Source organism: Pseudomonas lalkuanensis, from assembly GCF_008807375.1.
Lineage (GTDB): Bacteria > Pseudomonadota > Gammaproteobacteria > Pseudomonadales > Pseudomonadaceae > Metapseudomonas > Metapseudomonas lalkuanensis.
This window is the reverse complement of the sequence record NZ_CP043311.1, coordinates 2,688,062-2,803,404: the sequence shown is the minus strand read 5'-3', so window position 1 is coordinate 2,803,404 and position 115,343 is coordinate 2,688,062. Positions and strand designations below refer to the sequence as shown.

The following is a 115,343-nucleotide window of genomic DNA, read 5'->3' as shown; positions in this document are numbered from 1 at the left end:
GCAGGCCAGCATGACCGCCGCCCAGCGGCGTTCGCTGAAACGCTCCAGCAGGCGCCAGACGCCGCCTGACTGCCGCTGCTCGGCACGCAGGCTGCGCGCGGCGGCCTTGCGACTGACTCCGGTGTAGGACAGCGCCACCGGCAACAGGATCAGGTTGGTGAACACCAGCAGGGCGACACCAATGGATGCGGTGATGGCCAGGTCCTGAATCACCGGGATGTCGATCATCATCAGCACACCGAAGCCCACCGCGTCGGCCACCAGCGCAGTGACCCCGGCCAGGAACAGGCGGCGGAAGGTGTAGCGCGCGGCCACAAGGCGATGGGTGCCACGCGCCACGTCCTGCATGATGCCATTCATCTTCTGCGCGCCATGGGACACGCCGATGGCGAAGACCAGGAAAGGCACCAGGATCGAGTAAGGATCCAGCTCGTAGCCGAGCCGGGCGATCAGGCCCAGTTGCCAGAGCACTGCGATGCAGGAGCAACTCAGCACCAACAGGGTGCTGCGCACGCAACGGGTCCAGCCGTAGATGATCAGTGCGGCAATGATCGCCGCCACACCGAAGTAGAGGATCATCAGGTTCAGGCCGTCGAGCAGGTCGCCCACCACCTTGGAGAAACCGACGATGCGGATCTCCAGGTCGGCGCTGCCATGAACGCCCGAGAATTGCTTGCGGATGCTTTCCAACCGCCTGGACAATTCCCAGTTATCCAGCGGTTCGCCGGTTGCGCTGTCCTTGTCCAGCAAAGGCACGAAGATCATGCTCGAGCGATAGTCGGTGCCCACCAGGCTGCCCAGCAGCTGCGCACGGCCGATGTTCCCTCGCAGTTCGTCGGTGTTTTCTTCCGAACCGGTGTAGTTGTCGGGCATCACCGGGCCACCGGTGAAGCCTTCCTCGGTCACCTCGTTCCAGCGCACCACCGGCATCCACAAAGACTTGACGTTGGCCCGGTCCACGCCTGGCGTCAGGAACAGCTCGTCATTTATCTGTTTGAGCGCCTGCAAGTAGGCAGGATCGAAGATGTCGCCCGAGCGGTTCTCCACCACCACCCGCACCGCGTTGCCCAAGCCTTTGAGCTCGGCACGGTTATCCAGGAAGTTGCGGATATAGGGATGATTGTGAGGAATGGTCTTCTCGAAGGCCGCGTTCAGCGTCAGGCGAGTGGCGTCCCAGCCCAGCAGCAATGTGACCAGCGCGCAGAGCACGACCACCAGTAGGCGATTGTTGAAGATCAGCCTTTCGAGGCGGCTGCCCGACTTCGGATTGAATTCTTTCAGGTCACTGATGGTCAGCAGGTTGTCACTGAAGTTGTTGGCACCCATCACGGCTCTCCGACTCTCTTGTTCTTACTGCAGGCTTTGCACGCGCACGCCACCGAGTCCGGCCAGGGCGACTGCCCCACCGGGGGCTGGTGCCACGGCAAAGTTGGGCGCCGCGCGATCGACCTTGACGCGACGGAAAGTTGCGCCACGGTCGGTGGACCGCAGCAGTTGGCCGGCCTGGCTGGCCAGCACGATGGAGCCGTCAGCGGTGATCGCTCCGCTGGTGATGCCGGCGTCTATGCCGGTTTCTACCTTGCTCCAACTGGCGCCGCCGTCGAGGCTGCGCCAGGCATTGCCGCGCAGGCCGTAGGCCAGGACCAGGCCATCGTCACCGAGAACGCCGAACAGCGTGCCCTCGTAGGGCAACGGCACGCTCACGAAGCGCTGGCGGGCGCCGTCGAGTTTCAACATCAGGCCCTGCTCGCCCACCGCGAAAAGCGTGCCTTGTGCCGGCCGCAGTCCATAGAGATGCATGGCCCTGGGGTTGTCGATGCGATCGAGCCAGGGCGTCCAGTTCTTGCCGCCATCCTCGGTGCGCAGAATCAGGTTGAAAGCGCCGATGACGAACCCTTTCTGTTCGTCCTCGAACCATAGGTCCAGCAGCGGCTTGTCCGCGCCCTGGGCGGCGAAGAGATCCGCGTCCTGTTTCAGGCGCTGGGCCTCGGGATCATCCGGATTCGCCGGATTGCCATAGTGCTGAACCAGCAAGTCGGCGATTTGCCGTCCATCGAGCTGCTTGTTCCAGGTCTTGCCGCCATCCCGGGTATGCAGGACCACACCCTCATGTCCCACCGCCCAGCCCTGGCTCGCGCTGGGAAAGGTCAGCGCGGTGAGGTCGGAACTGACGGGTACCTGGGCCTGGCTCCAGGCCAGGCTGTCGTCGGAGTACAGAATGTGACCGCGTTGGCCCGCGGCAACCAGCCGGTCGCCGGCACGGGCAAGTGCATTGAGTGGTGCGCGGATGGCCAACGGCGACTCTTGCGAAGGAGTAGCCATGGGCGGAATGAACGGCGGCTGCGCGGAGGCCTGGCCCGCCATCAGGACGAGCAGGATCAGCAGCGGTGAGCGAGCGAACTGTCGGAACACCTTAATTACCTCACATCAGTCGCGCGCAGGCGCGAATTGCCGGAAGGCGACCACGGAGCACCGGAGTCGCCGTCCGCTGAGCAGCAGTGATCGGTACGCCGATCAGAGCGTGGTCTTGAAGGTGAAGAACACGGCACCCCGGTCTTCCAGCAGCGATTGGCTGCCGCTGGGCGTCAGGACTGCTCCGGTAGTGGGGTTGGTCGAGTAATCGCCAAAGTAATCGACATACTTCAGGTCGAAGCGATAGCGGCTGTAGAGATCGAGGGCCAGGCCCACCGCATAGCTGCCGGCATCCTCGTTGCCACCGGACGACACCGCCGAGTTGCCCGACAGGCCGCGGGAGTAACTGAGCGGCATGGAAAGGTCGCCACCGGGAAAAACCTGGTACCAGATCGGCGTGAAGTTGACGGCCATGCCATAGGCATCCCGCGAGACTTCGTCGACGTTGGTCGGCACTGCCTTGTAGGCCGACGAGCCCTTGAACAGGTTGAGGGGGTCGGAATTGACCGAAACCCAGCGGCTCCAGGTGAGTTCGGTGGACCAGCTGGCACCGTCGAACAGCGCGGTCGGGCTGACAGTGCCGATGGCGTTGAGCACGCCATGCAGGGTATCGCCGCGGGCACCCAGGACATCGCCATCGTCGGGCAGGCGTGCCAAGGAGGTTATCCGCGCCGGGCTGCTGACCAGCGGCATGTTGCGCCGGTAGTTCAGGTCAGCGCCGACACTGATGCCGCCGATTTCCTTCGACAGGCTGATGCCGTACATGTCGATGTCATCGGCATAGTTGAAGAAGTACTGCGGGCGTGCGTTGGCCAGCAGGATGGTCTGCGGCAGGGTGTCGGAGAAGTTGCGGACATAGAAGCCCAGGGTGCCGTCGAGCCATTCGGGGCTCCAGCGCGCCATCACGCCCCAGTCGCCGGACTCCTTCGGTTCGATGTCTTCACCATGGATGGCCCGGACGGTCGGACTCAGGATGAAGGACTCACCGCCCTGCTGGAAAATATCGGCAAAGCCCAGGTAAGTGCCGGACTCGGGCGCGCGGGACGGGCGCCACTCGAAGAAGTACTGGGCGGCGAAGGACAGCTCCGGAGTCGCCTGCAACTGCGCGGAAATCTGGTTGCGCGGCAGATACAGCTCCTTGGCCTCGATGCCCGGGAGCGCCAGCGCCTTGCCCTGGTCCAAGGGTGCCTGGCCGTAGGAAATGCCATGGATGGCGCCGGAGCCCAGCAGCGATTCACCCCAGTTCACGGTGTGGCGGCCCAGGCGGGCCTTCAGCGGCATGTCGCCAAGCTCGTATTCGCCGAAGACGAAGGCATCCATCCATTCAGCGGAGGGGCCTTCATAGTAACGATCGGCGTAACGACTGAGACCCAGGGCCGGGCGACCGTCGGAGCCCAGGTGGTTGGATGTGGCGACGCTGTCGTTGTCCAGGCCACCGGCATAGGCCGCGTCATACCAGAGCGCAGCACTGACACGGGCGCCGTACTTGCCCTTGTAGATGATGTCGGACTCACTGAGGATGTCGAGGCGGTTGTTGACGATGCTGTGCTTGTCGAAGTTGCGATCGCCGTCGTCGTTGTTCGGATTCTTCAGGATCGCGGAATCCTGACCTTCGGTACGCACACCGAGGTTGTAGCGCAAGGTGTTGTCCCAGCGCAGCTGGATGTCGCTGTTGCCGGTATCGATTTCGAACGCGTTGGCGGTACTGCCGGCTATCGCGCACATGGCGACCACCGTGGCGCGCAATGCATGAGCACTGGCTGGATGACATTGACTCGACTTGTTCTTGTTATTCATCTGGGTGTCTCCTCCCCTTGGTGGAACCGGGACCTCGCGTTGACCGCCGCCAGGTCCGGAAACAACTCAATCAGTGATCGAGTGACCAAAGGGTGCCAGCACCGCCCGCAAGTCCTCCCCCCCCTTTCTGAAAGGGGGGTGCCCCCCCTTCACCCCTCCGCTAACGTGAACGAATCGAACCATCCTCGCCGGTCTCGACCGGAACGAACACTGGAGAACGAAATGACGGACGAGGCACCCGCCACCTCCCCGCGGGCGACTATCCGCTATCCCCTTGATACCGTGCCTGCGCCCGGCGCCCTGCTCGAAGTCGCGCCAGGTGTGCACTGGACGCGGCTGCCACTGCCCATTTCCCTTGAAGCCATCAATGTCTGGCTGTTGGCCGAGGACGGCGGCCACGCCGTGGTGGATACCGGGATATCCAGCGAAGACAGTGTGGCGATCTGGGAGGAACTACTGGCGGGCCCGCTTTCCGTCGGAGGGTTGACGCGGGTACTCACCACTCACCTGCATCCTGATCATGTCGGCATGGCCGGCTGGTTGACCCGCAGGACCGGCTGCCGCCTCTGGATGACCCGCCTGGAGTACCTGCTATGCCGGATGCTAGCCGGCGACAGCGGACGCGCAGCTCCCGATGAGGCGCTGGACTTCTTTCGCCGCGCTGGCTGGGACGACCAGGCGCTGGCTGCCTATTGCCGACGCTTCGGCAGCTTCGGCCGGATGCTTTCCCCCCTGCCCGAGAGTTACCGGCGCATCCGCGAGGGCGAGCTCGTACGTATCGGGAAATACGACTGGGAAGTGGTGGTGGGAACAGGTCATTCACCTGAACACGCCTGCCTGTATGACGCCCATCGAAAGCTGCTGATTTCCGGTGACCAGGTGCTGCCACGCATTTCCTCCAACGTTTCGGTGCACTTCACCGAACCGGATGCCGACCCGCTGGGCGACTGGCTCCATTCACTCGGCAAGTTGCGTCGACGCGTGCCAGACGATGTGCTCGTCTTGCCCTCGCACAACGAACCTTTTCAGGGTCTGCACGCGCGACTGAATCAACTGGAAGCCGATGTGTTCGATGCACTGGAGCGCCTGAAACAGGGGCTGAAGGAGCCCCGGCGAGCGGTGGATGTCTTCCCGCTGCTGTTCTCCGCAAAGCTGCGAGCCGACGACCCAACCCAGCTGACCCTCGCCACAGGCGAGGCCATCGCCCACCTCAATCACCTGCTGATGCGCGGTGAGGTCAGGGTCAGCACGGATGAGCGTGGCGTGGCCTGGTATCAACGCCTGCAGGATGGGTTGAGCGAGGCGATGCCCATCCTGCGGCCCTCGTAGGAGCGGGCTCTGCTCGCGAACCTTCCGAGCCAGCCCTTACGCGAGCAAGCTCGCTCCCACACAGAAACCGGGGCTCATTCGCTCGTCACCGCATTTGCAGGAGGGGTATCGCAAGCGCCACCCCTCCTGCGGTCCTGCACAAGAGGGCGCAGGATCAGCGCACCCCGCACTGGATATCCAGCGTCAGCGCGTTCAGGTAGGCGTTTTCCACCACGTGTTGCACGAGGGCGGCGAACTCCTCCGGCTTCCCCATGCGGCGGGGGAACAGCAGGCTGTTGACGATACCTTCGGACACCTTCGCCGGCATTCCCGCCGACATGCCGGATTCGAACAGGCCCGGCGCCAGGCTGACCACACGTATACCGTGCTCCGCCAGGTCGCGGGCAATCGGCAGGGTCATGCCGATGACGCCGGCCTTGCTCGCGCTGTACGCAGCCTGTCCCATCTGCCCCTCCCGCGCTGCACCGGAAGCGGTATTGATGATCACGCCTCGCTCGCCTGTTTCCTCGGGCTCGTTCGCAGTCATGGCAAGAGCGGCATGGCGGATTACATTGAAGGTGCCGGTGAGGTTGACCCCCAGCACACGGTTCCACAGCTCGGAGGGGAACAGCTGGCCCTTGGAGATCGTCTTGCACGGCCCGAGGATTCCCGCGCAGTTCACCGCGACATGGACTGCACCGAAGCGCTTGACCACCGTCTCGACGGCTGCCTCGACGCTGGTCTCGCTGGAAACATCGACGGCGATACCCAGGACGCCTTCACCCAGTGCGGCATCGAGCTTCGCTTGGTCCAGGTCGAAGCCCACCACCCTGGCACCGGCCGCCGACAGTGCATTGCAGGTGGCCAGGCCGAGGCCGGATGCTGCTCCAGTAACGATGGCCACCTTGTTATCCAGTTTCATGATGATTCCTTGGTTGTCGTTCAGTGAAGATACGACCCAATCTTAGGAAAGAAGCCAAGTCGCTCGTCCCTCCCTTTCAGGCGGGGGAACAGGGCCCGATAGGGCATCGTTTCATCGGATACCGCACCCGATGACGGAATGAAGGTGAAAATGGGTACGACAGTACCTTCTTGACGAGGTTCGGTCGGTTAGCTAGCGTCGCCGACCACGCCAGTAGTTGGGGAGTGGAAAGTTCTGGAGCGCATTCGCAGAATTGGCGAATCGGGGTCGAGACTCTTTCCATGCCATCCTTCTAAAGGCCTGAAGTCTGGGGATAAGAAGTTGACAACAAATCGCGCCAAACACTTGGTTTCGACCAAGTTTTCGCCACCCCGCATCGGTACCCGGCATGTGCCCCGCACCAATCTGCTGGCACAACTGGACCGAATGCATCACTGTCGCCTCGCGCTCATCACCGGCGCAGCGGGCTACGGCAAGACCACCCTGCTGGCCCAATGGCGCCAAGCGCGGCTGAAGGCGGGCGCGGAAGTTGCCTGGGTATCGCTGACGGCAGACGACAAGGGCTATGCGTCCTTCTGCATCGCGCTGCTGGAGGGACTCCGGCGCCTGGGCATCGACGTCGGCGTCGACCTGTTGCGGGACGAGAGCGCTGTCAATGTCATGGACGCCACCGTCGCCGCCATCGTCGACGCCGGAGCGAAGCTCACCAAGGAGCTTTACCTGATCCTCGACGACTACCACTACGTGGAAGTTCCCCTGGCCCACAAGCTGATCCAGAAGCTGCTCGACCACGGCTCCGACAACCTGCACCTGGTGCTCGCCTCGCGGGTCACTCCGCCGCTGAGCCTGACGCGGCTGCGGGTGATGGACCAGGTCGCCGAGATCGAGAGCGTCGACCTGCCCTTCGACCTGGCCGAGACGCGCATGTTCGTCGAGGAAAACCTCGGCGCCGGAAAGATCAACGCTGATGATCTGGGCCTGATCCACGAGTTGACCAGTGGTTGGCCTTCCTGCCTGCAACTGATCGTCATCATGCTGAAGAACCGCCCCGACACCCGTGCAATCCTGCATGACCTGGTCTGGCGTTCCAGTGACCTGCAGACGTACCTGAGCGAAGAAGTGGTGGCCCATTTACCGACGGAAATGGTGGAGTTCACTGAAGCCTTGTCGATCTTTCGCCGCTTCAGCGCCTCCATGGCCACTGCCGTGACTGGCAATGCCCAGGCCGACGAACTGATAAAGCGCATGGAAGACGAAAACCTGCTGATCTATCGGGTCGACACCGACGACCGTCTGGCCTGGTATCGTTTCCATCCGCTGTTCGGCGAGTTCCTCACGACGCGGCTCGAACGCCGCGGCAGCGAACAGGTGCAGGAACTGCACCGCAAGGGCGCGCGCTGGTTCGCAGCGCACAACTACCTGACCGAGGCCGTGCGCCATGCCAGTCGGGGCAACGACATCGACTTCGCTACCCAGGTGATCGAACAGTCCGCCCCTGCCACCTGGAGCCTCGACTACCTGGCGCCCACCTTGCGCCTGCTTGAGCGCCTGCCGGAAGACGAACTGTTCCGTCATCAGCGCCTCCTGTTTCTTGCGTGCCTCACCGTCTCGCTCACGTCCCAGCCAGGACGGGCGAAAGCCTGGCTGAACCACTTGAAGGACAGCGACATACAGACCCATCCCGAGCTGGCCAACGGCGTGTTGCTCGTGCGTGCAGCCATCGCCGTACAGGACGACGACTCCGATCGCGCCGTACAGTTGCTGGAGCCGGTTCGCGACGCGCCGATGGAGAACCCGTTCCTGCGCTACATGCTGCTGGCCACACTGACAGTGACCTACTCCATGGCCGGTCGCTACGCCGATGCCCGACGCCTGTTCGACATTCATCCGATCCCACTCGAAGACCGTGGCAACGACATGGCAATGGTGGCGGAGTCGGCCGGGGTGACGGCCCATATGCTCGCCGGTGACGTGCGTGAAGCCGAGCGGCTGGGCTCGGAACTGCTCGAACGCTCCACCCGCGAGCACGGCCACCGATCCATCTGCGCCAACCTGTGTGCCAGCCTCCTCTCGGATGCATTCTACGAACTGGACCGCATCGACGACGCCCGCGAGCTGATCGCCAACCGTTTCGGCCTGCTGCATTCGTCGGTTCCGGACGTGATCGTGCGGACCAACATGAGCCGCGCCCGGCTTGACCTGCTGCAGAAAGGCCCGGATGCCGCATTGGCATTCCTGCAACAGCAGATCGCCCATTTGCGTTGCTTGGGTCAGATCCGGCCGGTGGCCCACCTGCTTGCCGAACAACTCCGCGTACAACTGCTCAAGGGCAACCGCAGTCTTGCCAGCGAACTGCTGGTGACGCTCGAGGAGTTGGCGCAGCGCCACAGCACGGTACAAGGTGCACGCGCCGAGCTGCCGGCGCTGGCCGCGCTGGCCCGCGCGCGGATGTTGCGTAGCGAAGACTCGGAGCTCACCTTGAAGGCGCTGCAGGAGGTCCATGACTTTGCCGCGCGTTTCAACCGTGGGCGCCTGGGGATACTCGCCGACCTGCTGTCCGCCGATGCCCTGGAAGACCTGAAACGCCACGACGAGTCCCTCGAGATCCTCACGCGGACCCTCGAGACCGCACGGCGATTCGGCCTGGTCCGCACTCTGCTGGACGAAGGCGCCATGACCGAGAGACTGTTGGTTGGGCTGTCCCGGAAAGCGGATCTTCCCCCTCCCCTCCGCGAATATGTGGAGGAACTGCTCGGCAAACTCACCGACCCCTTCTCGGCGAATGCCACGACGCCCCGTCCACGACGCATGTCAGTGCCCGAACAGCAGCCGGTGTTGACACCACGGGAACTGGAAATCCTCGCCCTGGTTGCCCAGGCCATGTCCAGTAAACGCATCGCCCATACACTGGACATCACCTTGGAAACGGTGAAATGGAACCTGCGCAATATCTTCGCCAAGCTGGGAGTTTCCAGCCGATATGACGCGATGGTCTGGGCACGCAACCACAAGCTGATCGACTGAAGCCGCCCCCTCCCGATCTGGGAGGCGGCCACCTGGCGGTTCTTGCCGTAACCTGCGAGTCAGGACACGCAGCACGGGACACCTGCCATGAGCCAGCCACGCACGCTTCTCCATACCCGCCACGTCACCTGCACCGCCTACCTGCGGGAAGACGGCCTGCTGGACGTGGAGGGCGAGATGCGTGACATCACCCCGGTGGACACCGACTTGCTGTTCCGGGTCGCTGCCGCCGGCGGCGATATCCACCACATGCATATGACCATGACTCTGGATCGAGATCTGGTGATCCAGCATGTGCTGGCACGGACCCACGCCGGTCCCACGCCCTACTGCCAGGAGATCGAGTCCGCTTATGGCGCCCTGGAAGGGTTAAAGATCGCCCCTGGCTTTCTGCCGAAGGTGAAAGCCAGGGTGGGCGGCATACGCGGCTGCACTCACCTGACCGAACTCCTTGGCCCTATGGCCACCACCGCCTACCAGGCGCGCTTCGCACTGATGCGAAAGCACAACCACCTGCGTCAGCGGCTGGCCGGTGGCCAACCCCTGCCCCGCCCCGCACTGGTCGACAGTTGCCATACCTATCGGCTCGATGGTGAAGCCATCCAGCTCATCTGGCCGGAAGACCGTCGGCAAGGCAGCGACCACGCTGTGTCGTCCAAGGACGATTAGGGCGCCCCCCCCCCCCCGCCCCGAAACCGGAAAGGCCTTTCCCCGGGACACTCCACCTCAGCTATTTTTCATTTGAATTCAATGAATTGACCCGTACCGGGAACACGGAACATCCAGCCGGGAGCCTCCCCCTATACTCGCCCGAACGGCCTGCGTGGCCTTATCACAACAACAATCAGGCGACCGTGCAGGAGCGCTTCATGAGCGATGCCATCCAGTCCTTTCCAGCCTCACCCACTGCCTCTCCACTTGAACTCAAAGGTCTCTACAGCAAGGTCATCTGGCGACTGATGCCCTTCCTGATGCTCGCCTACATGATCAACGCCATCGACCGGCTGAACCTGTCGTTCGCCAAGTTGCGCATGGCCGATGACATCGCCCTGACCGATGCCGCCTATGGCCTCGGCGCCGGGATTTTCTACCTCGGCTACATCCTCTTCGAGGTGCCCAGCAACCTCTACCTGCAACGGATCGGTGCCCGCGCCACGCTGACGCGGATCATGGTGCTCTGGGGGCTGGTAACCATCGGCACCGCCTTCGTCACCACCGCCAACCAGTTGATCGTCGCGCGTTTTCTCCTGGGTGTGGCCGAAGCGGGGTTCTTCCCGGGCGTGATTCTCTATCTCACCTACTGGTTCCCGGCCGCCATGCGCGGGCGCATCACTGCTGCCTTCATCATGGCCGGCATGGTCGCCGGCATCATCTGTGGTCCACTGTCCGGCACCATCATGGCTCACTTGCACGGCTGGGCCGGCCTGCACGACTGGCAGATGTTGTTTATCCTCACCGGCATACCCGCTGTGGCCCTGGGCCTGTTCGGCTGGTTCTGGCTGACCGATCGGCCGGAACAGGCGAGATGGCTGAGCGATTCGCAGAAACGGCAGATCCTCGCCGCCTTGGCCAGCGAAAAGCCAAGCATCGCGCATAGCCACTTCGGTGGCGTACTGCGCGACCCACGGCTGTACATCGCGGGATTGGTGTTCTTCTGCATCTACAGCGGCTTCAATACCGTGTCCTACTGGATGCCGACGCTTATCCGCAGCTTCGGCCTGGAAGACCTCCAGGTCATAGGGCTGGTCAATAGCCTGCCGTTCATCGGCGGCCTTTGCGGCATGTACCTGGTCGGGCGTAGTTCGGACCGTCACATGGAGCGTCGCTGGCACTTGGGTGTGACCATGCTTCTGGCGGCTACCTGCTTCGTGATGCTTGGCTTCGTCCAGGGCCATGCCCTCCTCTCGCTGGGGTTGCTGACCCTCGGCGCGGCGGCGGCTCTATCGGCAGTCCCGCTGTTCTGGACCATCCCACCCGCGCTGCTCAGCCCTGCCGGCGCGGCTGGGGGCATTGCCATCATCAGCAGCATTGGAGGCATTGCCGGGATCATCAGTCAGGCCATGGTCGGCGCCATCAAGACCGCTACCGGCGACCTCTACCTTGCCTTCGACCTGATGGCCGCCATGCTGGTAATCGGCGCGCTACTGCTGTTGATCGGCATTCCCGCCGACCGCCTGCGGGAGCGCCATCACGGATCGCAATGATCGCTGGAGCGCCAGGACCAGGCTGCTGCGACCCGGCCTGATCGCGTCGCGCCCAGGCACTCCTCAGCAACAGAAAGCCCGCTCGGAGAGCGGGCTTTTTCGTTGCTGGTAAGTCTCAGAGCAGGCGTTCGATTTCCGGCACCGCCTCGAACAGGTCAGCCACCAGGCCGTAATCCGCCACCTGGAAGATCGGCGCCTCTTCGTCCTTGTTGATCGCGACGATGACCTTGGAGTCCTTCATGCCGGCCAGGTGCTGGATGGCACCGGAGATGCCCACGGCGATGTACAGCTGCGGGGCGACGATCTTGCCGGTCTGGCCGACCTGCATGTCGTTCGGCACGAAGCCGGCGTCGACCGCGGCACGGGACGCGCCGACAGCCGCGCCCAGCTTGTCGGCCAGGGCGTACAGGTGCTTGAAGTTGTCGCCGTTCTGCATGCCACGGCCGCCGGAGACGACGATCTTGGCTGCGGTCAGTTCCGGACGGTCGGACTTGGCCAGCGCTTCGCCCACGAAGGCGGAGGTGCCGGCGTCGGATACGGTGCCCACGGTCTCCACGGCAGCGGAACCGCCTTCAGCGGCAGCGGCGTCGAAACCGGTGGTGCGCACGGTGATCACCTTAACGGCAGCCGAGGACTGCACGGTGGCGATGGCGTTGCCGGCGTAGATCGGACGCTTGAAGGTGTCGGCGCTTTCCACGGCGATGATCTCGGAGATCTGGTCGACGTCCAGCAGCGCAGCCACGCGCGGCAGGAAGTTCTTGCCGTTGGTGGTGGCCGGGGCCAGCACGTGACTGAAGTCGCGGGCGACGGAGGCCACCAGCGGCGCGATATTCTCAGGCAGCTGGTAGGCGTAGGCCGCATGGTCAGCGACCAGCACCTTGGCCACGCCCGCGATCTTGGCAGCGGCTTCGGCCACGGCCCCCACGCCCTGCCCCGCCACCAGGATGACTACCTCGCCACCGATCTGCTGCGCGGCGGTCACGGTGTTGAGGGTGGCGGCCGCCAGCGCGGCATTGGAGTGTTCAGCGATTACCAGGACAGCCATCTCAGATCACCTTCGCTTCGTTCTTCAGTTTCTCGACCAGCTCGGCCACGGACTTGACCTTGATACCGGCCTGGCGGGCGGCCGGTGCTTCGACTTTCAGGGTCTTCACGGTGGAAACGGTGGCGACACCCAGGGCGTCCGGGGTGACCACGTCCAGCGGTTTCTTCTTGGCCTTCATGATGTTCGGCAGCGACGCGTAGCGAGGCTCGTTCAGGCGCAGGTCGGTGGTGACGATCGCCGGCAGGTTCAGCGCAACGGTCTGCAGACCGCCGTCGATTTCACGGGTGACCTTGACCTTGTCGCCCGCCAGCTCGACCTTGGAGGCGAAGGTGCCCTGGGCATAGCCGGTCAGGGCGCCGAGCATCTGGCCGGTCTGGTTGTTGTCGCTATCGATGGCTTGCTTGCCGAGGATGAGCAGTTGCGGCTGCTCCTGGTCGACCACAGCCTTCAGCAGCTTGGCGACGGCCAGGGCGTTCAGCTCATCCAAGGACTCGACCAGGATGCCGCGATCAGCGCCCAGGGCCAGGGCAGTACGCAACTGCTCCTGGGCACCACTGCTACCCACGGTCACCACCACCACTTCCGTGGCGATGCCTTGTTCCTTCAGGCGCACGGCCTCTTCCACGGCAATCTCGCAGAAGGGGTTCAAGGCCATTTTCACGTTGGCGAGGTCGACGCCGGAATTGTCCGCCTTGACGCGGACCTTGACGTTGAAGTCGACCACGCGTTTTACCGCGACCAGTACTTTCATCCAGGGCTCCTGTTGCACGGGACGTAGCGTCCCCGTTCCCCTCGAAAGGGGCGGTTTTCAGTGGGTAATCAACTATCCAGCCGATGCAGGTCGGCGTGATGGTCGAAGGGTTGGTAGCGCGACTGCCGGTCGCGCATGACCTTGATCATCGCGACCCCGGGGTCGCGGGGCAGGAACAGGCGCCCGCCATTGGCCACCAGGTGGTCCAGCAGGCGCTCCTTTTCGTCGATCAGGCATTCCGGATTGCGATCGAAGGCGGTGGTCAGGTCGAGCCTGAGCCAGTGCACCGCCGGCACCAGGTCGCCGGCGAAGACGATGGGGCCACCGGGCATGTCGATCTCCGGCAGCAACTGGCCGGGCGTGTAGCCATCGCTGACGTGGAAGCGCCAGCCGTCCAGCAGGTCGCAGCTCGTTTCGTCCAGCAGCCTAAGGCGGCCGCTGCTCTCCAGTTGGCGAACGATCTGCGGCACGAACAGCGCGCGATCACGGGGATGCGGATGCCGGGCGCGCAGCCAGTGGCGCCGCCCGGTCAGGTAGCGCGCCACCGGAAACAGCAGCCTGGGGGCATTGCCCTCGCGCACCGCCTCTTCCACATCGTGCGGGAGCACCGCGTGCAAGTGGGTCAGAACCACGGCATGGATCTGCCCCTCGCCCAGGCCATGACGAGCGAGGCTGTCCAGCAGGCCCTGTGCCTGAGGCTGGCAACGACAGGTGCGCGGCGGCGGCGCCAGGAGCGCATCGGTCCCGGCCATGACCAGGATGTTCAGGCCTTCCTGCTGCACCAGCAGCGCACGACTGGCCATTTCGACCTGATTGTCGTAGTCCGGGCTCATCCACTCGACCCAGGCGCGCCGCGGCATACTGCCGAACACAGCACCACCATCGAGCTTGCGGCTTCTGCCGGTTAACGTGGAAAGACTGCGGTTCACAACACTCACCCCTCTGAACAGACCCATGACTCGACGGAGCCTTGGGCACTGACAGCCTATTCAGGAAGCGAACGTCTTTTCCCACCCCCAATGGGGTGGGAAATGGATAAGCGATGGGAGGTCGAGGGCCGATTCGGGTCAGGCTGCACGTTGGGCTTCGCGTAACCCGGCGAACCCGAAAGGATGATCGGAGTGAAGGCGGAGCCCTGATTGGCGTCGGCCTCCCCTGTTTGCCGGCAAAGTCTTGATCAGGGGCCCTTCTCATCGGGTTGCGTCGCGCTCGCGCGCATCCAGCCAATGTGCAGCTGGCGAGGCGCGGCGCTTCTGCGCTCGAACCTGTTGCGGCGGCGCGCCGCCAGTGATGTCACGACCCTCACGCCAAAACGCTTGGCAGGCACCCAGCCATCGACAGGATCGCTCATGAGCAACCTCCTCACGTTGTCGTTCCCGTTATGGTCGACACGCTGGTGTTGGCAATGATTCAGGCTTTCTGCCAACCGGCTCGGCGTGGCCCGCATGAGCCACACCGATGCTGGAGATCAGCCAGCCGGTACTGTCGTCAGCCGGTGCGCACGGTGTTGCGCATGGCCCGGATCTCCTGGTGATTACGCAGGACGCCTTCGTACTGGCGCTGGACCATGGAGCGGATCTCGGCTGGCAACGGCTGATGCAGGGCCTCGGCGTAATGCTTTTCTGCCAGGGTTTCGTCGCGCTCGGCCTCTTCCAGGATGCGCTGCTCGTCCTTGCCGGAAACCAGCGTTTTAAGGTCGACCCAGCGGCGATGGAGTTCGCCGCTGACGCTGGCGCTGTGCCCCGGCTTGCCGCCGAGTTCCACCACTGAACGCTGCAATTCGGTGGCTGCGTTGCCGCACTCCTGTGAACGGGTCGTGAACCATTCCTGCAGGTCCGGCCGCTGGACGTCCGCGGCACAGGCCTTGAAGTCGGCTTCGCCGTCCTTGCAGGTCTCGATCAGCGTATTGAGGGTGCGGATGATGTCTTCACGATCGTCTGGGTTGTGCATGGCGCTTGCTCCCGGCCTGGCGCCGACGATGCCGCGCCAAGCCAACAGGTGGCTGAAAGGCCCGCGCGGGGCCTACCCAGATTCCGACGCCCCACCGGGGCGATTCGTTCAGACTTTTTTGGATGCAAGCGCCCTGCCCTAACCCTGATGCCGCTGCTCGAACGCGCGCTTGAGCACATCGGTGACGATGGCCGTCATCACCGCCGTCGACACGCCGAACATCAGAATGCCGTTGGCAGCCTCCAGCGGACCCAGCAGCCGCCACTCCGCGCTCATGACCATGTCGCCGTAGCCCAGCGTGGCGAAGTTCACCCCTGAGTGATAGACCGCCGTGGCGAAGTCATCGAACTCGCCCAGCGCCAGGAACAGCGCACCCCAGACACTCATCTGCACGAAGTTGCCCAGCAGCATGACCAGCATGACCAGCGAGAGCAGCAGCGTGTTGTGCCAGATGGATTCACGCCCTGTCCTGCGTCGCATGTGGCGAATATAGGGCCGCAGCCCGTACGCCACGAATATCGCCTGCAACACCAGGCAGAGCACCATCACCGGAATTCCCACCAGCAGATCGAAAAACATTGGAACCCCCTCTCAAAGGATTTCGCGGCGCTGCCGGTGGAACCGCCGGCGGTCGATCAGATAGACCGCCGCGCAGGCGTACAGGGTGACGGCGATGAACAGCGCCATGCGCACCGCGAAGGCGGTGTAGACGTCCTGGCCGGACTCGCTGTCCTGCACCGACTGGCCCAACAGGATGATCAGGGTCACCAGGGTGTTCATCCAGAAGCCTGGCGTCTGCCGCGTCGCCGCCAGGGCGTAGAGCCGGCGGCCCAACACCAGGGCGAACAGCAACATCCAGAGAAAGAACATCCACAGGTGCGGGAACAGGCTCAGGGCGCTCCAGAACAGCATCGCCAGCAGGCCACCGAGCAGTGTCGAACCCAGCAGCTCGCGGCCGGCGTTGCGGGCCGAGGTGCCACAGACCTGTTGGCCAAGGCTGACCGACTTCATGATCAGTGGCATGTAGCTGCTCGGGTCGATCAGCGCCAGAAGAAAGGCCGGCAGCACCACCAGCGCGGCGCGCAGGGCTATCCAGGCGGACTCGCTGGCGTCCAGCACCGGGCGGGGTCGCGCTGCCGGGGCATCGGCGGGCTCCGGGAACAAGGCGTGGCTGACCAGGGACACCAGCACGGCCAGCAGCATGCCCTTGGCGAGCGCCTCGATCACCGTGACTGCCAGGGGAAAAAGATAGGTGCCAGCGGCCGAGATCATCGTCAGGCCAACCACGAGGAACTGCGTCACCAGCGGATTGCCGCCGCGCAGGCCGTGGCGGAAGCACAGGAACAGGCACAGGCCCACCAGCAGCACGCCAGCGGGTGGCGCGTGTTGCAGCAGCGGAATCATCAGCAGGCCGGTGCCGGTGGTGAGCATGATTACCAGGGCCAGCGCCGGGGCGGCCTTCAGGGGCAACGGGCGGTTGTTCGTCACCAGCAGCAGGAGCACGAAGATCGGCGCCAGGAAGGGAATCGGCAAGGCCATGCCGAAGCTCACCGCCAGGGCCAGGGCTACGCCGCTGGCCAGGCGCAAGGCGCGCCGGCCGCGCGGTTCGTGCTCAGTAGGCATAGGACAGCCAGCTCATCAGGCGGATGAACAAGCGCCCCAGGGGATTGAGCGGATTGCCCTCGACGGGAAAGGCCATGACCTCCGCCTGGCCGCCAACGCGCAGGCCACGCAGTTGATCCAGCTCGCCGGGCGCGAATTCCACGATGACCGGGAAGCGTTGCGCCGGTCGCAGCCAGTCGCGACTGTTCTCCACTGTCGGCAAGGTGCCGGGCGCCGGCGCCTGGCCGACGCTGACGCCGTAACCGACGCTGCGCACCCGCCCTTCGAACACCCTCCCCGGAAACGCATCCAGGACGATGGCCACCGGGCTGCCCGCCTCGACGTGCCCCAAATTGTTCTCGGTCATCTCGGCGCTCAGCCAGAGGTCGTGAATGGCGATCAGGGTCATCACCGGACTGCCCGCGCCGACGTACTGGCCGACATCCGTGCGCAGGTCGGTGATCAGACCGGCGGAACGCGCCTTCACTCGCGTGTTGGCCTCGTCGAGCTGGGCCTTTTCCAGCGCGGTGGCGGCGCTGCGCAACTGCGCGTTCTCCTCCTCGCTGCCGCCCTGCTGCTCCCGCGCCCGCTGCACTTCGGCGCGCGCCGCGACGACCTGGCTGGTGGACTGCTCCAGGGTCGCGCGCGCCACTTCCAGGCGGCGCACGGAGATGGTGCCCGAGTCCTCCCGGTAGAGCCGTTCGAGGCGGTCGCTGTCCTGGCGGGCCTTGACTTCGTTGGCCTGGGCGGCCCGCAGCGAGGCCAGCGCCGAGTCGATGGCGGCGGTACTGGCACCGATCTGCCGACGCATGGTTTCCAGGTCGGCGCGAGCGCGATCGGCAGCGATGCGGTACTGCTCCGGGTCCAGCTCGAAGAGTACGGCGCCCGCCTCCACGTCCTGGTTGTTGCGCACGTTCACCTTGGTAACCCGTCCCGCGACCTCCGCCGCCACGGGAACCACGAATGCCTGCACACGGGCCTGCTGCGTATAGGGGGTGAAGCGGTCCGCCAGCAGGTACCAGACCAGCGTCAGGATGATGACCAGCGCCACCCAGCGCGTTCCCTTCGCCGCCGCATCGGGCTTGCCGGTGGGCTCGGGCTGGCTCGGTGCCCCGGCCTGCGATTGCTCGCTCATTCTCGTTCACCTTGTTCGCTATCTGTGACCGGCCGGGCCGGAGGCGGCTCGTCCAGCAGGTCGTCCCAGTCGGTACGTTGTTGCATCTGCTTGCGGGTAACGTCGTCGATCATCGGGCCGTCCCGGTACCAGCCGCCGCCGAGGGCCTTGTACAGGCCGATCAGGTTGCTCACGGCATCGCTGCGGCTGAGCAGGTAGTTCTCCTGCTGCTGGAACAGCTCGCGCTGGGCATCCAGCACCCGCTGAAAGTCGGCGAAGCCCTCGCGGTACTGGGCATTGGCCAGCTCCAGGGAGCGCAGTGCGGCCAGGGCGCTCTCGCGGCGGATGCTCTCGCTGTCCAGCGCCTTGGACAGACCGGTGGCGGCGTCGTCGGCCTCCCGTGCCGCCTGGCGTACTCGATCGCGGTAGGCCTCGATCAGTTGCTGCAGGCGTGCGTCCTGCACCCGCACATCGTTCTTGATCCGGCCGTGGTCGAAGACATTCCAGGCAATGCTGGGGCCGGCGACCAGGTCCAGGCTGTCCGGCACCCCGTCCAGGGTCGAGGCGCTCCAGGCGATGCTGCCCAGCAGGGTCACCGAGGGGTAAAGGTCGGTTTCGGCAACGCCGATCAACGCCGACTGGGCGGCCACCGCCAGCTCGGCGGCACGTACATCCGGGCGGCGCAGCAGCAGGTTGGCCGGCACGTCCTGCAGGACTGCGCGGTCCAGCAGCGGCACCTGCCCTTCCCCGCCCACCAGTTCGGGCAGTGGTCCGGGCGGGCGGCCGATCAGCACGGCCAGGGTGTTGCGCGTCCGCTGGAGCTGGGCTTCGAGGTCCGGAATGGTCGCCAGGGTGCCCAGGTACTGGGTCTTGGCCTGCTGGAAGTCCAGTTCCGAGCTGTCGCCGCTGCGGAACAGGCGTTCGGTGATCTCGAAGCTGCGCTTCTGCCGCTCGGCGTTCTCCTTGGCGATGCCCAGGCGGGCTTCGAAGGTGCGCATGACGAAATAGGTATCCGCCACCTGGGCACGCAGGAGCACCAATACGTCCTCGTAGTTGGCGCGGGCGGCGAAGTAGGCGGCGTCGGCCGATTCGATGGCGCGGCTGAATCGGCCCCAGAAGTCCAGTTCCCAGGCGATATCGAACCCCGCGCTGTACTGCCAGGAGTGGGTGTCGCGGGGGTTCTGGCCACCGGACTGGTCCCGGTCCAGGTAAAGGCTGTCGGCGCTGGCCTGCTGGAACTGCGGATAACGGCCACTCACGGCGATGCCCAACTGTGCGCGGGCCTCCATCACACGAAGGCCGGCGATTTCCAGGTTGGGGTTATGGGCGTCCGCCTCGGCGATCAGCGCATCGAGTATGGGATCCTCGAACACCTGCCACCACTGGACGAAGTCCGGCTGCGGACGATTGAGGCCGACCTGCTCCATCGCCGGGCTGTTCCAGTGCTCCACCCAGGGCTCGCGCGGAGACTGGAAGTCGGGGCCCAGGCGCACGCAGCCGCCAAGGCCCAGGGCACCCAGCAGCAGAAGGCGCAGGCAGGATGGATGAGCCATGCTGCCCGATCCAGGTCAGGCCGCTCGCTCCTCTTCCTCCGCGTCTTCCTGTGCCTTGGGCTGGTCCTCCACCCAGTGCCAGAACAGCATGTAGCCCACCGCCAGGATCACCGGTCCGATGAACAGCCCGATGATGCCGCCGGTAACCATGCCGCCCAGGGCGCCGATCAGCACCACCGGCATCGGAACGTTCACGCCACGGCCCAGCAGCAGCGGCTTGAGGATGTTGTCGGACATGCCGGCGACGAAGCTGTAGACGGCGAACACGATGGTGCCGAGGGTGGCCCCCTCGGTGGCGAAGACGAAGATGATCGCCGGGATCGTGATCAGCACCACCGGCAACTGCATGATGCCCAGCAGCAGGACCATCAGCGCCAGCAGGCCGGCGCCCGGAATGCCCATGAGCACGAAACCCAGCCCCACCAGCAGCATCTGGATGAAGGCGATGCCCACCACGCCCTGGGCTACGGCACGGATGGTAGCGGTACACAGCTGGGCGATCTGCGGCCCACGGTCCGGACCGGAAATCCGCGAGGCTATCTGCACGGCGCTGCGATGGCCGTTCTCGCCAAAGGCCATGAAGATGCCGCCCACGATCAGCGCCGCGATGAACAGCAGGAAGCCCGCACCAACGCCGGCCAGCTTGCCGAACAGGCCCAGGCCGAAACCGCGCAGGTGCGGCAGCAGTTGCTTGATCAGGCTGGTCAGGTCGCTGGAAGCGCGCTGCCAGAAGTCGAACAGCGGCTGGCCGATCAGCGGCCAGCTGGCAACGGATTCATTGGGCGCCGGCACATGCAGCTCGCCACTCTTGATCAGCTCGATGGCTGCCTGCACCGACTCGGCCATGGATGCCGCCAGCAGGTAGATGGGGACCATCATCAGGACCAGCGAGACGACCACTATCAGCGTGGCCACATGTCCGTCACGCAGGCCCAGTCGGGACCTGATGTTCAGATGCAACGGATAGAAGGTGACGCCCAGGATCATTGCCCAGAGCATCAGGTTCAGAAAAGGACGGAACACCTCGTAACAGGAAATGGCGAGGATCGCCACCAGCCCCGCTCGAATGAGCACATCCATCAATCCGCGGGACAGGATCCTTTCTGAAACGGCATTCGGCAGCATTTGACTCTCCTTCTGCTGTGGCATTCGAGCGAGAACAGCCGGACTTGGCGGCGATCCAGTGGGCAAGGGGCGGAGATCCTCGTGCCGCGCCGGCGCTGATCCAAATCATTTCTTTCCAATGACCATCATTTCTGCCGGGATTCCGGCCTCGACATCCCTTTCGGGTCATGCGCTGCAGCGTCGACCTTCAACTGCCAATACGGCTGAATTCCAGCATAGTCGCTGCGCGGGAACTGGCAGGCTCTACACCCTTATCCTTCAGTTTGACCGGGCGCCGAGGCGGGTTCTGGAACAGGTTTCATCGGCCAGGGCCTTGAGTACGGCAGTTGGGGTCAGGAGATTCGCCATGATGCCTCTTCGAGGGATAAGGCAAAGAACCTGCGGGAACTCGCTTATATGGATTTCCGCATCCAAAGCACCATCTCCGCAGCGAGGCCCGGCAAAATTCTCCTGCATGGGCAATTGCGACGCCCGCCGACCGCGAACTAAACTCCGCCGCATGAAACGGTGCCTTCGCGTTTTCTTCATCTTCCTGATCAGCCTGTCGCTTCCCTTGACCGGGATGGCGGGCATCGAAGCGCCCACCGAGCCCTGCCCCATGCAGGCCGGCGGCATGGGCCACATGGCCGGCATGGATGAGGACTGCTGCCACGACATGGGCAAGATGGCCGAGCACGGCAAGAAGGCCTGCAAGACCGGCCAGGAATGCAAGACCGGCAGCATGCTCCAGGTTTCCGCGCTGAAACCGCCCGTCACCCTCAACGGACCGGTTCTGGCCCTCGCCCCTTCCCATGCGGTTCCCGATCGCTCGCCTGCCGACCTCTGGCGACCTCCCACCCTGTGATTCCTGTCCCGACCTGAATTTCCCTCCGCATCGGCTTTGGCTGCGGTGGGGCTCGCGCCTGTGCGCCGAATTTTCAGAGGAATCACCCGATGACCTCCCCGAATCCTTGCCGTGGTTGGCCTGTACCTGCAGCCGTGGCAATGATGCTGTTCGCCCTTCCAGGCCAGGCTGCATCCCTATCGCTGGACGATGCCTTGCAACTGGCCGAACGCAACGCCCCTTCCCTCTCGGCACAAGCCGCCAGGCTGGACGCGGCACAGAACGCTGCGATCCCGGCCGGCGAGCTGCCCGACCCCAAGCTGGTCCTGGGCCTGCAGAACGTCCCCATCGAAGGCGAAGACCGCTGGAGTGTGGATCGCGACTTCATGACCATGCAGATGGTGGGCGTGATGCAGGAAATGCCCAGCCGCGCCAAGCGCGAGGCCCGGATCGAAACCGCCCGCGCATCGGTTGACCGCGCCGCCACCGAAGCAGCTGCCGAGCGGGTGAAGGTCCGTCGCGAAACAGCCCTGGCCTGGATCAGCGCTTATACCGGCCAGCGCAAACTGGCCCGATTCGACGATTTCTTCCGCGAAAACCGCCTGCTCGCAGAGGCGGTTCAGGCCCGCCTGGCCGGCGGACGCGGCCAGGCGCAGGACGCCGTGGAGCCCAGGCAGGAAGCGGCGCAGCTGGCCGAGCAACAGGATGAGCTGGAATTGCAGCTCGCCCAGGCGCGCGCGGCACTCAAGCGCTGGATCGGCCAGGACGCCGGCCTGCCCCTGTCCGGCGAGTTGCCCAGCTGGCCCATCGATGCCCCGCAGTACCTGCAAGCCCTGCACCGCCACCCGGAGCTGGCGACCTACGAGCCGATGACCCGGGAAGCCGAAGCCCAGGTGCGCGAAGCCGAAGCGGAGAAGAAACCCGACTGGAGCTGGGAGGTGGATTACCAGCGTCGTGGCCGTGAATTCGGCGACATGATGACCGTTCAATTCACCTTCGACCTGCCGGTGTTCTCAGGCTCTCGCCAGGACCCCAAGATCGCTGTGCGCCGGGCCCAGGTGAATGAACTGGAGGCGGAACGCGAAGCGCTGCTGCGCGAGCATGCCGAACAGCTGGAAGCCGACGTGGCGGATTATCAGCGACTGGATCGGGCCGTCAGCCGCAGCCGTGCCACCCTGGTCCCGCTGGCCGAGGAAAAGGTACGCCTGGCACTGGCGGACTACCGGGCAGGCAAATCCGAGCTGGCCAGTGTCATCGCAGCACGGCGAGAGCTGGTCCAGGCCAGGCTCAAGGAAATCGACCTGCAAGGTCAGCAGGCCCAGGCGGCCGCCCGTCTCTACTTCACCTACGGGGAGGGTCGCCCATGAACCGCTCCAACTGGGCCCTGCCGGCGCTGATGGGCACCATGCTGCTCCTGGGCGCTGCCGGGGGTTACTGGTTCGCTGCCCGGGGCAACGCGCCAACGTCCACCACCGGCACCGACCACCAGGCCGCCAAGGACGAGCGCCAGCCGCTCTACTGGTACGACCCCATGTATCCGCAACAGAAGTTCGACCAGCCCGGCAAGTCGCCTTTCATGGACATGCAACTGGTCCCCAAGTACGCCGAGGATGCGGATGGGGCTGGTTCCGTTCGTATCGAGCCGGACATCCAACAGAACCTCGGCCTGCGCCTTGCCACGGTCACCACCGGGAAACTGGAGCAGGACATCCAGCTGACCGGCGTACTCGCCTTCGATGCCAGGAACGTGGCACTGGTCCAGGCGCGCGCCAGCGGGTTCGTCGAACGTGCCTATGCTCGCGCTCCGGGTGACGTCGTCGCCGCTGGTGATCCCCTCGCCGATGTACTGATTCCCGAATGGGCAGCGGCGCAGGAAGAGTTCCTCGCCTTGCGCCGCTCGGGCGACCCAGCCCTGGCCGCTGCGGCACGCCAGCGCCTGCAACTGGTCGGTATGCCGGACGCCCTGATCACGCGCATCGAGCGTCGCGGCAAGGCTGAACCTGCGCTGACCCTGACCAGCCCCATCAGCGGCGTGATCCGCGATCTTGAAGTGCGCACGGGCATGGCCCTGGCCGCCGGACAGACGCTGGCCCGGATCAATGGCATCGACCGGGTCTGGCTGGAGGTAGCCGTTCCGGAAGCCCAGGCCGCCACGCTGAAAGCCGGGCAAGCCGTCGAAGCACGCCTGCCGGCCCTCCCGGGTGAGACCACCCACGGCGTCCTGGCCGCCATTCTTCCGGAGGCGGACCCGCAAAGCCGGACGCTGCGGGTACGCATCGAGCTGGATAACGCCACGGGGCGCTTGCGACCGGGCATGACGGCGCAGGTCCAGTTGAACCAGCAAGGCGGCGACGAGGTGTTGCTGGTCTCCAGCGAGGCGGTCATCCGCACCGGCAAGCGCACGCTGGTGATGCTGGCCGAAGACAAAGGCCGCTTCCGCCCCGTCGAAGTCCGCCTGGGGCAGGAAAACGAGGGGCAAACGGTGGTCCTTGCCGGCCTGGAAGCCGGCCAGCAGGTCGTGGCCTCCGGGCAGTTCCTGATCGACTCGGAGGCCAATCTGCGCGGTATCGAAGCCAGGACCGTGCGCGAAGCCGAGCCACTGCAGGCCTCTCCGGCCCTGCATGAAGCCGAAGCGACCATTGTGGAAACCGGCAAGCAGGACCTGACCATCGCCCACGGCCCGTTCAAGACCCTGGGCATGCCGGGAATGACCATGACCTTTCCCCTGGCCCGCCCCGAACTGGCGAACGGTCTCAAGGCCGGCGACCGCATCCGTATCAGGGTTCGCGAGACCGACAGCGGACTGCTGATCGAACAGGTGGAGAAACTGGAGGCCGCGCCATGATCGAGAAACTGATCCGCTGGTCGGTCGCCAACCGTTTCCTGGTGCTGCTGGCCACGCTGATTGCGGTGGGCTGGGGCATCTGGTCGCTGCGCGAGACGCCAATCGATGCCCTGCCCGATCTCTCCGATGTGCAGGTCATCATTCGCACCAGCTATCCCGGCCAGGCCCCGCAGATCGTCGAGAACCAGGTCACCTACCCGCTGGCGACCACCATGCTTTCGGTGCCAGGCGCCAGGACGGTGCGCGGGTTCTCCTTCTTCGGCGACAGCTTCGTCTACGTGCTCTTCGAAGACGGCACGGACCTGTACTGGGCCCGCTCACGGGTGCTGGAGTACCTGAATCAGGTTCAGGGCCGCCTGCCCGCCACCGCCCGTGCAGCCCTGGGGCCGGATGCGACCGGGGTTGGCTGGATCTTCCAGTACGCCCTGGTGGACCGCAGCGGCACCCACGACCTCGCGCAGCTCCGCGCCTTCCAGGACTGGTTCCTCAAGTACGAACTGAAAACCCTGCCCAACGTCGCCGAAGTCGCCACCGTGGGCGGCATGGTCAGGCAGTACCAGGTCCAGCTCGACCCCATCCGCCTCACCAGCCAGGGCCTGACCCAGGCCGATGTGGTGGAGGCCATCGGCAAGGCCAACCAGGAAACCGGCGGTGCCGTGCTGGAAATGGGCGAGGCCGAGTTCATGGTCAGGGCGTCGGGTTACCTCAAGACCCTCGCCGACTTCCGCGCCGTGCCCCTGAAACTGACGCCCCAGGGCACGCCCGTAACCCTGGGTGACGTGGCGACCGTCCAGCTTGGGCCGGAAATGCGCCGGGGGATCGCCGAACTGGATGGCGAAGGCGAGGCCGTTGGCGGCGTGGTGGTGCTGCGCAGCGGCAAGAACGCGCGGGACACCATTACGGCGGTCAAGGCCAGGCTGGAGGAGCTGAAGGCGAGCCTCCCGCCAGGTGTGGAAATCGTCACCACCTACGACCGCAGCCAACTGATCGAGCGGGCCATCCGCAATCTCAGCCAGAAGCTGATCGAGGAGTTCCTGGTCGTCGCCCTGGTCTGCGCGGCGTTTCTCTGGCACCTGCGTTCTTCCATGGTGGCCATCGTCTCGCTGCCGGTGGGCGTGCTGGTCGCCTTCGGCGTCATGCACGTCCAGGGCATCAACGCCAACATCATGTCCCTGGGTGGGATCGCCATCGCCATTGGCGCCATGGTCGATGCCGCAGTGGTCATGATCGAGAACGCCCACAAGCGCATCGAGGCCTGGCACGCCCGCCATCCCGGCGAAGAGCTGCGCGGCGACGAGCACTGGCGGGTGATGACCGAGGCGGCGACCGAAGTCGGTCCCGCGCTGTTCTTCAGCCTGATGATCATCACGCTGTCGTTCATACCGGTGTTCACCCTGGAGGCCCAGGAGGGACGGCTGTTCGGCCCCCTCGCCTTTACCAAGACCTATGCCATGGCGGCTGCCGCTGGCCTTGCCGTCACCCTGGTGCCCGTGCTGATGGGCTACTGGATACGCGGCCGGATACCGCCGGAGCAGAGCAATCCGCTCAACCGCGTGCTGATCAGGCTGTACCAGCCGGCGCTGGATGTCGTCCTGCGATTTCCGAAGGCGACACTGATGGTTGCCGTACTGGCCTTGCTGACCACCCTCTGGCCCATTTCCCGCCTGGGTGGCGAGTTTCTCCCGCCGCTGGACGAAGGCGACCTGCTTTACATGCCCTCCGCCCTCCCCGGCCTGTCTGCGCAGAAGGCCTCGGAGCTGCTGCAACAGACCGACCGCCTGATCAGGACGGTGCCGGAAGTCGCCAGTGTCTTCGGCAAGGCCGGCCGCGCGGAGACGGCCACCGATCCCGCGCCATTGGAAATGTTCGAGACCACCATCCGCTTCAAGCCGAAAGACCAATGGCGTAGCGGGATGACCACGGAAAAGCTCGTGGATGAACTGGATCGCGTGGTCAGGGTGCCCGGCCTGACCAACATCTGGATTCCGCCGATCCGCAACCGGATCGACATGCTCGCGACGGGCATCAAGAGCCCCATCGGTGTGAAAGTGGCTGGCGCCAACCTGCAGGAGATCGACCAGGCCACCCAGGCCATCGAACAGGTCGCCAGGGCAGTCCCCGGCGTGACCTCCGCCCTCGCTGAACGCCTGACCGGGGGACGCTACATAGACGTCGATATCGACCGCCAGGCGGCAGCCCGCTACGGGATGAACATCGCCGATGTGCAGGCCATCGTGGCCAGCGCCATCGGCGGCGAGAACGTGGGTGAAACCGTCGAAGGACTGGCTCGCTATCCGATCAACGTCCGCTACCCGCGGGAGTGGCGCGACTCGGTGGGCGCGCTCCAGCAGCTGCCTATCTATACCCGCCTGGGCGGCCAGATCACCCTCGGGACCGTAGCCGCCATCCGGGTCGTCGACGGGCCGCCCATGCTCAAGAGCGAGAATGCGCGCCTCTCCGGCTGGGTCTATGTCGATGTCCGGGGGCGGGACCTGGCGTCCGTGGTGAAGGACCTGCGGCAGGCAGTCGAAGGCTCGGTGAAGCTCGCCCCCGGCATGAGCATCAGCTACTCCGGGCAATTCGAGTTCCTGGAACGGGCCAATGCGAGATTGCAGCTGGTGGTGCCGGCGACGCTGACGATCATCTTCGTACTGCTCTACCTCACCTTCGGGCGCGTCGATGAGGCCGCGCTGATCATGGCCACCCTGCCCTTCGCACTGACCGGCGGCGTGTGGTTCCTCTACCTGATGGGATTCAACCTGTCGGTGGCCACCGGCGTCGGCTTCATCGCGCTGGCCGGCGTGGCCGCCGAGTTCGGCGTGATCATGCTGCTCTACCTGAAAAATGCCTGGTCAGACCAGCAAGCCTCCGGGCGAGCCACGAACAGGGACTTGCTGGGGGCTATTCGCGAAGGCGCCGTTCAGCGTGTCCGCCCCAAGGCAATGACCGTGGCCGTCATCATCGCCGGCCTGCTGCCCATCCTCTGGAGCGGTGGCACCGGCAGTGAGGTGATGAGCCGCATCGCCGTGCCCATGGTAGGCGGCATGGTCACGGCGCCCTTGCTGTCCCTGTTCGTCATTCCGGCGGCCTACTGGCTCATGCGCCGCCGCCGGCGGTATTGCGCAGGCGCAGAAACCACCCCCGGAGCACATTAACGAGTATCGACCTCGCCTAGGGGACGCCATGCGCAACGATGCCGGGGTTTGCGCCCCGGCATCGGACCGCGGGTCCGCGCGGCCCACCCTGCAAGGGCGCGGGCGCGAGGATGTAGCTCCAGGGTGTGCCCTGCGCACCGGTGACTGAGCCCCGCGCGATCCCATGATTGGTGCCCGCGCCCAACTGACTCATCACCCGCCCAACGCAATGATCGCGAAGAGCAACGCGGTTCCCACCAACGCCAATGCCGCACCCGTTGCCCAGGTGTTGCCGCCGGAGTAGCGAGCCAGCAACCACCCACTGAGGAACAGCATCCCCAGGGCCACCAGGTTGGACGTACGGATTGCCAGCGCGGTGGTATCGATCAGCAGGAACGGAATCACCGGAGGAAAGGTCGCCAGCACCACCAGCAGGAAGGTGCCCAACGCACCCTTGATGTCTTCGAAGTCCAGCCGCGGGCGAAAGGGCTTTTCGGCGTTGAGCAGCAGGCGCAAACGCAGCATCTCGAGTCCATCCGGGTCCGCCGCCTCGGCAATCCGCGGTGGCAGGGCATCGGCGATCAGGGCCCGGCCCTTGTCCGGGCCGGCGTCCCCCTGCAAGCGGGCCATGAGCGTTCGGCTACGGGTACGCTCCGTCCAGGTACGCAGCAGGTAGATCACGGCATCGGCCAGACCCCACGCGAGATTGCAGCCAAAGGCCGCGATCAGCATGGTCCGCGCCTCTTCACGGCCCGAGGTGGCTACGCTCAGCGAGCCGATGAAGGTCATGGCCATCAGCAGTCCGAAAATCACTTCGGTCGCGCGGTCCACGGGGTCGAGCACTCCATGCCGGGATTCATCTCCGGGTTTGTCCATGGCGATCTCCCTGGTAATTCGAACCGGTCAAGGCGGACGCGCAACGCCGTCCGCCATGGGAGCCCCGCAATCAGAGGCTGAGGAAGCCGCTGTACAGGCCATAACCCGCGATCAGCGCACCGATCAGTACCACCAGGAAGATCACCTTCTCCACCGAGGTGAACACTGGCTGCCCGAGTTCGCGTTTCGCCTTGGCGAACAGGATGGCCCCGGGCGCATAGAGCAGCGCCGACAGCAGCAGGTACTGCACCCCGGCCGCGTACACCAGCCATACGGCATAGAGCACGGCGATCAGGGCGATCAGCAGGTCCTTGCCACGTTCGCCAGGAGCCTGCTCGTAGGTTTCATGACGCCAGGCCAGCAGCAAGGCATAGGCGGCAGACCAGAAGTACGGCACCAGGATCATCGATGTGGCCAGGTACAGCAGGCTGAGGTAGGTGGAGCTGTTGAACAGGGTGATGATCAGGAACAGCTGGATCAGCCCGTTTGACAGCCACAAGGCATTGACCGGCACCTGGTTGGCGTTCTCCTTGCGCAGGAACTCCGGCATGGTGTGGTCGCGGGCACTGGCAAACAGTATCTCGGCACACAGCAGGGTCCAGGACAGCAGCGCACCCGCCAGGGAGACGATCAACCCGACGCTGATGAGGACGGCGCCCCAATGGCCGACCACGCTCTCCAGCACCCCGGCCATGGATGGGTTCTTCAGTCCGGAGAGCTGGGCCTGGGCGAGGATGCCCTGGGACAGCACGTTGACCAGCACCAGCAGGAGGAGCACGCCGACGAAGCCGACCACCGTGGCCTTGCCGACATCACTGCGCTTCTCGGCGCGGGCGGAGAAGATGCTCGCGCCCTCGATGCCGATGAACACCCATACGGTGACCAGCATCATGTTGCGCACCTGGTTCATCACCGTGCCCAGGTCACTGTTGCCCGCGCCCCAGAAATCGGTGGTGAACACATCGAGCTTGAAGGCGATGGCGCAAATGACGATGAACAGCGCCAGCGGCACCATCTTGGCGATGGTGGTCAGGGTGTTGATGAAAGCCGCCTCCTTGATCCCGCGCAGCACCAGGAAATGCAGGAACCACAGCAGCAGCGAGGCGCAAATGATCGCCGGCAGCGTGTTGCCCTCACCGAACATGGGGAAGAAGAAGCCCAGGGTGCTGAACAGCAGCACCATGTAGCTGACGTTGCCGATCCAGGCGCTGATCCAGTAGCCCCAGGCCGAAGAAAAGCCCATGTAGTCGCCGAACCCGGCCTTGGCGTAGGCATACACACCGCCATCGAGCTTGGGCTTGCGGTTGGCGAGGGTCTGGAAGACGAAGGCCAGCATCAGCATGCCGACCCCGGTGATCAGCCAGCCGATCAGGGTGGCGCCGGCGCTGGCGCTCGCCGCAATGTTCTGTGGAAGAGAGAAGATTCCGCCGCCAACCATCGAGCCGACGACCAGGGCGATCAGCGCACCGACCTTCAATTTATCGCTGGAGGCGGCAACCTGTGTCTGTTTGCCGGGTTCAGCCTGCTTACCCATCTGCACATTGCTGGTGGAATCGACCATGTAAAGCTCCTTGCCGAATTGGCATCGCTCAATTGAATGGCCGGCCAACTGGAAATGGTCGCTACCGCACAGCATGACCCTTCACGTGGTCCCCGCCACCGAACAGACTGCTTGAATCTCTGCTGGGAGCTGGTTCGATCCAACTCGCACCCCGCAGCCGGGCACTGCCTTTCGAATCTCCGGGAACGCTATGAGCCTCGCAGCAAGTGATAATGCTCAGCCGCCCAATGCTTCACCGTTTCCGCTGAAAACTGGTGAGGCGCGTCAACTCGCTCCTCCAGCTTGGTCACGAAAGCCAAGGCGGAAGCCTCGTCATGAAAACTGAACGTCATGCCACAGGCATGAACCAGCCATGCAGGTTTGTCCTGCACGGTGGCCTGCTCGATCACTCGCTCCACTTGGCCCTCCCAATTTCTGGAGAAGCACTGACGAATCGATTTGAGTGTAGCCAGCAAGTTGGAGGCAGCAGCCTGTATCGCCGTTTGCATCAGCGGGCGGGATGGAGCTCAGGTCGGGGGCGCCATGCGCACGCGCGGTTTGCCAGGGTGTTGGATCGTTGCGCAGTTGCTTGACGGCAAGGCTGGAGATCACCTGGTTTTCTGAATATCCAGCACCAGCGTAATGGTGCCATCCGTACTCGACGCCACATACGGATCAAGCACCGGGAACCTGTCTGCGGCCTGCTCCACCAGGAACTCCCCGGCAAGCAGAATCAGCTCACGAGTGGGATTTGCCAACACGATGCTTTCCCTTGCGAAACCATGGGTTTCAAGTGCGGTGGCGGCTCGCTCGATCAGATCGGCCAGCACGGCCAAGGTTTCTCGATCCATTGCTCACCTCATGCGCAAGGACTGGCTCCTGGCGCCAAACGTCGCTTTCGTAGGATGTGACGAGACCGCGGCACGCCTCATCCATCGGTGCAGATTAGTCCCTCCGGTTCGGGCCGGCAAAAGCGTGCGGAGCGCCGCAGCTGTATGGAAATTTTGCTTGCGATCTGCACCTACCCGTCACCTCTCCCCCGCCCTAGCATCGATCGCTCCGAACAGGCAGGGCCGTGCGATGAACGAGATTCCCGGGGACATTGATTTTTCAGGATTGAAGGTGCGTCGGCTGGAGCTGGGTGACCTTCAGATGATCTGCATACATCGCCAAACCATGTTCCTCGAGGCGGGAGGCGTTCCGTCGGAACTGAAGGTGATGACCGAGCACTTCCGGCCCTGGCTGCATCAGCGCCTGGCAGATGGCCGTTACTACGGCTTTGCCCTGCTGGACGATGGGCAGCCCGTGGCGGCGATAGGCCTCATGAACATCGAATGGCCTCCGCACCCCGCCCATCCAAGCCAGGACCAGCGCGGCTATGTGCTCAACGTCTTCGTCGACCCTGGCTATCGACGCCGGGGCCTGGCATCGGCACTCATGAAGTTGGCGGAAGCCGAGTTTGCTCATCGTGGCGTGAGCTTTGCCGTGCTGCACGCGACCCAGGCCGGCAGGCCGGTATATGAAGAGTTGGGCTGGGCGGCCAGCGCGGAAATGTCCAAGGCCATCGGCTGACCCGAACGGCCGCCATATTGGGCGAAGCATGTGATCCCCGCCATCGGGAAACGCCAATCCTCGCCGCGCGTGCCGAACGTGGCGCCCCTGCACTGCAAGGTGTCGGGCGCGGATAACCCATGAACAGGCCTACACTCTAGAGTGCAACGCATGATGTTCCCCTAGCTGCCATGGCGTTCCGTGTCGCTGTGGCAGCGTTTTTCAGGAGGATGCCCATGCCTGCCCTCTCCGAAATTGACCGCCAATTCATCTCCGCCGTCCATACGCTGATGCGTGAATACGACATCAGCCGATCGCAGCTGCTCGCCATGCTGGATCGAAACACCCGGCGGGTGATTCCCGGTCCGACGCCCCAACCCCTGAAGACCTATCTCAATCCGTACACGCTGCAGTCCATACAGGTGCGGGTCTGCCGCAACCTGACCTACCGGGCCTGGGTGGCCGAGTACGGTGAAGAGATCGTTGCAACCTGGCAGATCGAGCCGATCAGGGGCCGCAAGAAAAGGATCGAACGCCCCGCCAGGTGACCTCCCTTACTCCCCCCCTGCTGGGTGCGCCACGCGCACCGCTTCGGCGATCGACTCCGGCATGGCACGGTTCCGATCGAAGCCGCGGCGCCGCCCCTCATGTCCGGATCAGACCAGGCACTCCGGATCCAGGCTGTAGCTGCCCACACGGCACACCGGCCCTTGCATCAGGATCTCGTAATCGTCATCCAGAACGATCTGGATTACTCCGCCCGGCATATGAACATTCACCTCGGGATCGACCAGCCCCAGCCGCCGACTGACTGCCGCCGCCGCACAACTGCTGGTACCCGAGGACTGCGTATAACCCACTCCGCGCTCCCAGATGCGGACCTCCAGGTTGTTGCGGTCGATCACCTGGACGAACTGCACATTGGTGCGGTTCGGAAAGTGTTCGAGGTGTTCGATGATCGGGCCCAGCGAGCGCGCGACCAGCTCATCGGGCTGCTGGACGAAGATCACACAGTGAGGATTTCCCATGGAAACCGGATTCAGCTGAAGCGCACGCCCCTCGACAGTCAATTCCGGCAAGTCCTTGTCGGGAAACTGGGCACGCCCCATGTGGATGGCAACGCTCCGGCCTTCGTCCAGGACCTGGCACGACACCACACCGCCAGCGGTACGCACCTGGAATTCTCCTGCCGACACATGGCCACGATCCCAGAGAAAGCGGCAGAAGATTCGCAGCCCATTGCCGCTTTTCTCAGCCTGGGAGCCGTCGGTGTTGTAGATGATCACCGAAGGCATTTCGGCCGGCGCGAGCACCGGCACGAGAATACCGTCGGCTCCCAATCCCCTGTGCCGGTCGCAGGTTCTCGAGATCTCCGCCGAAGAAAGGCCGAAGGGCAGCGCGCCCGTGTAAACCAGGTAATCGTTACTGGCAGCGTGGTACTTGATGAATTCCATGATGACTGAGGCCTCCGTTCGCAGAGGGCACCGAGCTTAGGCAAGCCGGATGCTGCGAACAAGCGCCTTTCCCATGAGTCCATCCGCCCTCTTGCCCGGGCGCCTCAACCCGCCCGGCTGCTCATCATCCGCCGGTACTGCCGCGCACGACGAAAGGTGCTCCACTGTTCCTGCAGCAACGTCCGCAGCGGCGAGGCCTCCGGCTCTGGATGGGTGCCGTCGGCCAGGCGACGCATCTGGTGCTTCACCAGGGACATGTAGGCCAGCGCGGCAAGGGCCTTGCGCTTCCAGCGGATCGACGGCAATTCCGCGCTGGCCTGCTCCTCGCCTGACTGCCAGAGGTTCGGCAGCGCCGGATTGACCGCCAGCGCGGTAGCGATGCCTGCCATTGCCACACCGCCCGAGAGCACCTGCTCCACCACTGGCAGGCGGCGGATGCCACCGGTGACCATCACCGGCATGCGCGCGATGGTGGCGATCTCCTCGGCGAACTCCAGGAAGTAGGCTTCGCGGGCCAGGGTACGGCCGTCACGTGCATCGCCCTGCATGGCCGGCGCCTCGTAACTGCCGCCGGAAAGCTCCACCAGGTCCACGGAAAGCTCGTTGAGCCAGAGCACCACCTGACGCGCGTCGTTCGTCTCGAAGCCACCGCGCTGGAAGTCCGCAGAATTCAGCTTCACGGCCACGCAAAAACTCGGAGAAACCTCGGCACGTACGGCCTTCACCACCTCCAGCAGCAGGCGCGCGCGGTTCTCGATGGAACCGCCCCAGCGGTCCTGGCGGCGATTGCTCAGGGGCGACAGGAACTGGCTCAGCAAGTAGCCGTGGGCGGCATGCACCTGCACGCCGCTGAAACCCGCCTGCTCGGCCAATGCTGCCGTGCGGGCGAAACGCCGGATCAGCTCGGCGATCTCGTCCTCACTCAGTGCGCGGGGCACCGGGAACATCCTGGAGAGCCCGCCCATCTCCAGTGCCACGGCGGAAGGCGCGACTGTGGGCTGGCCAAGATTGGCCTGCATCTGTCGGCCGGGATGGTTGATCTGCATCCAGAACTGCGCGCCCTGCGCACGGCCGATTCGTGCCCATTCGCGGAAGCGCTCCAACGGCTGGCCTTCCTCCAGCACCACGCCGCCGGGCCCGGTCATCGCGCGGGCGTCCACCATCACGTTGCCGGTCAGCAGCAGCCCGGCACCACCCTCGGCCCAGGCCTGGTAGAGACGCAGCAACTGGTTCGATGGGGTCTGGTCCTGATTGGCGAGGTTCTCTTCCATCGCCGCCTTGGCGATGCGGTTGGGAATGACGGCGCCATTGGGCAACTGCAGGGGCTGGAAGGGCGACATGAGGCTCTCCGGAAGGTTGGCGCCGTGCGTCGGATGGGAGATCGCTGAACGACGGCGCGGTTGGGTTACGGAGAGCCTAAGGTTAAAGTCAACCTTAAGGTCAATAGAGGAGTTTCATTCAATGAAGATCGGCGAACTCGCCCGCCGCAGTGGCCTGACCGCATCGCGCATCCGGTTCTATGAAGCCAGCGGCCTGATCAGCGCCCAGCGCCTGGGCAACGGCTATCGCGATTATCCCGAGGAGGCGTTGCACACGCTGGAGGTGATTACCTGCGGCCAGCAGGCCGGATTCAGCCTTGAGGAAATGCGCAATCTCATGCCCGCCCCGAACGAGCCCGGCGGCCACCATGATCGCCTGCTGGAAAGCCTTCGCCGCAAGGTCGTCGAAATCGACGCCCTGCAGGAGCGCCTGACGCAAAACCGCGCGCAATTGTTGGCCCTCATCGCCGATATCGAGGGCAAGCCCGAGGGCATGGGCTGCGAGGAAAACGCCCAGCGCGTGCTCGCCGGAATGCGGGAGCGCCGGGGGAATGCAGCCAATGGCTGATCGTAGGGTGCTCCATGCGCACCGATTCCGGTGCCTGCCCCTGGCACCGCAATAATCCGCCGGAACGCACGGCGCACCCTGCCCGTCTCTGCATGCCAGGTCGCTTCGGGCGTAACCGCCTTCGATCTTTCTACTCAGGGCAGGGAATAAACCCGCTCGTGGGTCGTCTCTCCTCCGCAGTCACGGGTTCCTTGCCGCGCTACAGACCCGTCCGCCACAGCTTCACGCACTCATGCCCATTGGCGATTGCCGGATCGCCCCCCTGACGAGAGAGACTCACCATGCTGAAGAGAATGCTGGTTCCTGCCGTTGCCCTGAGCCTTTGCGGCCTGTCCCATGTGGTCCTGGCCGATGCCCCGACCAAGGCGGTCGCCACCGCACTTGGTCCGACTCTGGCCGATGAGCGGGGCATGACGCTCTACACCTTCGACAAGGACGCCGATGGCACGTCCGCCTGCAATGACCAGTGCGCCAGGAACTGGCCGCCCTTCATGGCCCCGGCCAATGCGAAAGAAGGGAACGGCTACAGCGTCGTCGTCCGCCAGGATGGCAGCCGCCAATGGGCCTACCTGGGCAAGCCGCTCTACACCTGGGTCAAGGACACCAGGCCCGGCGACACCACGGGAGATGGCGTGAATCAGGTCTGGCATGTGGCCAAGCCCTGATCGGGCTGATTTCCGCGGGGAAACCATAAGGAAGATCCCCGACCCACAGGGTGCGCCGCGCGCACCGGGAAACAGGCCCGCTGCCCCAGGTGCGCATGGCTCACCCTACTGCCGGGTACCGTGACTGAGATCAACTGATTGCCAGAGCCCGGCCTGCTGCGTGCCGCCTTCAACATGCAGCAGGCCATGCTCCAGCGCCTGCCGGGTACTCAGCTTCCCTCCGAGCATCGCCAGCAATGCACCCTCACCCACGATCACCACGTCCTCACCCTCGGCGGGGCCGGTTGTGTGCGGCGTCGGCTGCCAGTGGCCATCGCGTTTCTCGAACCGCGTCCACAACCCCGGTTCCACCAGCAACAGGCTGAAGCGCTCGCCATCGGCTGGCAGCATGGCAGCCAGGCGGTCCATCGCCTTCAGCGCGCGGCGCATGCCAAAGGCTCCGGGCAATGGCAGCGGCGGCGCCATCAGCTTGTCCTGGTAAGCCCGGTGGATGGCCAGGGACACCTCCAGCGACGCCGGGTGAGCCAGGGCCAGGTCCATTGCCATGCCGTCGTAGCCGCACGCGAGGCTGGCCGGGGCGGCGCCGCACAGCAGCGCCGCCAGGCTGAAGGTCGCGAGCCTCATGGCGTGACGATGTCGAACCAGAAGTCGAACTTGTCCATCAGCCCCATGAACTCGCCGAATGCCTGCTGGCGACCGTCGAACTTCAACTCGCCGGACGTCACCTTCTGCTCCAGGGTGGCCCTGCCCAACTGGATGTCTTCCAGCGTGCCCTTGCTCATGGTCAGGCCGACGTCCGCCTTGTCGCTGGCCTTGGGCTCGTAGGTGAGCACGGCGTTCTCCACGGTGACGGCGTAGCTCTGGCCCAGGTCGGTGAAGTTGAAGTTGAGCACCAGCTTCTTGCCTGCCGCCCGCTCGCCGTTGAGACGCACCGCCAGGTAGTCGAAGAGCATTTCCGGGGTCATGGCGCGGATCACGTCCGGGCTGGCGGTCACCGTGCTGCCCATGCTGGGCACACCATTGCGCAGCTCGTAGGCCCCCTGCAGATAGACCGAACGCCAGGGACCGGACTCGGCCTGGTAGCCCATCTGCTCGAAGGCATCGGCCATCAGGTTCTTCGCTTCAACGTTGTCCGGTTCGGCGAACACCACCTGCTTGGTCGCCTCGGCCACCCAGCGGTACTCACCCTTGTCGAAGTCGGCCCGCGCGCGTTTCAGCACAGCGGCGGAACCGCCCATGTATTCGACGTATTTCTTGGCCGCCGGTTGCGGCGGCAGCTTGTCCAGGTTGACCGGGTTGCCGTCGTACCAGCCCATGTAGCGCTGGTAGACCGCCTTGGCGTTGTGCTTGAGGGTGCCGTAGTAGCCACGCCCCGGCCAGAAGGCTTCCAGTTCCGGCGGCAGCTTGATCGCCTCGGCGATCTCTTCACCGGTCATGCCCTGGTTCATCATGTGCACGGTCTGGTCGTGGATGTACTTGTACAGCGCGCGCTGCTTCTTCAGGTAATCCTGGATCTCGGCCTTGCCCCACAGCGGCCAGTGGTGGCTCTGGAACTTCACCTCGGCCTGGTCGCCATACAGTGCCTGGGCCTCGCCAATGTACTTGGACCACTGCAGCGCATCGCGCACCTGCGCCCCGCGCAGGGTGAGGACGTTGTGCAGGGTATTGGTGGTGTTCTCCGCCATCCACAGCGCCTTGAATTGCGGGAACCAGGTGTGCATCTCCACCGGAGCCTCGGTACCCGGCGTCATCTGGAACACCATCTCGACGCCGTCGATGGTCACTTCCTGGCCCGTCTTCGTGACGAACTCGGTGGGCTGGATCAGGGTCGTGGTGCCGGCCGACACGGTGAGCCCGAGGCCAGAGCCAACGCTGCCCTGGGGGTTGCGCGGCAGCAGCGCGCCGAACATGTACACCGCGCGACGGGCCATGGCGTTGCCGGCGATGACGTTTTCACTCACCGCAAACTCGGAGAAGTCTTCGGGAGCGACGATTCTGACCTTGCCGGCCTTCACGTCCGCTTCGTCGACGATGCCGCGCACCCCGCCGAAGTGGTCGATGTGCGAGTGGCTGTAGACCACGCCCACCACCGGCTTCTTGCCCAGGTGCTGGCTCACCAGGTCATAGGCGGCCTTGGCGGTTTCCTCGCTGAGCAGCGGGTCGAACACGATCCAGCCGCTGTCGCCCTGGATGAAGGTGATGTTCGACACGTCATAGCCGCGCACCTGATAGATGCGGTCACTGACCTTGTACAAGCCGTACTCCACGTTCAACTGGGCGATGCGCCAGAGGCTCGGGTTGACCGTATCGGGCGCCGGCCTGTCCTGCGCGATGTACTGCTTGTAGCTCTCCAGGTCCCAGACCACCTTGCCGTTGGCATCCTTGATGGTCAGGGTGTCGGGCTTGGCGATGAAGCCCCGCTCGGCGTTGGCGAAGTCCTGGCGATCGGCGAAAGGCAGCTTGTCCAGCACGGCCCGGTTGGCCGCACGGGTTGCTTCGCTGGCCGGCTTGGCGGGTACCGGCGCCGCCTGGGCGACTGCGCTGGCAAGCAGTGCCAGGCTGAGCCCGGCGGCAGAAATTCGTTTCAGGGACAGGTGCATCTGTTGCTTCCTCATTGTTGTTATTGGCCGCTCGCGATCCACTCCGCCGCTCGCTCGGCGATCATGATGGTGGGCGCGTTGGTATTGCCGCCGACCAGGGTCGGCATGATCGAGGCATCCACGACCCGCAGGCCCTGGGTACCATGCACGCGCAGCTGGCTGTCCACCACCGCGTGCTCGTCGTTGCCCATGCGGCAGGTGCCCACGGGGTGGTAGATGGAGTCGGTGCGCCTGCGCAGCAGCTCGATCAGCTGTTCATCACTGTGCAGGCCGTCGCTGAACTTGTCCTTCAGGCCGAAGCGCGCCATCGGCGCCTGGGCGACGATCTCGCGGGCCATGCGGTAGCCCTTGAGCAGGGTCTGTACGTCATCGTCATGGCCCAGGAAGTTCGGGTCGATGCGCGGCGGCGCGGCTGGATCGGATGACTGCAGACCCACGCTGCCGATGCTCTTGGGCCGCAGCACACAAACGTGGCAGCTGAAGCCGTGGCCCCAGTGCAACTTGCGGTTGTGGTCGTCGAGCAGGCTGACCACCGAGTGCAACTGGACATCCGGGCGAACCAGCTCCGGACGGGTCCGGAGAAAGCCGCCCGCCTCGGCAAAGTTGGTGGCCAGCGCACCACGACGCGACGCCAGGTACTGCACCAGCGCAGCGCCCAGCTTGAGGCTGCCGCCCAGGGAATAGCCCATCAGCGAGTTGTCAGTGCTCTGGTAGCCGAGCACCACGTCAGGATGATCCTGCAGGTTCTGCCCCACGCCCGGCAGCTCATGCTGCACGGGAATGCCCTGGGGCTTGAGTTCGGATTCCGGACCGATGCCGGAAAGCATGAGCAACTGCGGGCTGCCGAAGGCACCGGCGGCTACCAGCACCTCCCGGCGGGCCTTGAGGTTCTGCGAACGCCCCTTGACGCGCACCTGCACGCCAGTGGCCCGCTTGCCCTGCAGCAGGATGCGCTCGGCATAAGCGCCCGTCAGTACGGTGAGGTTGCTGCGGGAGCCACGAATGGGCGTGAGGAAGGCCGTGGCCGTGCTCCAGCGACGGCCTTCGCGAATGGTTACGTCGTATTGGCCGATGCCTTCCTGCTCGGCGCCGTTGAAGTCGTCGTTATAGCGGTAGCCAGCCTTCTGTCCGGCCTCGATGAAGGCTCGAGTTGCAGTGTGTGCTTCGATCTGGCCGACGTAGAGTTCGCCGTCGCCACCATGGAACTCGCTGGCGCCGCGATGGTGCATCTGGCTCTTGCGGAAATACGGCAGCACCTCGTTGAAGGACCAGCCGGCATTACCCAGGGCGGCCCATTCGTCGTAGTCGCTCTGGTGGCCACGGATGTAGATCATGCCGTTGATCGAGCTGCTGCCGCCGAGCACCTTGCCGCGCGGCTGGTACCCGCGACGGCCGCCCAGTCCGGGCTGGGGCACCGTGTCGAAGGCCCAGTTGACGTGACGCGTGGGCAGGATGGCGGCGACGCCGGCCGGCGCATGAACCAGCGGCGACCAGTCGCGCGGCCCCGCTTCGAGCAGGCACACGGATACTGCGGGATCGGCACTCAGCCGGTTGGCCAGCACGCAGCCGGCCGAACCGGCGCCGACGACGATGTAATCGAATTCCATGGGACGCTCCGAAGTGGCGAGTAGCCCGGGAATTCTTCGCCGAGGTCAAGGAACAAAAATTGACATTTCCTGACAGTTAATTGATTTTTGACGACATGGAACCTTTCATCAGAACCACTTCGTTCGGCGGCTTCCGCGAGCTCGTCACCCAACTCGGGCAAGACCCGCATCCGCTCCTCGCCCGCTTTCGCATCCGCCCGGAGTTGCTGGACGACGAAGACGCACGAGTGCCCTTCCGCTCGCTCATCGCCCTGCTGGAAAGTGCCGCCGAGGAGCTGCACTGCGCTGATTTCGGCCTGCGCATGTCCGACTACCAGAACCTCGCCGTGCTCGGCCCAATCGCACTGATCGCGCGTAACGCGGAAACGGTGGGCCACGCACTGACGGAGATCGTCCGTTTCATCGGCTACCACAGCTCCGGCATCCAGTTGGACCTGGACCGCAGCGAGCCGGATGCGCCGCGTCTGGTCATCGAACTGCGCATGCCCGGCCCCCAGCGGCAAATGGTGGAACTGGCCATGGGCGTGGCGCAGAGCACCATGAAGCTGCTCTGCGGCCCCACCTTCAGCGCCAGGGCGGTGCTGCTGTCGGGCAGCAGCCCGCTCCCGCTGTCGCGCTACCGTCGTCACTTCGGCTGCGAGACCTACCTCGGCCAGCCCTGCAACGCCCTGGTGATCACCGAGCGCCAACTGGCCCAGCGCATCGAACGCCATGAACCGGCCATGCACCGCGCCCTGGAGCAGTACCTCAGCCAGATCCACCACCTGGACTCTCCCGACCTGCTGGACCAGATCCGCCGCCTGGTACAGCGCCTGCTGCCGACGCAGCAATGCCGCCTGCCACTGGTGGCAGAACAGCTCGGCCTGCACGAGCGCACTCTGCAACGGCAACTGGCCGAACTGGGGCGCACCTTCGAAGTATTGGTGGAAGACATCCGCCGCGAGCGCGCCGATTTCTACCTGGTCCAGCGCGACATCCCCATGACGCAGGTCGCCGGCATGCTCGGCTATAGCGAGCAGAGCGTGTTCAACCGCGCCTGCCGCCGCTGGTTCGACATGACGCCCAGCGCCCGCCGCCGGCAATTGCTCGAACAGCGCCTGACGGTCGAGTGAAAACGCCACGGGGATGATTGATGGGTATCGCTTCGCTCAACCCATCCTCCGCTGCGACGAAGGCCAAGCGCTTTTCTGTTGGGGCGAATTCATTCGCGATAGACAACGCAGTTGCCCCTTCTTCTTCCCTACAACCATCGCTCTACACGGCTGCCATTTCGGCCCACGGAACCGACTGAAAAGCCCCAAGATACAAGCCACCGCCGGGCGGATTTTCCCCGTCAAAAAACTGCAATTTCTAGACGCCCCATGAAAGCGCACTACATTTCTACCTGCTGGTAGTTACCGTTCACGGTACGGCGGTCCCCACGAAGAAGGAGCTTGTGTATGACGCCACACACCCAACCAGCGACCATTTCCCTTGCCATCAAAAACGCCACCCCATCCAGAATGGCCAGCACTTTGTGTTCTCTGGTCGCCGCAATGGCCCTTTCTGCGAATGCGATGGCAGCGGACAAGCCCAAGCCCGCGACTGACGCCACCAAGGCGGCCAACGCCGCGTTGATGACTGAGCTGCCGTTCAACGACAAGACTTCTTTCGAGCTGGCCCACAAGGGTTTCATCGCCCCGCTGCCGAGTGAGCCGATCAAGGGCGCCCAGGGCAACATGATCTGGGACCCGGCCAAGTACGCCTTCATCAAGGAAGGCGAAGCGGCGCCTGACACCACCAACCCGAGCCTCTGGCGGCAATCCCAGCTGATCAACATCTCCGGCCTTTTCGAAGTCACCGATGGCATCTACCAGGTGCGCAACTACGACCTGTCTAACATGACCATCGTCGAGGGCAAGAGCGGGATCACCATCATGGACCCGCTGATTTCCTCGGAAACCGCCAAGGCGGCGCTGGACCTCTACTACAAGCATCGGCCGAAGAAGCCGGTGGTAGCGGTCATCTACACCCACAGTCACGTGGACCACTACGGTGGCGTGCGCGGTGTGGTGGACGAGGCCGACGTGAAGGCCGGCAAGGTGAAGATCTACGCACCGCTCGGCTTCCTGGAGCATGCCGTGGCCGAGAACGTGATGGCCGGTACCGCCATGAGCCGCCGCGCCAGCTACATGTACGGCAACCTGCTGCCGCCGAGCCCTGAAGGCCAGCTGGGTGCGGGCCTGGGCACGACCACCTCGGCCGGTACGGTGACGCTGATTCCGCCCACCGACATCATCCAGAAGACCGGCGAGAAGCACGTGATCGACGGCCTGACCTACGAGTTCCTCTATGCCCCTGGCAGCGAGGCACCGGCCGAGATGCTCTATTACATCAAGGAGAAAAAGGCCCTCAACACGGCCGAGGACTCGACCCACACCCTGCACAACACCTACTCGCTGCGCGGCGCCAAGATCCGCGAACCGCTGCCCTGGTCGAAGTACCTCAACGAGGCGATCAAACTCTGGGGCGACGACGTCCAGGTGATGTACGCCATGCACCACTGGCCGGTCTGGGGGAACAAGGAGGTGCGTGAGCAGCTGTCTTCGCAGCGCGACATGTACCGCTACATCAACGACGAGACCCTGCGTCTGGCCAACAAGGGCTACACCATGACGGAGATCGGCGAGCAGGTGAAACTGCCGAAGGAAATCGCCAGCAAGTTCTCCAACCGCGGTTACTACGGCTCGCTGAACCACAACGTGAAGGCCACCTATGTGCTCCACCTGGGCTGGTTCATCGGTAACCCGGCCACGCTGAACGAATGGCCGCCGGAGGAGCAGGCCAAGCGTTACGTGGACATGATGGGCGGCGAGGACGCCGTGCTGAAGAAGGCCAAGGAGTACTACGACAAGGGCGACTACCGCTGGGTCGCCGAGGTGGTGAACCACGTGGTCTTCGCCAATCCGGGCAACCAGGCAGCGAAGAACCTGCAGGCCGATGCACTGGAACAGTTGGGTTACCAGGCTGAAAGCGGACCGTGGCGCAACTTCTACCTCACCGGTGCCCAGGAACTGCGTAACGGCGTCGCCAAGCTGCCCACGCCCAACACCGCCAGCCCGGATACCGTGCGGGCGATGGACCTGGACCTGTTCTTCGATTTCCTGGCCATGCGCTTGAACGGGCCGAAAGCCGAGGGCAAGAAGATCACCCTCAACGTCGACTTCACCGATCTCAAGCAGAAGTACGCCCTGGAAATGGTGCACGGTGTGCTCAACCACACCGAAGGTGTCCAGGCCAAGGATGCCGATGCCACCGTCACCTTGACCCGCGACACCCTGAACAAGATCGTCCTGAAGGAAACCACGCTGAAGGATGCGATTGCCAAGGGTGACATCAAGGTCAGTGGCGCCGAAGGCAAGCTGGAAGAACTCGTGTCGTACCTGGATGAGTTCGACTTCTGGTTCAACATCGTCACGCCGTAGCAACCCGGGGCAAGGCAAGCCAGAAGGCTTGCCTTGCCCTCCCCGCCTTATTGAGTGATTCCGGTCCTCCCCGCACCAGGATCGATTCGAAGAGAAGGATGCTCCATGACTCATTCCAGCCATCTGCCTCGTCTCACCTGCCTGCTCGCCCTCGGCCTGGTCTCGGAAGTCGCCCGGGCTGGCGGCATCTTCATCTACGAGGCGGGCCAGGAAGGCATGGGCCTTGCCAATGCCGGTGCTGCAGCCCTGGCCACCGACCCCAGCGTGCTGATGAACAACCCTGCGGGCCTTTCCCAACTACCCGGCACCCAGATCAACGCCAACGGCCAGGTGCTGCTGGGCCATATCCGTTTTTCCCGAGACAGCGGCAACCAGTTCGACGGCAATGAAGGCGGTAATGCCCTGCAGTACCTGCCGGGCGCCAGCTTCTTCATCAGCCATCAGCTCGACGAGCGTTCCAGCATCGGTTTTGGCAGCTATGGCAACTTCGGCCTGGCGCTGGACTATGACGACGACTGGGCCGGCCGCTACTTCACCCAGGAGGCAGCCATCATCGGCGTATCGCTGCAGCCGACCTACGCCTACAAGATCACCGACGACCTTTCCGTGGGCATCGGGCCGCGCCTGATGTACGCCTACTACCGCACCGAAGTGGGCATCAACAACAACCTGCTGGGGCTGGCGGACCGGCCCGATGGCCAGCTGGAGTACAAGGACACCGACGTCGGCACCGGGGTGAACCTGGGGCTGCTCTACCGCCTGAACGAACGCACCGTGCTGGGCCTCGCCTACACCAGCAAGGTGGACCTGGAATTCAAGGATCGTCCGAAGCTGGACGACATCAGCAATCCGCTGCTGAACGTGGCGCTGAACCGCATCAACGTGAACGACCTGGAAGTGGACATGGAGGTGCCGCAGACGGTGCTGCTGAGTGCCGCCTACGACCTGGACTCGCAATGGAAGCTGCTCTCCAGCCTTGGCTGGCAGCAGTGGAGCCAGTTCGGCAAGATCGGCGTCGAGGTGGATGCGGACAACGTCGACGCCAGCCGTTCGGTCGACCGCCAGTACAAGGACACCTGGCACGTCTCCGTGGGCGCGCAATACCAGCTCTCGCGCCAGGTGCGCTGGAACATGGGGGTGGCCTACGACAGCTCCATGGTCGACGACAGCGACCGCACCGTGGACCTGCCCACAGCGGAGACCTGGCGGTTCGCCACGGGCGTCAATTACACCGTGGAAGAAGGGCTCGACCTGCACCTGGCCTACACCCTGATCTGGCTGGGCGACATGGAGGTGGACCAGACCAAGCGCCGCTCGGGCACCACCCTCTCGGGCACCTACGAGAACGCCGCCATCCACGCTATCGGCGGCGGCGCAGTGTGGCGCTTCTGAGGCTGAATTCATTCGCCAGGCAGGACGCAGTCCTGCCGTAGGTTGGTCCGAGGTACGAGGCCCAACGGAACGGAGCTCTTCGCGAGCAGAGCTCGCTCCTACAGTTTTCCGCCACCCCAAAAAAATGCCCTCCGAAGAGGGCATTTTCGCGTATCCGTGGTATCAGCTCGGCTGCTTGACGTAGCGGGCCAGCTGCTGGTCGCGGCTCATCACCTCCAGGGTATTGGCGAGCACCTGATCACCGGTGGCGTCAGGGGTGGCGAAGATGCTGGAGAAGTTGGCCTGGGCGACCTGGGCGAAGTGGGCGCGGTCGCCCTGTTCGATACCCAGCAGGGTGGCATAGGCATCCAGCGCCTCACCCTGGCCCTGGGCCATGTCTTCGGCGATGTTGTCGAGCATGCCGTTCATGGCGAACAGCGAACGGCCGCCATAGCGGATGGTCACGCTGGAGTCGCAGCCGTTGGTACCGGAGGTCAGGCCGAAGGTGGCGTTGCCCGAGGTGCCGTTGGTGGTGGTGGCCAGCAGGTGCGGAGCCAGGCCACGCTGGCCGTCGAACACCATGTTGCCCCAGCCGCAACCACCGCCTTTACCCTCGGCGGCTTGGGCCATAACGCCGGCTGCGCCCAGCAGGCCGAGGATCAGCGCTTTGCCAATCAGTTTTTTGGTCATGTCCTGTGTTCCTTGGTCATTGAACTTCATGGGCGCGCGTTCGGACGACTTCCCCACTGAACGACACGCGGCTACCAGAATGTCTAGGCGACGCTGGCGGCTCTTTCAAATCCGAGTTCGTCCAGCTTCACCCGCAGAGGCTTCAGAACTCGCCATCCTGCTTTTGTTCCGGCGCCCTGGCCGGCGCCGCATACCAGTTCTCCCGGGGCACCAGCTTCTCGTGGGAGGGGTCTCCCAGGTAGTGCGGCGACATGATCTGGACGCCGTACTCGTTGAACACGTCCTGGATATTGGCGTGCAGCATGGTCAGCAGTTCGGCGCGTGGACGCGGTTCGCTGGGCACGGCCTGGGCCACCAGCCTGTACTCGGGGTAGAAGTCCGACAGCGCGGTCTGGAACACCTGTGGCCGGGGCAATTGCAGGATGCCGGGCGTGCGCCGTGCGGCTTCCAGCAGCATGGCCTCCACCTGGCGCCAGGGCGTGTCGTAGCCGATGGTCACGGTGGTATCCACGACGTAGCCGACGCCTTGCACCACGCGGGAATAGTTGCGCGTCACCGAGCCGGTGATCATGGAATTGGGAATGGTCAGCACCTCGCCCAGGCCGGTGCGGATGCTGGTGGTGAACATGCCGAGTTCGGTGACCGTGCCTTCGTTGTCGCCGATGCGCACGTACTCGCCCGGCCGCAGGGTACGGGTGTAGGTGACGATCAGCCCGGCGGCGGCCTGCCCCACCACGCTGGATGCTCCCAGGGAAATCATCAGGCCGATCAGCACCGACAGCCCCTTGAAGGCTTCCGTGCCGGCACCGGGCAGGTACGGGTAGGCCATGGCCAGCGCGAACAGCCAGATGGCCAGGGAGGTCAGCCGGGTGGTGGGCTGCAGTGTTTCATCGTTGAGCCACTTGATGGTGCCGGGTCTGGAGAGCCGCCCCAGCAGGCGTTTGACGAAGGCGCTGAAGCCCCGCGCGATGAAGAAGATCAGCAGGGCGATGATGAGGCCAGGGATGGCGCTGACCACCGCATCCAGCAGGTAGCGCACCAGTTCGATCAGGTACTGGTTGAGGCTCTCGCCCCAGGGCCGCGTATAGGGGAAACGCTGCAGCACGAAGCTCAGCCATTCATAGGTGAGCAGCAACACCACGGCCCAGTAGACCAGGGCCAGCAGGCGCCGCACCAGCGGAAACAGGTTGCTGGAGTCCACCAGTTGCGTCTGGCCGATCTTCAGTGCGCTGGTGTGCTTGCGCATGCGCTTGGGCAACCAGGCCAGCGCCTTTTGGTGACCCCGCGTCAGCAGCCGCAACAGCCCCAGGTAGAGCAAGGTGGCCAGCACCGAGTAGCCACCGGCGGTGAGCAGGAAGCGCAGGCTGCGGGCCTCGGCGGACTCCGCCACCACCTGCCGCAGACGCTGCGCCGCGTCTTCGGCCGCCTCGCGCACATCGCCCGCGGTTGCGTCGACGTCCTTCGGCGAAACGATGAAGGCACGGCGGTCGCCCAGCAACACCAGGTAGCTGTCCTGGATGGTATCCAGCCCGACCTTGGGCTCCTCGGTGCCGTCGAGCATTTCGCCGATCACCGCGCGGGCACGGCTGACGCGGGCCTCCGGGGACTCGCCGAGGATGGTGCCGCGAAAGACGAAGATGCTGCGATTGGCGATCTTCAGCTCGGCGGGGGCCGCCGCTACCGGCTCGGTCTCCTCCATCGCCGCCTGCGCGACGCCAAGCGCCATCGAAAGAACCCAGAAAATCGTGGCGCCCCACCCGTAGATCCGTTTACCCATGCATCGTGCTCCGCCTATCGCTTCGGTGTCTGCCAGGTCTGCGCTGTACCTGCAGCGCGGGGCCGGCCAGATGCAGCCTAGACCAGTTCGATGCGGGTCAGCGGACGGATGCATGCCAACCGGAAGAGGATGGCGCGCAGGACTTCAACAGCTCCCGATGCCGGCATTCACAAAGGTGATCTCCGTACGAATTTTCTGACGCCAGAAAGGTGCACAGGAAATTCCCAGCACGTCACAGAAATCTTTCAGAAGGCCCGCAATAGGCACACATTCCTGTCACAGGAACGACAAGTGGGCTGGATTTTCGTTTATCTCGTGGATAGGCTCAGGGTCAGAAATTTCTGACAGAAATTGGAGTTCTGTCAGCAACACCAGATTTTCTGGACGAACCCGACACACTCAAGCGCCCTCCCCTGACTCGCCGCCCTGCGGCTCCTTCGGGGCAGGGAAAAGCGTCGTTCGGATTCATCGCCGATTGAACAAAGACCTTGTCTGGCACTTCCGGACAGGAAGTCGGTAGCACTGAAATTTCAACTGCAACGGCCTGCCCAGCGCGGCAGGTCCCTTGGTGAACATATGGATATCGATACCAAGACCGGCGCGCGCGTGCCGCCCGTATTCAGGCCCCAGCGCCGCGCCATGGCCCTGGAGCCGCGCATTCTGTTCGACGGTGCCGCCGCCGCAGCGGTTGACCAGCAGCACCAGGACAACGGTGATGCCGGCAAGGCCACCACCGACCATGCCACCCCCAACGATGCCCGCAGCGAACCCGGTCAGCAGCAGTCCGCCAGCCGGCACCTGCTGGTGCTGGACAGCCGCATCGAAGGCCGCGAACAACTGACCGCGCAACTCCCCGGCGATGTCGACGTGCTGGTGGTAGAGGCCAATCAGGATGGACTGGCGGCCATCTCCGCCGCTCTCGCGAAACTTGGCCAGGTCGACTCCATCCAGATCCTGTCACACGGCGCGTCCGGCGAGTTCACCCTCGGCAAGACGACCCTCACTGCCGACAACATCGACCAGTTCGCCCAGCCCCTCAGCCAATGGAGCCAGTCCCTCAGCGAAGGGGCCGACATTCAGCTGTACGGTTGCAAGGTGGGTGAAGGCAGCGCCGGGCGCACCCTGGTCAACGAACTGGCACGCTGGACCGGCGCCGATGTCGCGGCCTCCAGCGACGATACCGGCAGCACCCATGCCGGCGGCGACTGGGACCTGGAAGTCACCAGCGGTGACATCGACAGGCCCATTGCCCTCGCCGCCAGCGCCACAGCGGCCTACGACCGCCTGCTGGCTGCCGGCCCCAGCACCACCCTTACCGGCGGTGCGGATGTGTTGCTGGGCGACACCTTCGCTTTCGACGTCACCTTCAACAACATCAGCGCCGACGCCGGCTACGCGCCCTTCATCGACCTGTTCTTCCCCGCCACCGGCAAGGACGGTGCGGGCGCGGAAATCGACGATGGCATCACCTTCGTCTCCGCCACCTACCTCGGGCAGAACCTTACCGCGCATGTGCTGACCTTCGACGCCAATGGCCAGGCCAGCCACCCACTGGCGGTGGGCACCGACGGCAAGCCGCTGATCATCAACGCCGCCGATTTCGGCATGCAGGCGGGCGACCAGATGGTGGTGGTCGAACTGCCCTTCGCCAGCGTATCCCAGGGCCAGCCCCCCATCACCGTGCAGGTGACTGCGTCCTTGAGCGATCTGGCCGACACCGACTTTTCCTTCTCCGGAACTACGCCGGACCTGACCATCCGTGCGCGCAGCGGCTTCCAGTACGGCAACGACTCTCTGAACAACCCGGCGACCGACCCCAGTATCCTCGAGCCCTCGGCCAACGCCGACAGCTATGTGGTGCACCCGACGGTGATCACCTTCGACCAGGTCATCACCACGCCCGAAGGCGAAACCGCGACCGGCCCGAACCATGGCCGCGAACTGGACGTCATCATCACCCCGGCCGACTCCCAGACCCTGACCGACGTGGTGCTGGTCCAGCCGGTTCCGGACAACGTCATAGTGACCGCCATCTCGCCCGGTGGCGGCGGCACCATCACCTCGATCACCCTTTACGACGGCCGTGCCATCACCGACCCGACATTCATCCAGCGCATCCTCGCGCAGAACAACGACGGCGACCTCAGCAACGACCTTTATATCCGTGAGTTCACCGTCCGCTACCCGACGCTGACCGGCGCCACGACCACCAGCGTGAATTTCTTCGTCCCGGAATCCGATGCCGACGGCGTCCCGGTACTCAACGCCGCCACCGGCGACGACGTCACCATCACCTTTGACGCCCCCACGGCCGCCGGCAGCTGGCAACCCCTGGACCCGCGCGACGCCACCAACGGCCAGATCATCTTCAATGGAAGCGGAGACGACGTCAGTTTCGTCGCCAAGTCCATCACCCTGCAGAAGCAGGTCAGCGTACGTACCGATCTCGGCACGACCGGCCTCAGTCCGGGCGACATCCTGAACTACAACCTGAACATCGCCCTCTCCGACTATTTCGCCTTCGGCAAGACCTTCCACGGTTCCGGTGACTTTGCGGTCTTCGACCGCCTCGGCGACGGCCAGAGCCTGATTCCCGGCACCGCCACCCTGACCATCAGCCAGAACGGCGCTACACAGACGATCGCCCTGCTTTCTCAAACCATCGTCAATGCCGATGGCAGTACGTCCATCGTCTTCGATGTCGGCGCCTCCCTGGCCAATGCTTTCGGTGCCCGTCAGTGGCTCAACGGTGACCTGGCGTTCGATAACCTCCTGGAAGGCGCCACCCTGGCGGTGATCGCCTACCAGGCGCGCGTCGCCCAGAGCTACACACCCCCGGCGGGCGCCCCTCACAGCGAGATCAATGAAGGCGACTCCTTCGGCAACAACGCCACGGTCACGGCCACTGTGCTGTTCGACCCGAACAACCTCAGCGGCTTCGACGAGAGCGACGGCTCCAGTACCCTCAGCACCATTCCCACCAGCCAGGTGCAGATAGACCTGGCCGACCTCAATGGTGGCGGCGCTCCGGCACCTGGCACCGAATTGCGGCCCGGCGACTCGGTCACCTTCCGCCTCAGCTATGACCTGGTCACCGGCGACTACGAGAACTTCAAGCTCACTGCGTACCTGCCGCTGCCACTGTTCGACCTGACCGGCATCGACCCCAACACCATCTGGCGTCTGGCCACCGGCAACACCAACCCGAACAGCCCCACATCGGTCACCATCGGCCCGGGCAACTCCCTGGTGTTCACCTTTGCCGACTACGTCAACCCCGGCATCGACGGCAGCCGCATCGCCATCGACTTCACCCTGACCGTCAGCGACCAGCCTTTCGCTGACCAGCGCGCCTTCAACGTGCTGGGTGAATCGAGCCAGACCCGCACCCTGGACAAGAGCGTCCTGCTCACCACCGACGACGTGACCCTGATCGCCTCGGTGGCCGAGCCGGTGCTGAACATGAGCCACGGTGTGGTGTCCGCCAGCCACGGCACGGTGACCGGCACCACCGGCACCTGGAACGCACCGGGTACCGCCGGCAGGCCCTTCAGCGGCAGCATCACCGACATCCTGGCGGTCAATGGCAACGTCACCGGCATCGATGCCAGCGACCGCCTGCGCCTGGCCACTGCCATCGAGAACCGTGGCGGCGGCAGCGCCTACGACGTCAGCACTCGCATCACCCTCCCGCCGGGCCTGTCCTTCGTTGGCGGCAACCTTTCCGCCGCCAACCTGCTGATCTATCGCGGCGACGGCACGCAACTGGTGGCCGGCACCCATTTCACGGTGGACAACGCCACCAACACCGTCACCTTCATCGACGCCCCCGGCGCTGGCGCCCTGCTCGCCGGCCGCCCGGGCACTGCCGCCGACAACAGCGGCGCCAATGTCGTGGTGATCACCTACGACGTGCAGGTGGCGGCGAACATCGGTGCCAGCGCATCCCTGCAGACCACCGCCCAGCTCACCCACTACGCCAGCGCCGAAGGCGGACAGAACTTCGTTCCCGCCCCGCTCTCCGACATCGCCAACCAGCAGGTCAGCGCCCCGGTCATCAGCAAGAACTTCGCCGGCGGCAGCCTGGACAACAGCGACTCCAGCGCCACCCACACCACGGGCGCGAACCTGGTGGTCGGCGAGAGCATGCTCTACGACATCATCGTCACCCTGCCCGAAGGCACCACCCAGAGCCTGCGCATCGACGACCTGATCCCCAACGGCCTGCGCCTGGACACCAGCTTCAACGCCAACCAGGGCTATCAGCTGATCACCACGGCTGGTGGCGCGCTGACCGCCAACTTCGCCGGCACCGTCACCATCGGCAGCCTCACTGCCCCGAGCGGAACCCTGGGGGCCGACGGCGTCGACGCGCGCTTCACCTTCACCGCCGCCGGTGCTGCGGGCGACAACAACACCGGCAACAACAGCTTCGTCATCCGCGTGCGCCTGGTGGCCAGCAACGTGATTGGCAACCAGGCCGGCGGCGTGCGCCAGAACGACGCCCGGCTGAGCTACAGCGACCCGGACGGCAATACTCCGAACGGCGCCACGCCGCTGAATCGCGATGTGAACCTGACCGGTACCAAGCCGTCGATCACCATCCAGGAACCGACCCTGCAGCTCACCCAGCAGCTGATCACCAACCCTGGCCTGGGCTTCGACGAGGGCGACCGGGTCGACTTCAGCATCACCATCGCCAATGGCAATGCCGGCAGTGACTACGACGCCTTCGACATCGCCTTCTCCAGCCAGCTGCCCACCGAAATGGACCAGCTCACTGTGGTCAGCGCGATCTATACCCTGGGCGGGGTCAGTACCGATATCAGCGCCAGCTTCAGGCTCGACCCGACCGGCCGCACGCTGATCAACACCGGCAATGTCGACATCGCCAAGGGCGGTACCCTCGTCATCCGCGTGACCGGCGTGGTGAACGCCACCGGCGCCTCCGTGGCCGAGTTCGACAACCTCGCCAACGTCCGCTGGAGCAGCCTCAACGGCAGCAACATCAACGGCGCCGCCGACCCCGCCGGCGAACGCACCGGCCTCGACGGCCTGCTCAATAGCGGTGTCCTGAACGACTACCAGCGCAGCAGCGCCCTGATCATCCCGGTGGCCCAGGCCATCCGCTTCTCCCGTGTCGGCGGCCTATCCGACACCGCCGCGCCCAACCCGACCGACGCGCTCGTGGAGAACGTGAGCATCGGCGAGATCATCCGCTACCGTGCCGCCGTGCTGGTGCCCGAGGGCAGCAACCCCAACTACCAGCTGATCATCACCCTGGACGATGGCCTGACGGTGGATGACCTCAGCACCATGCGCATCGGTTTCATATCCGATGGCGGGCTGGTGACCAGCCTGGGGGACCTGATCATCGGCGGCACCTTGCATATCATCGGCAACGAGGACAGCCCGCAAGCCCAGCTGATTACGCCCGACCTTTCCGGCGCTGCCCCTGGCGGCGTGATCAACCCGATCTACGTGGTGCTCGACACTGACGCCAACGGTCGCCAGATCGTGACCCTCAACCTCGGCAACCTCACCAACGGCCCCTTTGGCACCGGTAACGACAGCAACGACGACGACCTCGAAGGCGTGGTCTTCGAGTTCAACGCCCGGGTGGACAACAGCCTCGGCAACCAGAGCGCCAAGCAGCTTGGCGTCACGGTGCATGACCGCGTCAACGGCATTGTCCGCACCACCAGCGATACCCTGTTCGAGCGCATCGTCGAACCCGGTTTCACCAACCTGGACAAGACGGTCACCGACTTCAACGCCAACCCCGGCGGTACTCTCGGCACCGCCACGGTTACGGTCGGTTTCACCTCCAACGGCAGCCTGCCGGCCTACGACGTGCACCTCACAGATGGCTTCCCCACCGGCAGCAACTACAGCCTGCTGAGCATCACCATCGGCGGCACCACCTACACGCCGGGCAACCTGCCGGCCGGCGTCAGCTTCAGCACCACGGGCGGCGTGACGGTGGACATTGCGCAAATCAACCCCGGCACCAGCGTCAGCGTGGTCTACAGCGTGCAGGTGCCGAACAGCGCGACCATCGCCAGCACCGATGCCACCCTGAGCTGGAGCAGCCTGCCGGAAACCTTCACCAGTTGGGGTGGCACGGCAGTCGGCGCCGACGGCACCGCTGCGGGCGAGCGTACCGGCGCGGACGGCCCCGGTCCGGACGGTACGACCCTGAACAACTACGTGCTTCGCGAAGGCGCCGGCCTCGGAATCATCAGCGGAACCCTGTGGAACGACACGGACACGGCCGCCACCGCCCCCAATGACAGGACGCCCGACCCCGACCCGGTTCCCGGCACCCCGGCCTACGAGCTGGCCATCGCCAACCAGACCATCAACCTGATCTGGGCCGGTAAAGACGGTGTGCTCGGCAATGGCGACGACAAGACGTTTACCACGACCACCAATGCCAATGGCCGCTTCAGCTTCGGCGTGTTGCCTTCAGGGCTGTACCGCATCGATGCGCCCACCACGGTGAACAGCATCGCCCAGTTCGGTGAGCTGCGCGTACGCATCGACACCGACGGCGGCACCCTCGGCCAGGTCCGGGTGACCCTCGGTGAAGGCGCGACTCAGCAGGCCAACTCCGGCTATGTGGAAATCAACGATGCACCGGTCAACAGCCTGCCGGGCTTCCAGCAGGGCCTGGAGGACACGCCGCTGGCCATTCCGGGTATCAGCGTCAGCGACGTCGACGCCGAGCGCGATCCCAATGTCAACGGTCGCGCCATCCAGGTCAGCCTCCAAGTGCTGCGCGGAACCCTGTCGTTCACCGGCGCAACCACCGGGGTGACGGTCACCGGCGCCGGTACCGCGAACCTGGTGCTGGTGGGCCGGATCGCCGACATCAACGCCGCCCTCGCCGGCCTTCGTTACCTGGGCAACCAGGATTTCAATGGCGTCGACTTCCTCGAAGTGGTGACCAACGACCTGGGCAACTATGGCGACTTCAACGGCAACGGCATTCCCGGCGAACTGGCCGACGCACGCACCGACCGCGACTTCCTGGTGATTCGCCTCGACCCGGTGAACGACGCGCCGAACGCCGTGAACGATGACGCCACGGCGCTGGAAGCCGGCGGCACCGCCAACATCATTGCGGGCATCGACCCGCGCGGTAACCTGCTGGACAACGATACCGATATCGATATCGCCACCAACGGCGACCAGCTCAACGTCATATCGGTCACCTCTCCGCTTGGCGTGGTGGTCACGGTTCCAGCGCTTGGCCCGGTGGAAGTGCTCGGTCGCTACGGCAAGCTGGTGATCCAGGCCAACGGCGCCTACCAGTACATCGTCGACAACGCCTATCCCGAGGTGCAGGCGCTCCGCCTGGCCTCCCAGCAGTTGACCGAGAACTTCACCTACGTGATCTCGGACATCGGCATCGGCGGGCCGCCGCTGCAATCCTCGGCCACTCTCTCGGTGGTCATCCAGGGTGCCAACGACACCCCGACAGGCATCAATGACGCGGGTACGGCCATCGAGAAAGGCGGCGTCAACAACACCGACATCGCCAACCCCGGCGACAACCCTCCGCCCGGATTCCCGGTTCCCGGCGCCAACGCCACCGGCAATGTCCTGGACAACGACCTGGATGTGGACGGCGGCGAGAACCCGGCGGACCCGATCGACTACGGCGAAACCAAGCGAGTCAGTGGCATTCGCGCCCTGCGCGAGATCGTACCCGGCCTGATGATCATCGTGCCCACTGGCGGCAGCATCAGCATCAATGGCACCTACGGCACCCTGACCATCGGTTCCGATGGCAACTACAGCTATGCGATCAACGAGAACAGCACCGCTGTGCAACGGCTGGGCCCCAACGACACGCTGTCCGACATCTTCACCTATCAGGTCACCGATGCGGCGGGCCTGAACGACCTTGCCGAGCTGCGCATCACCGTGCGCGGCAATTACGACAACCCCGTCGCCAGCGATGACCGTGCCGTGGCCCAGGCCGGTTCCGGCCCCAGCGCCATTGGCGAGAGCAACCCCAGCGGCAACGTCATCCGCTTCCCCAGCCGACCCGGCCCGGTCACCCAGCCCGGAGGTAACGGCGTGGACAACGACGTCGACGCCGCCGACCGACCCAACACCCAGCTCAGGGTCAACGGCGTGCGCTCGGGCCTGGAAACCGCAGGCGGCGTGCTGATCGGCGTGGCCGCAGGCTCCACCAGCGGCACCAACGCGACCCTGCTGGTTGGCAATTTCGGCCTGTTGCGCATCGGCGCCGATGGTTCCTTCACCTACGACGTGGACAGCGCCAACCCCACGGTGCAGGCCCTGCAGGCCGGCCAGACCCTGACCGAGACATTCACCTACCAGATCGTCGATACCAACGGCCTGACCGACCAGGCGCAACTGGTGATCACCGTCCGTGGGGTCAACGATCCGCCCATTGCCCAGGACCACTTCAATATTGCTGTTGAACGCGGTGGCGTGGCCAACGGCCAGGCGGGCATCGATCCCTCTGGCGACGCCCTGCTGTTCGACGTCGATCCGGACGGCGACCCGCTGAGCGTGATCTCGATCAGCAACGACACCCTGAGTACCAATGGCGTGATCGGCCAGGCCTTCGCCGGCCAGTACGGCACCCTGACGCTGAACGCCGACGGGACCTATACCTACGTCCTGGACAACAGCAACCCGGAAGTCGAAGCCCTGCGCCAACTGTCGGACTTCCTCCTCGAGCGCTTCACCTACGAGATTTCCGATGGTCAGGAAGCGCCCCAGTCAGCGCAGCTGGTGATCCTCATCCTTGGCCGCAACGACAACCCGGTGGCCACCGACGACGACGCCACGGCCGTGGAGGCCGGCGGCGTTAACAATGGCAGCGCCGGTGTGGACCCGAGCGGCAATGTGCTGGACAACGACACCGACATCGACGGCGGAGCCCTCGACAGCATCGACTACGGTGAAACCCAGGCGGTGGAATCCGTGCGGACCGGTGCCGTGGAAGGCATAGGTTCGGCGGGCACCCTGGGCAGCGAACTGCGCGGCCAGTATGGCTGGCTGACCCTGAACGCCGATGGCAGCTACAGCTATCGGCTGGACAACAGCCTGGCCGCCGTGCAGGCCCTGCGTGCCGGCAATACGCTGATCGACACCTTCAACTACAGCGTCATCGACACCGCCGGCGCCACCGACATTGCGCTGCTGAACATCACCATCGAAGGCGCCAACGATAACCCCGTGGCCAACGACGACAGTGCTATCGCCGTGGAAGCCGGTGGTCTCGACAACATCCTCGCCGGCGTCGACCCAAGCGGCAACGTCCTGGCCAACGACACCGATGTCGACCAGTTCGGCGAGACGCTCACCGTGGTCGATGTACGCCAGGGCGCCAACATCGGCACCATCGGCAGCGCCTTGGTTGGCGAGTACGGCACCCTGACCCTGAACGCCGACGGCAGCTACACCTACATCGTCGATAACGACGATCCACGGGTGGAGGCCCTGCGCATCATTGGCGACACGCTGAGTGAACGCTTCACCTACACCGTTCGCGATCTTGCGGGCGCCGCCAGCACCGCCACCCTCACCATCACCATCCAGGGCCGCAACGACAACCCGCATGCCATCCGCGTAGACCTGGTCGCCGTGGAGGCTGGCGGCACCAACAACAGCACCCTCGGCATCGACCCGCGCCTCAATGTCATGGCGAACGACACTGACGTCGACGCGGGCGATACCAAGACGCTCATCGGCATTCGCGTCGGTGATGAACTGGGGGGCAACGGATTCACCCTGGTCACCGGCAGCCAGAGCATCGCCGGGCTGTACGGCACATTGATCGTGCAGCCCAATGGCGAGTCGCACTACGTGGTGAACAACGCCCTCGCGGCGGTCCAGGCACTCAAGCCTGGCGACACGCTGCAGGAAGTCTTCTCCTACCGCATGCGCGACACCGCCAGTGCCCTGAGCATTGCCCGCATCACCATCACCATCCAGGGTGCCTGGGACGCTCCGGTCGCCGAGGACGACCTGAACATCGGCGTCACCGACAACGGCGACGGCCTGGTACTCAACCCCACCGGCAACGTCCTGCCCAACGACAGCGACGTCGACCAGGGCGACCAGCTCACCGTCACCGGCATCCGCACCGGGCCGGAAGACGGCAGCGGCACCGCTGGCGCCGTCGGCAGCGTGCTGGTCGGCCAGTACGGCACGCTGGTGATCAATGCCGACGGCAGCTACCACTACACCATCGACATCTCCAACCCGGAGGTGCTCGCCCTCGACCTGCTGGACACCCTGGTGGACCACTTCACCTATGAAGTGACGGACCTCGGCGGGCTCACCGACCTGGCCCAGCTGTCGATCATCGTCGTCGGTCGCAACGACGCTCCGGACGGTTTCGACGACGAGGCCACCGCCGTCGAGGCGGGCGGCCTGAACAACAATGCCCCCGGTGTGAACCCCAGCGGCAATGTCCTGGACAACGACTTCGACCTGGAAGGGCAGCCGCTGTCGGTGACCGGCATTCGCACCGGCACGGAAACCGGCAGCGGCACCAGCGGGACCGTCGGCACGGTGCTGCGCGGCCGCTATGGCGACCTGACGATGAACGCCGACGGCAGCTGGACCTATGTGGTCGACAACAGCCTGGCCGAGGTGCAGGCGTTGCGCATCAGCGGCCAGACCCTGCTGGACACCTTCACCTACACCCTGGCCGACACGCACCTGGCCACCGACACCGCCGAGCTGCGCATCACCATCGATGGCCGCAATGACACTCCGATCGCCCAGGATGACGACAGTACCGCGGTGGAGGCTGGCGGCGTGGGCAACAACATCCCCGGCAGCGATCCGTCCGGCAACGTCCTGAGCAACGACCAGGACGTGGACAGCGTCGCCAACGGCGAAACCCGACAAGTGCTCTCGGCCACCAGCGAATTGGGCAACAGCGCCGGTGCCGGCGTGGCCCTGGCGGGCCGCTACGGCACCCTGACCCTCAACGCCGATGGCAGCTACACCTATGTGCTGGATAACAGCAATCCGACGGTACAGGCCCTGCGCACCGCCGGCGAGACGCTGCGTGAGGTCTTCACCTACCGCATGCGCGACACCAGCGGCGCCGAGTCCGAAGCACGCCTGAACCTGCTGATCCAGGGCGCCAACGACAACCCCGTCGCCCGTGACGACAGCAATGTGGCCAGCGACCAGACCCCGGCCCCACAGGCCAGTGGGAATGTCCTGCCCAACGACTCGGATGTGGACGGCGGCGAGCAGTTGCAGGTGGTGGGCATCCGCACCGGCGCCGAGACCGGCAGCGGTACGGCTGGCGTGGTCGGCCAGGCCATCCAGGGCCGCTTCGGCACCCTGGTGATCAATGCCGACGGCAGCTACACGTACAGCATCGACCTCACCAACCCCGAAGTGCTGCGTGCCGCCGGCCTCGGCCGCGTGCTGCAGGACGTTTTCACCTACACCCTTGGCGACCGTGCCGGGGCGACGGACCGGGCGCAACTGGTCATCGACCTGGACATCGCCGCCCCCTTCATCCCCGCCCCGGAAAGCAACCTGATCGACCCGCATTTCGACCGTGGTGACCGCGATCCCTTCCGCCGCCCGACGCTGCCCGTGGTGGACCCGGTGGTCTTCGTGGGCCCGGTGGTGGAACGCAACGACCGGCTTCTCACCCTGTCCAGCTGGGAGGCCGACGGCAGCAACCTGGCCCTGGGCCGGGTACCGGAAATCCAGAGCGATACCCTCGGCAACCGCCTTGGCCAGACACCCGGCCAGTTCGTTTCCCGCGCGGTGCGCGAAAGCCGTGTGGACAGCGACCTGGACCTGGCGTGGATCCTCGGCCGTCATGGCCGGATCAACCTCAGCGCAGATGGCCTGCTGGCCGATCCCTCGGTATTCGCCCCCGGCGCGGAGAACCTCACCCAGGGCGATGCACAGTTGCCACCGCCTTCCGACACCCGTACCGCCCCCGGTTTCCGCGCCCAGTTGCGCGAGGCCGCCGAGCGCCTGCGCGCCCTCGGCAACGGCACCCCCGAATGAGCAGGAATCAAGGACTGACCATGCCAAGAACGCCCCTCACCCTCCTCAGCGCCGCCATCGCCTCCAGCCTCCTGCTAGGTGCCTGTTCGGCCATGAAGCCCCACGTGTATACGGAAGAGGAAAGCCGACAGCGCATCGTCCAGGACCAGGCGCAGATGTACGCCGACCAGGAGCCGGTAACCGCGCCCATCACCTTCTACGAAGCCGCCGCGCGTGCCCTGAAGTACAACCTGGACTACCGCCTCAAGCTGATGGAAAGCGCCCTGTCCAGCGACCTGCGGGACGTATCCAGCCACGAGATGCTGCCGCGCCTGGTGGCCTCGGCCGGCTATGCCGGGCGTAACAACGACTCCGGCGGCACCTCCATCGGCATCGAGGACCGCGAGGAAAGCCTGCGGGCATCCACCTCCGAAGAGCGTTACCGCGAGCTCTACGGCCTGGGCCTGTCCTGGAGCCTGCTGGACTTCGGCGTGGCCTACTACCGCACCCAGCAGAAGAGCGACCAGATCCTCATGGCCGAGGAACGCCGTCGCAAGGTGGCGCAGAACGTCCTGCAGGATGTGCGCAACGCGTACTGGCGCGCCGTGGGCGCCCAGCGCCTGATGCCCCAGGTGGACCGCCTGCTGATGCGCACCCACCGGGCCCTGCTCTCCGCCCAGGAAGCAGAGTCCAAAGGCCTGTTGCCGCGCCAGGAAGTGCTGGCCTACCAGCGGGCCCTGCTGGACTCCATCTACCTGCTCACCGTGCGCCGCCAGGACCTGGAGTTCGCCCAGGCCGAGCTGTCGGCGCTGATGTCGCTGCCGCCGGGTTCGAAGCTGGTCCTCGCCGACCAGGCCGAACAGCCGCTGCCGGAGCTGAAGCAGGACATCAACCGGCTGGAACAGCTCTCCCTGGAGAACCGACCGGAGATCATGGAAGAGTGGTACCGCAAGCGGGTCAACGAGAACGACCTGAAGATCGCCAAGGCCCAGCTCTGGCCGAACGTCAGCCTAGACTTCGGTTACAAGTACGACTCCAACAAGTTCCTCTACAACAGCCACTGGACCGAAACCGGGCTGCAGGTGTCCCTGAACCTGCTGCGCCTCTTGCAACTGCCGTCGCTCAACAACGCCACCGAGTCCCAGGCGAAAACTGACGACATGCGCCGAGTGGCGCTGTCCATGGCCATCCTCACCCAGGTGCGCGTCGGCACCCTGCGCTACCAGCTGGCGCGCCAGGAAGTGGAGTTCGCCGACCAGAGCCTGCGGGTGGACCAGAGCCTGCTGGACTACGCCCAGGCAGCGCGCAACACCTCCTATGGCTCGGAACTGGAGCTGATCCGCGCCGAAGGCCGCTACCTGCTGTCCCGTTACCAGCGCGAAGCGGCTTACTCCAGCGCCCAGGCGGCCTGGGGCCGGCTGTACAACTCCATCGGCCTGGACATCCTCCCGGAGCAGATCGAGAAGCACGACATCCCGACCCTGGCCCGCGAAATCCAGCGCACCCTGGAAGAGCAGCAACGCGACAAACTCCTCGCCAACCAACAAGGAACACCGCATGTCGTACAACGCTGAGCGCCGTCTGCTCGCATTTTTGCTGTCCCTTGTCCCTTTGCTTGCACTCCCCGCCGCCCAGGCCGATGACACGCCGGCGGCCAGTCCCCTCGGGGACCCCGGCGCCATTCGCGTGCTGCTCGCGGCCGACCTGGAGACCACCCTCTCCAGCCAGATGAACGGCACACTCGGCGAACTCAAGGCCTCCCTCGGCCAGCAGGTGGCGAAGAACGCCCTGCTGGCCCAACTCAACTGCGAAGAAGCCCAGGCCCGCGCCAAGGTGGCCGTGGCCGAGCTGACCATGGCGAAGCAGAACCTCGACGCTAAACGCAACCTGCGCAAGCTGGATGCGGTGGGCGACCTGGAAGTGGCCATGGCCAGTACCGAGGTGCAAAAGGCCGAAGGCGCCCGCGCCCTGGCCCAGGCCCAGAGCGGCTACTGCCAGGTACAGGCGCCCTTCGCCGGGCGGGTGGCCAAGGTCCACGTGAAGCCCTACCAGACCGTGGCCGCCGGTACGCCGCTGTTCGACCTGGTCAGCGACGGCGCCCTCAAGGTCCGCCTCAACGTGCCCTCCAGCCTGCTGCCCAGGCTCAAGCCGGGCCTGCCGCTGGAAGTGAGCATCCTGGAAACGGGCAAGTCCTATGGCGCCCATATCAGCGCCATCAACTCGCGGGTGGACGCCGTGGCCCAGACCGTGGAACTGGAGGCCCGGCTCGACGCCGAGCCCCCGGAACTGATCGCCGGCATGAGCGGCACCGCACACTTCCCGCAAGCCAATGACTGATCGTCTGCCACATCCGCAATTGCTGCTGGGACTGGCCGCCCTGCGCGACCGTGCCCTGGCCGCCGATTCTCTGAACGCCCTGGCGTTTTCCATCGCCAACGACCCTTACGCGCTCCTGCGCTACCACCAGGGCCTGGTGCTGGCCCAGCGCGGCGAGGACCTGGAGTTGCTCTGCGTCTCCGGCCTGGCGCGGCCCAGCGAGGATTCGCCCTATCTGGTCTGGCTGCGCCGCGCCAGCCGCTGGCTCGCCGGCCAGTTGCCCGATGCGACGCCTCGCTGGCTGGCCCGCGATGCCGTGGAACCGCCCGAGGACATCGCCGAAGGCTGGGCCGAATGGTGGCCCAGCGGAATCTGGTGCATTCCCCTGCATGACCGCGACGGCAAGCGCCTCGGGCTGGTGCTGTTCCTCCTGGAAGCCCCGCCGGCGGAAACCCTGCTGCCGCTGATGGATGGCCTCTGGCAGACCTGGGCCCACTGCTGGGCGGCCTTCGGTGGCCAACGACGCCTGCTGGCCTGGCGGCCCAGCAAGCGTCAGCTGCTGGTAGCGCTGGCGGTGGCCGGAGCGCTGATGCTGATACCGGTTCGGCAGACAGCCCTCGCCCCCGCCGAAATCGTCTCGCGCCAGGCGGAGATCGTCAGTTCGCCCATCGATGGGGTGATCGAGCGCATGCAGGTGCGGCCGAACCAGCCGGTGGAAGCGGGCACCCTGCTGTTCAGTCTCGACGAAACCACGCTCAAGAGCCGTGCCGAGGTCCTCGGCAAGGAAGTGGCGGTGGCCGACGCCGAGCTGATGGCGGCCAGCCAACGCGCCTTCGATAACCCCCAGAGCAAGAGCGAGCTGACCCTGCTCAATGGCCGTGCCCAGCAGCGCCGCGCCGAACTGGCGGCGGTGCAGGCCCAGCTGCAACGCACCCGCGTGCGTTCACCGCGCGCCGGAGTGGCGGTATTCAGCGACCCCAATGACTGGCTGGGCAAGCCGGTGGTGACCGGGGAGCGCATCCTCCAGGTGGCCGACCCGGCACAGCCGGCAATGCTGATCCAGCTGCCCGTGGCCGATGCCATCGCCCTGGAACCGGGCGCCGAGGTCACCCTGTTCCTCACCGCCTACCCCCTCTCGCCGCTCAAGGGCGAGGTGCTGGAAACCAGCTACCAGGCCCGCGCCAACGATGAGGGCGTGGTGGCCTACCGGCTGCTGGCCAGCGTCCAGGGCCAGCCGGAGCACGCCCGCCTCGGCCTGCACGGCACCGCCAAGCTCTATGGCGAACGGGTAGTGCTCGGTTACTACCTGCTGCGCCGTCCCTTCGCCGCGCTGCGCGCCTGGACCGGCCTGTGACGATCGATGCCGCCGAGCTGCCGCTGCCGGCCTTGCGGGAAGACCTGCGCCTGCTGGAAACCGCACCGGGTAGCGACGGCGAGCCGGCCTGGGTAATCCAGGACACGGTGGTGAACCGCTTCTATCGCATCGGCTGGCTGGAGTTCGAATGCCTGCTGCGCTGGGAAGGCACGCCGGCGCGAATCTGCCAGGCCATCCAGGAGCAGACGCCACTGCGCCCGGATGTAGGGCAGGTGCTGGATTTTCGCCAGTTCCTCGAACAGCACCAGTTGTTGCGCCCCAGCCCGGACGCCACGTCGCGCATGGCCAGGCGCAGCGAAGGCAATGCGTGGCTGGACTGGCGCTGGTGGCTGCATCACTACCTGTTCTTCCGCGTCCCGCTGCTGCGCCCGCAGCGGCACCTCGAGCGCCTGGCCGGGCAGTTGGACTGGCTGTTCCGGCCGCTCACCGGGGTGCTGGTGGTGGCACTCGGCGTGTTGGGGATACTACTGGTGCTGCAGCAATGGGATAGCTTCACCACGGCTGTGGTCGAGTCCTTCTCCGCGTCCGGGCTGGTCAGCTTCGCCATGGCGCTGATCCTGGCCAAGACACTCCACGAAATGGGGCATGCCCTGGTGGCGACGCGCCTGGGACTGCGGGTGGGTCACATGGGCATCGCCTTCGTGGTGCTCTGGCCGATGCTCTACACCGATACCGGAGAGAGCTGGAAGTTGCGAAGCTCGCGGCAACGCCTGGCCATCGCCTCGGCCGGCATCCTCACCGAACTGGCCCTGGCGGGCCTGGCCACCCTTGGCTGGGCGTTGTCGGACCCTGGCCCCCTGCGCAACGCCCTGCTCTACCTGGCCACCACCAGCTGGGTGCTGTCCCTGGCGTTGAACGCAAGCCCCTTCATGCGTTTCGACGGCTATTTCATCCTCTCGGACCTGCTGGACTTCCCCAACCTCCACGAACGCTCCTCGGCCCTTGCCCGGACCACCTTGCGGCGCGTGCTGCTTGGCCTCGAAGAGGACTGGCCGGAGGTCTTCAGTCCCGGCAGACGCCGCGCCCTGGTGGCCTTCGCCATGGTGACCTGGGTCTACCGCCTGGTGCTGTTCCTCGGCATCGCCGTGGCGGTCTACCTGCTCTTTTTCAAACTGCTCGGGATACTCCTGTTCGCCGTGGAAATCTCCTGGTTCATCCTCATGCCGGTCTGGCGCGAACTGAAACACTGGTGGGCCAACCGGGCCGCCATCCGCCGCAGCCGCCGCGTCTTCTGGTGGGGCGTGCTGGCCACGCTCCTGCTGCTGCTCGCCGTGCCCTGGCGCAGCCAGATCCATGCCCTGGGCGTAGCGCGCGCCGAACACCAGCTGCGGGTCTTCGCGCCCTACCCGGCCCGCCTGCAGGCCATCCACCCCACCGGCACCGTGGAAGCCGGTGCGACCCTGGTGGCGCTGGAAGAGCCGGACATCGCCTCGCGCGTGTCCAGCAGCGAAGCCAGCGTGAAGAGCTACGAAGCGCGCCTGGGCGGGCTGATCGCCGACCCCACCGGCGCCGAGCAGGCCCTGGCCACCCGCCAGCGCCTCGGCGTGCAGTTCGAGGAAGCCCGTGCAGCCCGTTCGGAAATCGCCCGGCTCAGGCTCCAGGCGCCCTTCGCCGGGCAGTGGCTGGACCTCGACCCGGACTGGCGCCCCGGCCAGTGGGTGCACAGCCGCGATCCCATCGGGATGCTGGTGGACCCGAGCCGCTGGCAGGTAGATGCCTATGTGGACCAGGACGACGTACAGAGGCTGGTGCAAGGCGGCAGCGTGCGCTTCTATCCGGAAGGCCTGCCGACGCCCATCACCGGCACAGTGGTGACCATCGGCAGCACCCGAGTCAGCCAGCTCGAACACCCGATGCTCGCCTCCCGCTACGGCGGCCCGCTGAGCGTGGCCAGCCACGGCAAGGAACTGGTACCAACCCCGCCGCTGTTCCATGTGCTGGTGCAACTGGACAGCGCCCCGCCCACCCTGCGCGAAACCCGCGGCCACCTGCAGATCGAAGGCAATCGCCGCAGCCTGCTGGCCGAGGCTTTCACCCATGTGGCGGCGGTGGTGCTCAGGGAAAGCGGGTTCTGAGCGCGTGCTCGCTTCGTTGGGCTTCGCGTCGCTCAGCCACAACCTACGAACTCCGCCCCCTTCCTGTGGAGGCGAATTCATTCGCCAAGCGGGCCGCAGGCTCGCCAGGCTCAATTCCCCGCCGACACACCCCGGTCAATGGCCATATCCGCCCCCGTGATGGAGCGCGCTCCCGGCTGAGAGAGGAAATACACCAATTCGGCCACTTCCTCCGGCTGGATGAAGCACGCCCGGTCACCCTGCGGATACTTCGCCAGCAGCTCGCGGTAATACCCCTTGGGATCGCCCCCGCCGTACTGCTCGGCCTGGAACTTCAGCATCGGGGTTTCGATATCACCGGGCGACACCGCATTGCAGCGCACGCCGAAGGGCGCCAGGTCCAGCGCCAGGGTCTTGGTCAGCAGTGTCACGCCGCCCTTGCTCGCGCAATAGGCAGCGGCATTCCTGTTGCCCTGGCGGCCGGCATCGCTGGAGATGTTGACGATGCTTCCCCCGGACACCTTCAGGTGCGGGATGGCCGCCGAGCACATGAAGAAGGTGGCCTTCAGGTTCACATCCAGCACCAGGTCGAAGTCTTCCTCGCTGAAGGTGTCCACCGGGCCTTCACGCCAGACGCCAGCGGCGTTGACCAGCGCATCCAACCGGCCGAAGGCAGCCAATGCGCCGGCCACTGCCTCGGCGCAGGTGGACGGGCGCCGGATATCGCCGGCCAGGATGGCGCAGGCCAGATGATCCACCTGCAAGCGCGCCAGGCCCTCGGCGGAGAGGTCGGTGGCAAAGACCTGCCAGCCGCCCTGGATGAAGCGCTGGACCAGCGCCCGGCCGACTCCGCCGGCCGCACCCGTGATCAGGACAACGGGACTGTTCATGGCGACGACCCTCCGGCTCACGGCGCCTTGTTCTCGATCAGGCAATTGCCGCCGTCCACCACCAGCAGCTCACCGGTGATGTAGCTGGCTTCCGGCGATGCGAGGAAGGCCACCGCCGCCGCCACCTCCTCCGGGCGCCCTGCCCGCCCCACCGGCACGTAGCTGGCCGCATGGCGCTCCTCGTCCGTGCTGGAACCAGTGCCGATCCAGCCCGGTGCAACACTGTTCACGGTGATGCCCTGGCGCGCCACTTCCAGCGCAAGGCCCATGTTCAACCCGACCAGGCCGGCCTTGGCGGCGCTGTATGCGGCTTCGCCCGGATTGCTGCCACGGGTGCCGGTAGTCGAGCTGATCTGCACGATGCGGCCGTATCCCCGCGCCTGCATGCCCGGCAGCACGGCGCGGGTGAGCAGAAAGGCGGTGGTCAGGTTGCGTGCAATGGAAAGATTCCAGGTGGCGAGGTCCATGCCGGCAACCTCGGCAAAAGGTTCGGGGCTGCCTTGCATGGCCATGCCGGCGTTGTTCACCAGAATGTCGATGCGGCCCCAGAGCGATTCGGCCCAAGCGGCAAGCTCGCGAACCTGGGTTTCGTCGGTAAGGTCCGCTGCCCTGCCCTCGGCTTCGAAGCCCTCGGCGCGCAGCTCGGCCACCCGTTCGGCGATTCGCGCGCTGCTGGCGGTGACCACCAGTTTCACCCCGGCAGCGCCGAGCCTGCGGGCAATGGCCATGCCGATGCCCAGTTCGCTGCCGGCCCCGCTGACCAGTGCCACCTGGCCCTGCCAACTCCTGTTCGTCATTTCCTGCTCCTCACGCGTGTTGTCGTTGGAGTAGAAATTAGGTGCACGAGCCTGATAGAAAAAGACGACCGTCATCAGCAAAACTGACAATCGCCATGGCCTTCACCAGCGAATCCCTGAGAGTGTTCCTCGCCGTCCTCGAAGCCGGCTCCTTCTCCGCCGCCGCCCGCAAGCTCGGCCGCGTACCCTCCGCCGTCAGCATGGCGATCTCGCAACTGGAAGCCGAGCTGGACCTGGAGCTCTTCGACCGCTCCACCCGCAAGGCCCTGCCCACTGCCGCCGCCCACGCACTGGAACCCCAGGCGCGGCAGGCCGCCAGCCAGTTGAACCTGCTGGATGCCCATGCCCTGCAATTGCACCAGGGCCTGGAAGCACGCCTGGTGCTGGCGATGGCGCCGGAGCTGCAGACCGGTGCCTGGAGCCGTCCGCTGGCGATCCTGGCCCGCGAGTTTCCAACGCTGCAGATCGAAGTGCGCTCCGCCTCGCAGGCCGAGGCCGTGCGCATGCTGCATGAAGGCAGCGTGCAGCTGGCCCTGGTGTTCGAGCGGCCGGGCATCGATGAGCGCGAGGCATTCCTGGAGGCCGGCAGCCAGTTGCTGACGGCCGTAGCCGCACCGGGGTTCGCCGCCGCAAACGATTCATGTCCCTTGGGCGAGGCGCAGATGGCGGATACCCGGCAGATCATCGTCGGCACCGGCGAGCCCACCGCGTCCGATCCGCAGATCGTGCTGTCGCACCGGGTCTGGCTCTCCGACAGCTACCTGGCGACCCTCGATCTGGTCCAGGCCGGCCTCGGCTGGGCCTACCTCCCGCAACCGCTGGTCCAGCCGCTGCTGGCAACCGGTGCGCTCACCGAAGTCGCCTTCGACAACATGGCCAGCCAGCTGCGGCTCTGGGTGGACATCATCTGGATCAAGAATCGCCCCCTCGGACTCGGTGCCGCACGCTACCTGGAACTGATGCGCGAGCAACTCGATGCCGAGCCCCGCAGGGCCTGAACCGCCGTCAGAGCGTCACCAGGATCTTGCCGAATTGCTGGTTCGACTCCAGGAAACGATGGGCCTCGGCCCTCTGCTCGAAGCCGAAGGTGCGGGCGATCACCGGCTTCAGCCACCCGACGCCAATCCATCGATGACCTGAACACCACGCCGATCTGGAACCCAGGGTGCAGGACTCAGCCCAGTGCTTCTCCCACCGTGGCGGGAGATTCCGCCCGCTGCACCGGCCCGCTGGAGAACCGCAGACAGGCATCGGCCACAGGCCCCTTGCGCAGCAGCTTCACATCGCTGAAGTAGTCCATGGACATGACCCAGGGCATGCCCGGGCCCTGGCGTGGCAGGTTGGCCAGGACACGCTGCACGTAACCGGCGCCGAAATCCAGCAGCGGCCGGGTCTCCATGCCGATTGGAGCCAACGGCTGGCAGACGGCATGACCGTGGTCATCCATATAGCCCAGCAGTCGGCAGAAGTGCTCGCAGAGCAGGCTCACCTTCAGCGTCCAGGAAGCGTTGGTATAGCCCACCGCAAAGGCGAAGTTGGGGATACCGGAGAGCATCATGCCCTTGTAGGCCACGGTCTCGTTCCAGGCGATGGGCTGGCCGTCGCGCGACAGTTGCACGCCGCCGAACACCTGCACGTTGAGGCCGGTAGCGGTGATGACGATGTCGGCCTCCAGCACGTCGCCGGATTTCAGCCTCACGCCCTGTTCGGTGAAGCTGTCGATATGGTCAGTGACGATGGACGCCTTGCCGCTGCGCAGTGCCTTGAACAGGTCGCTGTCGGGCACCACGCACAGACGCTGGTCCCAGGGGTTGTAGGGCGGGTTGAAGTGCACGTCCACCGGATAGCCCCTGGGCAGCGCGCGCTGGTTGACGAAGCGGATGATGCGCCGCGCGGCGTTGGGGAAGCGCTGGCAGAAGCGCCACAGGCCCAGCGCCACCTTGGCGTTCTTGTAGCGCACGAGAGCGTAGGCGGTCTTTTCCGGCAGCAGCTTGCGCAACAGCAGCGCGATCGGGTCCTTCGCCGGCAGCGGGATCACGTAGCTCGGGGTGCGTTGCAGCATGGTGACATGAGCCGCCTTGTCGGCCATGGCCGGCACCAGCGTCACCGCTGTGGCCCCGCTGCCGATGACCAGGACCCGCTTGCCGCCGTAGTCCAGGTTTTCCGGCCAGTGCTGCGGATGGATCAGTTGCCCGCGGAAGCGTTCGGCACCTTCGAAATCCGGGGTGAAACCCTGGTCATAGCGGTAGTAGCCGCCGGCGGAGAACAGCCAGCGGCACGGCACCACGCTGCGCTGGCCACTGGCCGCGTCTTCCACCAGCACTTCCCAGCAGGCCTGCTCGCTGCGCCAGTCCGCCGACACCACGCGCTGGCCGTAGCGAATGTGCCGCTCGATCTGGTGCTCGACCACGGTTTCCCGCAGGTAGCTCATGATCGCGCTGGCATCGGCAATGGCCTTCTCGTCCTTCCAGGGCTTGAACTCGAAGCCGAAGGTGTAGAGGTCGGAGTCGGAGCGGATGCCGGGGTAGCGGAACAGGTCCCAGGTGCCGCCCAGGCTGTCACGTGCCTCCAGGACCTGGAAGCTTTTGCCCGGGCGGTCGCGCTTCAGGTAACAGGCGGCGCCGATACCGGAAAGTCCGGCGCCGACGATCAGTACATCGAGGATGTCCCGGGAGGGGTTCGATTGGGCGGTCATGGCGGTTCCTTGTGCTTGTTGTTCGGACCACGGCTGACGAAGCCATGCTAGAGGCTAGAGCTGGACTATGGTTCCAACAAGCCGCTTTCCGAACTATCCAAAAGCATGGAATCGCGAAGGTGTCGCCCGCCCACGAGAGCGCTACTGGGAAGCCGTTGCCTTCGACAGCCCGCAATGGGTCGGTGCCGGTGACACGAATTCGATGCCTGTCAGCCAGCCGTTGGCCATGATCGACGAGAACATATCGGACGCCGGGTCGGAGCACGGGTCGATGGCGAGGTGCAGGCGCCAGGAGCTGCCATCGGCCGATATCGACTCAAGGGTCCAGGCGACGCCGGGCAGGCACTGGTGGATGATCCGTTCGATGGCGGCGGCAGCCAGGGGGCGGGTGGAAATCATGACCGTCAGGCTCATGGCAGGCTCCGGGCATGGGAATCGGGGCCTGGGGCCACCCGTCACAGGACGGGCGACCCAGGCGATGGGCTAGCGATTGGGGATGTCAGGCGACGACCGGGATCAGCGGGTCGGCGGCAGCCAGTGCGGTGGCGCGATCAGCCGCCGGCGGGTAGATCCACACGGAGTTGATCTGCTGCTTGATGGACTTGCCTTCCTGACGCTCGAACTTGATCTGACGGTCCCAGCCTTCGGTGAACACGGCCCCCCAGGCACCGAGGTCCAGGCAGGTAACGTACTTGGGCTGGCTGTAGGGGATCGGTGACACGCCCAGCAGGCTGGCCGCCACGTTGTTGCCGGCGGAGCGGCCCAGGGCGATCGCATGCTGGCAGGACATCAACGCATGGTTGCCCTGGTCGTCGCATGCCGCGCGGGCGACGTCGCCGGTGGCGAATACGCCGTCATGCCCATGCACCTGCAGATTGGCGTCGACGTGGAGGCGGCCCTGGGCGTCACGCTCGGCCGGGACCTGCTCGGTCAGCGGGTGGGCACGCACGCCGACGGTCCAGACCACGGTATCCGCCTCGATGCGCTCGCCGTTGGCCAGGGTCACGCCGGCGGCATCTACCGAGGCCACGCCACTGTTCAGGCGCCATTCGATACCCAGTTCGGCGGACGCCTCGGCAATGGCGGCACGCGGCCCCTCGCCCAGGGCAGCACCGATCTGGTGGCCACGGTCGACCACGATCACCCGCACGTCCGCGTCATCACCCAGTACCGCACGCAGGCGGGCCGGCATTTCAGCGGCGGTTTCGATACCGGTGAAGCCGCCACCGGCCACGACCACGGTGTTACGGCTGGCGGTTGCAGGGCGCTCCGCCAGAGCGTTCAGGTGGCGCTCCAGGCGCACGGCTTCTTCGAGGTTGTCCACGTCGAAGGCATGCTCGATACCGGCCATCGCCGGGCGAACCACCTGGCTGCCGGAAGCCAGTACCAGGCGGTCGTAGGCCAGCTCGGCGAACTCGCCTGCGGCATTGCGATAGCCCACGCGCTTGCCTTCCACGTCGATGCGCTCAGCGAAGCCCTTGATGAAGGTCACGCCCACCGCGTCGAACAGGTCGCCCAGCGGCGCCACCATCTTGTGCACTTCGGGCTCATAGAAGCGCGGACGTACGCGCAGCTCGGCCTGGGGTGCGAGCACCACCACTTCGACGTCATTGCGGCCATGCTGGTCCAGCAGGCGAGTCGCACTCAGGGCGCTCCACATACCACCGAAGCCGGCGCCGACGATCAGGATGCGTTGTTTCATAATTCTCTCCACAAGGCGAAAAGCGAGGTTGTTCCGGGCGGCTACACCCGAGCGTCATAGACCGGGGGGGGTGAGGTCATCGCCCCTATCCACTCCGGATAACTGCGACTCTATTTGTCGTAGTTATTTTCGGCAAGCATTTTTTCTTGCCGGGTCATGCCGCTCGTCGCCATCATGCCCTTCAAACGGCGACAAATATCGGCGTCAAGGCTTAAATCCTTTAGCATTGGGGCGTCTGAAGTGAAGGAAAGCTTCCGCTGCGAAGCTGGTGACACAGGAAACGCAATAGAGAAAGGCCGCCACAACGGCGACACACTTAGTCGGAGTTAACCATGGCGTTGTACAGCGCAGGCGTGGAGTACGGAATCCACTGCCTCCTCTATCTCGCAGATGAAAAAGGCAATGGCCGCGAAGCCAGCGTGCGCGCCCTGGCCGAACTGCAGGGCGTGCCGCCGGAACTGCTGGCCAAGGTGTTCACCCGCCTGGCCAAGGCAGGACTGGTGGCGGCCACCGAAGGCGTGCGCGGCGGTTTCCGCCTGGCGCGGCCAGCCGACGAGATCACGGTGCTGGACATCGTCCGTGCCATCGACGGCGACAAGCAGATTTTCGAATGCCGGGGAGTACGCGAGCGCTGCGCGATCTTCGGGAGCGATTGCCCCGCGCCGAACTGGGCCGTCGCCGACCCCTGTGCCATTCACGCTGTGATGCTGCAGGCGCAGCAACGCATGGAAGAAGCCCTCGCCCAACAGACCGTGCTCGACCTGGTCCGCCGCGTCGCACGCAAGGCCCCGCCCGAATTCGGCGAACAGGTGCTGCGCTGGATGAACGACCGCCACGACGGCAAGGTGGAAATAGGGCCGCTCTGAGACTTCGGCTGGCGGCTGATTCATTTGAACTCGGGAAGCCACGTTCTTAGGACGTGGTCATGAGTCACCGGCGCTGCCTGTGACGATTTGAGGAGGCTCATGTTTAGTCCTCGGTTGAGTTGTCCCCACAACCAACCAAAGGAAGAAACATGAGCCGGTTTGAGAAGCTATCGCACGTTATTTGGCGCTGCCAGTACCACATTGTTTGGGTGCCGAAGATCTCGGTGTCACAGCTGATGGGCACGATCAAGGGCAAGAGCGCGTTGCGAGTGTTTACGCGTTTCCCACACCTGAAGCAGAAGCCTTACTGGGGCAACCATTTCTGGGCCAAAGGTTACTGCGTGGATACGGTTGGGATAGATGCGGAGATGATCCGCAAATATGTGAAGTATCAGGAGAAAGAGGAGCACCGTCAGGTGCGTCTCGAACTGGCTTTACACGGAACTGTGGCTTGATACGGACGGCCAGCCTTCTTTGAGGGCTGGCCGTGCCCCCTTCTAGGGGGCCAAATGCAAGTCCACGTTCTACGAACGTGGATGTTTACTCGCCATGTCCGTAGCCTGCGGCTGAGCCCGCGAAGCCCAACCTGCGAGCGGCCCGCGGCCTCCTTCGCGAATGAATTCGCTCCCACAAGCCAAAGCCATGATCGGCGCAAAACCTGTAGGGGCGATTTCAATCGCCAAGCGGACCGCAGGTTCGCCATTCAAGCCCCTCGCGGCTGCTTGGCTGCCCTCTTCCTGCGCCGGCCATTCCATATCGGCATGGCGCGCATCGTACTGTTGTATTAGTTCCCGGAGATTTCGCTTGGCTAGCATCGGCCACAGTTGTCCTGCCGATGAGAACAAAAATGAACCTAGGAAAGATCATCAGCCGAAGCGCGCTCTACTGGCCGGAGCATGAGGCGCTTGTCGACGCTCGCCAGCGCGTCACCTTCTTGGAGCTGGAAAGACGCACCAATCGGCTGGCCTCTGGACTTGCCGCGATCGGTCTCACCGAGGGGGCACACGTGGCCATCCTGGCGTTGAACCGGGTCGAGTTGGTGGAAGCGGAAATCGCCTTCTACAAGGCGGGCATGGTCAAGGTCCCGATCAATGCCCGCCTGTCCCTGGATGAAGTCCTCCAGGTGCTTAACGATTCCCATAGCCAGGCGGTCATCGCCGATGGCCGCTTCGCCGCTGCTCTCCACGCCCGACGCGCGGAAGCGCCGCGACTGCGCTTCATCATTTCCCTCGATAACGACGAAGGCGAGATGCCTTACCTCGGGATACTGGAGCGCGGCAACGAGGTACCGGTGAATGGCGATCCCGCCGACGACCAGTTGGCGGTGCTGCACTACACCTCCGGCAGCTCCGGCGTGCTCAAGGCCGCGATGCTCTCCTTCGGCAACCGCAAGGCACTGATCCGCAAGAGCATCGCCAGCCCCACCCGCCGCGCCGCGCCCGGCGACGTCATGGCCCATGTCGGGCCGATTACCCATGCCAGTGGCATGCAGATCATGCCGCTGCTGGCAGTGGGCGCCTGCAACCTGCTGCTGGAGCGCTATGACGACCGCCTGCTGCTGGAGATCATCCAGCGCGAGCGGGTCACCCGACTGTTCCTGGTGCCGGCGATGATCAACCGCCTGGTGAATTTACCCGGTGTCGAGGACTACGACCTGGGCAGCCTGCGCCTGGTGATGTACGGCGCCGCGCCCATGGCCCCGGCTCTGGTCAAGCGCGCCATCGAGGTGTTCGGACCGATCCTCGCCCAGGGTTACGGCGCCGGCGAGACCTGCTCCCTGGTAACGGTGCTCACCGAACAGGATCACTTGGTCGAAGACGGCGAGGAAGGTCGCCTGGCCTCCTGCGGACGCTGCTACTTCGAAACCGACCTGCGGGTGGTGAACGAGGACTTCGTGGATGTGCGCCCCGGGGAGATCGGCGAGATCGTGGTCAAGGGCCCGGACATCATGAAGGGCTACTGGCAGGCCCCGGAGCTGACCGCCGAGGTGATGCGCGACGGCTACTACCTCACCGGGGACCTGGCCACGGTGGACGAGCGCGGCTACGTGTTCATCGTCGACCGCAAGAAGGAAATGATCATCTCCGGCGGTTTCAACATCTATCCGACGGAAGTGGAGCAGGTGCTCTACAGCCTGCCGCAGGTATTCGAGGCGGCAGTGGTGGGCGTACCCGACGAGCAATGGGGCGAGGCCGTGCGCGCCGTGGTGGTGCTCAAGCCGGGCGAACAGCTCAGCGCCGAGGACATCATCGACCACTGCGGGCGCACCCTGGCCGGATTCAAGAAGCCGCGCGCAGTGGACTTCGTCGCCGAGCTGCCGAAGAACCCTAACGGCAAGGTGGTGCGTCGCCTGATACGCGACGCGTACTGGAAGGGCCAAGAGCGCCGCATCTGAGCAGAGGAGATTTGCAGCATGTTCCAACCAAGCGAGAAGACCCGCGACATCATCGGCGCCATCGAGGGCTTCATCCGAGACGAAATCCTGCCCCTGGAACGTCGCGAGGGCCTGACCTGGGGCGAGCCCCATCCCAAGCCGCTGCTGAGTGACGTGTGGAAACGCTCCTGCGAGCTGGGTTTCTACAACGTCATGCTGCCGGCTCCGCTGGGCGGCGGCGGCCTCGGGGTCGCCGACCTCTGCGCGGTGAAGGAAGCCACGGTGCTCACCGGCTCGGTGCTGGCCCCCCACGTGCTCGGCGAGCTGTCCGGCCCGCCCCGGGTAGGCCACCTGTTCAAGGTCGCCAGCGCTTACCAGATCGAGCACTTCCTGCAGCCCGTGTGCCGCGCCGAGCGCACGGTGTGCTTCGCCCTGACCGAGGTCGAGGCCGGCTCCGACGCCACGGCCATTCAGACCCGCGCCCGCCGCGAAGGCAACCACTACGTGCTCAATGGCGGCAAGCGCTACATCTCCGGCGCGCCCTATGCCGACATCGCGGTGCTGCTGGCAGTGACCGAACCGGGCCGTGGCGCCCAGGGCATTTCGGCGTTCTTCGTCGACCTGACCGCGCCCGGCGTGCGCGTCGAGACCGACTACGCGGTGATGTCCGGCGGCGGCAGCCACGGCGACATCCTTCTGGACGAAGTCCGGGTCCCGGTAGAGAACCGCATCGGCGAAGAAGGCGCCGGCTTCAAGCTGGCCATGGGCCGGATCACCCTTAACCGTCTGCTTCACTGCCCGACCATGCTGGGCATGGCGGGCCTGTCGCTGAAGCTGTCCGTCGAACACGCCCGCACCCGCAAGCAGTTCGGCCAGCCCATCGCCATGTTCCAGGCGGTGAACCACATGATCGCCGACATGGCCACCGAGCTCTACGCGGCGCGCAGCATGATGTACGCCACCGCCGCCAACAACGACGCCGGCGGCGACATCAAGGTCCAGGCCCCTATGTGCAAGCTGTATGCATCGGAGACCGCCTTCCGCATCGCCGACAAGGCAGTGCAGGTCCACGGCGGCGCGGGTCTGATCAAGGGACATCCGGTGGAGTGGATCTTCCGCGCAACCCGTATGATGCGAATCCTCACGGGAACCAGCGAGATCCAGCGCAACACCATCGCCAAGGGCGTACTGATGCCCGGCCAGGGCTGATGCGCAGGCCCGTCCTCCTCGCGGGACGGGCCCATTTTTTGATAACAACAAGATTCAGAGATGCCCCCATGACTCGCGAAGACGCTGCCTTCCGTCCGGCCACGGCCTGGACGATAGCCTTCCTGCTGGCCTTCATGATGCTGGTGAACTTCCTCGACAAGGTCGTCATCGGCCTGGTCGCGGTACCCATGACCCAGGAACTCGGCCTTTCCCCCACCGAATTCGGCCTGATCGGCGGCGCGCTGCACTGGCTGTTCGCCATTTCCGCAGTGGTGGGTGGCTTCCTTGCCAACCGCCGGCCGACCCGGACCCTGCTGCTGGGGATGGGGCTCTTCTGGGCCCTGATCCAGCTGCCCATGCTGTTCGTCAGCTCGCTCTGGATGATCGTCGCCTGCCGAGTGCTGCTGGGAATCGGCGAGGGCCCCGCCTCCCCGGTGGCCACCCACGCCATCTACAAGTGGTTCCCTGACGACCGCCGCAGCCTACCGGTGGCCCTGCTCCACTCCGGCAGCGCCATGGGCCTGCTGCTAGCCGGGGCGATGATCCCCTGGATCAGCCTCAACTACGGCTGGCGGACCAACTTCGCGGTGCTCGCGGCCATCGGCCTGGTCTGGTGCGCGCTGTGGATGCTGCTGGGCCGCGAAGGTACCCTGGACAACCTGCGCGCCGGCCAGCTCAAGGCCGACGCCACGCGCCTGCCTTACCGCCGCCTGCTGAGCGACCCCAGCGTGCTCGGCAACTATGCCTGCCACTTCGCCGCCAACTGGTCCTTGGCGCTGACTCTGACCTGGGTACCCAGCTACCTGGAAATCGGCCTGGGCATGGACCCGCTGAGCACCGGGCGGATGTTCGTGCTGTTCGTGGTGGTGACCACGCCCCTCAGCCTGTTCATGGCCTGGATGTCCCAGCGCCTGCTACTGCGCGGGCTGCCTTCGCGGCTGGCACGCGGCGCCTTCGTTTCGGTGTGCCTGGTGGCCAGCGGTCTGCTGTCGGCTTCGCTGATCCTTCCGGAGCTGTCGGTAACCACCCGCATCATCGCCCTGACCCTGAGCGGTGGCCTCGCGCTGGTGATGTATTCGGTGGGGCCGGCGATGCTGGCGGAGTTCACCCCCAGCAGCCAGCGCGGCGGCATCCTCGCCCTCGGCAACGCGGTGGCCTCCCTGGCCGGTCTCTCGGCGCCGATCGTCACCGGCCTGCTGGTGCACGGCGCCGGAGCGGACCATCCGCAGGGCTACGCCCAAGGCTTCCTGGTCTGCGGCGGGGTACTGGTGACGGCTGGCCTGATCGGCCTGCTGGCGATGAACCCGCAGCGCTCCCGTGAGCGCCTGGCTCAGGTCGAGGCCGGCGACGCCTGCTCGAGCGCCTGAGACTCTTCCTCCGAGCCGCGCTCAATGAGGCTGCCACGCCAGCGGCCCTCGCGAACCGCCTCCAGCAGCAGCCCGTGCACCAGCTCGCGCATGCAGGAGGCGGCAAAGGACAGCGGCTTGTGCACCGAATGGGCGATGGACACGGTGCGAGTGATGCGCGGCTCGACAATCAGCCGCGCGGCGGTGGGCTCGAAGTGCCCCTCCAGCGGCGGCCAGTTACTGATGGTCGCCGCCAGGCCACCGCGCACCAGACTGGCGATGCCCGGCGCCGACTGCTGTTCATAGACGACGTTGAGCACAACCCCGGCTTCCATCGCCGCCTGCTCGATGCGGCGGCGCAGGTGCAGGGTCCGGGGCGCCATTACCAGGCGCGTCGCCCCCGCCTCAGCCAGGCTGATTGGGCCTTCGCTCTCTGACGCCTGCCCCACCCAGTAGAGGTCTTCGGTGAACACCGGCTCGGCGGCCACATGTTCCAGCTCCTCGGCATTGGGCACCACACCGAAGTCCACCTTGCCGAGCTCGATGGCCTGGCCACCCTCGCGGGTCAGGCCATCCCACACCGTCAGATTGATGCTGGGAAATTTCTCGGCGGCCCGCGCGATGATCTGCGGCAACAACAGCGCCGAGGCGGTGGCCGGAATGGAAATAGCCACATGGCCCTTGGGATCGCCACGGGTGGAGGCCAGTTCGTCCTTCACCGAATCGAGCTTCTGCACCACCGAGCGGGCCACTTCGTAAAGCCGGCGCCCCGCGTCGGTCAACGCCACTCCGTCGTGCTGGCGCTCCAGCAGCTGGATTTCCAGTTCGCTCTCCAGCAGGCCGATCTGTCGGCTCAGGGCGGGCTGGGCAATGAAGGCCCGGCGGGCCGCCGCGGAGAAGCTGCCGGCCTCAGCGATGGCGATCAGGTAACGGAGCTGCTTGAGGGTCATGCACGTCTCTCTGGCTATGCCGAACTGATATGGCAACTATCCGAAGACGCTATTTGTGGGGCGTTTCGGAGGCCGCCTAGTATCCCTGAAAATCCCATGCAGAGGGAGTATCCGCAAAACACTGGATAGGTCCGGTAATCCCCGACACAGCATGGCTATCAGATATTCGAATATCTCCCACCCATTTCGCCGAATGCAGCGCCTTCGACGCTCCGTGGGACGACCAGATTTCACTAGACGATGAGAGGCCCCAGTGAAGAGTTTCGTGCAATGAGCCTGCCGCAAACGACCGGGCGCCCAGCGCTGGCCCGCAAGCTGCTGGGGGGCGAGGAGCCGGACCCGCGCTTCACCTTGGCCAACGAGCGCACCTTCCTTGCCTGGGTGCGTACCGCCTTGGCCCTGCTGGGTGGCGGCATCGCCATCGAGACCTTCGCGGGCCACGCCTTCGAACCCGCGTTGCGGCTGGTCATCACCCTCTGCCTACTGTCCCTCAGTCTCCTCGTCAGCGTCGGAGCCTGCCTGCGCTGGCTGTCGGTGGAACGCGCCCTGCGGCATCGCCGAGCCCTGCCCCTGCCGCCTCTGGTGCCACTGCTGGCCCTGGGCTGCGTGGTGGCCGCACTGGTCATGGCCTGGCTGTTCCTGCCGCGCTGGGGATTCTGAAATGGTCCCCGATCCCGGCCTACAGGCCGAGCGCACCGAACTGGCCTGGCGTCGCACCCAGCTGTCGCTGCTGGTGATCGCCTGCCTGGCCCTGCGCGGCCAGTCGCCGCTGCTGGCCGTCCTCGCCCTGGCCACTGCGGCGGTGCCGTGGCTGGGCCAGCGCCGACGCTACCAACGCAGCCTGGCGATGCTGCGGGAAGAGCGCGGCCACGCGCGGCCGGGCATGGTGCTGGCCACCGGCCTGGCGTCGCTGGCCCTGGCGCTGGTCGCCCTTGCCGATCTGGCATCCAACGGGCGATCCGCTCATTTCGACACTGCAACCAGGAGAACAACAATGATCGCGCAGAGTTCGCCATGCCTGACCCGCCAATTGCGGGAGGGCTTGCCATGGCGTTGACGAGGAAATTGCGCTGGCGCCTCGGGCTGGGTGCTACCGCCCTGGCGGCGGGCCTTACGGTTTCTGCCCTACAGGTGGTGGAACAGGGCCGGGAGACCGCCCAGGCATACCTGTTCGCCTATCCACTGGTGCTGATGGAACTGACCAGACAGCATCAGGCTTTGCTCGGGACCACCGCCATCAACGGCTTCCGCCATAGCCGCCGGTTCCCCGACGCGAGCTTCAACAGTGTGGTGTCGCCCAACGTCGATACGCTTTACAGCATCGCCCACTTCGACCTGCGCCAGGAGCCAGTGGTTATGAGCATCCCGCCAACCGGCGAGCGCTACTACATGATGCCGATCATGGATGCCTGGACCAATGTGGTGGCCAGTCCCGGCACCCGTACCATCGGCTCCGGCGGCGGCATCTTCCTGGTCGCCGGGCCGTCCTGGAAGGGGCAGCTTCCCGAGGGCATGCAGCTGCTGCGTATCCCCACGGAGATGGCCTGGATGATCGGCCGCATCCGCTCCGCCGGGCCGCGGGATTACGCCGAGGTCCATACCCTGCAGGACCAATTCCAGCTGATGCCGCTGAGTGTCTGGCAAGGGGCGCCCCGCACCTCGGCTCCCGCCGGCATGGTCGAACTGCCGCCGCTGGACCCGGCGCGCGGGCCGGACAAGCAGTTGGCCGGTTGGAGCCGTGAAGACTTCTTCGGCAGCTTCTGCCGCCTGCTGCGGGACAACCCGCCCCGCGCCGAGGACGAGACCATGCTCCGACGCATTGCGGCGGCGGGCCTGCTCGACGCGGATTGCAGCCTGGAGCAATCGCCCCTGCAGCGCCTGGGCAGCTTCTTCGGCTATCGCAAGGTCGTGGCCGAACTGGAGGACAGCCAGCGACTCCTCGGCAAGCGCCCCACCTTCAATGGCTGGCGAATCGGCTACGAATTGGGTGAGTACGGCACCCGCTACCAGCAACGCGCCCTGGTGGCCAAGCTCGGCCTCGGCGCCAACTCGCCGGAAGACGCCATCTACCCCAACCTGCACCAGGACCCGCAGGGCCAGACACTGCGCGGCGACAAGCGCTACCTGCTGCATTTCGCCAAGGACCAGCTGCCGCCGGCCCGCGCCTTCTGGTCGCTGACCCTGTACAACGACCGCCAGCTGCTGTCCGCCAACCCCCTCGACCGCTACGCACTGGGCGACCGCGATCCGTTGCGCTACAACGCCGACGGTTCCCTGGACCTGCTGGTGCAGCGGCAACCGCCGGACGACGAGCAGTTGCGCGCAAACTGGCTGCCCGCGCCGGATGGCCGCTTCAACCTGTTCCTGCGGCTCTATTGGCCGCAGCCCGAGGCGCTCCAGCGGCAATGGCTACCGCCGCAGATCCGCCTGGTTCAGTGAGAGCGCTGGGCGACCACGTCCTCGGGGCGTGGTACCCGGCCCTGACGGGTATCGCGCCGCTCAACCCATGGGGTGGAGCACCCTCACCGGTCCACCTCCCGGAGTGCTGGCGGGTTCCGTTGGTGGATGTGAAAAGCGACATCCACCCTGAGCCGGCCAACAAGCTGGCGCACGAACACAGGACCTACGATTTGCCAGCCTGCTCCGACCTGTTCAAGGCTCGACCAGGTTGAACTGCGGGTTCGGCTCGTCCAGGCCGGCCAGCAGTTTCAGCAGCTTTATGCGCCCGCCCTCGATATCGATGCCGCCGATGGTGGATTCCTTGAGGAAACCGGTCTCCTTGAGGGCGATGCTGTCCAGCAGCGCCTTGCTCATGCGGAGGTTCACGTCGGCCTTGGCGTGACGCATGCCGGTGCGGTAGGTGAGTACGCCGTTGCGCAGGGTTAGCGCGTAGTCCTCTTCGAGGTCGGTGAAACGCCAGTTGATCAGCAGGTCCTCGTCGGCGGCCTGCATGGCGTCGATGCGCACCGCCAAGTAATCGAAGAACATGCCGGGGGTTAGCGCTCGGATCATATCCGGCGCGGCGCTCTTGTGTGCCTTGGCTTGTGCCACGCCCTCGCGCAGTTCCAGTGCGCCACTGAGGTAGACGTTGCGCCAGGTGGCGTTCTCGCTCTGGTAGCCCAACTGCTCCAGGGTGTCGGCCTGCAGGTCGCGGGCAGCCTTGTTGTCAGGCTCGGCGAACACCAGGTGGTTGAGCAACTGCGCCGCCCAGCGGTAGTCGCCCGCCGCGAAGGCCTCGCGCGCCGTCGCCAGCACGGCATCGGCGCCGCCCATGGCCAACACGTAGCGTTGCCCGGCCTGCACCGGCGGCAGTGGGTCGAGGTTTGCCGGGTTGCCATCGTAGAAGCCCATGTACCGCTGGTAAACGGCGCGCACGTTGTGGCTGAGGGAGCCGTAGTAGTCGCGGCTGTACCACTTGCCAGCAAGGCGCGGCGGCAGCGAGCTCAGCTGCGCGGCGATCTCGGTGGGGGTCGCCCCCTGGTTGATCAGGCGCAGGGTCTGGCTATCGAGGAAGGCGTACATGTCACGCTGGTCGGCCAGGTATTCACGAATTGCCTCGCCACCCCACGTGGGCCAGTGGTGCTGGGCGAACAGTACCTCGGCCTGCTCGCCGAACCGCACCAGCGCGTCATCCAGATACTGTGCCCAGACCTTGGCGTCGCGCACCAGGGCACCGCGCAGGGTGAGGACGTTGTGCTGGGTATGGGTGGCGTTCTCGGCCATGCACAGCGTCCTGAACTGTGGGAAATACAGGTTCATTTCCGCCGGAGCCTCGGTACCCGGCGTGAGCTGGAACTTGATCTCGACACCGTCGATGCTGCGGGTTTCCAGGGGTTCGCGAATCAGGTCGGTGGGCGCAATCAGGGTGACGCTGGCGTTGACCGGAGTGCCCTTGCCGAGACCGGCGTCTACCTGGCCGCGCTCGCCCCGTGGCAGCAGCGAACCGTACATGTACTGGGCGCGACGCATCATCGCCGGACCCGCCAGCACATTCTCGCTGACGGCGTGCTCGTAGAAGCCTTCGGGAGCAAACACCCGCACCTTGCCGGCCTTCACGTCGGCTTCGTCGATCACCCCGCGCACACCGCCGAAGTGGTCGACGTGGGAGTGGCTATAGATCACTGCCAGTACCGGCTTGCGCGGGCGATGTCGGTAGTAGAGTTCAAGTCCGGCGCGGGCGGTTTCGGTGCTTATCAGCGGGTCGATCAGGATCAGGCCGTTGTCGCCCTCGATGATGGTCATGTTCGACAGGTCCATTCCGCGAACCTGGTAGATGCGCTCGCGTACTTCGAACAGACCCGCGAGGTTGTTCAACTGGGCGATGCGCCAGAGGCTCGGATTGACGCTGGCCGGCGCCTGGTTGGCGTCGAGGAAGTTGTAGGCCGCGCGGTCCCAGACCGGCTGGCCCTGGGCGTTCTTCACCACCCCGTCGAAGGCCTCGATCAGGCCACGCCTGGCGTTGGCGAAGTCGGCCTTGTCCTCGAACGGCAAGCGCTGCAGCCAGGCCTGGTTGAGGTTGCTTGTGATGGCGGTGGCGGGCTTGCCGGGAGTGGGCAGCTCGGCCTGGACGGCGCCCGAGGCAATGAGCGCGAGGAGAATGGCGCTGAGGCGGAAACTAGGCATGCAGGGGATCGCTCTGGTCTTGTTGGAATGGGCGGACGCAAAGGCCCGTGGCGACTCTAGGGAGGCAGCCCGCGCCAGGCCAATACCAGAGGCGCATGCCAGCCATAACGCGATTGCATGGCTCGGGCTGGGTCAGTCCGGGTACATCACCCCGAGGCCGAAGTTGCCCTTCGAAATTTCCTCCTGGAACAACTCGATCGCCCGGCAGCAAACCGGCGAGAGGAAACCGTTGGTGCGGGTCACCATGCCGATGTGCCGGTCCAGATCCATCTCCCCCGGCGCCAGGTCTAGCGCCGCCATGCCGGTATCGAGGAATTCCCGGCTGAAGCGCGCCAGGGTCAACATGCGACTGCCGACAATCAGCTGGTAGGCGTTGGGGCTACTGAAATCCGCCTCCACCCGGGTCGAGGGAGGAGGCAGTCCGCGCCGACGAAACGCCTCATCGAGCATGATCCGTACAGTGATGTGCCCGGCCGGGAGGGCCCAATCCTCACCCACCAGGTCGTCAAGACGCAGCTTCTCGCGGCTGCAGAGCGGGTGGCCCGCATCGGCCGCCACCACCAGCCGGTCCTGATACAGCGGCTGAATGTCCAGATCCGGTTCGGAAGCCTGGATCGGCACGAAGACGATATCCAGGTCCCCGGCGCGCAAGGCACTCAGCAGTTCCTGGGCCATCCGGCAGCAGAGTTTGAGCTTGGCCGCGGGGCGTTCGCGGAGCAGGCGCTTGCAGGCGGTGTGCAGCAGTTCATCGGGAAAGGTCAGCGAATAGCCGATGCGCACCATGCCCTGCTCCCCGGTGAGCAGGCTGCGCATTTCCGCCATGGCGTCATCGTAGTCGCGCCGCAGTTTCTGCGCGCGCTCCAGGAACAACTCGCCAGCCTGCGTCGGGCGCATTCCCTGGGGCACCCGTTCGAACAGCTGTAGACCCAGTTGTTCCTCGACCCGGCGCACCGCCTTGGTCAGCGCTGGCTGGGAAATGCCGAGGGCCTCGGCGGCCTTGCCGATGGAGCCGGCCTGGCGCACCCCGACGACATATTCGAGATCGCGAGTATCCAAATGGCATTCCTCTTGGTTATGACTATTTACGAAGTAGTTCATTGTATCTATGCCTGGCCCTGCATAGCATCCGGAAAAGAGGCCCCTGGCCCGAACCCGCCTCAATGGGATAACAACAATGACTCCATGCACTTTTCCTACCCTGGCCTCGCCTTCGCGCCAGCGTCGCGCCTCCGGTCTGCTGCTGAGCGCCAGCCTGCTGCTCGGCACTGCCCTTCTGCCAGCACAGGCGTTCCCTGCGGCGCCCAGCGTCGGCGTCATGCAAGGCTTCCCCCCTGCCCCGGAGCTCCGCGTGAATAAAGTCAACGCCTTCCTGCCCACCTACCTGCGCTGGACCATGACCCACGCTCGCGAGGTATCGTCCACCCGCAACCTCGCCCGGGCACGCGCCCCTCTGCCGTTGCCCGCCGGTCAGCCGCTAAACCTTGGCACGCTAAGGTTCAACGCGGGCGAGGAAAGCCTCACGCTAGAACGCTATCTGCAGGAGACGGTCACCGACGGCATGATCGTCCTGCACCGAGGTAACGTGGTCTACGAGCGCTACCTGGATGGTTTCGGCGACCGCCAGCCGCATATATGGGCCTCCATGACGAAGTCGGTCACGGGTCTGCTAGCAGCGCAGTTCATCGCCGAGGGCAAGCTCGACCCGGAAGCACGGCTGGCTAGCTACGTGCAGGAACTGGAAGGCACGCCCTTCGGCGAGAGCAGCGTTCGCGCGAATCTCGACATGCGCGTCGCGGTGGCGTACCCGGAGAAGGTGCCGCCAGACCTCGGCCTCTTTGCCGCAACCGGCCTGATCCCGCGCCAGCCGGGTATGCCGGAAGACATCTACAGCTTCCTGAAGATGGCGCAACCCGCTGGCGACGCCACCTCCGAACCGCCGTTCTTCTACCAGAACGGCTCGCCCGAAGCCCTGGCCTGGGCGTTGCGGCGTATATCCGGGAAGACTTGGGCGGAACTGGTGGAAGAGCGCATCTGGTCGCGCTTCGCCGAGGAGGACGCCTACGTCCAAGTGGACCAATTGGGCACCGAGATGGCCAGCGGCGGCATCAGCGGCAACCTGCGGGACACCGCGCGCTTTGCCGAGCTGGTACGCCGCGAACTGGCCAGCAAGGCCTCGGATGACAGTTTCAACCGGGCGGTACACAGCCTCTTCGAGTCCGGCGACGCGGCGGTCTTCGCCCGCGGCAACCTTGCCCCGGGACGCCCGGGCTACGCCTACCGCAACTACTGGTTCCAGAAGAACGACGGTGACGGCTCCATCGAGGCCAGCGGTCGCTTCGGCCAGAAGATCTACATCAACCCCGGACGCGAGCTGGTGATCGTCAAGCTGGCGTCCACCCCCGACCAGGCCCGGCGCGCCAGCAGCGCCGGCGGCGAGGACCGCTCCGGCACCCGTGCCATGGATTCGGCCGCCACCTTCAACAACCTGGTCAGCGCACTGCTGGACCAGCTGCCGCACTAAGCGACATCCAAAGTCAGGGAAACGGCTGCGCAGGCGACTGCGCGGTCCGGGCAGCGCATTGCCCGCGAAACCGTCCCAGGCGCAACGACCCGACAACAACAACGAGAGGGTTTCATGAACCGCACGACCTCGCCCAACCGCTCCCCCCTCCAGCGCGCCTTCCGCCCTACGGCCATGGCCCTGGGGATCGCCCTTGCCACCGTTGGCCCTATATCCCAGGCCGCCACCTGGCAGTTGAACAACGACTGGAGCCTGGCCAGCAACACCACCCTGTCCCTTGGCACTAGCTGGTCGCTGGAGAATGCCGACAAACACCTTCTAAACAAGGCGGACGCCACCAGCATTGGCAAGGTCGGCACCGGCATCAACTACAACGGTGACGACGGCAAGCTCAACTTCGACAAGGGTGACACCATCTCCACCCTGTTCAAGGGCCTCAGCGACTTCGATCTCAACGATGGCTCCCAGGGCGCCTTCATCCGCTTCAAATACTGGTACGACCATGCGATGGAGACCGGCAACGGCGACTTTCGCAAGTTCGACGACTCCGGCTGGCAGGACCTGGCCCGGTTCAAGGGCTTCGAGGTGCTCGATGCCTACTTGTGGAAAGACTTCGAATTGGACGGTCGCCCGCTCAGCGTGAAGCTGGGCAAGCAGGTCCTGAGCTGGGGCGAGGCGCTTTTCCTGCAGAACGGGGTGAATGCCATCAATCCCCTCGACGTGTCGGCGTTCAACCGCCCGGGCACCGAGCTCAAGGAAGGCCTGTTGCCGGTGGAGATGGTCAGTTTCAACTACGACCTGACCGACGCTGTCAGCTTCGAGGGCTTCTGGCAGTACAACTTCCGCCCCTCGGTGCTGGAGGGTTGCGGCACCTTCTTCAGCTCCAACGATTCGCTGCAGGAGGGCTGCCAGGTCGACAAGCTGATCGCCGGCGGCATTTCCATCACCGCCAACTCCAGCGTGAGCAACGTCCTCGACGCTCCTCCGTCGCTGCGCCCAGCCGCCGAGCGCTATCTGCAACGTACCGCCACCGACTGGGCCAGCGACACCGGCCAGTATGGCCTGGCCATGCACTACCTGATCGAATCACTCAATGACGCCGACCTCGGCTTCTATTACCTCAACTACCACAGCCGCACACCGATACTGTCCGGCGTGATCGCCCGCCAGGCGCCGAACTCCAGCGGCAACCCCGGGGCTAACCTGAATACTGGCGACTACTTCACGGCCTACCCGGAGAACATCCGCCTGTTCGGCACCAGTATCAGCGGCGTGGTGGGTGGCACCGCGCTGTTCGGCGAGCTGAGCTACCGCCCCAACATGCCGCTCAACCTCAACTCCGCCGACCTGATCAACCTGCTCGCCGGCCAGACCAACAGCTGGATCATGCCCATGCCCTCCGCACAGCTCGCCGCATCCCGTGGCAGCCGGGTAGACGGCTACAAGCGCAAGGAGGTCTGGCAGTTCAGCCTCGGCGCAACCGACACCGTGTCCAACGTCCTCGGCGCCCAGCGCCTGGCCTGGGCCCTGGAAGCCGGCGCCAACTGGATCGGCGCCCTGGACCCGCAGGACGAGCGCTTCGGCCGCTCCGGCGCCTTCGGACGCACGCCTACCTCCGATGGCACGCCTTGCTCGACGCCCTCGACGCAGAACCCGGCTGGCCTCACCGACGCCGAACTGGCCGCCGCCACCCACTGCAACACCCACGGGGTGATGACCGCCTTCTCCTGGGGCTACCGCCTGCGCATGGGCCTGAACTTCGAGGACCTGTTGCCAGCGACCGTGGTGACGCCCTCGATCAACTGGCGCCACGACGTTGAGGGCTTCGGCCCCAACTTCCAGGAAGGCCAGCAGGCCGTGGGCCTCGCCCTGACCTTCGACTACCGCAACGACTACTCGCTCGAGCTTGCCTACAACAGCTTCTTCGGCTCGAACGAGTTCTCCGTCATCGATGACCGCGACTTCGCCTCGGTCACCCTCAAAGCGAGCTTCTGACCATGACTCTTGCCTTCAAGCAACTCACCCTCGCCATCGCCCTGCTGGCCGCCGCCTCCCTGGCGCAGGCCAAGGAAACCGACAGCGCGCGCCTGGACGGCCCACTCACCCCGGTGGGCGCCGAGCGCGCCGCCAATGCAGACGGCAGCATCCCTGCCTGGGATGGCGGCATGAAGCCCGGCGCGGCGCCCGTCAGCGGCAATGGCGACTACAGCGACCCGTTTGCCTCGGAACAGCCACTGTACGAGATTACCCGGGCCAACCTCGAGCAGTACCGCGACCAGCTCAGCTCCGGCCAGCAAGGCATGTTCGCCCGCTACCCCGAGTACCGCATGCGCGTGTACCCGAGCCATCGCAGCGCCACCCTGCCCCAGGCCTACCTCGACGAGACCCGCGCCAACCTGGCCAAGGTCAGTCTGACTGACGCCGGCTACGGCCTAGATGGCTACAACTTCGGCGTGCCCTTCCCGCAGCCCACCGACGGACTGGAAGTGATGTGGAACCATCTGACCCGCTACCGCGGCGGTTCCATCCGCCGCCAATTCGCCTCGGCCACCGTGCAGGAAAAGGGCGACTACACCCTGGTCAACTCCGATGGTCTGACCGCCTTCCGCGAGCGGGTCAGCGACCTGGATCCGGGTGAGAACCTGCTCTTCTTCAACCGCGTACGTACCACCGCGCCCTCCCGCTACGCCGGCGAGGTGACCCTGGTGCACGAGCCGATCAACCAGGTTTCCGGTCCGCGCTCGGCCTGGCAGTACAACCCCGGCCAGCGCCGCGTTCGACGCGCACCCACCGTGGCCTACGACAGCAGCGCACGCTACAGCTTCGGCCAAGTGGTGGCCGACAGCGTCGACGGCTACAACGGCGCTCCTGACCGCTACGACTGGAAGCTCCTGGGCAAGCGCGAAATGCTGGTGCCCTACAACGCCTACCGCATGGCGAGTAAGCAGGTGCGCTACAGCGACCTGCTCAAACCCGGTTTCCTCAACCCCGAGCACGCGCGCTACGAGAAGCATCGCGTGTGGGTAGTGGAGGCCACTCTCAAACCGAACAGCCGTCACGTCTACGGCAAGCGCCGTTTCTACCTGGACGAGGACAGCTGGCAGATCCTCGCCGCAGATATGTACGACAACCGTGGCGAACTGTGGCGCAACTACGAGTCGCATCTGGCAATGCTGCATGACATCCAGCTGCCGCTCACCGTGGCAGAAGCCACTTACGACCTGATTTCCGGCCGCTACGCGGTGAACTACATGACCAACGAAGTGACCAGCAAGGCGCGGTACGGCGTGGAAGTCTCCAAGGCCGAGTTCACCCCTGCGCAGCTCAAGCGCCTGGGCAAGTAATCGCAACCTTCACGGAACATACCCCATGAAAGAAGCCGTCATCCTCTCCACCGCACGCACGCCCATCGGCAAGGCGTTCCGCGGTGCCTTCAACGCCACCACCGCGCCGACCATGGCCGCCTTCGCCATCCGCGCCGCCGTCGAGCGCGCCGGTATCGACGCTGCAGAAATCGAAGACCTGGTGATGGGCACCGGCATGCCCGCCGGCACCGCCGGCTGGAACCTCGGCCGCATGAGCGTGCTGGCCGCCGGCCTGCCGATTAGCGTCGGCGGCCAGACCCTCGACCGCCAGTGCGCCTCGGGCCTGATGGCCATCGCCACCGCCGCCAAGCAGATCGTGGTGGACGGCATGGCCGTGACCATCGGCGCCGGCCAGGAGCACATCAGCCTGGTGCAGAACCGCCACATGGAATGGGTGGGCGAGTACCACGACTCCCAGGTCATCAAGCAGGTGCCCCACGCCTACCTGCCGATGCTGCAGACCGCCGAACTGGTGGCCGAACGCTACGGCATCAGCCGTGAGGCCCAGGACGCCTACTCCCTGCAATCCCAGCAGCGTACCGCGGCGGCCCAGGGGGCCGGCCTGTTCGAGGGCGAAATCGTCCCGGTCACGGTCACACGGCAAATCGTCGACAAGGCCAGCGGCGCCATCAGCTTCGAAGACGTCACCCTCGCCCAGGACGAAGGCAACCGTCCGCAGACCACTCTCGAGGACCTGGCCCGGCTCAAACCGGTGATCGAAGGCGGCTGCATCACCGCCGGCAACGCCAGCCAGCTGTCCGACGGCGCCAGCGCCTGCGTGCTGATGGACGGCCGCCTCGCCGAACAGCGCAACCTGGAGCCGCTGGGGGCCTATCGTGGCATGGCGGTGGTGGGCCTCGCGCCGGAAGAAATGGGCATCGGCCCGGTACTGGCCGTGCCCCGTCTGCTCAAGCAGCACGGCCTGAAGGTCGACGATATCGGCCTGTGGGAACTCAACGAAGCCTTCGCCTGCCAGGCCATCTACTGCCGCGACCGGCTGGGCATCGACAACGCGCGATACAACGTCAACGGCGGCGCCATCGCCATCGGCCACCCCTACGGCATGAGCGGCGCGCGGATGGTCGGCCACGCCCTGCTGGAGGGCAAGCGCCGTGGCGTGAAGTACGTCGTCGTGACCATGTGCGTGGGCGGCGGCATGGGCGCCGCCGGCCTGTTAGAGGTGTTCTGACCGCCTGACGTTACCGCTGAGGCCACGAAGCCCAACGTGCGAAGTCGAACTCCGCTGTGTTGGGTTTCGCTTCGCCCTGACCAACCTGCGGGAGGCCTGCGGCCTCCTTCGTCAATGAAATCACCCCCACAAGTGGCGACGTGTCGCACGTCAGAGCCGCTGCACCGCTGCCCTCACGGCACCGGCAAAGCGCTCGGCCACTTCGTCGATCTGTTCCGCGGTGATGATCAGCGGCGGCAGGAAGCGCACCACGCAGCCATGGCGGCCACCCAGTTCGAGGATCAGGCCGCGCTTGAGGCACTCGTTCTGGATGAATGACGCCAGCCTGCCGAACGCCGGCGGATGGCCGAGATGGTCGGCATTGCCCGACGGGTCCACCACTTCCACGCCGAGCATCAGGCCACGGCCACGGATATCGCCCAGCTGCGGGTAGTCGGACTGGAGGTTCTTCAGGTGGCTGCGCAGGCGCTGGCCCATGGTTTCGGCGTGGGCCGGGATGTTTTCCTGGTCGAGGTAGCGGATCACCGCCGAGCCTGCGGCCATGGCCATCTGGTTGCCCCGGAAGGTGCCGGCGTGGGCGCCCGGTTTCCATTGGTCCAGCCAGTCCTGGTAGACCATCACCGCCAGCGGCAGGCTACCGCCGATGGCCTTGGACAGCACCACCACATCGGGATCGATGCTGGCGTGCTCGAAGGCGAACATCTTGCCGGTACGGGCGAAGCCGCTCTGGATTTCATCGACTATGAGCGCGATGCCGAGGCGCGACGTCAGCTCGCGCAGGCCCCGCAGCCAGGCGCTCTGGGCCGGGATCACGCCACCCTCGCCCTGCACGGCTTCGACGATGATGGCCGCCGGCGGCAGCACGCCCCCTTCCGGGTCGGTCAGCAGGTTCTCGATATAGCGCAGGTTGACCTCGACACCCGCCTGGCCGCCAAGGCCGAACGGGCAACGGTAGTCATAGGGGTACGGCAGGAACTGCACGTTGTTGCTGAGCAGGCTGCCCATGGCCTTCTTCGGGCCGAGGTTGCCCATCAGCGACAGCGCGCCCTGGCTCATGCCGTGGTAGCCGCCTTGGAAGGCCAGCACCGTGCCGCGCCCGGTGGCGGTGCGCACCAGCTTCAGCGCCGCTTCCACGGCGTCGGTGCCGGTAGGGCCGCAGAACTGGATCCTTGCCTTGTGGGCGAAAGCCGGTGGCAGCACGGCGAACAGGTCCTGGACGAAGGCATCCTTCACCGGCGTGGTGAGGTCCAGGGTGTGCAGCGGCAGCTCATCGGCCAGCACCTTCTGGATGGCTTGCACCACCACCGGGTGGTTGTGACCCAGGGCCAGGGTGCCGGCACCCGCGAGGCAGTCGATGAAGGTGCGGCCTTCGATGTCTTCGACATGGATGCCACGGGCGCGCTTGAGTGCCAGGGGGATGCGTCGCGGGTAGCTGCGGGCGTTGGATTCCTGCTGTTTCTGGCGCTCCAGCAAGGGGTTTTCCTCGAAGCTGTAGAGCGCCTCGGTTCCGGTGATCAGTTGCTCTGCGGTGGCTTGCATTGTCCTTACCCTTGACTGGTGTTTTCCGATGCGCCGCCGGGCGCGTGGCCTGGCGGCGCTTTCTTGTGATCAGAGCGCTTCCAGGCTCGCCATCAGGTCGTCCAGGCGGCTGGCCTTCTGTTCACTGATGGCGCTGTCTTCCAGCGATTCGATGTAGCGCGCGAGTTCCTCAACCGTGGCGCACTCGAACATGGCCCGCAGCGGCACATTGCGTTGCAGGGTTTTCTGCACGCGGGAGGCGATCTGCGTGGCCAGCAGGGAATGCCCGCCCAGTTCGAAGAAGTCGTCGGTGACCCCGACCCGCTCCACCTTCAGCACTTCGCGCCAGATGCCCGCTAGGGTTGCTTCCAGCTCATTGCGCGGTGCCAGGAAGGTGCCCCGGGTGTGGCCGATGTCCAGTGCCGGCAAGGCCTTGCGGTCCAGCTTGCCGTTGGCGTTGTGCGGTAGTTCGGCCAGTTGCAGCCAGTGCAGCGGCACCATGTATTCCGGCAGCGTGGCCTTGAGTGCCTGCTTGAGGCGTTCGCGCAACCCGGCGGAATCGGCCAGCGGATCGACCGGCACCACGTAGCCCACCAGCTGTTTGCCGGTGGCGCCGTCCTGCACGGCTACCGCGCCATCGCGAACCTCGGGGTGTGCATGCAGCCGCGCCTCGATCTCACCGAGCTCGATGCGCAAGCCACGAATCTTCACCTGGTGGTCCACACGGCCGACGTACTCCAGCACGCCATCGAAGCGGCGCCGCGCCAGGTCGCCGGTGCGGTACAGGCGCATCCCCGGCTCACCGAAGGGGTCCGGCAGGAACACCTGGGCGCTGCGCAGCGGATCGCCGACATAGCCGCGACCGACGCCGATGCCGGCGACGCACAGCTCACCCACCGCGCCCAGCGGCACCGGTTGCAGCTCGGTATCCAGCAGGTAGAGGCGGTTGTTGTCGGTCGGCGTGCCGATGGGCAGGTACGCGCCCTCGGTGGAAGCCGCGTCGACGCGGAACAGCGCCACGTCGTCCGAGCACTCCGCCGGGCCGTAGGCGTTCACCAGGCCGATGGCCGGATAGCGCTGCAGCCACTGGCGCGCCAGTTCCGGCGGCATCGCCTCGCCGGTGGGCAGCATCCAGCGAAGACCGGCGAGGTCCATGGCATCGAAGGCGAGCATGCCCTGGATCATCGACGGCACGCTTTCCAGCACCGTGATGCCGCGTTCGCGCACGTGGGTCAGCAGCGCCGTCGGGTCATGGGCGATGGCATTCGGCACGATGTCCACCTGGGCGCCACAGAGCGGCGCCGTGAGGAACTGCCACACCGAGATGTCGAAGCTCTGGGAAGCCGTCTGGGCGATCACGTCCGCTTCGCTCAGCGCGAGGTAAGGCACCTTGCTCAACTGGTTGTTGAGCATGCCGGCCTGCTCGACCATCACGCCCTTCGGCTGCCCGGTGGAGCCGGAGGTGAAGATGATGTAGGCGAGGTTGTCCGGGCCGCTGGAGATGCCGAGGTCATGCCCATCGCCCTCGCCGGCCTGCACGCTTTCCCACACCAGCAGGCGCGGGCGGTGGGCGCAGTTGAGTTCGTCGAGCAGGGCACGGGCCCGGGCTTCGAAGGCACGGGTGCAAACCAGCACCGGAGCACGGCTGCGCTCCAGCACATCCACCAGTCGCGGCTGCGGATGTGCCGGGTCCAGCGGCAGGTAACCACCACCGGCCTTGAAGGCGCCAACCATCATGCCCAGCAGCTCCAGGCCACGATCACCCAGCAGGGCCACCGGCTGGTCGATGCGCACCCCGGCCGCCACCAGGGCATGGCCCAGCCGGTTGGCGCGAAGGTTCAGCTCGGCATAGTTCCAGGCGGCGCCCTGGCAGGTGGCGACGGTCCGCTGCGGATGCTCCGCCACCTTCGCTTCGAACAGGCGCACATAGCCCTGCTCCAGCGGATAGGCCTGTTCGGTGCGGTTGCAGTCGTCCAGCAGGAAGCCGCGCTCATCAAAGCCCAGCAGTGGCAGCTCGGAGAAGTCGCTGTCGATGTGCTCGCCCAGGGCCAGCAGCAGGCGCTTGAAGTCAGCCAGCAGCTTGTCGATGGTGGCTTGCTCGAAGAAGCGCCGGTCGTAGGACAGGTGCAGGCCGAGGTCGTCGCCCGGGTAGCAGACCACGGTGAGCGGGAAGTTGGTGTGGGTACGACCGGACTCCGAACTGGCGGACAGGCTCTGGGCGCGGTCCAGCACCGAGACCTCCACCGGCGCGTTCTCGAACACGAAGAGGCTGTCGAACAGCGGCTGACCTTTCGGCAGCTCGCTGCACTCCTGCACCTTCACCAGCGGCAGGTACTCGTACTCGCGCAGGGCCAGGTTGTGTTCCAGCAGCGATTGCAGCCAGTCGCGCACGCTCTGGCGCTCGCCAACCGCCGGCATCGGCACCCGCAGCGGGATGCTGTTGATGAACAGGCCCACCGTACGCTGCATTTCCGGCATGCCTACCGGACGCCCGGCCACGGTGACGCCGAAGAGCACGTCACGCTCGCTGCCGTAGCAGCGCAGCACCAGGGCCCATGCGGCCTGGGCGAAGGTGTTGAGGGTCAGCTGATGACGCTGCGCCAGCTCACGCAGGCGAGCACCCTCTTCCACTTTCAGGCGGATGATGCGGTCGCCCACCAGCATGGCGCCGTTATCGCGCAGGAACGGGCGATCACTGGGGATGTAGCTGGGCCGCTCGAAACCGCGCAGGTTGTCGCGCCAGAAGTCGGCGGCGGCCTGGGCGTCCTGCTGTTGCAGCCAGCCGATGTAGTCGCGGTAGCGCGGTGGCGTTGGCAGGCGTGCCTCGCGGCCCTCGCCCAGTGCGCCGTAGATTTCCAGGAAGTCGCCCATCAGCAGGGAACGGCACCAGGCATCGATGAGGATGTGGTGGTTGCTCATGATGAACCAGTGGCACTCGGCGCCCAGGCGGATCAGCCGCAGGCGGAACGGTGCTTCTTCCAGCAGGTTGAAGCCGGCCTCGCGCTCGGCCTTGAGCAGGTTGCGCAGGCGCTGGTCGTGGTCCGCCGCAGGCAGGGCGCTCCAGTCCAGCAGCTCGATGCGGGCGGTGCTGCGGCGATGGATGATCTGCTGCATGTTCTCGCCGCTGTTCCACCAGAACGAAGCACGCAGGGCTTCGTGCCGGTCGACCACCGCGTGCCAGGCGGTGGCGAAACGCTCGAAGTCGATGGCGCTGTTGATGGTGTAGCGATCCTGCATGAAGTAGATGCCGGAACGCGGCTCCAGCAGGGTGTGCAGCAGCAGCCCCTCCTGCATCGGGGTCAGCGGGTAGATGTCGCCGATCTCGCCGGGGGCCAGGGACAGGCTGTCCAACTGTTCCTGGGACAGACGCGCCAGCGGAAAGTCGGACGGTGTGATGCCGCCACTGCCCTCGGCCAGGCAATGCTCCAGCAGGCCTTCCAGCTCGGCCTGGTAGTCCGCGGCCAGGCGTTCGATGTTTGCCGTGTCGAATACCTGCTCGCTGAAGGTCCAGCGCAGTTGCAGCTCGCCGCCATAGACCTGGCTATCGATGCTCAGCCAGTTGGGGAGTGGCGCGTCGCTGTCGTGCTGGGCACCGGCCGGCTCTTCCAGCGGTTGGAACAGCGCTTCGCTGCCGAAGCTCTGGTCGAACTGGCCCAGGTAGTTGAAGGTCACCCTGGCCTGTGGCAGCGCCTGCATCGCCTGGCGCAGGCCGGCGTCGGCAAGGTAGCTGAGCACAGCATGACCGAGGCCCTTGTGCGGCACGGCGCGCAGTTGTTCCTTGATCGCCTTGATCGATTCACCCGGCGTGGCAGCCGGGGTCAGGCGCAACGGATAGGTACTGGTGAACCAGCCGACGCTGCGGGTCAGGTCGATCTCATCGAACAGCGCCTCGCGGCCATGACCCTCCAGTTGCACCAGGGCCGACTGGCTGCCGGTCCAGAGGCAGAGCACGCGGGCCAGTGCGGTCAGCAGCAGGTCGTTGACCCGGGTGCGGTAGGCCGTTGGCGCCTGTTGCAGCAGCGCACGGGTGCGCGGGGCATCCAGCCGCACGGTGACGCTGCGGGCATGGCGTTCGGTGTTCGCGCCCTGTGGGTTGTCGCGCGGCGGCTCGGCCGTCGGGCCGTCGAGATGGTCCTGCCACCAGGCCTGTTCCTCACGCAGGGATTCGCTGCTGGCATAGGCCGCCAGGCGACCGCTCCAATCACGCAGGGAGCTGGTCTTGGGCGGCAATCGCGCATCGCGGCCCTCCGCTCGTTGGCGATAGATGGCTTGCAGGTCTTCCAGCAGGACGCGCCAGGACACCCCATCCACCGCCAGGTGGTGGATGGCCAGCAGCAGCCGCTGTTCGCTGCCTGGACCTTCAGTGAGCACGGCACGCAACAGCGGCCCCCGCTTGATGTCCAGGCTGCGCTGGGCGCTTTCGAAGAGTTCCAGGCGCCCGGCTTCGGTGGCTGCCTGGCGATGCCAGAGCAGGTCATGGGAAGGTTCCGGGGCCCGGTATTCGGCACTCCAGCTCGTACCGTCCCGATGGAAGGACAGGCGCAGCGCATCGTGATGCGCCAGCAATTGCTCAAGGGCCGCTTCCAGCCGCGTCGGATCGATTACCTCGGTGGGCTCCAGCAGCAGTGCCTGGTTCCAATGGTTGAGCCCGGTGTCGCGGCCATCGAAGAACCAGTGCTGGATTGGCGTCAGCCCGGCGCTGCCGCTGAGCGGGCCTTGCTCGATGGCAGCGGCTTCCCGGTGCGGGGTGTCCTGGGCCGCTTCGGCCAGTGTCTGCACGGTCTGGAAGCGGAACAGGTCCTTGGGCGTGAAATGGATGCCCACCTGCCGAGCTCGGCTCACCACCTGGATGGAGAGAATGGAATCGCCGCCCAGTTCGAAGAAGTTGTCGTGAATGCCCACCTGGGACAGGTTGAGCACTTCGCGCCAGATCTCCGCCAGTCGGCGCTCGCGCTCGTTGCGCGGCGCCGCGTAGGCCTGGCGGCCCCGCTCCAGGTCCGGTGCCGGCAGCGCCTTGCGGTCCAGCTTGCCGTTGGCGGTCAGCGGCATGCGCTCCAGCAGCACCAGGTGCGCAGGCACCATGTAGTCGGGCAGCAGTGCCTTGAGTGCAGCCTTGAGCTGCTCGCGGAACGCCGACTGGCGCTCGGCACCGGCGCTGGCCAGCGCCAGGTCTTCCGGCAGCAGGTAGCCCACCAGTTGTCTGCCGGAGCTGGTCTCCAGGGCCAGCACCACGGCCTCACGCACGCCCGCCTGGGCTTGCAGGCGGGCTTCGATCTCGCCCAGCTCGATGCGGAAACCACGAATCTTCACCTGGAGGTCGATGCGGCCGACGTATTCCAGCAGGCCATCGTTTCGCTGCCGTACCAGATCGCCGGTGCGGTACAGGCGACCGCCCTGAGCACCGAAGGGGTCAGCCACGAAGCGCCCGGCGGTCAGGCCGGCGCGCTGGTGATAGCCACGGGCGAGGCCTTCACCGCCCACGTACAACTCACCGGTGGCGCCCGGTGGCACCAGGTTGAGGTCGGCGTCCAGCACGTACAGCGCGCGGGCGCCCACCACCGTGCCGATGGGCACGCTGCTGGCGCCCGCCTCCAGTTGTTCCGGCGACAGGCTGGCCAGCGGCATCACCACGGTTTCGGTGGGACCGTAGGCGTTGAAGAAGCGCTCGGGCACGAAGGTCGCACGTATCCCTTGCAGGTATTCGGGAGTCAGGGCTTCGCCACCGGTGATGCACAGGCGCACCGGCAGGCGCTCGCCACGGCCGTCCAGCCACTGAGCCAACTGGCAGCCATAGCTGGGGGTGAAGCCGAGGATGGACACCTGCTGGTCGCGGATGAGCCCGCAGATGTCTTCAGCGCCCCACTGCCCCTGGGCGCGCAGGACCACCCGCGCGCCGCACACCAGCGGCGCCAGCAGGCGTTCGCTGGCGGCGTCGAAGTTGATCGAATAGAAGTGCAACTCGCAGTCGTCACTGCGCATGCCGAAGTCGGCGACCACCGCCTGCAGGTGCATGGCGATGGCACCCTGGTCCACGCCGACGCCCTTGGGCTGGCCGGTGGAACCGGAGGTGTAGATCACGTAGGCAAGATTTTCCGGGCCGCTGCGCGCCGGCAGGTTTTCGACGGAATAGCCGGCCAGCACAGCGCCGTCACGCTCGACGCACCAACCGCCCACGCCGGCAGGCAATTCGCCCAGGGCATCCAGCAGGCCGGCATGGCTCAGCAACAGGGCGATGCCGCTGTCCTCCACCATGTAGCGCAGACGGTCGAGAGGGTATTCCGGGTCCAGCGGGACGTAGGCGCCACCGGCCTTGAGGATGGCCAGCAGGCCCACCACCATTTCCAGCGAACGCTCCAGGGCAAGGCCCACGCGCACTTCCGGCCCCACACCCAGCTCGATCAGGCGGCGAGCCAGTTGGTTGGCACGGGCGTTGAGCTCGGCATAACCGAGGTGCTCGCCGGCGTAGGTCAGTGCCAGTGCTTGGGGGGCGGCGGCGGCCTGACGCTCGAACAGCTGCTGCACCGTGGTGTCCAGCGGGTAGGCGTCGGCACCCTGGCGATGGGCGTCGATCAGCGCCGCGCGCTCTTCGGCCGCGAACAGCGGCAGCTCGGCGAGCACGGCGTCCGGCGTTTCGATCATCGCCCGCAGCAGGTTCTGCCAATGCCCGGCCATGCGCGCGATACGCGGACGGTCGAACAGGTCGCAGCTGTAGGTCAGGCAGCAACCCAGGCGCTCATCGAGGTCGGTGACTTCCAGGTTCAGGTCGAACTTGGTGGCGCGGGCATCGTTGGCGATGAACTCCAGCGTCAGGCCGGCCACTTCGCGGGTCTGCTGGAATTCCCAGCGCTGGACGTTGCACATCACCTGGAACAGCGGGTTGTAGGCGGCGCTGCGTTGCGGTTGCAAGGCCTCCACCAGGTGGTCGAACGGCAGGTCCTGGTGGGACTGGGCATCGATCGCCACCTGGCGCACCTGCTCCAGCAAGTCGCGCACGCTCATCAGGCCCTTGGGCTGCACGCGCAGTACCTGAGTGTTGAGGAAGGCACCGATCAGCCCTTCGCTCTCCGGGCGGATGCGGTTGGCCACCGGCGCGCCGATGCGCAGGTCATCCTGGCCGCTGTAGCGGTACAGCAACACACCCAGGGCCGCGGTCATGGTCATGAACATGGTCAGCCCATGCTCGGCGTTGAAGGCCCGCACCTGCGCCGCCAGCTCGTTATCCAGGTCGAAGCGGAACAGGTCGCCGGAATGGCTCTGCAGCGGCGGGCGCGGACGGTCGGCCGGCAGCGCCAGCAGCGGTTGTTCGCCGCCCAGTTGGGCCTTCCAGTAGTCCAGCTGGCGCTGCATCTCACCCGCTTCCAGCCACTGCCGATGCCACTGGCTGTAATCCAGGTATTGCACCGGCAACGGCGCCAGGTTCGCCTCGCGGCCCTCCAGTTGCGCTGCGTAGAGCTCGGCCAGTTCACGGGCGAAAATGTCCATCGCCCAGCCTTCGGTGACGATGTGGTGCAGGGTCACCACCAGGTAATGCAATTCGGCTTCGGCCTTGACCAGGCAGACCCGCAGCAGCGGCCCCTGCTCCAGGTCGAAGGGACGATGCGCCTCGGCATCGGCGAAGGCGTCCAGGCGCTGCTGGAACACAACGGCCGGCAACGCGGAGAAGTCCTCGCGCTGGATACGCAGGCCGAAGTCTTCCGAAACCCGCTGCACCGGCACCCCGCCCTCGCTGGGGAAGGTGGTGCGCAAGGTTTCATGGCGTTTGATCAATGCCTGCAAGGCCACTTCGAAACGCTCGGCATCGAGTCGGCCACTCATGCGCGCCACGCCACCGACGTTGTAGGCCGGGCTGTCCGGCTCCATCTGCCAGAGGAACCACATGCGCTGCTGGGAATGCGACAGGGCCACCGGCTGGCTGCGGTCGACGCGGGCGATGGTGCCCCGGCTGTCGCGCAGGCCGGAGGCCAGGGCCAGCTCCACGCGAGCGGCGAAATCGGCCAGGCGGCTGGCGTCGAACAGGGCGCGCAGCGGCAGTTCGATGTCGAAGGCCTGGCGGCTGCGGGACACGATCTGGGTGGCCAGCAGGGAGTGCCCGCCCAGCGCGAAGAAGTCGTCATCCAGGCCGACCTGGGCGACGCCCAGCACTTCACGCCAGATGGCGGCCAGACGCTGCTCCACTTCGGTCTGCGGCGCCACGTGTTCACGTTGCTGCCATTGCGCTTCCGGCAGTGCCTTGCGCTCCAGCTTGCCGGCCGGGGACAGCGGCATTTTCTCGAGGCGCAGCAGGTGCGCCGGCACCATGTATTCCGGCAGGGCCAGTTGCAGGGCGGCTTTCAGGCGCACCAGCAGTTGTTCGTCGGCATCGGCGACCACATAACCCACCAGTTGCGGGCCAGCCTGGCTGTCACGCAGGACCACCACGGCCTGGCGCACGCCGGCCTGGGCCAGCAGGCAGGCTTCGATCTCCTCCAGCTCGATACGGAAGCCGCGCAGCTTCACCTGCTGGTCGACACGGCCGAGGTACTCCAGCACGCCGTCGGCGCGCCAGCGCGCCAGGTCGCCGGTACGATAGAGGCGCGAACCGCTGCCATCCGGGTTCGGCACGAAGCGGTCGGCGCTGAGGCCGGCGCGGCCGAGATAACCCCGGGCCAGGCCCGCGCCACCGATGCACAGTTCACCGGTTACCCCGGGCACGGCCACTTCCAGGTTTTCGTCCAGCACCAGGCACTGCGCATTGCCCAGCGGGCGGCCGATGGGCACCACAGCGCCCTCGCCCGCCCGACAATGCCAGTGGGTGACGTTGATGGTGGTTTCGCTCGGGCCGTAGCGGTTGTGCAGTTGCACCGCCGGGAGCTGCCGGAGTACGCGGTCGCGCAGTTCGGCCGACAGCGCCTCGCCGCCGGAGAACAGCAGGCGCAGGCTGCTGCACCGGGCCAGTTGCGGTTCTTCGATGAAGAGTTGCAGCAGCGACGGCACGAAGTGCAGCACGGTCACGCCATGCTCGCGCACCAGTTCGACGATGCGCGCCGGATCGCGGTGCTCGCCGGGTGCCGCCAGCACCAGACGGCTGCCACACAGCAGCGGCAGGAAGCATTCCCAGACGGACACGTCGAAGCTGACCGGAGCCTTCTGCATGAATACGTCGGCACTGCCAAAAGCGTAGGTATCGCGCATCCACAGCAGGCGCTCGGCCAGGGCGGCATGAGTCACGCCAACGCCCTTGGGCTTGCCGGTGGAGCCGGAGGTGTAGATCACGTAGGCGAGGTTTTCGCCGAGCAGCGCCAGAGTGGGCGCGGTCGCGGGCCATTCCCCCTCCTCCGCACGGTCCAGGTCGAGGCGCTGAACGTTTTCCGGCAGGGCCACGACGTCGAGGTGGCGCTGGGTCAGCAGCAGGCGAATGCCGCTGTCTTCGACCATGTAGGCCAGGCGCTCGCGGGGGTAATCCGGGTCCAGCGGCACATAGGCACCGCCGGCCTTGAGGATGGCCAGCAGCCCCACCAGCAGCTCTGGCGAGCGCTCGGCGCAGATGCCGACACGCACTTCGGGTGCAACGCCCAGGGCTCGCAGGCGGTTGGCCAGGCGGTTGGCGCGGGCATCCAGTTGACCCAGGGACAGGGCTTCGCGTCCCAGCAGCAAGGGGCGTCCGGCAGCGGCGACCACCTGCTCGGCGAGCAGCTCGGGCAACCAGCGCTGGGCGCGTTCGCGCGGCGCGCTGCTCCAGACGGCGAGCTGGGAGCGCTCGGTGTCGCCCAGCAGTTGCACGTCGCCGATGGCCAGGTCCGGGCGCTCGGCGACCTGCCAGAGCAGGCGTTGGAAGTGGCTGGCCAGGCGGGCGATGGTGACCTCGTCGAACAATTCGACGGCGTAGTCGAACGACAGGCTGATGCGCCCACGCTCGTCTTCCTCGCTCTGCAATTGCAATTCGAACTTCGCCTCGAAGCTGTTCCACGGCAGCTCTTCGGCAGACAGGCCGGGCAGGCGTTGCAGCGCGCGGTGATCGCGCTGCTGGTGATTGAACAGCACCTGGAACAGGCCGCCCTGGGCACGGGCTTCAGGGAAGGCTTCCAACAGTTGCTCGAACGGCAGTTCCTGATGGGACTGGGCGCCCAGGGTGGCTTGGCGGGCCTGGGCCAACAACGCCTCGAAGGGCATGCGCCCATCCAGCTCGCCGCGCAGCACCAGGGTGTTGATGAAGAAACCGATCAGCCCCTGGCTTTCCAGGCGCGCACGGTTGGCGCCCGGCACGCCGAGGCGGATGTCCTTCTGTCCGCTGTAGCGGTGCAACAAGGCCTGCCAGCTGGCCAGCAGCACCATGAACAGGCTGGCGTCATGCTCGCGGGCCAGCTGTTGCAGCCGCTCGCCGAGGGCCTTGTCCAGGCGCACGCTGTAGCGGCCGGCGCGATAGCGCGCATCCGGTGTACGCGGCCGATCGGTGGGCATCAGCAGCAGCGGCTGTTCCTCACCCAGCTGGGCTTTCCACCAGTCGAGCTGGCGCTTGCCCTCGCCCGCCGCCAGCCATTGGCTCTGCCAGGCAGCCACATCGACATATTGCAGCGCGAGCGGTTCAAGCGCTGCGTACTGGCCAAGTCCGATGGCGCCGTAGAGGCGGGAGAACTCGTTCAGCAGCAGGTCCAGCGACCAGCCGTCCGCAATGATGTGATGCAGGGTCACCAGCAGCAGGTGATCGCGCTCGGCGATGCGCACCAGGCTGACCCGCAGCAGCGGCCCGTTCTCCAGGTCGAACGGCGCCAGCGCTTCCGACTCGCGGATGGCGAGGGCGCGGGCTTCGGCGTCCGGCTGGTCTTCGAGGTCGATCAGGCTCAGCGCGAACGCACCGGCCGGGTGGATGCGCTGGACCGGCAGGCCGCCCAGTTCATGGAAGGTGGTACGCAGAGATTCATGGCGCTCCACCAACTGGAGGAAGCTCTGCTCAAGGGCTGCCTCATCGAGGTTGCCGCGCAGGCGCAAGGCGCCAGGGATGTTGTAGGCGGCACTTTGCGGATCGAGCTGCCAGAGGAACCAGAGCCGGTTCTGCGCGGCGGATTGGGCCAGCGGCTGGCTGCGGTCGAGACGCGCGATGCCGCCCTCTGCTTGTCCGCCTTCGGCCGCCAGACGCTCCACCAGCGCGGAGAATTCGCCCAGGGTGGGTGCTTCGAACAGGTGACGCATCTCCACGGCCACGCCGCGCTCTTCGCGCAGTCGGGCCATGACTTGTACGGCACGGATGGAGTTGCCGCCCAGGGCGAAGAAGTTGTCGCCGGCATTCAGCTCGGCCAGGTCCAACTGCTCGCGCCAGAGCCTGGCCACCAGGCCATCGGCGGCTGCGCTCGGCGTCTCGCCGGGCAGGCGAACGGCGTCGCCCTCACGGAACAGCGCGTAGTGGTCGAGGCTGCCGTCGGCCAGCTGGCTGCGGCAGGCGGAGCGCTGCAACTTGCCGCTGGAGGTCTTGGGCAGCGCGCCGGGGTTGAGCAGTACGACCACCGCCGGGCTTTCCTGATGGGCTTGGGCCACGGCCTGGCGGATCATCCGCGCCAGTACGTCCGGCGGCACCCTCTTCTGTGCGCGGCGACCGATCTCGGCGGCGATGCCGATGCCTTCATTGCCCAGGTGCTGCACGGCAAAGGCGGCGACGCGGCCCTTGCGCACGACTTCGACGTCCGTCTCGACGGTGCGCTCGATGTCCTGCGGATAGAGGTTGTGGCCACGGACGATGAGCATGTCCTTCAGGCGGCCGGTGATGTGCAGCTCGCCCTCCAGCAGGAAGCCAAGATCGCCGGTACGCAGCCAGGTGCGCCCATCACGCTCGACGAAGGTGCGCGCACTGGCTTGCGGATTGCACCAGTAGCCGAGGGCGACGCTGGTGCCGCTGACCCAGATCTCGCCCACCTGGCCGTTGCCCAGGACGCCACCGTGCAGCGGGTCCACCAGCATCAGCTCGTGGCCCGGCTGCGGGTAACCGCAACTGATGGCGATGGCGCCGCGGCCACTTTCGGCACGATTGGTGGCCAGGGCTGCGGCATCCAGTTCACGCACATTGATGCCCTGGCCACGGCGGGCGCCGGTGACGAAGAGCGTCGCCTCGGCCAGGCCGTAGCAGGCAAACCAGGACGCGCTGGAGAAACCGCAGGCAGCGAACGTCTCCGCGAACGCATCGAGGCTGTCCTTGCGGATGGGCTCCGAGCCGGAGAACGCCAGGCGCCAGCCGGACAGGTCGAGGCGAGCCATGGCCGATTCGCTGATGCGCTCGCAGCACAGGCGGTAGGCGAAGTCCGGGCCGCCGCTGACGGTGCCGCCGAACTGGCTGATGGCTTCCAGCCAGCGCACCGGGCGTTCGAGGAAGTATTGCGGCGACATCAGCACCACCGGCACGCCGCTCCAGATGCCCTGCAGCAGGCCGCCGATCAGGCCCATGTCGTGGTAGAGCGGCAGCCAGCTGACGATCACGTCGTCATCGCAGATGCCGAAGCCGTGGCGGATCATCTGCTCGTTGGCCACCAGGTTGCCGTGGCTGACCTGCACGCCCTTGGGAAGCGAAGTGGAGCCGGAGGTGTATTGCAGGAAGGCGATGTGCTCGCCGGACAGTTCCACCGGCTGGAAGGCCTCGGTCAGGTCCGTGGCCAGGCGGTCGACGCAGAGCAGGCGGCCGGACTGCTCGCCCAGTGCGGACCGCAACTGGACTTCAAGGCCGGTGGAGGTCAACACCAGGGCCGGCTCGGCGTCGTCGAGTATCGAGTGCAAGCGCTGCAAGTGATGGTGACGGTTGGACTCCGGCGGATAGGCCGGAACCGCGATCACACCGGCATACAGGCAGGCGAAAAAGCTGGCGACGTAGTCCGGGCCGCTGTTGAACAGCAACACGGCGCGATCCCCGACGCTGGCGCGCTGTTGCAGCGCGGCGGCGATGCGGCGGGCACGCCAGTCCAGCTGGCGGTAGTCGAGCACCTCGCCGGTTGGCTGGTCCCCGCCGAGGAACCGCAGGGCCACACGTTCCGGCTCCGCCGCAGCGCGACACTGCAGCGCCTCCACCAGGGTGCCTGGGAGATCGAACACTTCCGTCATTTTTCGTTCCTGCCTGAGTACGGCTTGCAATCGGTTTGATCGGGGAATGCGGGCGGCTCAGCCACCCGTCTGGGAAATCCTGTCCGCCGGGCGGACGTCCGGGGACCAACCCCAGGAAGAGCGGTAGCGCAGGTGCCGTCCCAGATGGGACTTGAGGGTGCGCAGTACCCGCCCCTCGTTGTCATGGATGAAGAAGTGATGCCCCTCGTGCATGTCGAGGGAGAAGCTGGACGCGGTTTCTTCCTGCCACGCCAGCAGGTCGTCGACACTGATGCTGTCGCGGTGTCCGCCGAGGACATGCATCGGGATCGACAGCGGCTCTCGCGGGTGATAGCGGTACTGGCCGCAGAGCAGGAAGTCGGCGCGCAGCACGGGTAGCAGCAGATCCAGCAATTCGCGATTGGCCAGCACTTCTTCCGGCGTACCGCCCAGGCTGCGCAGCTTGGCGATCAGCTCGGCGTCGCTCCTGGCCGTGGCGAACCCGGAGAAGTCACGCCGCGCCGGGGCGGCGCTTCCCGATATGAACAGCGCCACCGGACGCGGCACGTCCAGCTCGCGCAGGGCATGGGCCATCTCGAAGGCCAGCAGGCCACCGAGGCTGTGACCGAACAGTGCGTAGGGTTGCCGCGCCTCGCCACGGATCTCGTTGGCCAGCCCGCGCGCCAGCGTCAGGACATCGGTCGCGAAGGGTTCGCCATGACGGGAACCACGGCCCGGCAACTCCACCGGGCGGATCGCCAGCCATTTCGGCACCTTGCGGCGCCAGCGGGCATAGGCCATCGCGCTGGCGCCGGAGTACGGCATGCAGAACAGACGCAGTGCGACCATGTCCGTCCCCTCAGGCCGTCACGCCTTCCATCTGCTGACGAAGGCTCAGCGGACGCATGTCGGTCCAGACCTGCTCGATATATTCGAGGCATTCCTTCTTCAGGCCGCTCTTGCCGGCTGCACGCCAGCCAGCCGGGATGGCCTTGTACTCCGGCCAGATGGAGTACTGCTCTTCGTGGTTCACCACCACCTGGAAAATCACGTCGTCACGATCGAACACGGTGCTTCTCTCCTCTGTTGAAACCCGTCCGGGGCGGCTGCCTCCAACGCTTTCACTGAGAAGAACGGATGAGGATGACAAGAAATTACTTCGGGATGTTGCTCGTGCTCGCGACCTGGAAAAGGCGCTTTCCCGTCGCCTGGATCGGGAAACCCACCGCGCCATCAAGAAAGATTCCCACTCGCAACGCGACAGTCCCTGGAGGGAAAGATTCCGACACAATCTCAAATAATGCTAATGATTCTTATTTGACAGTGTATGGCGTTACCACTAATTTTGTGCCCCGCCTCGCCCCCAACCAGAAAAGCAATACCAAGAAAGCGCACAGGTGAACCCAATGCCAGAACAAGGACCTGTTGACTGCGTTGCCGCCGGTCACCCCCACTCATCCCTGCAGGCCTTCATCGATCATCGCTCCATGATGGTCAAGATCGCCGCCCGTATCACCGGCTGCCACTACCGCGCCGAAGACGTCGTCCAGGACGCCTTCTTCAGGCTGCAGTCTGCCCCATTGCTCAAACTCTCCTTCAAGGCGCAGCTGAGCTACATGTTCCAGACCGTGCGCAACCTGGCCATCGACCATTACCGCAAGCAGACCCTCGAACTGCGCCACTCCAGCAGCGAAGAAGAGGGCCTGAACGTGGAACAGCACGCCAGCGCATCCCCCGAAGCCCTGCATCTGCACCAGGAAACCCTGGAGATGGTGGCCAATGCCCTCGGCCAGCTCCCCGAACGCACCCGATACGCCTTCGAGATGTACCGCATCCATGGCAAGCCACAGAAGGAAATCGCCCAGGAACTGGGCGTCTCTCCTACCCTGGTCAACTTCATGATCCGCGACGCGCTGATCCACTGCCGCAAGACGGTCGGAGCCGAGCGCGAGATGTGCAAGGGTGCGTGAACAGCGCGCTCCTGCCCCTTCGTTGTGGGAGCGATTTCAATCGCGAAACAGGCCGTAGGCCTGTCCTGAGATGATCGGAAAGCCGCAGGCGGCTCTTCGCGAACAAATTCGCTGCCACAACCAGACGCTGCCCCTATTTGCCCTCGTCAACACAACTCACAACGCTCGAAGAACCACTCCCGCCCCAGCGCCATCAGCGCCGCGCGCTTGTGGGGAAAGTCGAACTCCTTCTCGCGATAGAAACCCTGGGCCTGCATGTGACCGATCATCCGGGCGTTGTCGGCGCGGGGTTCGGCCACCACCTTGCGGGTGCGGCTGTCGTCGAGGAACAGGTAGTGCGCGAGGGCCGATAGCCAGCTCGCCACCTTGTGCGGGCCACGGTGCTTTTCCTCGCCCACCAGCATGTGGATGCCCCGGTCGTAGTCGTCCGCCGCGTAGAACGGCGCAATGCGGTCTTCCTTGGCCCAGTACGCCTCGAAATAGGCGAAGGGCTCGTCGTCGAAACAGCCGATCAGGGTCAGGGTGTGCGGGTCGTCCGCCAGCTTCTGCAGGTAATCGCGGTGCTGCTCGAGACTGCCGCCCTCCTGCCAGAATTCCAGGACGCGCGGACTGTTCTGCCAGCGGTTGAAGCGTTCCAGGTCCAGTTCGATATCCAGGGTACGCAGGGAAACCCAGCTGCCCAGGCGCGCATCGAAGCGGCGATAGACCTCGCCCCGGGCCTTGGGTGCGCGCAGGGGGTGGCGGCGGCCATTGGCGCTCATCACCATCGTTTGCGGATAGCCGTTGCCCTGGGCGCCACGCAGCCAGGGATCAGGCAGTTGCCAGAACAGGCTGCGCTCGGCGATGAACAGCCCCGCGCTGCCGGGAATCAGCAGCCCGCTACGCACGGCGCGGTCGACTGGGACCTCCAGCCGCCAGGCCAGGCGCTGGTGCTCCGGCGAACGGGCGAAATGCCAATAGCAGAACGCACGGATCGCGCCATCGGCTTGCCCACTTGCCACCTCCTGCAACCGGAACAGCGGCTGGCCTCCCTCCTCCTCAGTGACGACCTGCGCCAACGGCTGATCGCCACGCAACAGGCACAGGCGGCTATTTCCAACTTCGATGGCAAGAAGTTCGCTGCCCGGCAACGGCAGACGATGGAGTCCTTGGGGATGATTCATGGGGTTCTCTCGCTACGACTGGGACCAATACCCAAAGAACGTGGCGAGGCAGCGGGAAATTAAGCTGCACGGGTGAGTCGGTAGTCCTGTGGGAGCAATTTCAATCGCGAATGTATTCGCTCCCACAAGAGAAGAGCGCAGCCTACTGCTGCTTGCGTTTGCGGAACTCGGCCACCTTATGCCGGTTGCCGCACAGCGCCATGCTGCACCAGCGGCGGCGATGGGATTTGGTGCGGTCGTAGAACCAGAGCACACAGTCCGGGTGCTCGCATTCGCGCACCAGGTTGAAGTCGCCATCCACCAGCAGCTGCGCCGCCGCCTCGGCCAAGGGCGCCAGGTACTGTTCAGCGGTAGCGCTTGCCCGCACCTTCTCCAGTCGCGGCTCTCCGCTTGCAGGCCAGTCCAGTCGCAAGTGGCTGGGTGCCGCCAGGAAGCGGTTGAGGACATCCGGCGAACCCTGGCCGCCTGCCTTGCGCTGCTCCACCAGCCCGCGCACCGCTTCACGCAGGGTCAGCGCCGCCTGCAGCAATTCGCCCCTGGCGAAATGCGCCGTGGGCGGTTCCCAGCCGGTTCGCTCCAGCCAGGCCTGGACATCCTCATCGCTGCGCCAGAACTCCAGGGGAGCACCGTCCAGCGCCGCCAGGGTGTTGAGCATGTCCAGCACGGGGTGGTCGGCCAGTACGAAGGGTTCGAGAGGCGGTGAGGAAGCGGCGGTGGTCATGATGGCGCTCCGGAGAGGTGAATGGCGAAAGAGTAACCTCATAAAACGCAAATGAACAGTTACGACGAACGGCGCAAGTAACCCCAATTATATCTATTGACAGGTTACATAACAGGTTCATACTCAGCCCCAGCAGTAACCCTCAAACGTGCTTTTACAAGTTACGGAGTGACCGCCATGACCTCGCCCATCGTGCATATCCCGGTTCGCCACCAATTCGTCGAAGCCGACGGTGTTCGCGTCTTCTACCGTGAAGCCGGCGATCCCGCCGCGCCCACGCTGCTGCTGGTGCACGGCTATCCCAGCTCGTCCCACCAGTTCCGCGACCTGATCCCGCTGCTGGCCGACAAGTTCCACATCATCGCGCCGGACCTCCCGGGGTTCGGTTTCACCGAAATCCCCGCAGAACGCGAATACCGCTACAGCTTCGATGCCCTGGCCGTCACCCTCGGCGCCTTCGTCGAGAAGCTGGGTCTCGAGCGCTACGCCCTCTATGTGTTCGACTACGGCGCTCCCACCGGCCTGCGCCTGGCCCTGGCCCATCCGGAACGGGTCACCGGGCTGATCTCGCAGAACGGCAACGCCTACCTGGAAGGCCTGGGCGATGCCTGGGAGCCGATCCGCGCCTACTGGGCCGAGCCCGGCAACCCCGAGCGCCGCAAGGTGGTGCACGATGCCGTGCTGAACCTGGAAGGCACCCGCTGGCAGTACGTGCATGGCGTGAAGGACCTGGCGCTGGTGGCCCCCGAGTCGTACTACCTGGATGCGCTGCTGCTGGAACGCCCGGGTAACAAGGAGATCCAGCTCGACCTGTTCCTCGACTACGCCAACAACCTGAAGCTCTACCCGGCGTTCCAGGCGTTCTTCCGTGATACCCGGTTGCCGACCCTGGTGATCTGGGGCGAGCACGATCCGTTCTTCATCCCGCCGGGAGCCGAGGCGTTCAAGCGCGATAACCCCAATGCGGTGGTGGAACTGCTGGATACCGGGCACTTCGCCCTGGAAACCCATGTCGGCCATATCGCCCAGCGGATTCGTGAGGTGTTGGGGGATATTCCGGCTTGATGGCGGGCCCTGTCTGTGGGAGCGAATTCATTCGCGATGCGAGCAACGGGGCCGCTTCGCGGCCCCTTCGCGAATGAATTCGCTCCTACAAGGTGCTCCCTACAACATTGGTAGCGATTGACCTTCTAGACGATCAGTCTAAAATCCCCTCCCCATGACCGAAGCCAATTCCAAACCCCGTCGCGGCCGGCCGCCCAAGGTCGATCGCGACTTCGACGATACCCGTGCCGCACTGATCCGTTGCGGCATGGAGATCCTTACCGAGCAGGGTTTCATGTCCACCGGCATCGATGCGGTGCTCAAGCGCGTGGGCGTGCCCAAGGGCTCCTTCTATCACTACTTCGATAGCAAGGAAGCCTTCGGCCAGGCGGTGCTGGAGAGCTACGCCGGCTACTTCGCCCACAAGCTCGACCGCTACCTCCTGCAGGACGACGTGCCCCCACTGCAGCGCCTCCGTGACTTCGTCGAGGACGCCAAGGCCGGCATGGTCCGGCACCAGTTCTGCCGCGGCTGCCTGGTGGGCAACCTGGGGCAGGAAGTGGCCATCCTGCCGGAGGGTTTCCGCCTGCAACTGGAAGCCATCCTGTGCAGTTGGCAGGACCGCCTGGCCGAGTGCCTGCGTGAAGCCCGCACGGCCGGCGAGCTGTCGGCGAATGCGGATTGCGATGGGTTGGCGGCGTTCTTCTGGATCGGCTGGGAAGGCGCCGTGTTGCGTGCCCGGCTGACGCGGGACAACGTTCCGCTGGAGGTGTTCTTCAAGGGTTTTCTCGCCGGATTGCCGCGCTAGCCCCTGTGGGCGCGCGGTTTTTCGGGCCTATTTATAGACGACTGGTCTAATTGGAGGTGTGAGCATGTTCGACGCAATCCTGATCGAGAAGGACGAGGCCGGTTACCGCGCCCGCAAAACCCAACTGGACGAGGCGCAACTGCCCGAAGGCAACGTCACGGTTCGAGTGGACTACAGCACGCTGAACTACAAGGACGGCCTGGCCATCACCGGCAAGAGCCCGGTGGTGCGGCAGTTCCCCATGGTGCCGGGCATCGACCTGGCCGGCACCGTGGAAGCCAGCAGCCACCCGGACTACAAGGTGGGCGACGCGGTGCTGCTTAACGGCTGGGGCGTGGGTGAAACCCATTGGGGCGGCCTGGCCCAGAAGGCACGCCTGAACGGCGACTGGCTGATCCCGCTGCCAGCCGCCTTCAGCCCCCGCCAGGCCATGGCCATCGGCACCGCCGGCTACACCGCCATGCTCTGCCTGCTGGCCCTGGAGCGCCACGGCCTGAAACCCGGCCAGGGCGACGTGCTGGTCACCGGCGCCAACGGTGGCGTGGGCAGCTTCGCCATCGCCCTGCTCGCCCGCCTCGGCTATCGCGTGGTGGCGGCTACCGGTCGTACCCGTGAAGCGGACTACCTGAAGGGCCTGGGTGCCGCGGAGATCATCGACCGCAACGAGCTTTCCGAACCGGGTCGCCCACTGGCCAAGGAGCGCTGGGTCGCCGCCATCGACTCGGTAGGCAGCCACACCCTGGCCAACGTCTGCGCCGGCCTGCGCGCGGATGGTGCCGTGGCCGCCTGCGGCCTGGCCCAGGGCATGGACTTCCCCGCCACCGTGGCGCCTTTCATCCTGCGTGGCGTGAGCCTGCTGGGAATCAACAGCGTCACCCGCCCGCGTGCCGAGCGCATCGCAGCCTGGGACCGTCTGGCGCGTGACCTCGACTTCAACCAGCTGGACGCCATCACCCGCGAGATCGGCCTGGGCGATGCCATCGCCGTGGCTGGCGAGCTGCTGGCCGGCCAGGTGCGCGGCCGAGTTGTGGTGAACGTGAACGCCTGACGCCAAGTCGCCAAAGGGCGCCGCTCAGGCGCCCTCTTCCAACAATCCGGCCATGCGCTGCGCCAGGCTCCGCTGCCCGGCAAGCCGCTGGACGATCCTCTCGACGATTTCCACCCGCGCCGCCGCCCCTGCCCGCATCTCACCCATGGCCTGCAGGGCCGCGGCGGATTTCTCCAGACCGGCGCGGGTGGAGCCGCTCACATGCTCCATTCCCGCCCTCGCCTCTTCAGCGGCCTTCTGCAGGCCTTCGGCAATCAGGCGGATCTGCCCACTGGACTCGTTCGCCCGCAGCGAGAGATTGCGTACCTCATCGGCAACCACCGCGAAGCCCCGGCCATGGGCGCCGGCCCGCGCCGCCTCGATGGCGGCATTCAGGGCCAGCAGGTTGGTCTGCCGGGCGATGTCCTGGATGCTCCCGACGATGGCGCCGATGCGCATGGACTGGCTGCCCAGCTCGTTGAACACCTGGCCGATATGCACCATGTAGGCATCCAGCTCGCCGATGGCACCTGCGGTGGCCTGCATGCTCTCGGCGCCGAGCTGCACCTTTTCGCCGGCCGCGCGGGCCAGGCTGTTGGCGTACTGCATGTCCGCCTCGCAGTGGAGGATGGCGTCGAGCAGCTCGCCCAGTGGCGCGTTCAAGTGGATGCTCGGGGCGACCGGTGCAGGCTCCGGACCGCGTTCGCTGACAACCGGGCGCGCCGGCTCGTACACCGGTACCTCGACCCGCACCTCGACCAGCCGGGGCGGCTGCAGATGGTAAAGCACACCACCTGCGGCAATGGCGGCCAGGGCCAGGCCCAGCATCCAGGCGCTGATGGCGAGATGGGCGGACAGACAAAGAAGGCCGCCACTGCCAAGCAGCAGTGCGGCCAGAAGATTGCGTGGCATGAGAAAAGCTCCTTCTACTTCGCGGGATACAAGGTCCTGTAGAGGTGAATTCATTCGCCAAGGGCAGCGCAGCTGCCCCATCTGGGCCTGAACGTGGCGGGCCTCCGACCCGCCTGGCGATTGAAATCGCCCCCACAGGTAAAGCAGGCCCTGCCCATGCCAGGCAGCGGCCCTCGGTCTTAGAACAGCGTCCAGGTGTAACTCAGGATCAAGCGGTTCTCGTCGATATCGGTGCGGTAGTTGGAGCGCGCGGTGACGTTGCGCACGCGCACGCCGAGCCCCTTGAGGGTGCCGCTCTGGACGGCGTAGCTGATGTCCAGGTCGCGCTCCCGGTCCTTGCCTTCGAAGCCCTGGCCCGTATCCACGTTGTCGCCGGTGATGTAGCGGGTGCTGGCCACCAGGCCGGGAATACCGAGGGCGGCGAAGTCGTAGTCGTAGCGCGCCTGCCACGAGCGTTCGTCGGCGAAGGCGAACTCGAAAGTCGGCACCTCGTTACCCAGCGGGCTGACGTTGGCGAACACCCGTGGGAAAGAGCTGTCACCGAACATGGCCTGGTAGCCAACGAAGAAGGTGTGGCCGCCACGCTTGGCCGACAACAGGGAGAAGAAGGCCTGGTTGTCGATGTCGCCGATCAGTTTCCTGCCGTCCTCGCTGGAGTCGAAGTAGCCGACGTTGGCGCCCAGCACCCAGTCGCCCACCGGCTCGCTGTGCTTGAGGCCGAAGAAGCGCTGGTCATAGATGTCTTCCAGCTGCGCGTACCAGGCACTGGCCGTCGTGCGGTTGGAATTGAAGGCGTAATCGGCACCTGCGTAGTTGAAGGCATCGCTGGACGCCTGGCGCTGCGGCAGGTGACCGAGCATGGCCTGCATCTTGTCGTCGCCGGCCTCGTTGCGCAGGCTGGTGGACGTCAGGTGGCCGCCCTGCAGGGTCAACCCGGCGATCTCGTTGGAGGTGATGCTGGCGCCCTGATAGCTGGGCGGCAACAGGCGGATGTCGCTGAATACCAGCACCGGCAGGTTGGGCTGCAGCTCGCCGGCCTTCAGCTCGGTCCTGGAGAAGCGCATCTTGCCGGCGACGCCGAGACGGCTGTATTCGTCGGCGGCCTCGCCGTCGTCCTGCACCGGCAGCAGGCCGGTGTTGACCCGGTCGGGGCTGCTGTCGAGCTTGATGCCGAGGGTGCCGATGGCGTCCAGGCCGAAACCCACCGGGCCCGGGGTGTAGCCGGACTTGAAGTTGAGGATGAAGCCCTGGGCCCACTCTTCGGCCTTGGACTGTTTGTTCGGGCCGACGATGTCCGAGTAGTCACGGCTGAAGTAGTAGTTGCGCGCCTGCAGGGTCGCGGTGGAGCCGGCAATGAAACCGGACTCGGCGGCCTGGGCGAACCCGGCGCTCACGCCGGCGGAAAGCAGTACACAGAGTTTGCTTGTGTTGTGGGTCATGTCGTCGCTCTTGTTTTTATAGGGACAGAACTCCCCCGCGGGCTCTCTATAGGGGCCCTGGCACGCAAATCGGGAGAGGTGTGGCGATGGCTGCGGACAGCTCCCGCAGCAGGTCCATCACCGGGCTCGGTCAGGGATTGGCTTCGAGCGCCTCCTCCCGTTCCGGTGTCGCCTGGGGCGCACGACGCGCCTTCAGCAGCAGGTGGGCGAAGAGGCCGAAGATCAGCCCCCAGAAGGCCGCCGACAGTCCGAGGAAGGACATGCCGGAGGCCGTTACCAGGAAGGTCACCAGCGCCGCCTCGCGGTCATCCGGCACGGCCATGGAGCCCGCCAGCGCACCGGCGATGGCGGCGAACAGGGCCAGCCCAGCCAGGGCCGCGATCAGCTCCTTGGGGAAGGCGCTGAAGATGGACACCAGGGTGGCGCCGAAGATGCCCAGCAGCAGGTAGAACAGCCCACCGATCACCCCGGCCACATAGCGCTTGTCGCGGTCTTCGTGGGACTCGCGGCCGGTGCAGATGGCGGCGGTGATCGCAGCCAGGTTCAGGCCGTGGCAGCCAAACGGCGCCAGCAGCAGGCTGCCCAGGGCGCTGGCGGAAATGATCGGGCTGGCCGGGGTCTGGTAGCCGTCGTTGCGCAGCACGGCGATGCCCGGCACGAACTGCCCGGTGAGGGCCACCATCACCAGCGGCAAGGCGATGTTGAGCATGGCGTGCCAGCTGAATTCCGGGGCGATCCATACCGGCGTGGCGAAGCCGATCACCAGTGCCGAGGCGTTCAGCTCGCCAGCCGCGAACGCGAAGGCGCAACCCACCACCAGCACGGCCATCACCGCGTAACGCGGCAGCAGGCGGCGGAACGCCAGGTAGGTGACGAACATCGCCAGCACCATCGCTGGCTTGTCCTTCAGCGAGACGAACAGCTGGGTTCCGAAGCTGAACAGGATGCCCGCCAGCATCGCCGCTGAGATGGCCGCCGGCAGCTTGCCGACAATGCGGTCGAAGGCGCCGGACAATCCCACCAGCAGGATCAGCGCATTGGCCAGGATATAGGCCCCCACCGCCTCGTTGAGGCTGATGTCCGGCAGCATGGCCACCAGCAACGCCGAGCCGGGCGCCGACCAGGCGATCACGATGGGCACGCGGAAGCGGATGCTGAGCACGATGCCCAGCACCGCGCTGCCGATGGAGATGGCCCACACCCAGGAGGACAGCACCTCGGCCGGCAGCCCGGCGCTCTTGGCGGCCTGGAAGATGATCACCAGCGGGCCGGCGTAGGAAATCACCGTGGCGATGAACCCCGCCACCAGCGCGGACAGCGAGCAGTCCCTGAACAGGCGGGTCATGGCATCGTTCCCTGAATCGTTCGACGTCGAGGCGCACGCAGCTGGGCGGCGGTGAAAGCGGCCATTTCGGCGCTCCTTTTTCTCATCAGGCAGGGGGCGCCCGAGCGCCCCGCGGCGGATCAACCCTGGGCGGCGGTCGCCAGCGGCACGGCCTTGGGCTGGCGCTGGTGGACGAAGCACATGGCCAGGGCGGCGATGGCACCCGGAATGGCGAAGGCCATGAAGTTCAGTTGCAGCGGCAGGTTGATGCCCAGCAGCGCGCCACCCAGCAGCGGGCCGACGATGGCGCCGTTGCGGCCGATGCCCGAGGCCCAGCCGAGACCCGTGGAGCGGAATGCCAGGCCATAGAATTGCGCGGCGGTGGCGTAGAGCAGGATCTGCGTGCCGATAGTGGTGGCGCCGGCGATGGCGATCAGCAGGTAAAGCAACGGGGTCGGGCTCTTGAAGCCCAGCAGGCTGATGGACACGGCGGCGACGATGAAGAAGGCCACCACCACCCTGGGCAGGTTGAAGCGGTCCCCCAGCCAGCCACCGGCGATGGCGCCGAACATGCCGCCGAAGTTCAGGGCCAGCAGGAACGACAGGCTGGAGCCCAGGCTGTAGCCGGCGTTGGCCATCAGTTTCGGTAACCAGGAGCTGAGCGCGTAGACCATCAGCAGGCAGCAGAAGAACGCCACCCAGATCATCAGCGTGCGCACGCCACGGCCTTCGCGGAAGAGTTCCAGCACCGGGGCACCCTGCACTTTCACTTCGTTCAACACCAGTTCGTCCTTGTCACCGATGGAAGCCTGCGGGTCGATGCGCTTGAGGATGGCGCGGGCCTGTTCGACGCGGCCCTGGCGCAGCAGGAAGCCGACGGATTCCGGCAGGTACCAGAGGACCAGCGGCAGCAGCAGGAGCGGCAGCAGCGCGGCGAAGAACATGGCTTCCCAGCCGAAGCGCGGCAGCATGTAGATGCCCACGCCGGCCGACAGCATCCC

The 115,343-nt window shown here is 65.6% G+C and carries 81 protein-coding genes (2 of these 81 running past the window's edge); 37 read left to right on the top strand and 44 right to left on the bottom strand.

Going from position 1 to position 115,343, the window contains the following annotated elements:
* The 3 genes from FXN65_RS13020 to FXN65_RS13010 all read right to left on the bottom strand — a co-directional run.
* Positions 1–1,326 carry the 5' portion of an efflux RND transporter permease subunit gene (locus FXN65_RS13020; protein WP_151133606.1) on the bottom strand. It extends 1,149 nt beyond the left edge of the window, so only the first 1,326 of its 2,475 coding nucleotides appear in the window; the start codon lies at positions 1,324–1,326; its stop codon lies off the left edge, out of view.
* A gap of 24 nt (positions 1,327–1,350) precedes the next feature.
* The gene (locus FXN65_RS13015) at positions 1,351–2,412 is read right to left on the bottom strand and encodes a WD40/YVTN/BNR-like repeat-containing protein (protein WP_244620728.1); all 1,062 of its coding nucleotides are present in this window, start codon (positions 2,410–2,412) and stop codon (positions 1,351–1,353) included.
* A 102-nt stretch (positions 2,413–2,514) separates the two neighbouring features.
* The gene (locus FXN65_RS13010; protein ID WP_151133605.1) at positions 2,515–4,209 is read right to left on the bottom strand and encodes a DUF1302 domain-containing protein; all 1,695 of its coding nucleotides are present in this window, start codon (positions 4,207–4,209) and stop codon (positions 2,515–2,517) included.
* Positions 4,210–4,431: 222 nt separating this feature from the next.
* Between FXN65_RS13010 and FXN65_RS13005 the strand changes: the two genes are divergently transcribed.
* Entirely contained in the window at positions 4,432–5,538 is a 1,107-nt protein-coding gene (locus FXN65_RS13005) for an MBL fold metallo-hydrolase (protein ID WP_151133604.1), read from the top strand.
* Positions 5,539–5,692: 154 nt separating this feature from the next.
* On the opposite strand, the gene FXN65_RS13000 is transcribed toward FXN65_RS13005, so the two are convergent.
* Positions 5,693–6,439 carry an SDR family NAD(P)-dependent oxidoreductase gene (locus FXN65_RS13000; RefSeq protein WP_151133603.1) on the bottom strand — a complete coding sequence of 249 codons (747 nt, stop codon included), beginning with the start codon at positions 6,437–6,439 and terminating at the stop codon, positions 5,693–5,695.
* Positions 6,440–6,829: 390 nt separating this feature from the next.
* On the opposite strand from FXN65_RS13000, the gene FXN65_RS12995 reads away from it, so the two are divergent.
* From FXN65_RS12995 to FXN65_RS12985, 3 genes are all read left to right on the top strand, one after another.
* Complete coding sequence (locus FXN65_RS12995; protein ID WP_244620727.1) at positions 6,830–9,463, top strand: LuxR C-terminal-related transcriptional regulator; 2,634 nt, start codon at positions 6,830–6,832, stop codon at positions 9,461–9,463.
* Between the two features lie 87 nt (positions 9,464–9,550).
* Positions 9,551–10,132 (top strand): DUF2889 domain-containing protein, encoded by a 582-nt coding sequence (locus tag FXN65_RS12990; RefSeq protein ID WP_151133601.1) that lies wholly within the window; start codon positions 9,551–9,553, stop codon positions 10,130–10,132.
* A gap of 200 nt (positions 10,133–10,332) precedes the next feature.
* Positions 10,333–11,667 (top strand): MFS transporter, encoded by a 1,335-nt coding sequence (locus tag FXN65_RS12985; RefSeq protein WP_151133600.1) that lies wholly within the window; start codon positions 10,333–10,335, stop codon positions 11,665–11,667.
* Between the two features lie 115 nt (positions 11,668–11,782).
* Here the strand turns inward: FXN65_RS12985 and FXN65_RS12980 are convergent, their stop codons facing one another.
* The 10 genes from FXN65_RS12980 to FXN65_RS12940 form a co-directional block, all read right to left on the bottom strand.
* Positions 11,783–12,712 carry an electron transfer flavoprotein subunit alpha/FixB family protein gene (locus FXN65_RS12980; RefSeq protein ID WP_151133599.1) on the bottom strand — a complete coding sequence of 310 codons (930 nt, stop codon included), beginning with the start codon at positions 12,710–12,712 and terminating at the stop codon, positions 11,783–11,785.
* Between the two features lies 1 nt (position 12,713).
* A complete protein-coding gene (locus FXN65_RS12975) occupies positions 12,714–13,463 on the bottom strand; it encodes an electron transfer flavoprotein subunit beta/FixA family protein (protein ID WP_151133598.1) in 750 nt (249 codons plus the stop codon).
* A gap of 68 nt (positions 13,464–13,531) precedes the next feature.
* Positions 13,532–14,419 (bottom strand): MBL fold metallo-hydrolase, encoded by an 888-nt coding sequence (locus tag FXN65_RS12970; protein ID WP_178119319.1) that lies wholly within the window; start codon positions 14,417–14,419, stop codon positions 13,532–13,534.
* 221 nt (positions 14,420–14,640) lie between these two features.
* A complete protein-coding gene (locus tag FXN65_RS27885; RefSeq protein WP_178119318.1) occupies positions 14,641–14,814 on the bottom strand; it encodes a hypothetical protein in 174 nt (57 codons plus the stop codon).
* A gap of 137 nt (positions 14,815–14,951) precedes the next feature.
* Positions 14,952–15,413, bottom strand: coding sequence for a PA2169 family four-helix-bundle protein (locus FXN65_RS12965; RefSeq protein ID WP_151133596.1), 462 nt, complete (start codon positions 15,411–15,413; stop codon positions 14,952–14,954).
* A 138-nt stretch (positions 15,414–15,551) separates the two neighbouring features.
* Entirely contained in the window at positions 15,552–15,992 is a 441-nt protein-coding gene (locus FXN65_RS12960) for a potassium channel family protein (protein ID WP_151133595.1), read from the bottom strand.
* Positions 15,993–16,004: 12 nt separating this feature from the next.
* Complete coding sequence (locus FXN65_RS12955; protein ID WP_151133594.1) at positions 16,005–17,036, bottom strand: DUF2955 domain-containing protein; 1,032 nt, start codon at positions 17,034–17,036, stop codon at positions 16,005–16,007.
* The gene (locus tag FXN65_RS12950) at positions 17,026–18,150 is read right to left on the bottom strand and encodes an HlyD family secretion protein (protein WP_151133593.1); all 1,125 of its coding nucleotides are present in this window, start codon (positions 18,148–18,150) and stop codon (positions 17,026–17,028) included. The genes FXN65_RS12955 and FXN65_RS12950 overlap by 11 nt, the downstream gene beginning before the upstream one ends.
* The gene (locus FXN65_RS12945) at positions 18,147–19,682 is read right to left on the bottom strand and encodes an efflux transporter outer membrane subunit (protein ID WP_151133592.1); all 1,536 of its coding nucleotides are present in this window, start codon (positions 19,680–19,682) and stop codon (positions 18,147–18,149) included. Before FXN65_RS12945 ends, FXN65_RS12950 begins: the two co-directional genes overlap by 4 nt.
* A gap of 15 nt (positions 19,683–19,697) precedes the next feature.
* On the bottom strand, positions 19,698–20,807 hold the full coding sequence (locus FXN65_RS12940) for an AI-2E family transporter (protein WP_151133591.1): 1,110 nt from the start codon (positions 20,805–20,807) through the stop codon (positions 19,698–19,700).
* 499 nt (positions 20,808–21,306) lie between these two features.
* On the opposite strand from FXN65_RS12940, the gene FXN65_RS12935 reads away from it, so the two are divergent.
* From FXN65_RS12935 to FXN65_RS12920, 4 genes are all read left to right on the top strand, one after another.
* Positions 21,307–21,651, top strand: coding sequence for a hypothetical protein (locus tag FXN65_RS12935; protein ID WP_151133590.1), 345 nt, complete (start codon positions 21,307–21,309; stop codon positions 21,649–21,651).
* Positions 21,652–21,740: 89 nt separating this feature from the next.
* Positions 21,741–22,997 carry a TolC family protein gene (locus FXN65_RS12930; protein ID WP_151133589.1) on the top strand — a complete coding sequence of 419 codons (1,257 nt, stop codon included), beginning with the start codon at positions 21,741–21,743 and terminating at the stop codon, positions 22,995–22,997.
* Complete coding sequence (locus tag FXN65_RS12925) at positions 22,994–24,475, top strand: efflux RND transporter periplasmic adaptor subunit (RefSeq protein WP_151133588.1); 1,482 nt, start codon at positions 22,994–22,996, stop codon at positions 24,473–24,475. Before FXN65_RS12930 ends, FXN65_RS12925 begins: the two co-directional genes overlap by 4 nt.
* Entirely contained in the window at positions 24,472–27,630 is a 3,159-nt protein-coding gene (locus FXN65_RS12920; RefSeq protein ID WP_151133587.1) for an efflux RND transporter permease subunit, read from the top strand. Before FXN65_RS12925 ends, FXN65_RS12920 begins: the two co-directional genes overlap by 4 nt.
* A 192-nt stretch (positions 27,631–27,822) precedes the next feature.
* Here the strand turns inward: FXN65_RS12920 and FXN65_RS12915 are convergent, their stop codons facing one another.
* The 4 genes from FXN65_RS12915 to FXN65_RS12900 all read right to left on the bottom strand — a co-directional run bounded on the left by FXN65_RS12915 (position 27,823) and on the right by FXN65_RS12900 (position 30,876).
* Positions 27,823–28,485, bottom strand: coding sequence for a VIT1/CCC1 transporter family protein (locus FXN65_RS12915; RefSeq protein WP_151133586.1), 663 nt, complete (start codon positions 28,483–28,485; stop codon positions 27,823–27,825).
* 70 nt (positions 28,486–28,555) lie between these two features.
* Positions 28,556–30,019, bottom strand: a complete 1,464-nt coding sequence (gene arcD / locus FXN65_RS12910; RefSeq protein ID WP_151138780.1) for an arginine-ornithine antiporter — start codon at positions 30,017–30,019, stop codon at positions 28,556–28,558.
* 215 nt (positions 30,020–30,234) lie between these two features.
* Positions 30,235–30,444, bottom strand: a complete 210-nt coding sequence (locus tag FXN65_RS12905) for a hypothetical protein (protein WP_151133585.1) — start codon at positions 30,442–30,444, stop codon at positions 30,235–30,237.
* A gap of 189 nt (positions 30,445–30,633) precedes the next feature.
* On the bottom strand, positions 30,634–30,876 hold the full coding sequence (locus FXN65_RS12900; protein ID WP_151133584.1) for a hypothetical protein: 243 nt from the start codon (positions 30,874–30,876) through the stop codon (positions 30,634–30,636).
* Positions 30,877–31,105: 229 nt separating this feature from the next.
* On the opposite strand from FXN65_RS12900, the gene FXN65_RS12895 reads away from it, so the two are divergent.
* Complete coding sequence (locus FXN65_RS12895) at positions 31,106–31,597, top strand: GNAT family N-acetyltransferase (protein ID WP_151133583.1); 492 nt, start codon at positions 31,106–31,108, stop codon at positions 31,595–31,597.
* 215 nt (positions 31,598–31,812) lie between these two features.
* Positions 31,813–32,124 (top strand): hypothetical protein, encoded by a 312-nt coding sequence (locus FXN65_RS12890; protein WP_151133582.1) that lies wholly within the window; start codon positions 31,813–31,815, stop codon positions 32,122–32,124.
* A 108-nt stretch (positions 32,125–32,232) separates the two neighbouring features.
* Here the strand turns inward: FXN65_RS12890 and dapF are convergent, their stop codons facing one another.
* On the bottom strand, positions 32,233–33,030 hold the full coding sequence (gene dapF / locus FXN65_RS12885; RefSeq protein ID WP_151133581.1) for a diaminopimelate epimerase: 798 nt from the start codon (positions 33,028–33,030) through the stop codon (positions 32,233–32,235).
* 104 nt (positions 33,031–33,134) lie between these two features.
* Positions 33,135–34,370, bottom strand: coding sequence for an NADH:flavin oxidoreductase/NADH oxidase family protein (locus FXN65_RS12880; RefSeq protein WP_151133580.1), 1,236 nt, complete (start codon positions 34,368–34,370; stop codon positions 33,135–33,137).
* A gap of 121 nt (positions 34,371–34,491) precedes the next feature.
* On the opposite strand from FXN65_RS12880, the gene FXN65_RS12875 reads away from it, so the two are divergent.
* Both FXN65_RS12875 and FXN65_RS12870 read left to right on the top strand, forming a co-directional pair.
* The gene (locus tag FXN65_RS12875) at positions 34,492–34,917 is read left to right on the top strand and encodes a MerR family transcriptional regulator (protein ID WP_151133579.1); all 426 of its coding nucleotides are present in this window, start codon (positions 34,492–34,494) and stop codon (positions 34,915–34,917) included.
* Positions 34,918–35,198: 281 nt separating this feature from the next.
* On the top strand, positions 35,199–35,582 hold the full coding sequence (locus FXN65_RS12870; RefSeq protein ID WP_151133578.1) for a COG4315 family predicted lipoprotein: 384 nt from the start codon (positions 35,199–35,201) through the stop codon (positions 35,580–35,582).
* A gap of 105 nt (positions 35,583–35,687) precedes the next feature.
* Here FXN65_RS12870 and FXN65_RS12865 read toward each other — a convergent pair whose 3' ends face one another.
* The 3 genes from FXN65_RS12865 to FXN65_RS12855 are packed head-to-tail and all read right to left on the bottom strand — an operon-like array spanning position 35,688 to position 39,789.
* Positions 35,688–36,206 carry a hypothetical protein gene (locus tag FXN65_RS12865; protein ID WP_151133577.1) on the bottom strand — a complete coding sequence of 173 codons (519 nt, stop codon included), beginning with the start codon at positions 36,204–36,206 and terminating at the stop codon, positions 35,688–35,690.
* A complete protein-coding gene (locus FXN65_RS12860; RefSeq protein ID WP_151133576.1) occupies positions 36,203–38,182 on the bottom strand; it encodes an alkyl/aryl-sulfatase in 1,980 nt (659 codons plus the stop codon). Before FXN65_RS12860 ends, FXN65_RS12865 begins: the two co-directional genes overlap by 4 nt.
* A 20-nt stretch (positions 38,183–38,202) precedes the next feature.
* Positions 38,203–39,789 carry a GMC family oxidoreductase gene (locus FXN65_RS12855; RefSeq protein WP_151133575.1) on the bottom strand — a complete coding sequence of 529 codons (1,587 nt, stop codon included), beginning with the start codon at positions 39,787–39,789 and terminating at the stop codon, positions 38,203–38,205.
* A 95-nt stretch (positions 39,790–39,884) separates the two neighbouring features.
* Between FXN65_RS12855 and FXN65_RS12850 the strand changes: the two genes are divergently transcribed.
* The 3 genes from FXN65_RS12850 (at position 39,885) to FXN65_RS12840 (ending at position 44,645) form a co-directional block, all read left to right on the top strand.
* Complete coding sequence (locus FXN65_RS12850) at positions 39,885–40,901, top strand: AraC family transcriptional regulator (RefSeq protein ID WP_151133574.1); 1,017 nt, start codon at positions 39,885–39,887, stop codon at positions 40,899–40,901.
* A gap of 423 nt (positions 40,902–41,324) precedes the next feature.
* Positions 41,325–43,253, top strand: a complete 1,929-nt coding sequence (locus FXN65_RS12845) for an alkyl/aryl-sulfatase (RefSeq protein ID WP_212632335.1) — start codon at positions 41,325–41,327, stop codon at positions 43,251–43,253.
* A 105-nt stretch (positions 43,254–43,358) separates the two neighbouring features.
* A complete protein-coding gene (locus FXN65_RS12840) occupies positions 43,359–44,645 on the top strand; it encodes an OmpP1/FadL family transporter (RefSeq protein WP_151133573.1) in 1,287 nt (428 codons plus the stop codon).
* A gap of 162 nt (positions 44,646–44,807) precedes the next feature.
* Here the strand turns inward: FXN65_RS12840 and FXN65_RS12835 are convergent, their stop codons facing one another.
* Together FXN65_RS12835 and FXN65_RS12830 are read right to left on the bottom strand one after the other, a co-directional pair.
* Complete coding sequence (locus tag FXN65_RS12835) at positions 44,808–45,314, bottom strand: DUF3015 domain-containing protein (protein WP_151133572.1); 507 nt, start codon at positions 45,312–45,314, stop codon at positions 44,808–44,810.
* A gap of 142 nt (positions 45,315–45,456) precedes the next feature.
* Positions 45,457–47,091 (bottom strand): mechanosensitive ion channel family protein, encoded by a 1,635-nt coding sequence (locus FXN65_RS12830; protein ID WP_394351294.1) that lies wholly within the window; start codon positions 47,089–47,091, stop codon positions 45,457–45,459.
* A gap of 576 nt (positions 47,092–47,667) precedes the next feature.
* On the opposite strand from FXN65_RS12830, the gene FXN65_RS28430 reads away from it, so the two are divergent.
* Genes FXN65_RS28430 through FXN65_RS12805 form a run of 5 tightly spaced genes read left to right on the top strand, consistent with a single transcriptional unit; the run spans position 47,668 to position 64,875 of the window.
* Entirely contained in the window at positions 47,668–59,130 is an 11,463-nt protein-coding gene (locus tag FXN65_RS28430) for a VCBS domain-containing protein (RefSeq protein ID WP_151133571.1), read from the top strand.
* A 20-nt stretch (positions 59,131–59,150) separates the two neighbouring features.
* Positions 59,151–60,683 carry a TolC family protein gene (locus tag FXN65_RS12820; RefSeq protein ID WP_151133570.1) on the top strand — a complete coding sequence of 511 codons (1,533 nt, stop codon included), beginning with the start codon at positions 59,151–59,153 and terminating at the stop codon, positions 60,681–60,683.
* Complete coding sequence (locus tag FXN65_RS12815) at positions 60,667–61,446, top strand: efflux RND transporter periplasmic adaptor subunit (protein WP_151133569.1); 780 nt, start codon at positions 60,667–60,669, stop codon at positions 61,444–61,446. Before FXN65_RS12820 ends, FXN65_RS12815 begins: the two co-directional genes overlap by 17 nt.
* Positions 61,439–62,779 (top strand): efflux RND transporter periplasmic adaptor subunit, encoded by a 1,341-nt coding sequence (locus FXN65_RS12810; RefSeq protein ID WP_151133568.1) that lies wholly within the window; start codon positions 61,439–61,441, stop codon positions 62,777–62,779. The genes FXN65_RS12815 and FXN65_RS12810 overlap by 8 nt, the downstream gene beginning before the upstream one ends.
* A gap of 2 nt (positions 62,780–62,781) precedes the next feature.
* Positions 62,782–64,875, top strand: coding sequence for an HlyD family efflux transporter periplasmic adaptor subunit (locus tag FXN65_RS12805; protein ID WP_178119436.1), 2,094 nt, complete (start codon positions 62,782–62,784; stop codon positions 64,873–64,875).
* Positions 64,876–64,985: 110 nt separating this feature from the next.
* Here FXN65_RS12805 and FXN65_RS12800 read toward each other — a convergent pair whose 3' ends face one another.
* Both FXN65_RS12800 and FXN65_RS12795 read right to left on the bottom strand, forming a co-directional pair.
* Positions 64,986–65,744 (bottom strand): SDR family NAD(P)-dependent oxidoreductase, encoded by a 759-nt coding sequence (locus FXN65_RS12800; RefSeq protein WP_151133567.1) that lies wholly within the window; start codon positions 65,742–65,744, stop codon positions 64,986–64,988.
* Between the two features lie 17 nt (positions 65,745–65,761).
* Positions 65,762–66,541, bottom strand: a complete 780-nt coding sequence (locus tag FXN65_RS12795; RefSeq protein WP_151133566.1) for an SDR family NAD(P)-dependent oxidoreductase — start codon at positions 66,539–66,541, stop codon at positions 65,762–65,764.
* Between the two features lie 95 nt (positions 66,542–66,636).
* On the opposite strand from FXN65_RS12795, the gene FXN65_RS12790 reads away from it, so the two are divergent.
* The gene (locus FXN65_RS12790; RefSeq protein ID WP_151133565.1) at positions 66,637–67,539 is read left to right on the top strand and encodes a LysR family transcriptional regulator; all 903 of its coding nucleotides are present in this window, start codon (positions 66,637–66,639) and stop codon (positions 67,537–67,539) included.
* Positions 67,540–67,546: 7 nt separating this feature from the next.
* Here FXN65_RS12790 and FXN65_RS28195 read toward each other — a convergent pair whose 3' ends face one another.
* The 4 genes from FXN65_RS28195 to FXN65_RS12770 form a co-directional block, all read right to left on the bottom strand.
* A complete protein-coding gene (locus tag FXN65_RS28195; RefSeq protein WP_394351293.1) occupies positions 67,547–67,642 on the bottom strand; it encodes a zinc-binding dehydrogenase in 96 nt (31 codons plus the stop codon).
* Between the two features lie 73 nt (positions 67,643–67,715).
* Positions 67,716–69,236, bottom strand: a complete 1,521-nt coding sequence (locus FXN65_RS12780; protein ID WP_151133563.1) for a flavin-containing monooxygenase — start codon at positions 69,234–69,236, stop codon at positions 67,716–67,718.
* 141 nt (positions 69,237–69,377) lie between these two features.
* A complete protein-coding gene (locus FXN65_RS12775; protein ID WP_151133562.1) occupies positions 69,378–69,650 on the bottom strand; it encodes a hypothetical protein in 273 nt (90 codons plus the stop codon).
* 85 nt (positions 69,651–69,735) lie between these two features.
* Complete coding sequence (locus FXN65_RS12770; protein WP_151133561.1) at positions 69,736–70,938, bottom strand: NAD(P)/FAD-dependent oxidoreductase; 1,203 nt, start codon at positions 70,936–70,938, stop codon at positions 69,736–69,738.
* 332 nt (positions 70,939–71,270) lie between these two features.
* On the opposite strand from FXN65_RS12770, the gene FXN65_RS12765 reads away from it, so the two are divergent.
* The 5 genes from FXN65_RS12765 (at position 71,271) to FXN65_RS12745 (ending at position 76,754) form a co-directional block, all read left to right on the top strand.
* A complete protein-coding gene (locus FXN65_RS12765; RefSeq protein WP_151133560.1) occupies positions 71,271–71,804 on the top strand; it encodes an RrF2 family transcriptional regulator in 534 nt (177 codons plus the stop codon).
* A 149-nt stretch (positions 71,805–71,953) separates the two neighbouring features.
* Entirely contained in the window at positions 71,954–72,259 is a 306-nt protein-coding gene (tnpA, locus tag FXN65_RS12760) for an IS200/IS605 family transposase (RefSeq protein WP_151133559.1), read from the top strand.
* Between the two features lie 392 nt (positions 72,260–72,651).
* Positions 72,652–74,199, top strand: a complete 1,548-nt coding sequence (locus FXN65_RS12755; RefSeq protein WP_151133558.1) for an AMP-binding protein — start codon at positions 72,652–72,654, stop codon at positions 74,197–74,199.
* A gap of 18 nt (positions 74,200–74,217) precedes the next feature.
* Positions 74,218–75,387: an acyl-CoA dehydrogenase family protein gene (locus tag FXN65_RS12750; protein ID WP_151133557.1), complete on the top strand. Its 1,170-nt coding sequence runs from the start codon at positions 74,218–74,220 to the stop codon at positions 75,385–75,387.
* A 68-nt stretch (positions 75,388–75,455) separates the two neighbouring features.
* Positions 75,456–76,754 carry an MFS transporter gene (locus tag FXN65_RS12745; protein ID WP_151133556.1) on the top strand — a complete coding sequence of 433 codons (1,299 nt, stop codon included), beginning with the start codon at positions 75,456–75,458 and terminating at the stop codon, positions 76,752–76,754.
* Here the strand turns inward: FXN65_RS12745 and FXN65_RS12740 are convergent.
* Positions 76,718–77,683, bottom strand: coding sequence for a LysR family transcriptional regulator (locus FXN65_RS12740; protein ID WP_151133555.1), 966 nt, complete (start codon positions 77,681–77,683; stop codon positions 76,718–76,720). The genes FXN65_RS12745 and FXN65_RS12740 overlap by 37 nt on opposite strands.
* A gap of 270 nt (positions 77,684–77,953) precedes the next feature.
* On the opposite strand from FXN65_RS12740, the gene FXN65_RS12735 reads away from it, so the two are divergent.
* Genes FXN65_RS12735 through FXN65_RS12725 form a run of 3 tightly spaced genes read left to right on the top strand, consistent with a single transcriptional unit; the run spans position 77,954 to position 80,122 of the window.
* On the top strand, positions 77,954–78,343 hold the full coding sequence (locus FXN65_RS12735; RefSeq protein WP_151133554.1) for a YidH family protein: 390 nt from the start codon (positions 77,954–77,956) through the stop codon (positions 78,341–78,343).
* Between the two features lies 1 nt (position 78,344).
* A complete protein-coding gene (locus FXN65_RS12730; protein ID WP_151133553.1) occupies positions 78,345–78,740 on the top strand; it encodes a DUF202 domain-containing protein in 396 nt (131 codons plus the stop codon).
* The gene (locus FXN65_RS12725) at positions 78,731–80,122 is read left to right on the top strand and encodes a DUF1254 domain-containing protein (RefSeq protein ID WP_151133552.1); all 1,392 of its coding nucleotides are present in this window, start codon (positions 78,731–78,733) and stop codon (positions 80,120–80,122) included. Before FXN65_RS12730 ends, FXN65_RS12725 begins: the two co-directional genes overlap by 10 nt.
* A 213-nt stretch (positions 80,123–80,335) precedes the next feature.
* On the opposite strand, the gene FXN65_RS12720 is transcribed toward FXN65_RS12725, so the two are convergent.
* Both FXN65_RS12720 and FXN65_RS12715 read right to left on the bottom strand, forming a co-directional pair.
* On the bottom strand, positions 80,336–82,306 hold the full coding sequence (locus tag FXN65_RS12720) for an alkyl/aryl-sulfatase (protein ID WP_151133551.1): 1,971 nt from the start codon (positions 82,304–82,306) through the stop codon (positions 80,336–80,338).
* 132 nt (positions 82,307–82,438) lie between these two features.
* The gene (locus FXN65_RS12715; RefSeq protein WP_151133550.1) at positions 82,439–83,362 is read right to left on the bottom strand and encodes a LysR family transcriptional regulator; all 924 of its coding nucleotides are present in this window, start codon (positions 83,360–83,362) and stop codon (positions 82,439–82,441) included.
* A gap of 292 nt (positions 83,363–83,654) precedes the next feature.
* Here FXN65_RS12715 and FXN65_RS12710 point away from each other — a divergent pair, with 292 nt between their 5' ends.
* The 4 genes from FXN65_RS12710 (at position 83,655) to FXN65_RS12695 (ending at position 89,381) form a co-directional block, all read left to right on the top strand.
* Positions 83,655–84,827 carry a serine hydrolase domain-containing protein gene (locus FXN65_RS12710; protein WP_244620726.1) on the top strand — a complete coding sequence of 391 codons (1,173 nt, stop codon included), beginning with the start codon at positions 83,655–83,657 and terminating at the stop codon, positions 84,825–84,827.
* A 114-nt stretch (positions 84,828–84,941) separates the two neighbouring features.
* Positions 84,942–86,822: a DUF1302 domain-containing protein gene (locus FXN65_RS12705; protein ID WP_151133548.1), complete on the top strand. Its 1,881-nt coding sequence runs from the start codon at positions 84,942–84,944 to the stop codon at positions 86,820–86,822.
* Between the two features lie 2 nt (positions 86,823–86,824).
* Positions 86,825–88,171 (top strand): DUF1329 domain-containing protein, encoded by a 1,347-nt coding sequence (locus FXN65_RS12700; protein ID WP_151133547.1) that lies wholly within the window; start codon positions 86,825–86,827, stop codon positions 88,169–88,171.
* 25 nt (positions 88,172–88,196) lie between these two features.
* Complete coding sequence (locus FXN65_RS12695) at positions 88,197–89,381, top strand: acetyl-CoA C-acyltransferase (protein ID WP_151133546.1); 1,185 nt, start codon at positions 88,197–88,199, stop codon at positions 89,379–89,381.
* Positions 89,382–89,531: 150 nt separating this feature from the next.
* On the opposite strand, the gene FXN65_RS12690 is transcribed toward FXN65_RS12695, so the two are convergent.
* From FXN65_RS12690 to FXN65_RS12675, 4 genes are all read right to left on the bottom strand, one after another.
* Positions 89,532–90,920, bottom strand: coding sequence for an aspartate aminotransferase family protein (locus FXN65_RS12690; RefSeq protein ID WP_151133545.1), 1,389 nt, complete (start codon positions 90,918–90,920; stop codon positions 89,532–89,534).
* A 69-nt stretch (positions 90,921–90,989) separates the two neighbouring features.
* Positions 90,990–103,955 (bottom strand): non-ribosomal peptide synthase/polyketide synthase, encoded by a 12,966-nt coding sequence (locus FXN65_RS12685; protein ID WP_151133544.1) that lies wholly within the window; start codon positions 103,953–103,955, stop codon positions 90,990–90,992.
* A 57-nt stretch (positions 103,956–104,012) separates the two neighbouring features.
* Positions 104,013–104,783, bottom strand: coding sequence for a thioesterase II family protein (locus tag FXN65_RS12680; RefSeq protein ID WP_151133543.1), 771 nt, complete (start codon positions 104,781–104,783; stop codon positions 104,013–104,015).
* Between the two features lie 10 nt (positions 104,784–104,793).
* A complete protein-coding gene (locus FXN65_RS12675) occupies positions 104,794–105,003 on the bottom strand; it encodes an MbtH family protein (RefSeq protein WP_028627922.1) in 210 nt (69 codons plus the stop codon).
* A 337-nt stretch (positions 105,004–105,340) separates the two neighbouring features.
* Between FXN65_RS12675 and FXN65_RS12670 the strand changes: the two genes are divergently transcribed.
* The gene (locus FXN65_RS12670; protein WP_151133542.1) at positions 105,341–105,904 is read left to right on the top strand and encodes an RNA polymerase factor sigma-70; all 564 of its coding nucleotides are present in this window, start codon (positions 105,341–105,343) and stop codon (positions 105,902–105,904) included.
* A gap of 146 nt (positions 105,905–106,050) precedes the next feature.
* Here FXN65_RS12670 and FXN65_RS12665 read toward each other — a convergent pair whose 3' ends face one another.
* Both FXN65_RS12665 and FXN65_RS12660 read right to left on the bottom strand, forming a co-directional pair.
* A complete protein-coding gene (locus FXN65_RS12665; RefSeq protein ID WP_151133541.1) occupies positions 106,051–107,067 on the bottom strand; it encodes a GNAT family N-acetyltransferase in 1,017 nt (338 codons plus the stop codon).
* A gap of 142 nt (positions 107,068–107,209) precedes the next feature.
* Positions 107,210–107,788: a CGNR zinc finger domain-containing protein gene (locus FXN65_RS12660; protein WP_151133540.1), complete on the bottom strand. Its 579-nt coding sequence runs from the start codon at positions 107,786–107,788 to the stop codon at positions 107,210–107,212.
* A 177-nt stretch (positions 107,789–107,965) separates the two neighbouring features.
* Here FXN65_RS12660 and FXN65_RS12655 point away from each other — a divergent pair, with 177 nt between their 5' ends.
* The 3 genes from FXN65_RS12655 to acuI all read left to right on the top strand — a co-directional run bounded on the left by FXN65_RS12655 (position 107,966) and on the right by acuI (position 110,688).
* A complete protein-coding gene (locus tag FXN65_RS12655; RefSeq protein WP_151133539.1) occupies positions 107,966–108,853 on the top strand; it encodes an alpha/beta fold hydrolase in 888 nt (295 codons plus the stop codon).
* A 154-nt stretch (positions 108,854–109,007) separates the two neighbouring features.
* Positions 109,008–109,640, top strand: a complete 633-nt coding sequence (gene acuR, locus FXN65_RS12650) for an acrylate utilization transcriptional regulator AcuR (RefSeq protein WP_151133538.1) — start codon at positions 109,008–109,010, stop codon at positions 109,638–109,640.
* 64 nt (positions 109,641–109,704) lie between these two features.
* Positions 109,705–110,688, top strand: coding sequence for an acrylyl-CoA reductase (NADPH) (acuI, locus tag FXN65_RS12645; protein WP_151133537.1), 984 nt, complete (start codon positions 109,705–109,707; stop codon positions 110,686–110,688).
* A gap of 24 nt (positions 110,689–110,712) precedes the next feature.
* Here acuI and FXN65_RS28425 read toward each other — a convergent pair whose 3' ends face one another.
* From FXN65_RS28425 to FXN65_RS12625, 4 genes are all read right to left on the bottom strand, one after another.
* Positions 110,713–111,579: a methyl-accepting chemotaxis protein gene (locus tag FXN65_RS28425; protein ID WP_151133536.1), complete on the bottom strand. Its 867-nt coding sequence runs from the start codon at positions 111,577–111,579 to the stop codon at positions 110,713–110,715.
* A gap of 179 nt (positions 111,580–111,758) precedes the next feature.
* A complete protein-coding gene (locus FXN65_RS12635) occupies positions 111,759–113,018 on the bottom strand; it encodes an OprD family porin (protein WP_151133535.1) in 1,260 nt (419 codons plus the stop codon).
* Positions 113,019–113,148: 130 nt separating this feature from the next.
* Positions 113,149–114,363, bottom strand: coding sequence for a benzoate/H(+) symporter BenE family transporter (locus FXN65_RS12630; protein WP_151133534.1), 1,215 nt, complete (start codon positions 114,361–114,363; stop codon positions 113,149–113,151).
* Between the two features lie 119 nt (positions 114,364–114,482).
* Positions 114,483–115,343: the 3' portion of an MFS transporter gene (locus tag FXN65_RS12625; protein ID WP_151133533.1), read on the bottom strand. 471 nt of this gene lie beyond the right edge of the window; the window shows 861 of its 1,332 coding nt (coding positions 472–1,332); the start codon falls outside the window, past its right edge; its stop codon occupies positions 114,483–114,485.

Coding starts and splice junctions, on each gene's coding strand:
- FXN65_RS12720 (WP_151133551.1), bottom strand. CDS start 82,306: ATGCCTAGTTTCCGCCTCAGCGCCATTCTCCTCGCGCTCATTGCCTCG.
- FXN65_RS12690 (WP_151133545.1), bottom strand. CDS start 90,920: ATGCAAGCCACCGCAGAGCAACTGATCACCGGAACCGAGGCGCTCTAC.
- FXN65_RS12835 (WP_151133572.1), bottom strand. CDS start 45,314: ATGACCAAAAAACTGATTGGCAAAGCGCTGATCCTCGGCCTGCTGGGC.
- acuI (WP_151133537.1), top strand. CDS start 109,705: ATGTTCGACGCAATCCTGATCGAGAAGGACGAGGCCGGTTACCGCGCC.
- FXN65_RS28430 (WP_151133571.1), top strand. CDS start 47,668: ATGGATATCGATACCAAGACCGGCGCGCGCGTGCCGCCCGTATTCAGG.
- FXN65_RS12860 (WP_151133576.1), bottom strand. CDS start 38,182: ATGCACCTGTCCCTGAAACGAATTTCTGCCGCCGGGCTCAGCCTGGCA.
- FXN65_RS12865 (WP_151133577.1), bottom strand. CDS start 36,206: ATGAGGCTCGCGACCTTCAGCCTGGCGGCGCTGCTGTGCGGCGCCGCC.
- FXN65_RS12955 (WP_151133594.1), bottom strand. CDS start 17,036: ATGCCTACTGAGCACGAACCGCGCGGCCGGCGCGCCTTGCGCCTGGCC.
- FXN65_RS12980 (WP_151133599.1), bottom strand. CDS start 12,712: ATGGCTGTCCTGGTAATCGCTGAACACTCCAATGCCGCGCTGGCGGCC.
- FXN65_RS12750 (WP_151133557.1), top strand. CDS start 74,218: ATGTTCCAACCAAGCGAGAAGACCCGCGACATCATCGGCGCCATCGAG.
- FXN65_RS12870 (WP_151133578.1), top strand. CDS start 35,199: ATGCTGAAGAGAATGCTGGTTCCTGCCGTTGCCCTGAGCCTTTGCGGC.
- FXN65_RS12900 (WP_151133584.1), bottom strand. CDS start 30,876: ATGGATCGAGAAACCTTGGCCGTGCTGGCCGATCTGATCGAGCGAGCC.
- FXN65_RS12670 (WP_151133542.1), top strand. CDS start 105,341: ATGCCAGAACAAGGACCTGTTGACTGCGTTGCCGCCGGTCACCCCCAC.
- FXN65_RS12975 (WP_151133598.1), bottom strand. CDS start 13,463: ATGAAAGTACTGGTCGCGGTAAAACGCGTGGTCGACTTCAACGTCAAG.
- acuR (WP_151133538.1), top strand. CDS start 109,008: ATGACCGAAGCCAATTCCAAACCCCGTCGCGGCCGGCCGCCCAAGGTC.
- FXN65_RS12770 (WP_151133561.1), bottom strand. CDS start 70,938: ATGAAACAACGCATCCTGATCGTCGGCGCCGGCTTCGGTGGTATGTGG.
- FXN65_RS28425 (WP_151133536.1), bottom strand. CDS start 111,579: ATGCCACGCAATCTTCTGGCCGCACTGCTGCTTGGCAGTGGCGGCCTT.
- FXN65_RS12965 (WP_151133596.1), bottom strand. CDS start 15,413: ATGCACAACCCAGACGATCGTGAAGACATCATCCGCACCCTCAATACG.
- FXN65_RS13010 (WP_151133605.1), bottom strand. CDS start 4,209: ATGAATAACAAGAACAAGTCGAGTCAATGTCATCCAGCCAGTGCTCAT.
- FXN65_RS12875 (WP_151133579.1), top strand. CDS start 34,492: ATGAAGATCGGCGAACTCGCCCGCCGCAGTGGCCTGACCGCATCGCGC.
- FXN65_RS12735 (WP_151133554.1), top strand. CDS start 77,954: ATGAGCCTGCCGCAAACGACCGGGCGCCCAGCGCTGGCCCGCAAGCTG.
- FXN65_RS12855 (WP_151133575.1), bottom strand. CDS start 39,789: ATGGAATTCGATTACATCGTCGTCGGCGCCGGTTCGGCCGGCTGCGTG.
- FXN65_RS12930 (WP_151133589.1), top strand. CDS start 21,741: ATGACCTCCCCGAATCCTTGCCGTGGTTGGCCTGTACCTGCAGCCGTG.
- FXN65_RS12895 (WP_151133583.1), top strand. CDS start 31,106: ATGAACGAGATTCCCGGGGACATTGATTTTTCAGGATTGAAGGTGCGT.
- FXN65_RS12950 (WP_151133593.1), bottom strand. CDS start 18,150: ATGAGCGAGCAATCGCAGGCCGGGGCACCGAGCCAGCCCGAGCCCACC.
- FXN65_RS12755 (WP_151133558.1), top strand. CDS start 72,652: ATGAACCTAGGAAAGATCATCAGCCGAAGCGCGCTCTACTGGCCGGAG.
- FXN65_RS12985 (WP_151133600.1), top strand. CDS start 10,333: ATGAGCGATGCCATCCAGTCCTTTCCAGCCTCACCCACTGCCTCTCCA.
- FXN65_RS12915 (WP_151133586.1), bottom strand. CDS start 28,485: ATGGACAAACCCGGAGATGAATCCCGGCATGGAGTGCTCGACCCCGTG.
- FXN65_RS12960 (WP_151133595.1), bottom strand. CDS start 15,992: ATGTTTTTCGATCTGCTGGTGGGAATTCCGGTGATGGTGCTCTGCCTG.
- FXN65_RS12765 (WP_151133560.1), top strand. CDS start 71,271: ATGGCGTTGTACAGCGCAGGCGTGGAGTACGGAATCCACTGCCTCCTC.
- FXN65_RS12880 (WP_151133580.1), bottom strand. CDS start 34,370: ATGTCGCCCTTCCAGCCCCTGCAGTTGCCCAATGGCGCCGTCATTCCC.
- FXN65_RS12775 (WP_151133562.1), bottom strand. CDS start 69,650: ATGAGCCTGACGGTCATGATTTCCACCCGCCCCCTGGCTGCCGCCGCC.
- FXN65_RS12685 (WP_151133544.1), bottom strand. CDS start 103,955: ATGACGGAAGTGTTCGATCTCCCAGGCACCCTGGTGGAGGCGCTGCAG.
- FXN65_RS12940 (WP_151133591.1), bottom strand. CDS start 20,807: ATGCTGCCGAATGCCGTTTCAGAAAGGATCCTGTCCCGCGGATTGATG.
- FXN65_RS12935 (WP_151133590.1), top strand. CDS start 21,307: ATGAAACGGTGCCTTCGCGTTTTCTTCATCTTCCTGATCAGCCTGTCG.
- FXN65_RS12990 (WP_151133601.1), top strand. CDS start 9,551: ATGAGCCAGCCACGCACGCTTCTCCATACCCGCCACGTCACCTGCACC.
- FXN65_RS13000 (WP_151133603.1), bottom strand. CDS start 6,439: ATGAAACTGGATAACAAGGTGGCCATCGTTACTGGAGCAGCATCCGGC.
- FXN65_RS12700 (WP_151133547.1), top strand. CDS start 86,825: ATGACTCTTGCCTTCAAGCAACTCACCCTCGCCATCGCCCTGCTGGCC.
- FXN65_RS12780 (WP_151133563.1), bottom strand. CDS start 69,236: ATGACCGCCCAATCGAACCCCTCCCGGGACATCCTCGATGTACTGATC.
- FXN65_RS12830 (WP_394351294.1), bottom strand. CDS start 47,091: ATGGGTAAACGGATCTACGGGTGGGGCGCCACGATTTTCTGGGTTCTT.
- FXN65_RS13005 (WP_151133604.1), top strand. CDS start 4,432: ATGACGGACGAGGCACCCGCCACCTCCCCGCGGGCGACTATCCGCTAT.
- FXN65_RS12820 (WP_151133570.1), top strand. CDS start 59,151: ATGCCAAGAACGCCCCTCACCCTCCTCAGCGCCGCCATCGCCTCCAGC.
- FXN65_RS12810 (WP_151133568.1), top strand. CDS start 61,439: ATGACTGATCGTCTGCCACATCCGCAATTGCTGCTGGGACTGGCCGCC.
- FXN65_RS12655 (WP_151133539.1), top strand. CDS start 107,966: ATGACCTCGCCCATCGTGCATATCCCGGTTCGCCACCAATTCGTCGAA.
- dapF (WP_151133581.1), bottom strand. CDS start 33,030: ATGGAATTCATCAAGTACCACGCTGCCAGTAACGATTACCTGGTTTAC.
- FXN65_RS12850 (WP_151133574.1), top strand. CDS start 39,885: ATGGAACCTTTCATCAGAACCACTTCGTTCGGCGGCTTCCGCGAGCTC.
- FXN65_RS12740 (WP_151133555.1), bottom strand. CDS start 77,683: ATGACCCTCAAGCAGCTCCGTTACCTGATCGCCATCGCTGAGGCCGGC.
- FXN65_RS12725 (WP_151133552.1), top strand. CDS start 78,731: ATGGCGTTGACGAGGAAATTGCGCTGGCGCCTCGGGCTGGGTGCTACC.
- FXN65_RS12745 (WP_151133556.1), top strand. CDS start 75,456: ATGACTCGCGAAGACGCTGCCTTCCGTCCGGCCACGGCCTGGACGATA.
- FXN65_RS27885 (WP_178119318.1), bottom strand. CDS start 14,814: ATGAGCGATCCTGTCGATGGCTGGGTGCCTGCCAAGCGTTTTGGCGTG.
- FXN65_RS12635 (WP_151133535.1), bottom strand. CDS start 113,018: ATGACCCACAACACAAGCAAACTCTGTGTACTGCTTTCCGCCGGCGTG.
- FXN65_RS12800 (WP_151133567.1), bottom strand. CDS start 65,744: ATGAACAGTCCCGTTGTCCTGATCACGGGTGCGGCCGGCGGAGTCGGC.
- FXN65_RS12840 (WP_151133573.1), top strand. CDS start 43,359: ATGACTCATTCCAGCCATCTGCCTCGTCTCACCTGCCTGCTCGCCCTC.
- FXN65_RS12890 (WP_151133582.1), top strand. CDS start 31,813: ATGCCTGCCCTCTCCGAAATTGACCGCCAATTCATCTCCGCCGTCCAT.
- arcD (WP_151138780.1), bottom strand. CDS start 30,019: ATGGGTAAGCAGGCTGAACCCGGCAAACAGACACAGGTTGCCGCCTCC.
- FXN65_RS12945 (WP_151133592.1), bottom strand. CDS start 19,682: ATGGCTCATCCATCCTGCCTGCGCCTTCTGCTGCTGGGTGCCCTGGGC.
- FXN65_RS12730 (WP_151133553.1), top strand. CDS start 78,345: ATGGTCCCCGATCCCGGCCTACAGGCCGAGCGCACCGAACTGGCCTGG.
- FXN65_RS12925 (WP_151133588.1), top strand. CDS start 22,994: ATGAACCGCTCCAACTGGGCCCTGCCGGCGCTGATGGGCACCATGCTG.
- FXN65_RS12705 (WP_151133548.1), top strand. CDS start 84,942: ATGAACCGCACGACCTCGCCCAACCGCTCCCCCCTCCAGCGCGCCTTC.
- FXN65_RS12845 (WP_212632335.1), top strand. CDS start 41,325: ATGGCCCTTTCTGCGAATGCGATGGCAGCGGACAAGCCCAAGCCCGCG.
- FXN65_RS12660 (WP_151133540.1), bottom strand. CDS start 107,788: ATGACCACCGCCGCTTCCTCACCGCCTCTCGAACCCTTCGTACTGGCC.
- FXN65_RS12815 (WP_151133569.1), top strand. CDS start 60,667: ATGTCGTACAACGCTGAGCGCCGTCTGCTCGCATTTTTGCTGTCCCTT.
- FXN65_RS12680 (WP_151133543.1), bottom strand. CDS start 104,783: ATGGTCGCACTGCGTCTGTTCTGCATGCCGTACTCCGGCGCCAGCGCG.
- FXN65_RS12795 (WP_151133566.1), bottom strand. CDS start 66,541: ATGACGAACAGGAGTTGGCAGGGCCAGGTGGCACTGGTCAGCGGGGCC.
- FXN65_RS12665 (WP_151133541.1), bottom strand. CDS start 107,067: ATGAATCATCCCCAAGGACTCCATCGTCTGCCGTTGCCGGGCAGCGAA.
- FXN65_RS12970 (WP_178119319.1), bottom strand. CDS start 14,419: ATGGGTCTGTTCAGAGGGGTGAGTGTTGTGAACCGCAGTCTTTCCACG.
- FXN65_RS12790 (WP_151133565.1), top strand. CDS start 66,637: ATGGCCTTCACCAGCGAATCCCTGAGAGTGTTCCTCGCCGTCCTCGAA.
- FXN65_RS12695 (WP_151133546.1), top strand. CDS start 88,197: ATGAAAGAAGCCGTCATCCTCTCCACCGCACGCACGCCCATCGGCAAG.
- tnpA (WP_151133559.1), top strand. CDS start 71,954: ATGAGCCGGTTTGAGAAGCTATCGCACGTTATTTGGCGCTGCCAGTAC.
- FXN65_RS12920 (WP_151133587.1), top strand. CDS start 24,472: ATGATCGAGAAACTGATCCGCTGGTCGGTCGCCAACCGTTTCCTGGTG.
- FXN65_RS12630 (WP_151133534.1), bottom strand. CDS start 114,363: ATGACCCGCCTGTTCAGGGACTGCTCGCTGTCCGCGCTGGTGGCGGGG.